The following is a 115,343-nucleotide window of genomic DNA, read 5'->3' as shown; positions in this document are numbered from 1 at the left end:
CGTCTTGCAGTGTTAGCGTTTTGGTTTTAGGTTCGTAGTTTACAGTTCCGCTTACGCCGTCAATCTCGGAGAGGTCTTTGCAGTTATCTGAAGTTACCACCTTGCCACCAACCGCAAGGTTGTACTCGATTTGCGCCTGCGTCGTGGTGGGCAGGGCAAACATTGCAATGAACAACGCCACGAACGTTGCGCAGCTGTTTCTTAATAAGTTTGTCATCATTGTTTTTACTTGTGCCTCCCTGTTGAAACTCTTTCAGAGCAACGCCGTGTCGGAGGCGCGGGCGTTTGAGAAGTTAAAATAAATTTCTACCTTATTTATTACAAGGTCATAATATTGATTTTTTTAGCGTATGCAAAGATAATGCCAACGAGAAACATAAGAATTCATTCTTAAATGTTCGAGTGCAGCTTATCTTATGCAAAGGTAATGCCAACGAGCAACATAAGAATTCATTCTTGAATGTTCGAGTGCAGCTTATCTTATGCAAAGATAACGCCAGCGAGCAACATAAGAATTTATTCTTGAATGTTCGAGTGCAGCTTATCTTATGCAAAGATAATGCCAACGAGTAACGTAAGAATTTATTCTTGAATGTTCGAGTGCAGCTTATCTTATGCAAAGGTAACGCTTTTATGCCATACGCTCAAATATTCCCTCAATGTTTTTCTTTTTCCTGCCAATAGTTGCTATATTGTGGTGTGTCTATTATGTGCTTATGTTGCAACCCCACATTCACGGCATTGCCAAGTAAGTGATAAAAAAATAGGAGCGTGAACATTTCACGCTCCCAACATATAGACTTTTAATGCTGCCTGTTATATGGAAAATAGATTATAAAAGTGTAAATATTTTTCACAGGCGTAACTATTGCATAACTATCTTGCTTTCAACGCTTTGCAAAACCTATTGTTTTGCATTCCAAAAGCGGCTGTTTTGCACGGTAAAAGCGTAGGTTTTGCGTTGCAAAACAGCCGCTTTCGCAGTGCCAAATCGAAATTACCGTTTTTCCTGCGAATTATATTTACAAAGCTAAGGGTGTTTTCGGGGGTTGTGCTAGAGATTCTAGAAAACTCTAGTTCTCCTAGGAATTCTATATAAATGCAAGGAAAAAGGGTTGCAAAGGAGAGGAAAAGGTGCTACCAAAGCAAACCAAGTGGTGCGCCCTACTCTATTTTAAAGATGTATATATCAGCCCAAATGGTAACATCTACCCGCACGGTGGTGTCGGGTTTGCGGAATTGCAGCACGTTCGTGGCTGCAGGACTGTTGCTCAGAATGAAACCTATGTTGCGCAGTTGCTGCGAAAAGCGGCGATAATAGGTCTTGTCCCAAAACACGACTTCGATGCCTGCGCCTTGCGTGTCGATGATTCCGAGCGAGGAAAGGTCGCCCTTTTGAAAGAGTTTATAGAGGGGTTCTGATGCTTCGTACTGCTCGTTGGGCTGCAAATGCCAGCCCCAAATGTGGCGTGGGTCGCTGTCGTCGAGGTACTTAGAGGCACGTATGCGGCGCAGACCGTAGCGGCGGAAGGGTGGCGTTGCGGGCTGCTTGCGTGTCTTTTGCAGCTGATATTGCAACAATTCTACTGCCGTTAATTGGACATAATTGCCATACTGGGCTTTCCCCAATATGGCAATTAAGAGTAATAGGAATGTGAAAAGGATTCGTTTCATTCTTTTTCGTTCCTCAAGAGGTGCGTTTTCTGGTCGTGGCAATGCTCAAACACGTTTGCCATTGCACAATCCGACTTGGCGAAAACGTTTGTTTTAGAGTTGCTCAATCTCTGCCAACCAGTTGGTGCTGTTGGCATCTGACGGCATGCGCCAATCGCCACGGGGCGACAGACTCACCGTTCCTACCTTCGGACCATCGGGCAGACACGAGCGTTTGAACTGATGTTTGAAGAAGCGACTTACGAAAGTGTAGAGCCATTTCTTTATTTCCTCGCCTGTGTACTTGCCTTCGAACGCCTTTCCTGCAAGGTAATAAATCTTCGATGGGTGGAAACCGTGGCGCAGGAAGTAGTAGAGGAAGAAGTCGTGCAACTCGTATGGGCCAACGATGTCTTCCGTCTTCTGCTGTATTTCGCCCTTTTCGTCGGCAGGAGTAAGCTCTGGCGAAATCGGTGTTGCCACGATGTCGTGCAGTGCTTCTGCCACTTTGGCGTTGTCGGAAAGGTCGGCAACGTAGGTAACGAGGTGGCGCACAAGTGTCTTGGGCACACTTCCGTTTACGGCATACATACTCATGTGGTCGCCGTTGTAGGTACACCAGCCGAGCGCAAGTTCGCTTAGGTCGCCCGTTCCGATAACCATTCCACCGTATTTGTTCGACAAATCCATCAAGATTTGTGTGCGTTCGCGTGCCTGTGCATTCTCGTAGGTAGAGTCGTGAACGTCTATATCGTGCCCTATATCCTTCAAATGCTGCACCACCGATGGCTCTATGCTTATCTCTTTTATCTCCACACCCAACTCTTCCATAAGTGCAATGGCATTTCTGTGTGTACGTTCTGACGTACCGAAGCCTGGCATCGTAACGCCGATAATGCCCTTGCGGTCGAACTTCAGCTTATCGAAAGCACGCACACAGACAAGCAATGCGAGTGTAGAATCGAGTCCGCCGCTCACGCCGATTACGATGGTCTTGCAGTTGGTGTGTAGCAATCGCCTTGCCAAGCCCGTTACCTGAATGTTGAAAACCTCCTCGCAGGCAGCCTCCATATCCTCGCTTTGAATGAAAGGCTGTGGATTTATCCTGCGTGTAAGGGTGAATTCGCGTTCCGTATTCTCCTTTGGCAAACAGTTTACGTAGGTCTTTTCGGGCAGCACACCGCCGATTGGGTCTACATACATATCCTTCTGTGCATTCGCAAAGGTGGTGTTCGAGCGACGCTCTGAGCGCAGTTTCTCTATGTCAATCTCGCCTATGATGAGTTGTGGGTCGAGCGAGAAGCGTTCAGCCTCGGCTATCTGGGTTCCGTTTTCGTATATGAAGGCATTGCCACCGAACACTACATCTTGCGAGCTTTCGCCGAAACCGCAGCTGCTATACACATACGCCGAGATGGTACGGGCACTCTGCTGTGCCAGCAAAGCCTCGAGATAGCGGTGCTTACCAATCTGTTCGGTACTTGCCGAAAGGTTGAACATAATCTCTACGCCTGCCAATGTGAGTGCATTGCTTGGCGGAATGGGTGCCCAGATGTCCTCGCAGATTTCGATTCCGAACTTCACTCCGTCGGCTGTACGGAATATCTGACGTGCTGGCGTAACCAATACGGTCTGACCAGCGTAGTGTATTTGTGTTGGACAAAGGTCGCGTGCCGATGCAAACCAACGCTTTTCGTAGAACTCTGCATAGTTCGGCAGATAGGTCTTGGGCACGATTCCGATGATTTTTCCGTGCTGAACCACGGCAGCACAGTTTAGCAACAATGGACCGACGCACACAGGAATGCCGACAATGGCAATGATGTCGAGCTGGCGTGTGAAGTCGAGCAACATCATCATAGCGTGCTCCGAGTCGTCGAGCAACAATTGTTGGCGGAACAAGTCCTGACACGTATAGCCCGTAATACAGAACTCTGGGAAGACGATTATCTCAACCCCCTGCCCCTCAGCCATCACAATTTGCTTTTCAATAGCTTCAAGATTAAACTTAGTGTCTGCAATCCTTACTTCAGGTATTGCCGTAGCCACTTTGATAAATCCGTATTTCATTCTTAAAAATCTATATTAGGTTATTATTGTTACTTGCGTTGCGCCGTAGCCGTATTCGCGGAACGACGCGTCTTGGAACTGGTATTTCTTGTACCGATAGTTCAGTTCGCGGAGTATGGCACGGCGCAGAACGCCTTCGCCTTTACCGTGAATAAAGACTATTTTCTGCTGGTTCTTGTTCTTATACTGTTCCAAAGTGGCGTGGAAAATTCCCATCTGATATTCCAAGATATCGCCCGCCGACATACCTGCGGTGGTTTCCAACACCTCTTCAGCATGCAAATCTACAACAATTTTATCGTTTTTAAGAATTTGTTTGGAATGTTTTGCCTTACTTTGGTTGTTTTCGTACCTCCGTTCCAATGATTTTCGGGCTGGCTGTGGTTGTGGTACCACATTTTTGGTGTTGCTGCCCTGCAGTTTCTTGGGCAGTTCCAACTTCGGCTCGATGTGTGTTTCCTCCACCTTTGCTTTCTCGGTAATGGCGTAAAGCAGTGCGGGCGAGTCGAAGAAATCGTTCTCACGGAAAGTGTTCAGCTTATAAAACTTCGTGGCATCGATGCGGATTCGCGTGTCGAGTGCGGGCTTCCGCTCGAACGGTTTGTCGGCTTTGTAGGCAAAAAGCTGCACGCACGTTTCGGTAAGGTCGTTCAAATCGGTGTAGGCAAACTGCTCCATAAACACCTTCGTGTTGGGTTCTATCTCGCCTACCGACTTGCAACGCCACTCTTTTCCGTTGCCCACCATATATATATAATGTATATAATAGTTGCTGTCGTTCACCATATACGATTCAAAATCGGTGTTGTTCAGTTCCCGGAGCTTTGTCGGAACAAACGCCAAATATGCCGTGAGCGTGTTGCCACCCTCTCGTTCGCGTGGCTGCGGAATGAAATTGTCTGCTGGGTCGTAGTCTGGCTCTTCCACTTCGTCCCACTTCTCGTCGACTACCGTATCGGCGTGGTCGCTCAGTCGGGCTTTTATCGACTTCGATTTGCCTTCTTCCTGTTCCTGCTTTGTCTGCTCCAAGCTTTTTATCTTGGCTTCCGACATATCGTCGTTGCCCACCAACACCACGTCGTTGATGGGCGTAGGAATTTCAAAACCGTCTTCGTCTTCCACCAAAACTATCTTGTTGCCTTGGAAACCAGAGATGGTGCCACCTCCAACTTCGCTCAAAAATCTAACCTTATCGCCTATTTTCATTTTCTTTATCTTTTACTTCGATTGCTGTAATAAATGTTTACAAAAAACCATAATTTCGCTATCGCATTTCAAAAGCGTAGGTTTTGCACGGTAAAAGCGGCTGTTTTGCCTTGCAAAACCTACGCTTTCGCATTGCAAAACAACCGCTTTTACAACGCCTTTGTAAACATCTGATTGACAGATAATTATCTTTTCGTATCCTTGTAATGTTTTTTTACTGACTCTGTATTGTATTTTTGCCCTTTTTCTGTTGTTTCTATCCGCAGACAAAGCTACGGTATGAGCAGACTGCTGTCGCCATAACTCAAGAAGCGGAAGTTGTTTGCGAGGGCATAGTCGTACACTTTGTGCCAATCGCCTTTGAGGAATGCGCTCACAAGAAGCAGGAGCGTAGACTGCGGTTGGTGGAAGTTGGTTACGAGCATCTTCACTATCTTGTAGTTAAAGCCTGGCGCAATGATGATTTGCGTGCTGGAATGGAGAGCCGACAAGTCATTGCTGTCCAAGTAGGCAAGCAGATTTTGCAATGCTCGTTCTACAGTTACGGCAGTGCCATTCACGATGACGAGCCCATCGGCATTGTGTTCCTGCTCGTAAGGTTCCCATTGGCAAACATGCAGTTCGTCTTCCGCAGCCTGCGGATTGCGCTCCAACTTCACGCCCATATAGTAAAGACTTTCGAGCGTGCGCACGCTGGTTGTGCCCACGGCGATGGCAGAACAGCCGTGCGAAAGCAGGTTTTCGAGGGTGTGGCGATGCACCACCACGTATTCGGTGTGCATGTTGTGCCCTTCTATCTCGGTGCTCTTTACGGGCTTGAAGGTGCCTGCGCCGACGTGAAGGGTGAGTTCGTCGCGGACGATGCCTGCCTCGTCGAGTGCTGCCAACACCTTGTTAGTGAAGTGCAGACCTGCCGTAGGTGCTGCCACCGAGCCTTTTATCTTTGAATAAACGGTCTGATAGGTCTGCTTGTCGCTCTCTTGGGTGTTGCGGTTCAGGTAGGGCGGTATGGGCAACTCGCCCACTGCTTCGAGTATTTCGGCAAACGACACCTTGCTGTTGTCCCACGCAAAGTCTACCCAATGGTTGGTTCCGCCCGCTGCTGCCGCATTCGCCTTCGTGCGGTCTACGGTGGCTGTGAGTTCCAGCGTGTTGCCGTTGATTTCAAACGAACGTTTCAGCGTGCCCTCTTTCCACTTCTTCAGGTTACCTATCATACAGAGCCACGAGCACCGTGCATTGGTCTGGAACATCAGTTCGTAGTCGGTAGGCTGTGCAGGTTCCATAAGGAATATCTCGATGAGCGCACCTGTTTCCTTGCGGAAGTGCATACGTGCCTGTATCACCCTTGTATTGTTGAACACCATAAGCGCACCTTTGGGCAGGTGGGTGGGCAGGTTGCAGAACACGTCCTCGCCCACTTCGCCATGCTTGTAGAGCAACAGTTTGCTGTGGTCGCGCTGTGCGAGTGGGAACTTTGCGATGCGTTCGTCGGGCAGCGGATAGTCGTAATCCGATATTTTAATATGTCTTGTTTTTTCTAACATGTTGTTGGGGGTTATAATCCTGCTTCTATCACACCACGCACGACGCAGTAAATGCAGGTTAAAACGATTGTTGCAAGCACAACATCTATATCTTTCAGACTGTAACCCGTCTGTGTGTATTGGTCTGTAACATAGGGCGATATGGGCGCAACACGCCTTGTTATCTTGCTGTAGCCGAAGTAGCACAGCGAAGCGATGGTTATTCCAGCCAGCGTACCCATGAGAACATCGGTTGGGAAGTGCACGCCGAGGTACAGACGCGTCCACGCAACGGTTATCGCCCAAACGAAGAGGAAGGTGGAAAGCACACGGCTGCGCACCAAAAGCACAAAGAACACTACCACGGTGAAGGCGTTGCAGGAGTGGGCGGAGAAGAAGCTGAAGCCGTCTGCCGTATAACCGTTCACCAACGATATGCTGTCTGCCAGCGAAGGGTCGAACGATGGGCGCAGACGACCGACCAATGGTTTCACCAAACCGCCGTTTATGCCGTTGGAAAGCAGCATACACGCAGCCACAGCAGCCACAATGAGAAAGATGCGGCTCCACTTCTCGTTGTTCTTCACTACGAGATAGAGCAGGGATATATACATGGGAATCCACGTAAGACCCGATGTGAACACGAGTACTACGTGGTCGAGGAATGCGCTGTTGCTGCCGTTGAGTACCAACAGCAAGGCTTTGTCGTATTCGATGATAGTGAACAAATCCATTGTATCTTCGGTTTTTATATTTCTTCTAACTGGTTTGCGGGTATCCAGCCTGTCGATTGGTCGGGCAGGCGTATGCCTTTCCAGTCGTCCATACTGCTGTCTACGATTTCAACCTTCGTGCCTTCGTGCAGCGTAATGGCATTTTCGCCCTTTGCATCGGGGGTTGCTTTCACGGTGGCAATGGAGGCAACGATGATGGCTTGATTGCAGTTTCGCTTTTCGTTCTGCTGCATTTTGGCAAAGACAACGCAGAGCACAAAGAGCAAAAGGAAACCAAAAGCAGCGAAAAAGCCCACCTTGCGCTTCGATATGGTGGTGGCAAGGAAGTACATCAGCGCAAAGGCAAGACTGAAAAAGAGTACCACCAAGCTTACTATGCCCCATGCGTCGATGCTCATAGCATAGACTACGGCGTGCAGCCATCGCATAAAGAAGACGTCGGATTCGGGCGACAGGCGGTCGATGGTCTTTGCTTGAGCCAGCTGTAGGTTGTAGCGTGTGTCCTCGTCGCTGGGCGCAAGTTTCAGCGCACGTTCGTAAGCGATGATGGCTTGCGTAACGTCGCTGTTGCGATAGTACGCATTGCCGAGGTTGTAATAAAGGGGTGCCGATGGCTTTTGCTTTATCAGTGCTTGGTAATCCTTTATCGCTTCTTGGTAATTACCTTTGTTGTAAGCCTTTGCAGCCTCCTCCATCGTAACGGCAGAGGCGTGCTGCGACAGGGCGAAAAGGGCGAAAACGAGTGCAGACAGCAGCAGGAATGTAGTGCCGTTACCCTTGTCAGTCGCTTTTGTGCGTTGGTTTCTCATTGCTTCTTCTATGTCTGTAATGGCTTTCACCGCCGCGTCGTAGGTCAGCGACATATTGCCACGCTCGTCGCCGGGTGCATAACGCTGGAACTCGCATTCGTCCAAAGCGGCTATGAACTTGTCTATCACGCTGCCGTCGATGCCCAATTCGGCAAAGTTTTCCTTCACATTGTTGCGCGAGAGCTGCTCTACGGGAATGTTCAACTTGTCGCTGACGTATCCCCAAAGTGCCCGCAGGTTCTCGTCGTAGAAGTCTTCTGCCTTGCGCATCTCAAGGAATACCTTGGCTTTATGCAGACGATTGAGTGCCACACGCTCGGCGTTCTTGCCCTTCAGGCGGGCTATGTCGCCACGGATATTGGCACGTTTGCGCAGCATTATGAGGGCAACGACGAACACGGCGACAAGCAACAGTGCCACGAACCAATAGCCGAACGAGCCGAAGAAGTTTGTTTCAGCCAGCATTTGCTCTGCTCCTGTCTTCAGTCCGCGTATGTCCTGTTTGCCGTTTCCGGTGAAAGCTTCCACGTTTTGCGTTGTTCCGTCGCCCTTAGCCACGTTGATTTTGAACGCTTGTGTGCGCAAAGTCTTGTACGATTTGGTAGCCGTGTCGAAGTAAACGAAGGTTACAGGTGGCACCGTATATTTGCCCTCCTTGCGTGGAACAGCCAGGAAGTCGTAGACCATACTGCCCTCTACGCCGTTGGCGGTGAGGTGTGTCTTGTCTGATAGCTTAGGGTCGTAGACGTCGAAACCGTCGGGAAACGTTACTGTGGGCTGGCGCATAAGCTTCAGGTTGCCCACACCTGCAATGACAATGCGCAGGTTTACGGGGTCGCCTTCCTTTACATCGGTCTTGTTCAGCTGTGCCTTGATGTTGAGTTTGCCCACTGCACCCGAGAAGTCGGTGGGTTTTTGGGGCAGTGGCAGCACGTCGATGGCGATGCCTTCTGCTTCTACCTGCTTCTGTATATCGCCCCCATCGTTCATAAAAGCAAAGGGGTCGAAGTCGTCAATATTGGGGCGCACAAGTCCTGTAAAGGTTACGGAAGGCACACGAAGCTTGCCTGTTGCCTGCGGATAGACTACATACTGGCTCCAAGTGGTGGTGCGATAGGTGCGTCCGTTCAGCTTTTCGGTGCGGAAAACCTTCTGTTGCGGCAGGGTTATCTCTTGCACATGAGAGCCTTTAATATCAGGCATCTTGCCTGCCATACGCACCAAGTTCACGTTCGTATATACCTTATAGGTAAGCAACACTGGTTCTTGCTCGTGCACGGTGCGCTTGTTTGCCGTTACCTTGACGAACAAATCCTTGCTCCCAATGGTCTTTACTTCGGGGCGGGTAATCGCTATGTCCTGCCTTCCGCCACCGTTCGACTGTGCCGAACGACTAATATTGGCATTTCCCGCAGCCGTTATCTTCACCGGTGTAGACGCCAATGTCTGACCTTTCACGATAATCCGTGCAGGCGGAATATTGAAATTGCCTCGCTTTGTTGCCATGAAGACGTAGGTGTACGACTCTGACGACGAACTGCTCATGTGGCCGTTCACCATCTGTAAGTTCCTTTGCGAAGTACGATAAGGACCTGCCAACAGTTCGATACCGTGCGGCATCTTGCCCAATTTCAGTTCTTCTACATCTTCAGTATAAATAATATACTCTACTTGGAATTGCTCTCCTACCTCTACTTGTCGCGGTGCTGCCACACGAACGTGCTGTGCCAACGCTGCAAGCGGTAGCAGAAAGGATAGCAGTATGTTGATATGTCGTTTCATAATGTCGTTACCAGTTCTTTTCTAAATGTCTGCTTGGAGACTGCTTCATGTGTTCCTTGAGCCGTTGCAACGTTGCTTTTTCTTCCTGCATGGCTGCATTCAGCATCTGCTCGGCGTTGTCCTTGCTCATTCCGTCGTCCTCTTTCTTCTTGTCTTGAGGATTCTGCTGCTTGTTTTTATCGTTGTTCTTATTCTTGTTCTTATCCTTTTTATCGTCCTTTTGCTGCTGCTTGTTCTGCTGTTGTTGCTGCTGTTGCTTCTTCAGAAGTCGCATACACTGGGTCAGATTGTAGCGTGCGTTGGTGTGTTTGGGGTTGTTGCGCAGTGCATTCTTGTAGGCTTCCACCGCTTTCTGATAGTCTTTTTTACCTTGAAATACCGTTCCCAGATTGTGGAAAGCACTTGCACGGCGGACTTTGTTCGCCTCGTTTTCCGCCGCCAACGTGTAGTTCTGTATCGCCAAAGAATCCTTGTGCTGCGCCTGCATGGCACAACCGAGGTCGTAAGCGGCTATCGCATTCTGCCCGTTGGCAGCGAGAGCCTTTCGGTAATTCACCTCTGCTTCGCCGTACTTCTTGGCTGCAAAGGCTGCATTACCCTTGCGAATGTACTGCCTATCGGTCTGTGCCGTTGCCGCAAGTACGACAAAAGCAAGGCAAAGCAATATGTATAATTTCCTTATCATTTATTTCTTAGTAAACAGATTTATGCGATTGAGCAGCGGATTCTTGCGTTCCATAAGCAATGCCTCTACGATAAGGAGAAGCAAGACGATGGCTGCAAGGGCGGGAAACTGGTCGGCATAATCGCTGTACGACACACTTTCAATTTCGCCGTGCTGCATTTTTGCAATCTCGTTGTCGAGCATCTGCTCTGCCGCCGCCGTGTTATCGACATGTATGTACATACCTTTTCCAGCCTCGGCAACCTTTCTGCACATATCCTCGTTGAGCTTTGTCATCACGGTTTGTCCGTTCTTGTCCTGCAAATAGCTGCCGTCGTCCATCGGAATGGGTGCTCCTGCCGTTGAACCGATGCCGAGAATGAAGACCCGAATGCCTGCTTTCTGCGCCTTCCGAGCCATCTCTTCTGCCCCGCCCTCGTGGTTTTCGCCGTCGGTAATGATGATGATGGCTTTGCCGAACTTGCTGTTCTGCGTGAAACTATGCTGCGAAAGCTCGATTGCCTTTGCTATATCGGTGCCTTGAGAGCCTATGAGCGAAGGACTGATATTGTCCAAGAACATCTTTGCAGATATGTAATCGGCAGTAATTGGCAGCTGTACGAAAGCGTCGCCAGCGAAGACTACGAGTCCGATTTTATCGTTTGTGAAATGATTCAGCAGGTCTTCAACGAGCCGTTTGCTGCGTTCCAACCTCGACGGAGCGACATCTTCGGCAAGCATAGAGTTGCTGATGTCCAACGCAATCATCGCTTCGATGCCCTCACGCTTGTCTTTCGATATCTTCGTACCCATTTGCGGACGTGCTATCATAACGACCAAGAGCGTCAGGATAACCTCCATAAGGTAGAATTTCAGCAGCGGACGATGCTTTGAATAGCCTGGCACGAGTTGCCTCAACAGCGTTTTGTCGCCGAAACGAGCCATACGTTTGCTGCGCTTGAAAGCCCAAATATGGTAGACTGCTGCCAATATGGGAATCAGCAGAAGCAACCATAGGTATGTGGGATTAGCAAATCTGAACATTCTTTCTTTTATTCTTGTCCTCTCCGAACGCCCTTATGTCCGTTAAGGAATACGTTTAAACACTGTTATTCGCAACACTACTTCGACAAAAAACACCAACAATGCCAACATAGCGAAAGGCACATAAGCCTCGTATCGCTTACCGTAGGAGGTGGCATCGAGCTTTGTTTTCTCCAATTTGTCGATGTCCTTGTATATCTGCGACAGCTCGCTTCGGCTCTGTGCACGGTAGAACTCGCCGTCGGTTTGCATGGCAATGTCCTGCAAGGTCTTATAGTCTATCTCGCCTACGACCCTTCCCTGCGCATCGGTACCTTCGGTTCCAAGTCCGATGGTGTAGACACGCACGCCGAACTTCTTTGCTATGGCAGCGGCTGTGAGGGGCGAAATGTCGCCCACATTGTTGCTTCCGTCGGTCAAGAGTATTACAACCTTGCTCTTAGCCTCAACGTTCTTGAGGCGTCCGACAGCATTTGCCAATCCCATACCGATTGCCGTACCGTCTTGTATCAGCTTGTTCACCGACAAATCGGCTCTTACGCCAGCCAGCAAATTAAGCAACGAGGCGTGGTCGGTGGTCATTGGGCACTGCGTAAACGCCTCTCCTGCAAAGATAGTAAGCCCTATATTGTCGTTCGGACGTGAGGAAATAAACTCCCGTGCCACGTCTTTTGCCACTTCGATGCGGTTGGGTTCCACATCGTCGGACAGCATACTGGCAGACACATCGACCGCCAACATAATATTGATGCCCTCTACCTGCTCGTCGCCAACGGGACTATTGGACTGCGGACGAGCCAGAACGATGACCACCAGTGCATATACCACACAGCGCAGGAGCATGGGCAGATGCACAAGGCGCACCTTCCAGCTCTTCGGTGCATACCGAAACGTAAAGGTATCGCCCATACGCAGCGTGGGCTCGCTTTTGTTCCTGTAAAGGAAATACCATATTATATAAGGTATAAGGAGCAAAAGCAGCAATAAGTATTCTTTGTTTGCAAATTCCATTTTCGCTTCGTCCTCCTCTTAATTCATCAGTTCGGTTATGCCCCACGCTGCGATAGCAGCAAGTGCGAGGGCTGCCACGATGGCGGCATACTTGCACCAACGCAAGATGCGACGCATACGCTGATTGCGCAAGTCTTCCTGTTCGGCAGCCGAAAGGGTCGGTTCCTGCGGTGGCTGATAGCCAGCCTTGGTTTCTTCTATATAGTCCACGACATTGCCGAGATAGTAGTTCTTCTCGTTGTCCTGTGTGGAATACTTGGCAAACTTCACAAGGTCGGCAGTGGCAAACACACGCTCCAACTCGGCGTTGGTCTCGCTGTTGCTCTCGCGTCGCAGCGTTTCCACGATTTCTGCCGACGTCATTTCCATTGCCTTAATGCCGAATCGGTCTTCCAGATACTCACGGAGAATGTCGGTGAGTGCGGTGTAATACGCCTTTTCGTCGGCGTTGTCAGTACTGCTGTTCTGAGTCTTCACCTGCTCTATGGCACGCATTGCCTTCTCGTGTGGCAGCAGTTTGCGTTCGGGTTGCTTGCGTTTCACAAGCGGTTTCTGGTTCTTCAACCGCAGACTGATGGCGTATGCCACTGCCAAGAGCAGCAAGGCGAGTACGCAAAGACCGTAATATGGTAACCACTCGCTTAGCTGAAACGGTGGTTTCTGTATGCCGTCGTTGGGTCGTGCAGGTGCCGTAGCAGCGGTGTCTACCTTCACTTCCTCGACATCGAAGGCGAGTTTGTCGGTGGTATAGTCCTTTCCGTCTACCTGAACGGTAACGGCAGGCAGCTCGTAGTTGCGTGCGTCCCACGCCGTAAGGGTGCGACGGAATGCCAGCGTGTAGGCATTGCCGTTGCGAACGGTGTCGATGTGCTGTTCCATAACCTCTATTCCGCGCGGCACATTGGTGGTATCGGCAAAGTGGGCATACGCCACCTTCGCACCCTTGGGGGCATCTACCACGACAGACCAGTGGGTTGGCTCGCCTATGAGTATCTTCGCAGAGTCCAACACGGCTTTCACACGCACCTGTGCAGAGGCGAGTACAGCCACGAGAGCGAGGGTTATGGTTAGGAAAAACTTCTTCATCAGCTTCGTTGGGCAAATAGTGCCATTAGTTTTTTAACGTAATCGTCGTTCGTTGCAATGGATATACAGTCTACATTGCTCTTCGAGAACACTGCCTGCAATTCGTCCTGCCGTTTCAGCCAATTGGCTTTATAGGCGTTGCGCAACTTTACGCTGCCCGTATCTACCAGCATTTCGTGCCCTGTTTCGGCATCGCTGACCTTCATCAGTCCTACGTCGGGCAACTCCTTGGCACGAATGTCGTACACCTGAACGGCTATGACGTCGTGCTTTCGGTTAGCTATCTGCAACACGTGCTCGAAGTCGGAACGCACGTAGAAATCGCTCAGCACGAACGCCGTGCAAGGTCGCTTCACCACACGGGTGAGGAACTCTATGGCTGCATTGACGTCGGTTTTCTTGCTTTCGGGCTCGAAGTTGAGCATCTCACGTATGATGTAGAGAATGTGCTTGCGCCCCTTCTTGGGTGCAATATATTTCTCTATGCGGTCGGAAAAGAAGATAACGCCGATTTTATCGTTGTTCTGTATGGCAGAGAAAGCAAGGGTTGCGGCAATCTCGGTTGCCATATCGCGCTTCATCTGGTGGGTTGTTCCGAAGTCCAACGAGCCGCTGACGTCGATGAGCAGCATCACGGTGAGTTCTCGTTCTTCCTCGAAAACCTTCACAAAGGGGTGATGGAAACGTGCCGTAACGTTCCATTCTATATCGCGGACATCGTCGCCGTACTGGTATTCACGCACCTCCGAGAAAGCCATACCACGCCCCTTGAAGGCTGAATGGTATTGCCCTGCAAAGATGTTCTGACTAAGACGACGCGTCTTAATCTCAATCTTTCGTACCCGACTGAGCATTTCGGTGGTGTTCATACGTTATCCGTCCGTTGCGTTTAGGGAACCTGTACTTTGTTGATAATATCGCTTACGATGCCTTCGGTGTTTACGTTGCTGGCCTCAGCCTCGTAGGAAAGACCGATGCGGTGGCGCAGAACATCGTGTGCCACGGCGCGAACATCTTCTGGAACAACATATCCGCGACGCTTTATGAAGGCGTATGCACGTGCTGCCTTGGCAAGGTTGATGCTGGCACGTGGACTTCCGCCGAAGGTAATCATCTGTCGGAGGCTCGCCAAATCGTAGCGTTCGGGGTAGCGGGTAGCAAAAACGATGTCGGCAATGTATTGCTCTATCTTCTCGTCGATATACACCTCGCGCACCACGCTGCGGGCTTCGAGTATGTCGTCTGCCGATGTTACGGGGGTTACGATGGGCAGATGCTCGCTCAGGTTTTCACGAATGACACGCTTTTCTTCCTCGAGTGTTGGGTAGTTGATAACTACTTTCAGCATGAAACGGTCTACCTGTGCTTCTGGGAGCATATAGGTTCCCTCCTGCTCTATTGGGTTTTGCGTTGCCATTACCATGAAAGGCGTCGGCAGCGTGAAGGTTTCCTCGCCGATAGTTACTTGGTGTTCCTGCATCGCTTCGAGCAACGCACTCTGAACCTTCGCCGGCGCACGGTTTATTTCGTCGGCCAAGACGAAGTTGGCAAACACCGGACCTTTCTTTACTTGGAACTTTTCTTCCTTTTGCGAATAGATTTGCGTACCTATGACATCGGCAGGAAGAAGGTCGGGGGTGAACTGTATGCGGCTGTACTTTGCGCTGATAAGCTGCGAAAGCGTTTTTATAGCCAGTGTCTTTGCCAGTCCCGGCACACCTTCGAGCAAGATATGTCCGTCGCTGAGCAGACCAATGAGCAGCGAGTCGATAAGATGCTGCTGCCCCACGATGACTTGATTCATTCCTGTAACAAGATTTGTTACGAATGCACTCTTCTGTTCTATCCTTATGTTTAGTTCGCGAATGTCTATAGCTTCTGCCATAATTCTGGATTTTGTACTACTTTCTTTTAATATTCACGCAAAAGTAACACTTTAAAAGCGTAAATATGTAAGCTTTCCAACTAAATTATATTAAAAAAGATTGACAAGCGCAATAAATTAAGAAACTTTGAGGAATAAGGGGGCAGTGGTAACAATTATTACTCTATTTGCCCCATTTCCACACACCGCCAAAAGCACGAACCGACAGGCAAAAACCCTTTGCGCCACCACGAAACTTTCGCCCGTACAACTCGTTTTATGGACGAAAAGCAAGCGGCAAAAGTGTAAATATTTTTCACAAGCGTAACTGTTGCGTAATGGCTTAATTATCAACACTTTGCAAAACCTATTGTTTTGCATTCCAAAAGCGGCTGTTTTGCACGGTAAAAGCGTAGGTTTTGCGTTGCAAAACAGCCGCTTTCGCAGTGCAAAATCGAAATTAGCGTTTTTCGTTGGAATTATCTTTACAAAAGGAAGGCTGTTTTAAAGTTTTATGCTAGAGTTTCTAGAAGCTCTAGGAAAACTAGAATTTCTAGATGAACACGCTGTTAATGCAGCGTAGAAACGCTGGCTTTGCGCTGCCCTTTACGCTAAATCGAGCCCCAACTGCTCAATGAGCTTAGCGATGGAACTGTTCTGTTGCTTCATTTTCTCGAGTTCTTGGCGAGGGGTGAGAATGGGTTTTATCTCCTCTGCCTTTGCCAATCGCAACACCACGTCGATTTGTCCGTTGTGCAGACGCTGCGCCATCGTGGCACGTATGCGACCTTGAATGGCGTGCATTTCGTCGAGTAGGATTTTGTTTCCTGCCACTATTTCTATCTTTCCGTCGGGCAGAATCTGTGGCTTTATAAACTTCATACGCTGCGCCAAGCCTGCGTTCGTCTTGGCAATGCGGGTGCACATACCCTTCCATTCCACGATTAGCTCCTGTGGGGTGAAGCTTTGGTTCTCGTCCTTGTTGGTTATTTCTACCTCTTCTTCTTGCTTTTCCTCTTTCTTTCCTTCGTTCAGCAAGTTTGCAAACGACATTCCGAGACCGCCGAGCTTTACTTTCGGCATGGTGGGAACGGCGGGAGGAGTGCTCGCGGGAGGGGTTGTGGTGCTGACGGTAACGTGGGTTGCCACGCTGCTGCGCCCATCGTCGTGGGCATTATGCTTACGGCTCGCCCCAGCTACCTGCGACGCTGTTTGCGGTTGAGCCTTTACAATAAGATTTCTGAACAGGGTTTTCAGCTGCTTGGGGCTACGCCCCGAACTGGGCACATCGTCGTCTTTCTGCGTGATTTGTGCCACTTGTATGAGCGTAAGTTCCACCAAAAGTCGCTTGTTCGAGCTTTGGCGGTATTCCACATCGCAGCGGTTCATAACCTCCAGTGCCTTGTAGAGGAACTGTGTGGGGCACTTTGCCGCCTGTTCCTGATAGCGTTGGCGTTGCTGCTGGCTGGTTTCGAGCAGCGGAAGTGTCTGTGGGTCTTTCGCCATCAGCACGTTGCGCACGTGCGAAGCTAAGCCGTTCACGAGGTTGCCTGCATCGAAACCCTTGTTGATGACGTTGTTCAGGAGCACCATTATTTCGGGTACCTTGTTTTCAACCGATAGGTCTACGATGTTGAAATAGTTTTCCGTGTCCAGCACGTTAAGGTCTTCTATCACTTTCTGATAGGTTATGTTGCCCTGCGAGAAGCTCGCTGCCTGGTCGAAAATGGAGAGTGCGTCGCGCATTCCGCCGTCGGCTTTCTCGGCAATCACGTTCAATGCCTGCTCTTCGTAAGCGATTCCCTCTTTCTCTGCCACTGCTTTCAGGTGGTTGATGATGCCCGACACCGACATACGCTCGAAGTCGTAAATCTGACAACGCGAGAGTATGGTGGGCAGAATCTTGTGCTTTTCGGTCGTAGCGAGAATGAAGATGACGTGTGCGGGCGGTTCTTCCAGCGTTTTCAGAAAAGCGTTGAAAGCCGCAGTAGACAGCATGTGCACCTCGTCGATGATGAAAACCTTGTATCGTCCCACCTGTGGCGGAATGCGAGTCTGTTCCATCAGCGTCTTGATATTCTCAACAGAGTTGTTGCTTGCCGCATCAAGTTCGAAGATGTTGTAGCTTCGTCCCTCGTTGAACGACTGGCAACTCTCGCACTCGTTGCACGCTTCGCCCTGCTCGGTAGGGTGTTCGCAGTTGATGGTCTTGGCAAAAATGCGTGCGCAAGTGGTCTTTCCTACGCCACGGGGGCCGCAGAAAAGGTAAGCGTGGGCAAGTTTTCCGTTCTTCACGGCGTTCATCAACGTTGTGGTAAGAGCCTGCTGTCCCACCACGGTAGAGAACGACATGGGTCGGTATTTTCGTGCCGAAACGATATATTCGTCCATAGTTCTATTTTCTTTTGGTGTTGCAAAGATAATAAAAAGTAAGGGAATGGCAGGACAGCAAGGAAGATTTAATTGTTAATTAGCGTAAAATCTGCACACCGTTCCTGCATTTTCCAAAAGTTTTCATTACTTTTGCAGAAGATAGCCACGACGATGTCTGCACCGCTTTGCAGCGCAATGGCATTGGCGAAAGGCTACACATAGTAACAAGGAACAAAGTGAGCAAAATTACAGGACATATTTTTTCATTCCTAAGTCGCTTCAGGTATCATATCGTCATCATACTTGGTGTGCTCATCGTGGGCGTTCTCGACGAGAACAGCTTCCGCCGTCGCGTGGAATGCTATTATCAGATAAAAGACCTCAACACCGAGATTGACAAATACGAGAAGATGTATCAGCACGATACGGAAAGGCTGCGGGAACTGAAAAAAAGTCCTCGCGCCATCGCAAAGATAGCCCGCGAACGATACTTCATGAAGGCGGACGACGAAGATATATTCGTATTGAGCGACGACGAGCAACCCTTAAAGGGCAAAAACCAATATGAGACAACTGAATAAAACGGAAAGCATCATCTACGCCATCGGCGGTTTGCTGATGGCAGTGGGCACTGGTCTTTACGCTTTCTTTATCATACAAGACGTGGCTTGCATAATAATGCTGATAGGCGCAATATGCTTTGCCACCATGCAGATGCGCCAACAATACCTCGGAACAAACCTTACCATACGCCGCCTGCGCAAGATTATGGTGCTGGCAGACATAGGTTTCATTCTTGCAGGCTTGTTCATGGTGGAAGACAGCTACGGTTTCGTAAAGCAATATCTTGCCAATTCCATTGGCGGATATACCACCTACGTGAACATTTTCTATCATAATTGGGTCGTAATCCTGCTCATTGCAACCGCACTCGAGATTTATACCATACACAGAATAGACTATCTGATAGGGAAAGAGAAACAATCATAAACTTGAAAAAAGCCTAAAAACACCGTGAATAAATTAAATTCAATGAAAAACTTTCGCTACTTCACAAATACATTGTAAATTTGTATGTCAGAATAAGAACGCATTCTATGAAGAAAATACTATACGCTTTCATTGTCTTAATGACATTCACGTCGTGCGCCAAGTCATATTATATACAGGGTTCGTCAAACATTTCCAACCTCGACGGACGGAAACTGTACCTGAAAGGAGGCTCTGCCGACACGCTGATAACCATCGATTCGTGCGATGTCGTACACGGAGAGTTCGCTTTCAGAGGCACACTCGACTCCGTACAGATAGTGCAAGTGTATATGGACGATATGAATTTGCAGTTTCCCCTCGTACTCGAGGAAGGCAATATACACCTGAAACTCGACAATACACAGCTGAATGTGAGCGGCACACCGCTGAACGACAAGCTCAATACCTTCTGGAAGAAGTTCACACAGCTGCGCAATCAGTATGTTGAAATAGACCACGAGGAAGGCGCAGCCATTATGAACGGACACGACGAGCAAGCTACCGACGCCCGTCTTATAAAGAAAGCATTGCAGGTATATGCCAATATCGACAAGCTTTTTACGGCTTTCGTAACCGAAAACTTCGACAATGCGCTCTCGCCGTGGGGCTTTCTCACGCGAGTGTCGTACGATATGACGCCGAATGCGTACCCTGTATGGATGAACGACTATCTTTACATGAACGCAATCAGCCAATTGCCCTCGTGGGTGGAGTTCATTATAGCGAAAGCACCCGACAGTTTCAAAGCCAACAGTGCAATAAAGGACTTCTACGAGAACTTCCAACGTGCGCAAAAGGAAATGAATGGTATGGAAATGCCTGCGCAGGAACCAATGCAGACAGGTATGGCAGAAACGCCCAACAGCGACATTGTGCCGCCGACACCAGCCGAAATGGCAGGCGACACACTGACGGCAAGACAATAAAAACTACACATTATATATAGACACGACACACGATGAGGAAACTCATTCACGGCGGAACGATTGTCAATGAAGGACAAAGTTTCAATGGCGCAATCGTCATTGAAGACAATCGGATTGCCAATATCATACCCGAAAACGAAGCACCCCGTAGCAATTTCGATGAAATCATCGATGCTACGGGGTGCTTTGTTATTCCCGGAGTTATAGATACGCACGTCCATTTCCGCGAACCGGGAATGGAAGACAAGGCGAACATAGAGAGCGAAAGCCGTGCGGCAGCCTACGGAGGAGTTACTTCGTTCTGCGAAATGCCCAACACAAACCCGCAGACCACGACGATTGACGCACTGAACGACAAGTTCGAGCGTGCCAAACGTAGCAGCCACATCAACTATTCGTTCTTTTTCGGTGCCACAAACACCAACAGCGACACCATAAAGCAGCTCGACAAGCACCTTGTACCAGCCGTAAAACTCTTTATGGGCGCATCTACGGGCAATATGCTGGTAGACCGACGCAACGCATTGGAGAGCATTTTTGCCACCGCAGCAGCCGAAGGGCTACCCGTAATGACGCACTGCGAGGATTCGGGCATCATCAACGAGAACATGAAAGAGGCGAAAGCACGCTACGGCGACGACCCCGACATCAGCCACCACTACAAGATTCGGAGCGAAAAAGCGTGCTGCGAAAGTTCACGATTGGCAGTGGAACTGGCACTGAAACACAAGACACGCCTGCACATTGCCCACCTTTCGACGGCTCGAGAGCTGGATTTGCTGCAGCAACCGCACGTCCGCGACTTCGTAACGATGGAGGCTGTGATAGCGCATCTCTACTTCACGAACGACGACTACACCACGAAGCGGGCACTGATAAAGTGCAATCCCTCGGTGAAAACAGCGCACGACCGTGCCGAACTGCGCCGAGCACTTGCCGACGGACGCATCACGACTGTGGCAACCGACCACGCACCCCACCTCTTATCGCAGAAACAGGGCGGCTGCGCACGTGCCACTTCGGGCATGCCGATGGTGCAATACTCGCTGCCGACGATGCTGGAACTTGTCGATAACGGCGTGCTGACCATCGAAAGGCTCGTCGAACTGATGGCGCACTCCCCTGCCCGACTCTTCCAAATCGACGAGCGGGGCTTCTTGCGCAAGGGCTATCGTGCCGACATCGCCATCGTAAAGCCCAACACGCCTTGGACTGTAACCGAAGCAAACATACAGAGCAAGTGCAAATGGAGCCCGATGCAGGGACACCAATACAGCTGGCAGGTACTGCATACGCTTTGCAACGGCGTCCATATACTCGACAACGGCAAGTTCGATGCCGACTATCGAGGCGAACAAATAACTTTCCGAAACATAAAACAGTAAATCTATGATTGCCCGAATAGCCATTCCCCTACTGCTCGTCATCGTACTTTCCGACGTTTATATAGACGCCCACTACTTCCGCAAGCGCATTCGCCTGTCGTGGCAACAGAGGCTTGCTTGGTGGATTCCCACCATCTTCCTCGTCATTTACACCTGTGTCTTGGCATCGATACGCAACTTTGCACCGAGCAATCTTACGTGGCTCAACACCTATTTGTTTCTCTTGGGCGCATTCGTAGGACCGAAAACCATCTTCGGCATCTGCTCGCTCATAGGCTGGATAGTGCGCAAAACCATCATTCGCACGCGCCGAAACTATGGTCATTACGTAGGTGTGGCAGTCGGCAGCGTAGCTCTTTCAGCCTATATGTTCGGACTCACCTACGGCTTTTCGCAGATTAGGGTGCGCCACGAAACACTAACGGTGCCCAATCTGCCCAAAAGCTTCGACGGATACCGCATCATTCACGTGTCCGACCTCCACGTCGGCTCGTTCAAAGGGTGGCGAAAAGGCATTCTCGAAAACGAAATGGACAGCATAAGAAGCATAAAAGCCGACCAAATAGTGTTCACGGGCGACTTGCAGAATATGCGACCCGACGAGATTTTGCTCTTCGCGCCGCTGCTGAAGTCGTCGATGAAGGGCACCATAGCCGTGGCAGGAAACCACGACTATGCTGAATATGTGGACGTTACACCCGAAGAAGAGAAGAAGCAAGTGGCACTGTTTGCCGACATTGTGCGCAATAAATTAGGCTGGACACTGCTGAACAACAGCAACAAAATCATACGGCGAGGCAACGACAGCATCGTTATTGCAGGAGCAGAGAACGACGGCAAGCCGCCCTTCCCACAGAAAGCCGACTACAAGCAAACACTGAAGGGAGTGAAACCAAACGCATTCGTCATTATGTTGCAGCACGACCCGTCGGCATGGCGTCGCCACATACTGCCTCAAAACTTGGCACAGATAACGCTGTGCGGCCACACCCACGCCGGACAAATGGAGATATTCGGCTTCCGCCCCACACAGTTGAAAGAGAAAAACGACTACGGCGTCTACCGAAGTGGCGACCATATACTCAACGTAACCGCAGGATTGGGAGGCTTTGCACCGTTCCGACTGAATATGCCGAACGAGATTGTGGTGATTACACTCAGAGCCGCAACAACAAAATAGCCGACATAAAACCGAACTACAATGCAACAACACAACCAAACAACTACACTCGCCAAACGCAAAACACCGCTCAACGCAGTCCTCACACTGCTCTATCGGCTCTATGCGTTCTTCATTTTCCTGCCCCTCTTCCTGCTTGCATCGCTCATAACAGCCATTGTAACAGCCGTTGGGTGTAGGCTTGGCGACGGGCATTTCTGGGGTTATCACCCTGGCAAACTGTGGGGACGGTTCGTCATTCGTGCCCTCTTGCTGCCCGTAAAGGTTGAAGGACGAGAGCATCTGTGCGACAAACAAAGCTATGTGTTCGTTGCCAATCACCAAGGAGCGTTCGACATATTCCTTATTTACGGCTTTCTCGGTCGCAACTTCAAGTGGCTGATGAAGAAGGCAATACGCAAAATACCCTTCGTAGGCATAGCCTGCGAGTCCGCCCACCACATATTTGTAGACAAGTCAGGAGCGAGCAAGATAAAGCGAACCTACGACCAAGCCCGCGAAACCCTTCGCGAAGGTATGTCGGTAGTGGTATTTCCTGAAGGCGCACGCACCTTTACGGGTCATTTGGGCATATTTCGCCGTGGCGCATTCATGCTGGCAAACGAGCTGCAACTGCCCGTTTGTCCGATAACCATCAACGGCTCTTTCGACGTAATGCCACGCACCAAAGACTGGCATTTCCCTGTTTGGCACCCCCTCACCCTTACCATTCACAAACCCATAGAGCCGAAAGGAAAGGATGCGGAGTTCGAGCAGGCAACCCTGAAAAAAGCTTACGAAAGCATAAACAGCGGCTTGGAAGACCAATACAAAGGTTTTGTGGAGAACCCCGACCAATAATTTGGCAGCCCCAAAACAACACCTCAAAGCCAGCTGATAATCAGCAGAATGCTCCTATCGCTTCGCCTTACCGCATAGACGAATCCCTTTCAGCAGCTACACAACTACCCCTACATTCCTCGTTTTATAGACGGAAAGTAGGCAATAAAAGTGTAAATATTTTTCACAAGTGTATCTATTGCATAACCGCTTCATTATCAACGCATTGCAAAACCTATTGTTTTGTATTCCAAAAGCGTAGGTTTTGCACGGTAAAAGCGGCTGTTTTGCATCGCAAAACAGCCGCTTTCGCAACGCCAAATCGAAATTAGCATTTTTCAAAGAAATTATCTTTACAAAATTAAGGCTATTTCTATGCGTTGGCTTAAAGTTCTATGGATTATAGAGAAACTATAATTTCTATATGACCCTTAATTCTTTCTACTGTGTTAGCAGCGTAATGAATTGCACCCCAAACTGCATTGCGCCTTACAAATACCTATGCGCTATTGCTGGCTTTCTGCCTGTGCTTCCCACTCTTTCATTGCTTCTTTCCAGTCCGTAACTTCTCCGCTGGCAATGGCTTCTGCCTCTTGGCGTGCTTGGTCGCGCGCCTTGTCGCGTGCCCGCTTTGCTTTCATATCGGCAATGGTCTGCTCGTCGAGGATAACGATAGCACCACGACGTATTGCATCGTGCAGTTCCTCTTCGCCAAAGGCTTTGCCTACTCGCTCAAAGACAAATACGGGTTGTTGAGCAAAGCGAAAAAAAGAAGCCACGCAAATTGTCGGTTTGCGTGGCTTTTGCTATTATTCTGTATGATAATTTCTGCACTTTCGTTATTCTATCTATCCTTTTATCGGAATAAATATCAAAAGTCCGATTTAGTTCGTCATCGAGCAAAGTGCCGTGAATATTTCTCTGTCAGTTCCAGTGCATAAGATAGTTGGGTATCCTTCCCCAATAAGAAATCATTGACCCGCATCGGTACAAGATAATCGGGAACTACCCCTTTGCCTTCTAAAGGGAAGCCCTTGGGGGAAGTAGTGAAACTATGACCCACAGGAATCCGATAGAATATTCCATGCGAGGTTTTAAATAAGCATGGGTTTCCACCTGTATCGCCTGCTGAAGGTGTACCAACCAATACAGCATCACCGCTCTCCTTCATTGTAATGAGAAAACTCTCAGCCGAAGAGCAGGTGTAAGTACCCATCAGGATAATTACCTTGCCCTGATAACGGTTAGGAGAAGGCGACATTGAAGAACCATTCCAGATTACCTGTTCACTTGTTATCAGGTACTGCGCAATACTGTCTCCTATCCTACTGTTTCCTCCACCATTATTACGCATATCAACTATCAGGAATGGTAGCTTGCTTAGTTGTTTCAAAGCTTCATAAAACTTCGTATCAGCACCATCTTCCATACTTCTCACATCAATATATCCAACCTTTGAAGATAAGCTTTTCCATGTTACGCTTTGTCCCCCTGTCTTTGTGGGGAAATATTCAGATTGCAAACGAACTGTGAGCGTTAGTGGTTTGCCATGCCGAATAATACCAAGCGTCTTTATAGAGTCTGTATAACTACAGAGTATATCCATTGCCGACCGTAGGTAACGGTAGGCATCGGTAGAGGCAGAGATATACTTGGCATTGCGCATCACCCATTTTCTTGTTGGTACACCATCTACTGAAACAATCTCGTCTTTATCCTGCAATCCAGCCTTGACTGCAAAGTCCAATGGGTTATCAATAAATACACGATTCTCAACGACTGCGATATTCTGTCCTTGTATAAACCAAGGAAACTGTATGCAGTAATTATCAGCATGAGCGCATTTCAAATTGCTGAAGAATTCCATTATCAGCAATGAATAAGCCACCTTCGACTGCATAGTATCAATGCGCTGAAGGTATGTGTCGTGAATCGAATCGAAGTTTATATGTTTCTTATCTGTATATGGGTACCTATCCTTGACCAGTTCGAATATCTCTTCGAAATCATTTCTGAAATCTTTTGGCTCGACTGGTATCTTATCTGTATCATACTGTTGAATCTCCTCCAACTCAGCATGTCCACGGATTGGATACCACTTAATCAGAACATAAGCTGCAAACACAGCAACCATCAGTCCTAAAACAACGATGATAAATATAAAAAACTTCTTCATAGCATTTCAAGTATTATTAAATTGTCGCCACAAAGTTACAAAATCTTTTTGTATCACGCATAGATAACAAAAGTATTTAGTAAGGTTAATGAAAGTATTTGGTGGCTTTCACTATGAGTATATAGCCATAGACAAAGAATTTATCAAGTTCCGTTTCTTTGGCTATCTTATTGATTACTGACCTTAACTCTTATTTGTTACCAGATAGAGTTATTCTATTTTCGAGCAAAACTCTCAGCAACACATAATAACCTTAATGAAAATGCACAGTATCTCGTCCGCCCACAAGTTGTTGAGAACTTCGCTCGAAAAATATCGCCCCCTCTTTATTACAGAAGTCCGCACCTTCTCTCCTTCCTCCATACCAACGATAAGCAGGTTACAAATGTGTAAATATTTTTCACAAGCATAACTATCGTATAACCACCTCGTTATCAACGCATTGCAAAACCTATTGTTTTGCAATCCAAAAGCGTAGGTTTTGCACGGTAAAAGCGGCTGTTTTGCGATGCAAAACAGCCGCTTTCGCAATGCCAAATCAAAATTAGCGTTTTCCTTATAAATTATCTTTACAAAATCAAAGTTGTTTCTATGCGTTGGCTTAAAGTTCTAGGTATTCTAGGAAAACTACAATTTCTATATGACACTTTATTTTTTCTACTGTGTTAGCAGCGTAATAAATTGCACCCCAACCAACATTGCGTCTTACAAATACCTATGCGCTATTGCTGGTTTTCCGTCTGTGCTTCCCACTCTTTCATTGCTTCTTTCCAGTCCGTAACCTCTCCGCTGGCAATGGCTTCTGCCTCTTGGCGTGCTTGGTCGCGCGCCTTGTCGCGTGCTCGCTTTGCTTTCATATCGGCAATGGTCTGCTCGTCGAGTATAACGATAGCACCACGGCGTATCGTATCGTGCAGTTCTTTCTCTCCAAAGGCTTTGCCCGGTTGGTTGAAATCGGAGATGTTGAACTCGTAATCCACACGCAAGTCGTGGCGCACGAGCTTCTGTTGGTAGCGGTTGCCCGCATTTTTAAGTCGCAAGAGCTTTGCTATTTCCTTTATTTCGCTTTCCGAAAACTTGTTTCTTCCCATCGGTTACTGTTTGAATAATACTTATTGGTGTTTGCGTTTCTACTGCAAATATACCACTTTTCGTTCACAACACCAAATATCCAGTGCAGTTTCACCTTCCCCAACGCAGCAATTATCCGCACGAAAACAAGGGGTTTTCGGAATTAAATTCATATATTTGCAGTGTTGAAACAACTACGATAAATAAACAAAAAATGCTTCGGAAAACATGGAAATAACAACCCAAGAACAGTACCAGACCACAATGTGGAAGGGCGGAACTACACGACAGATATTCATCAGCCCCGCTGACGGCGACTTGGCGGCACGCCGCTTCGACTTGCGCATATCGTCTGCCATCATCGAACTGACGGAAAGCGACTTCTCCGACTTCACGGGCTTCACACGCTACATACTCCCCTTGGAGGGCGAAATAACGTTGTTGAAAGACGGACGCCGCATACTGCTGTCGCACAACGAATTATACAGGTTTGAAGGCAACGAGGTTGTAAGCTCTGAAAACACAAAGGGGGCTATCGACTTCAACATTATCGTGCGGCACGGCATAGACGTTGAAGTGGGCATCGTGCAGGACGAATGCTTCAGCGACAGCCGAAAAACGGTGGTATTTGCCCTCGAAGACATCTTCGTAGACGGCGAACGCATCGGCAAACACGACACTGCCACCCTCGCAAAACCATTCTGCTTGAAGGGCAAAGCCGCTATCGCAAGATTCTCCGAATAGGCTTCTGTGCAGCAACGAACAGACTTTCGAACGGTTTTGCGCAGACTTCCACACGGTCTTGCGTAAGTTTTTATGTTGTGCAACGGCTTCTGCACTTTCAGTGTAATGCCTTTGCAACAACGATGCAACGCCTTTGCAGCGTCAGTGCAGTATGGTCTGCACCAATGCTGCAAGGGCGTTCCGCTGTCTGATAGTATCGTTAATGTATCTTAATTATTGCAGAAACATTTGGCAAATTCAAAATTAAAAGCATATCTTTGCGATATCAAAATGATATTACTTTTAAGATAACATTCAAAAACAATAGAACTATGGAAAAGAAAGAATTTGCATTTAAAGGAAGTGTAATAAACGGTTTTGTTATGCTCGTACTCGTTCTTGCAGCCTTTATAGGTGGTGTGGCAAGTGCGATTTATGGTTTTATATTGCTGGACGACGACCAAAACGGCGGAATCTGGCTTGCTCTTGCTGCGGTGCTGCTGCTGAGTTTCCTCTTTTGTGCCTGCGGTTTCGTGAAGATAGAACCCAACGAGGCGCGCGTTATGATGTTCTTCGGACAATACAAGGGAACCTTCACCGAGGTGGGTTTCCACTGGGTAAACCCTTTCATCAACACCAAAAAGCTGTCGTTCCGTGCACGCAACATCGACGCTGAGCCTATCAAAGTGAACGATAAGACGGGCAACCCCGTTATGATTGGTATGATGTTGGTGTGGCGACTCAAAGATACGTACAAGGCAATCTTTGAGATTGACTCTGAGACAATGGCTGGTTCAAGCGAAGAGATAAGCACAAAAGCAGCTGTAGGCAACATTATGGAGGCGTTCGAACGCTTCGTGCGCATACAGGGCGATGCTGCCTTGCGCCACGTGGCAGGTCAATACGCCTACGACAACCTCGACGACGACGGCGAGGCACAAACCCTCCGAGACAACAGCGAAGAGATAAACAAACTGTTGGAGCAGACTCTCGACGAGCGTTTAGAGATGGCTGGCATCGAGATTATAGAGGCTCGCATCAACTATCTTGCGTACGCTCCAGAGATTGCCGCCGTTATGTTGCGCCGCCAACAGGCAAGTGCTATCATCTCTGCACGCGAGAAAATCGTAGAAGGAGCAGTGTCAATGGTGGATATGGCACTGAAAAAGCTCGACAAGGAAAACATTGTAGAGCTTGACGAGGACAAGAAAGCAGCCATGGTGAGCAACCTTATGGTGGTGTTGTGCAGCGAAAGCGCAACCCAACCTGTTGTAAATTCGGGCACGCTGAATATGTAAAAACAAACTCGTTGGGGCACCTCCGCCCCAACGATACGTTCAGTATACAAGGCGTTTTCATCAAGCCAAACGAGCAATACGCAACTTCCTTGAGCATTGCCACGGCAAGAAAACGACGCTTTGACGAACAGAAAAAGAACCAATGGCTTTGTAGCCGTAAGCGAAAAAGTACATGGCAAAGAAAGACAACAACACCAAAAGCTTCATTCTTCGGGTCGATGCGGACACGATGAGTGCCATAGAGAAGTGGGCAGCCGACGAGTTTCGGTCTACCAACGGACAGCTGCAGTGGATTATAACCGAAGCACTGCGCAAGGCACGCCGCCTTCCGAAGCAGAAAACGAAGGGTGAAGCTACAATAAAAACAAACAATAAAGATGGCAACAACACCGATTGAAAAACTCCGACTACGCCGTACGCAGCAATCTACTATCTACGAAGCCGTGTCGGCAGCTATCCTCCTCGTTATGTGGATAATAGGCATTGTGGCTATTGCAAGGCACAAAGCCGAAACCGATATACTCATAGCACTAACCACTATCAGTATTGCCGCTGTGCTATTGCACCTCGCTTCCTATCGCCCCACGCAGCGTTGGGTACGCAACGACTTTGAAATAAAGACTGTACGTCAAGCCGTTGTGGCAAGCAAATTCTACCGCATCTTCGCCATAGAGGTTGCCACAATTGGCTTGTTCATTGCCATCAACGGTTTAATACACTTCAAAGACAAGGTACCCGAGGTAATAAAGGGCGGTACTGTCGTTTCCATCGTATTCGTAACGCACATCGCTGCACACAGAAAACTAAAGAAGGTGCGCGAAGCAGAGAAGTTGGAACAACAGCAGAAAAACACAAAGGCATAACTCGCCATACTCCGTTTATCTGTCTGATGTTCAACACCATATAACGTAAAATGCGAAGAAGGCGATGAACAACGCCTTTACAAGCAGAAAAAAGAATGGGAAGCCCAACACGGCTTCCCATTTTTTGTTATTGTTTCGTTATCTTTTTTACTGCTGCGACACCTTCACTATCTTCGTAGGGTCTTGCTCCTTGTTGCGTCGGTTCACCACCGTAACCACAGCTTGTGCAAGGTTTATGAATGCCTGACCCGTTACGCTGTCGATGTCTACTGCCGATGGCTCGCCCTTGTCGCCGTTCTCGCAGATGCTCTGTACCAACGGAATCTGTGCCAAAAGCGGACAGTTCATTTCCTTGGCGAGGTTCTTTGCACCGTCTTTGCCGAAGATGTAATACTTGTTGTTGGGCAGTTCGGCAGGCGTGAAGTACGCCATATTCTCCACCAAACCAAGAATTGGCACATTCACCTTTTCGTTTCGGTACATATCTATGCCCTTACGCGCATCGGCAAGTGCCACGTTTTGCGGGGTAGAAACGATGACTGCGCCCGTGATAGCCAAAGTTTGGAGAAGCGTGAGGTGAATGTCGCTCGTGCCCGGAGGCGTATCGAGAATGAAATAGTCCAACTCGCCCCAGTCGGCATCGGCAATCAGCTGCTTCAAAGCGTTGCAAGCCATACTGCCACGCCACAGCGTTGCGGTGTCGGGGTTTACGAAAAAGCCGATGGAAAGCAACTTCACGCCATACTTTTCGATGGGTTCGATGAGTTGCCTGCCGTCTTTCTCTACGGCGAAAGGGCGTTCCTGTTCTACGCCAAACATCTTCGGCATACTGGGACCGAACACGTCGGTGTCCAACAAGCCCACCTTGTAGCCCAAGCGAGCCAAGGCAATGGCGAGATTGGCAGATACGGTGCTCTTGCCCACGCCGCCTTTTCCCGAACTGACGGCGATTACATTCTTCACCTGCGGCAGCATTTTGCCCACCTCAGGGCGTGGCGCAGACTTGAATTCGGTGTTTATTTCTACTTCCACATCTTTGCCCACCGAGTAGTGTATCTGCGCTTCGGCAGCCTTGATGGTAGACTTCATAAAGGGGTCAGTCTCGCGTGGAAACACCAAAGTGAAGCTCACTTTGTTTCCATCGATGCGTATATCGTCGGCAAGCATTTCGCTTTCTATGAGGTTTTTCTTTGTTCCGGGGTACATTACCTGCTCCAATGCGTCGGTAATGAGTTTTGGATATAGTGCCATATTTACCTTGTTTATATTGTATAGTGCTTGCAAAGTTACTGAAAAAACTCGAAGTTGCAAAGGAATAACGTAGCCGATATTTTCGGGGAGTGGTTTTTCAGTGCGCCGTTGATACCCACGCAACAAGACGATTGGGTGTATAGAGGCGTGAAGTATCACGCTGCTGGCACAGCTGAAAAAATAAAGTTTCATATAGAAATTCTAGTTTCCCTAAAATACCTAGAACTTTAAACCAACAAATAGAAACAGCCTTAATTTTGTAAAGATAATTTCTTTGAAAAACGCTAATTTCGATTTGGCATTGCGAAAGCGGCTCTTTTGCGCTGCAAAACCTACGCTTTTACCGTGCAAAACAGCCGCTTTTGGAACGCAAAACAATAGGTTTTGCAAAGCATTGATAACAAGATAGTTACACAACAGCTACGCTTGCGAAAAATATTTACAGCTTTACGGCTTTCCTTTCGTTCCTAAAGAAGACTGTTCCATTAAGTTTCTGCAGTGCCAAAAAAGGGGACTACCCTTGCGGACAGTCCCCTAAAAACAAAAAATTGCTTATGATTGCCTTGCCTATTCGCGCTCGCCAACCTTGCGGTCGATGTGTGCGAGTGTGTGCATTGGCATTTGCTTGAAGAGCAAGAGAATGTCTCGTACGTTCTTCTCTTCCTCTACCTGTTCGTCGATATACTTCGCTACGAAGTTCTGCGATGCACGGTCTTTCTCCTCGTCAGCAACATCTGCCAACTTGTTGATAAGGTCGGTAACGTGCTGTTCGTGCTTCAACACAGCCTCGAACACCTCCTTGGCATCTTTCCAATCGTTCTTTACAGCAGGAATTGCACTCATTGTAGGCACACCGCCACGAGTTACCAGATAGTTTGCCATATCGAGTGCGTGCTCTCTTTCTTCGTCTGCCTGCTTGAACAACCAGTTTGCAAAACCGTTCCAGCCCTCTTTCTTGAACCAAAAAGCCATACCTAAATAGAGATTAGACGACCAAAGTTCGGCTTCAATCTGCTTGTTGAATGCATCTTGCATTGTTTTGTTAATGTCCATAATTACAAATCTTGTTTACTATTGCCGACGTTATTGTCGGATTTTCATATTGCAAATATAGTTATTTATTGCGAACACGCCAAACAATAAATAGAATTTTTACAACTTTTTCTGTCTAGCCCACTGTTTCCTTTACAATTCTTTTTGTTAAATAAAATAAAGAAGTAACGGCAGAACGAATGTTTTTTGCTACTTTAGCAAAGTAAAACAATAAAACTAATAGAATTATGATGAAGAAACATCTTAACACAACCACTGCATTTTCGCCATTCATCAGTTCGTTAATGGCGTACCGAAAGATAACAGGAACATTCCGTCTGCTGCTGCCTCTACTGGCTTTGCTCTTCACTGCCGTAGGCGCATCGTGCAGCAATAACACCAAGTCGGCCACCCAAGAAAGTGGCGACTCTATCATCAATAAAAGCAATATGACAACAAGAACATTCACACGACCCGACGACGCAACGCTGCGCCGCCAACTCACAGCCGAACAGTATGCCGTTACACAGCAAGCGGCTACGGAGCGACCGTTTACCAACCAGTACGACAACGAGTTTCGCCCAGGCATCTATGTAGACATTACCACGGGCGAGCCGCTATTCTCGTCTACCGACAAATACGACTCTGGCTGCGGCTGGCCTGCATTCTCGAAGCCTATCGACAAACGTCTCGTGGTAGAGAAAGCCGACAATTCGCACGGTATGCAGCGCACCGAAGTGAAGAGCCGAACGGGCAATGCCCACCTCGGACACGTGTTCAATGACGGTCCTTCCGACAAGGGCGGACTGCGCTACTGCATCAACAGTGCGTCGCTGCGTTTCGTTCCGCTTGCCGAAATGGAAAAGGAAGGCTACGGAGAGTACACCAAATTGTTGCGCCGAGAGAAGGAAATATACGTGGCTGGCGGCTGTTTCTGGGGCACAGAACACTACATAAAGCAGGTGAAGGGCGTGCTGTCTACCGAAGTGGGCTATGCCAACGGCAACACAAAGAACCCCACCTACAAGGAAGTATGCACCGATGCCACAGGCTTTGCCGAAGCCGTACACATAAAGTACGACCCCGACGTGGTTTCGTTAGACTTCCTTGTGAAGCTCTACTTCGTGTCTATCGACCCTACAAGCCACAATCAGCAGGGCAACGACCGCGGCTCGCAATATCGCACAGGGGTCTACTACACCGACCCTGCCGACCGTGCTATCATTAAAAAGGTGTTCGATGCAGAAGAGCGCAAGCACTCTGTGCCCCTCGAAGTGGAACTCCTTCCGCTCAAGAACTTCTACCCTGCCGAGGAATACCACCAAGACTATCTTGAGAAAAATCCCACAGGGTATTGCCACCTACCCTCTTCGCTCTTTGAATATGCAAGGAAGGCGAAGCAGCGGTAAATGCTTTAAAGCTTTTAGAATTCCTAGTCTTTCTAGGAGTTCTAAAGCCTCTATAAACCCCTATCAGCCCTAAAGCAACCTACCCCTACCGCTTCGCCAACTCTGCCTTCAGTTTTTCCACCTCTGCTTTCAGCTGCACATTCTCGGCTTGCAGCCTTTTCAGCAGTTCCTCTTGCGCTTTCCTATACCCCGTGCGGGCAGCATACATACGCTCCTTAATGCCTCCCTGCTCCACAAACTGCTTTTCTAAACGAGCAAGATAGCTGCACATCATCTTGTCTGTTATGTGGCAGAGCGTAAGCAACGTATTGCAAAACTCCTCGGCTGTCCACTTATTGGCGTACAACAGATAATCTCCCGCCTTGTTGTGCCGCTTGCAGAAATCGAGCATAGCATTGTAGCGCGAATGCTCAGGCGTCCATCGTGTAAGACAACGCGTGTGCAGATAGTCGTCATAGTCTTCGCGCAACTCCTGCAGCGAACTGCGAGCCACGTTGAGCAGCTTGAGCTCCATCTCTGTCGAAGTGCTGCCGTCTTCTATTCCTTCTACAATGTTTTGCTTGCCCGAACGTGCGGCCTGCACCATTTGGTCTACTGTACGGTCGCCATATTTGGGCAGAAAACGCTGACAAAATACATACGTCAGTTGGTATATGGCATCTGCCTTTTGATAGAAAAATAGTTTGTTGTAGGGCACACTCTGCCGCAAAACGCCTTTCTGTGCCCCCTGTTTATCATCTTGTTGTTCTTTCATAGTAATTGCAAAGTATGGCTTTACTTCCTTTTCAGCCCACTCCTGCAAAGATAAACATTAAAGTTTACATGGCAAAAACATAAGCGAAAAGTTTTAACAAACACCTTACTATAAGCCTTCCAATAAAGAAGAGAAAGGGGAAAAGCGTGTAAACATTTTTCACAGACGTTCCTGTTGTGTAACTCATTTAACGTGAGTTCGATATAAGCTCTATGCAATTATCCTGCTTTTATCAATTATCTCTATGTTCATTTCTGGCTTCTTTGGCAACAGATTGTATGCAATGATTCCTGCTATCAGATTTGTTGCAAAGTTATCAAAAGAGCGATGTCTGGTGTGTTCTATCTGACACACATTCTTCAGTTCATCGTTCACCGTCTCTATCACAGAACGCTTTCTGAGCAACAACTTATCATACAGGCTCATCAGGGAGTTCTTCATGTTCTTCTTTATCTTGGTCACCAAATGTATATTGTCCACAAAGAGCATCTCAAAGAGGTTCTGACTGATATACCCCCTGTCTGCGAAGAGTTTTCCAAACAACCTCTCGGTGAAGCGTTTATCCTTCAATGGTTCCCTGTCATCTACGTTTCCTGGCGTGAGCTTCCACTGGATAATCTCTCCCTTGTCATTGATGACAAGATGTAGCTTGAAGCCGTAGAACCAGCCCATGGTGCACTTTCCCTTTGCCGCCCAGCCCCTCATGGTCCTGTGCTGCCGCTCACGCTTGATGTGGCAGGAAGACAGTGGTGTGGAATCAATGATGGATATGCCTGAACACTTGCCCAGTGCACATGTCTGGAGAAACAGCAACAGGTGCAGTGCGACCTGTGCTTGACGCTCGATGAAGCGGTTGTAGGAAATCCGATGTGGGAAGTCTCCACGCATATGCTGGCAGATATAGCCTAAGTAGAAGGACTTGAGGTCTCGGAAGCGGTGAGTCTGTTTTGCATAGCAATAATGTATTTTTTCAATAAAAGTTTGTTTATTTTCAATAAAATGTTTAACTTTGCAAACATTATGTAATCAATGACTAAGGATAATATGGGTAAACCATAGTTTGAAAGAATTTCATCTTTATTTAAGTATTAAGAGTAGTCCAATGGTAAGTATGGACAAAATTAGCTTGAGGGTAAGATTAATCACGTTAAATGATAAATATGAGAAAAATTAGATTTTTATTATTACCATTGCTGCTCATGGCAATACCCCAAAGCCTTTGGGCTTACACAGTCCATGAGATTGTTTCGTTCGATAATGGTAATACCTACTACAAAGTTCTTGTGCCAGAAAAGGAAAACGCTTCTTTAATGTTTTTGGGCACAAAAATAACTGGAGCGTTGAAGATTCCTGCTACGATAAACGATAATAAGGGAACAACTTTCAAGGTTACCGAGGTGGGTTTCCAAAGTGGTTATACTTCTTTTGGGGTTACCTCTGTAAAATTGCCTGAAACCATTATAAAGTTAAACAATGATTGTTTCAAGGGTGCGAAACTCACCGAAATAAACATTCCCAAAAGTGTAACACAAATATTAGAAACGGCATGGTCGGCGGTGGAAGAGGTTCCCAAGTGTACTGTTGAGTCTGGTCATACCGTATTTGAGTCTGATGACAAAGGCGCACTCTATACGAAAGGCAAAAAAGAACTTCGTTGCGTTCCATCAAAAGTAATGGAGGGAAATTCAACTGGCACTTATACGGTTGACGGCGAAGTGGAAAGAATTTGCGTCAATGCTTTTCACGGCATTACCAATCTTACGAAGATAGTGCTACCTAAGAATTTGAAAGACGTACAAGAGAAATACCCTTCTATTGTTGTTTCTACCAACTTGGTAGAATTTGAGATGCCTGCTGGTGGTACAACAAACTATAGAGTCGAAGATGGCGTACTGTTCAATGACGTTACGAAAACGTTGGTTTGCTATCCAAGAGCAAAAACTACTGCGGCTTACCAGGTTCCAGCTGACATCAAGAGGATTGCTGTATTTGCAATAATGCTTAATCTACATATGACTTCTCTTGATTTGAATAATGTGGAAACAATGGAAGTATCTGCACTTTACAAACCACAGAAGCTCGAGACGATTACGATACCTAAGACCCTCTTAAAAGGGACTGGAACAACTGGATTAAAAGAAGGAGCCTTTGAGGAGTGTTCAAAACTTAAAGAATACAAGGTGCATTCAGACAATCCTGACTTTACTGACGAAGCAGGCGTCCTCTTTTCTAAAAACAAGGATATCCTCTATTTCTATCCACCTGCTAAGGACGGAGAAAAGTACAATATCCCAACAACTGTTAAGGAGTTAGCACAGAAAGCCTTCCAAGGGGCAAACAAACTTAAATCAATGGATATTCCTAACACAGTGGAAACCATCGGTGTGGAAGCTTTCCGTAATATGAAAGAACTTGTTACTGTTAATTTTCAAACCCCTTCTAAAGTTAAAGAACTCAAAGCCGATGTGTTCCGAGCTTGCGATAAATTGAAAGAAGTGGTTTTGCCAGCTTCTATTACCGAGATTGCTGCTGCCTTCTACGAATGTGGGGAGTTAGAGAAAATCACAATTCCTGAAGGTTCGAAGCTGAAGACAATCAAAGCCTCTGCATTTGCGACAAATAAGAAACTCAAGAATTTCAATATTGAGGGTAGCTGCGATTTGGAAACCATTGAGTCTAATGCCTTTGCCAATGCCGAGAAACTTGAATCATTCAACTTCCCCAAGTCAGTGAAGAATATAGAACTTAATGCTTTCAGTGGTTGTAAGAATATGACCACCGTGAAGTTTCATGATGATGCAGATATTGAAAAAATTGGCGCAGGTGCCTTTGCCGACTGTGGTTTGACAAGTATCAGCATACCTAAGAAGGTGAAGACCATCGAACGCGAAGCTTTCCGTAGCTGTAAGGTTCTCAACAAGATTGATGTAACCGAGTTCACAACCAAGATAGACCCTGAAGCGTTTAAGTATTGCGACAACCTGACAGATATCAATGTAAGCAAGAAGAATGAAGTATACTCAAGCGTAGACGGCTACTTGCTGTCAAAAGACAAGAAAGAACTTCGTATCTTCCCTCCTGGAAAGGCGAACAGCAATTTCACATTGCTCCCTCCATCTATAGTGAAGATTGGAAATTACGCTTTCTTCGATTGTACCAAACTTACCAATGTTACAATTCCTAACAAGGTAACTACAATTGGTGAACGTGCTTTCGGTCTCTGCAAGAACTTGAATACTATTACCTTCCTCTGCGATAAGATGATTAATCCGAACAACATCAATCAGTCGAAGAATACAATGTCGTTCGACGATGGTTCTCAGGCTCCTGAAATGTTCAAGAACATCACCATTAACGTTCGCAAGGAACTCTATAGCCAATATAATGCCGAAGCTTTCTACAAGAAGTTTAAAGGCATAGGACAGTCGTTCACCGAAGGTCGTGAGGAATATATCGCTGTGTCAGACAACGCCGTAGATATGCTCAGCACGAAACGCGAAGACCACACCTTTGTGTTGCCTACAAGTATCAAGCATGAAGGCAAGACTTACAACGTGAGCCTGATAGGTGATTACGCTTTCGAAGGTCTAAGCGAGAAAGTTCAGGAAGTAGTGGTGAGAAAAGATGTCAAGTACATTGGTGCCAAGGCTTTCATCACCAGCAAAGACAAAAATAAGCTCGAGAGCACTGTGAAGAGCGTGTTCTTCATCGAGAGCAATCCTACCAAGGAGATGTTGAGTACCACTCGCTTCGAGTTAGACGAAACAGGAACTAACTACAGCGAGTTTGCACCAACAACCACAATATATGTAAAGAAGTCAGCGCTCGATACCTATAAGGAAAAGTGGGCTAAGACTGTCTACAACAAAGATACCGATAAGGAGGAAACGAGTAAATTCAACTTCACCTCACAAATTGATTACCAAATTAAGGACGTGAAGATCAGTTACAAGTACGGAACGTTTGCTCGTGAGTTTGACGTAGACTTCAACATCTACAGCAGAGAAAAGAGTACTGCTAAAATAGGTGCCTTCGTTGCTAAGTTGGGCGAAGTGAAGCCAGGCAATGGTGACTATGGAACCTCTACTTACCACATCAGAATGTCAAGTGTAGATGTGAACGGCGTTGGCAACGGTAACTTTGGCTATGTGCCTGCTTATACAGGCGTATTGCTTAAGGCTCTCGACAACGAAACCACACCAAGCGACTTCTACTACGCTATCGGTGAGGACGATGACAAGAACTACACCATTGCCAACAACATTATGCATGGTGTTACTGTAAATCCTCGCAATGTAGGGGCATCAACAGTCGACGAGGTTATCTATGTAATGCAGAAAGGTATCTTTAAAAAGGCTATGGCTAGCACCGTTTCTATCCCTGTACACAAGGCTTATGCCAAGATAGAAGGAATGCCTGCAGGCTCTAAGGTAGAGTTCTCTTTCTCTGACGATAACACTACAAATGCCATTGTAACGATTGACGCAGAAGAGAAGAACGCTGATAACGCTTACTACAACCTCAATGGTCAGCGTGTTACAAATCCTCAGCGTGGTATCTTCATTAAGGGCGGACGCAAGGTTATCATCAAGTAAAATATGAGGAAACTATAAAAAGAGAAATATTTTGTACCTCTCACAGAGGTAGTTCACACAACCAGTGAGGAGATAATAAACTCTTTAAAATAAAGAACGCAGAACGATAGAATATCTATACGTTCCGCGTTTTTATTTGTAATGCCACCGATGAGAGTAAAAACAGAATGCCGTATACAGCATAAAGCCTATATTGGCGCACATTTATAAACATAGCTTTTTATATGTATGGGCGTGGTTTATCACGCTGCTGGTACCGAAGAAAAAGTAGATTCGTCTAAAAATTCTAGGAGAACTAGAATTTTCTAGAAACTCTACGCCAGTTCGGGATAAGTTTATTATGCAAATAGTTCTAACTGTCTTGAATTTTCTACATATACCGGCAGTGCCTCTGGCTTATTCTCATAAAAGCAATACGCCGTAAGGGCAGAACATAAGTTCATGATAAAGTTATGTATTGACCGGTGTCGTGAGTGTACAAGGTTCGCCTTGTTCTTTAGCAGTTCATTAATGCACTCGATGATGTATCTTTTTCTCATCATAATCTTGTCCCATACAGGCATAAGCTTATTCTTCATTCTTGCTTTAAGTCCATGAACGAGCCCGATACCTTGACTGAACAGACTCTCGAAGAGTTCCTGTTTGATGTATCCTCTGTCAGCAAATACCTTTCCATAGAGAACCTTTGCAAACACCGACCACACTCTACTGTCCCTGTCATCTACGTTTTCCCCTGTAAGACAGAATGTTATCACTTCACCGGAATCATTGCAGAGCAGATGCAGCTTGAATCCATGACACCAGCCCATGGTACCCTTGCCGTTCTTGGCAAGACCGGCAAAGACCTTGTTGAAATTCCGTCTTACATTGTGACATACAGGAATCATCGTGCTGTCAACGAACGTTATGCCTGTACACCTGCCGAAGGCATGGAGCTTCATGAACAACATCATCTTGAGGAACACACGGGGCGTGAGTTCCACAAAACGGTTATAGGAGACGGCAGCAGGGAATTCATGCCTGAGCCACCCACGGATACAGTTCTGATAATACTCCTTGAAATTACGATATGTACCGAAGTGATAGCACACAAGGATTGTCATGATTTCACTCTCAGAAAGCCTTCCCTTACGATTCCTGCAACGTTTTCCATTGCTGTTATAAGATGGTAAACATAGGTTTTTACTCAGTTCAACATTCAAATTCTTGTCAAACTCATCAATAATACAGAATATTTCCGTAACTTTGTCTTTGGTAATCATTGCTTGGCTGTTTTGTAAGTTATTGATTTACAACTATAAAGTTACAAAAAACTAACGAGATTTCCAACTTTTACAAGGACATTCTTAACCCGAACTCGCGTATATATATAATAAGGTGTGCGAACGAAGTTGAGTAAAGGGGTAAATGCTCCTTTTCCTTCAGAAAAGCGAAAGGAGATAGTTGTCTGCGCTAAACTTCCTTTATTCCTTACAGCGAATTTCGCAGAGTTGTGGCGTAAGACTGTTATGCTTAGAATAGCTGCATTACAGTACCTTTCTTAAATCTTTGATGTATTGGGCTTGCTGTTTCCTCAAGTATATCTTCAGAAACGGAAGTAGAAACCATTTCTTCGGCTCGATGTATTCCGTGAAATCAATTGTCGTACTTTCGTCGTTTCCACTGAAAACTCCCACCCAATGTCCTTTTATATTTTCGTTTTCCATATCAAACTCCCACAATCTACAAGGCTCTTGTTTTGTTATGGTAAACACAGTTCTGTATCCGTCCTTCGTTGTTTCTATGAATTGCGTGTCCGATACCACTTCAATCTTCTCAATATCGCTTCTCCACGAGTAGTTGGTAAGCGAGGTTACAACCTCCCAAACTCTCTGTAAGCCGTATGGGAATGTAGCTTTTTTATTTGCTTTTACCAGCATAACGCTCCGTCCTTTCTGTTATTTCTTTAACAACTTGGTTGCATATTTGTATGTAAACATTGTTAAAGTGTTGTTCAAGTCCCATAGCGCAACCTCGCTCTGTATCAAGTCGTTGTGCTTCTTGCTTATATCTTTCAGAGCGTTCCCTACCGATTTCCGCACATATTCGCTTTCGTGTGCCTTGTTTTTGGCAATCAGCGCAATTGCCACCGATGGGTTTTCCTTAAAGAATGGACGACTTGTCCAAATCCTCAAGCCCTCTGTTGCTGCACGGATAACATTTGGGTTATCGTTGTTTATCCATTCTTCGATGAGCGGTAAGCAAGTTTCGTAGCCTCTGTGCCTGCAAACGTCATCGAAAGCTTTTGCAAGCATCTCCTGCACGCGCCAGTTCTTATCGATACCGACTTGTTCTTTCAGAAAGCAAAGTGCATCGTTATCCTCTGTTGCCAGTCGCCCCAACATTGTTGTTGCCAACATTCGGACTTGATAGGCATCGTGTTTGAACAGCTTGAGCGCAAGTTCAAAGCATTCTTTCTTTGAGTATGAGGAAAGAATTTCATCGGTTGCATCGATGATATGCTGAAATCCATGCTCTACTTGCTGTATCTTGTTCAGTATGTTTTCTATATCCATAGCTGTTTTTTATATAATTCAGATAGTTCTGTCTACACGTTGGCACAGCAAAAGCGTATGTTTCACAACGCATTGACAACAAGTTTGTTACACAACAGTTATGTTTGTAGAAAATGTTTACAGTTTTTTAGTCGTTCTTCCACGCTTGAAACAAGGTGGGTGGGGTCTAATTCTTAGAGTCGGTTGCCCTCTTTGGGGAATACCACTGTGGGCTTGAATGCCTTTGCTTCCTCGAAGTCCATCAGGGCATAGCTGATGATGATGACCGTGTCGCCTACCTGAACCTTGCGTGCCGCAGCACCGTTCAGACAGATACAGCCAGTGCCTCGTTCACCTTTTATAATATAAGTCTCGAACCGTTCGCCGTTGTTGTTGTCCACAATCTGAACCTTTTCGCCAGCAATCATATTGGCAGCGTCCATCAAATCCTCGTCGATGGTGATGCTTCCTATATAGTTAAGGTTGGCTTCGGTAACCTTAACGCAGTGCAATTTGCTCTTCAATACTTCTATCTGCATATTCTTTAGCCCTTATATTTAATATGGTCGATAAGTCGGATAGGCGTTTTGCCACAATAAACCGTGATGCAGCCCACCACGTACGGCGTGTCGTCCCACGACTGCACAGGCAGCAGGGTGTTGCCGTCTACGATGTCGAAATACTCCACTTCCAAGCCTTCGATGGCGTTAATGTCTGCCACCACCTTGTCGTGAAGTTGCTGAACGCTCATCTTTCCTGCTTCGTTGGTGCTCGATTTCAACACCTTATATATATTAGGAGCTATGGCTCGTTCGTCGGCAGAGAGCAGCGAGTTTCGCGAACTCTTTGCCAGTCCGTCTTCGTCGCGCACGATGGGGCACTCCACTATCTCGATATTCATATTGATGAAGCCTACAAGTCGCTTCACCACAGCTATCTGCTGCCAATCTTTCTCGCCGAAATAGGCACGGTTGGGGCGCGTGATGTAGAACAAACGGCTGACAACCTGGCATACGCCGTTGAAGTGTCCCGGGCGTTTCGCACCCTCCATAACGGTCGATTGTGGCGGAAACTCGAAGTGGCGCGTATCGGGTGTGGGGTACATCTCGCTCACCGACGGCGCAAAAACATAGTCAGCACCGCACGCTTCCACAAGTTTGCAGTCGGCGTCCAACGTGCGTGGATAGCGGTCTAAGTCGCCCTTGTCGTTAAACTGTGTGGGATTGAGGAACACCGATACTACGGTTACATCGTTCTGCTGCACGCTCTGTCTTACCAACGAGGCGTGCCCATCGTGCAATGCGCCCATCGTGGGCACAAGTCCGACGGTCTTTCCCTGCCTGCGAACCTCGAAAAGTTCGTTCTGTAAATCGACAACCTTTTCAAATATTCTCATTTTGAAGTTTCTGTAATTCGGGTGCAAAGTAACAACAATTTTATTTAAAACTCGTAAGAATACGCTAAAAATATACCAATATTCTACCTTTTATAGACGTTTTCAAAACTTTCAAGCCGTAATTTCAATATTTTTCCGTAACTTTGCCGATAGTAAAGTAAAAGAAAATGGGAAAGAAAGTATTGTTCATAAACCAAGAAATCGCACCGTATGTTCCGAATTCGGAGATGTCAATCTTTGGCGCAGATATGCCACAACATATGCAAGACGCTGGTTTTGAAATTCGCACATTTATGCCGAAATGGGCTGCCATCAACGAACGACGCGGCCAGCTGCACGAGGTAATACGCCTTTCGGGTATGAATCTCATCATAGATGAAATGGATCACCCGCTGATTATCAAGGTGGCAAGCATACCGCAGACACATATTCAAGTCTATTTCATCGACAACGAGGACTACTTCCAGAAGCGGTCGGCAATGACAAAGGACGAATTGGGCAACGATTACCCAGACAACGGCGAACGTGCCATTTTCTTTGCGCGCGGCGTATTGGAAACCGTAAAGAAGCTAAGATGGGCACCAGACGTTATTCACTGCCAAGGTTGGATGTCTGCCGTAGTGCCTTTCTACGTTAAAACAGCTTATCGCGACGAACCGCAGTTTGCCAATTCCAAAGTTGTTACGTCGCTGTTCTCTGAGCAACCACACGACAGCTTGGGCAAAAAGTTCAAGCAATGCCTCGAATTCAGAGACGCTGAATTGAGTAAAATAGAGAAATACGGCGACAATTTCGACTTCATGGAGTTGGGAAAGCTTGCCATAGACTATTCCGACGGCATCATACAGACAAGCAACGATGTGAACAAAGAGTTGATGAAGTATGCCAACGACAACAAGGAGAACATTATGTTGCAGCCTGAAGAAACAGACGAAATAAAGACAAAGTACACTGAGTTCTACAATAAATTAATAGAATGAAAGCAAAACTCTTAGCTTTTGGCTTCGCCCTTATGGCGTTAGCCCTAACCTCTTGCGACGATACAACTGGTGGAATCGGTGGTTCGCTCACAGACGAGGCAGACAAACTTAAAGTACAAGCCGACACATTCAATGTCGGTGCGCACAGCATATTGGCTAACCGCATACTCTCGCGTTCGGCAAAAGGGTATCTCGGGCAGATAAAAGACCTCGAAACACAGTCGGAAATTACGGCAAATCTTATGTCGCAACTTTACGTTTTGCCCAACTTCGAGATGCCTAAGAAGGACATTGTGCAGAGCAAAGACGCAAGCGGAAACATCGTTGCCGACTCTTGCGAACTGCGCCTGTACTATTTTACGCACTTCGGCGACTCGCTGGCACCAATCAAAATCACCACCTACGAACTTGACCACCCCGTAAAGGAGGGCAAGAAATACCTCACCGACTTCGACCCAGAGGCGGAAGGATATCTTCGTACCGCAGCAAACAACGGATTGGAAATAGCCAGCACCTACACACTGACGGAATTTACAGTGCCCGACAGCGTAAAGAAGGACAAGAACTACGTGCCCAGTATCAAGGTAAGACTGAACAAACCGTACACCGACAAGGCAGGCAAGGTTTACAACAACTACGGTACGTATATGATGAACAAGTATTATGAAAATCCAAACGATTTCCGTAACATCTACAAGTTCCTCAACAACATCTGCCCAGGCTTCTACATCAAGGTTACAAATGGGCTTGGCTCTATGGCTGCCATCGAAGCCGTGCAACTCGTAGTGTACTATCGTTATAAGGACACGAAGGACAAAGACAAGATAAAAACAGGAGTTACCCAGTTCACCAGCACCGAGGAAGTGTTGCAGCTTACCAACTTCAAGTCCGACCAAGAGCAGCTGAAGGCATTGATAAACACCCCTGACGTATCGTACCTGAAGACTCCTGCGGGTCTCTTTACGGAAGTTGAGCTGCCCATCAATGAAATAATGAAAGGGCACGAAAACGATACATTGAACACAGCGAAGTTCGAACTCCAGAGAATAACGAACAAAAAGGCATCGAAATACAATATGGACATACCGACAAACGTCCTTATTCTGCCAACAGATTCGGCTGCCATATTCTTTGAAAAGAACAAACTAAACGACAACAAGACGTCGTTCATCGCTACCTACAATGCACAAAGCAACAGCTACAAGTTCAACAACGTGGCAGGAATCGTGAACTACTTCATACGCAACCGTGCCACTGCGGGCAGCAATCCTAATTGGGGGAAAGTGCTCGTGATACCCGTAGAATTGAAAACAACGAAAGATGAAAATAAGAATACCGTCATCAACAAAGTCTCATACTATATGGGACTCACCAGCACGATGCTGCTCGGAGGCGACAAGTCGAAAGGAAACATAAAGATGTCGGTCGTTTACAGCAAGTTCCATGGCAGATAACTTCTTGGAGAAACATTACGAAGAATACGAACAACGCAAAGCAGCATGGCTGCGAAAGAAGAAACACCTGAAGACAAAAAAGGTGCGCAACATTCGCAAACCCGACGACGAAGCGTTATAAATACAGAAGTGGCAAGAAGAAACAAACGTGTTTCCCCTTGCCATTTTCTCTTTGGCACACCATTTGCAATACAAGTCTGAGAACAAGGCAAATGCCTTATAACACAAAAAGAAAGGTACAAGAATAATATGATAAATCAGTTTTCACCCAAAGTTTCAGAGGTTCTGTCCTACAGCCGCGAAGAAGCCGAACGATTGGCGAGCCGCGCAGTGGGGCCAGAACACATTATGCTCGCCATTCTACGAGAGAAAGAAGGGGCTGTAAGCAATATGTTTGGGAAATTACACCTCAATTTGGAGAACATAAAAAGTCAGTTGGAAGAACGTGTACGCAACGAAAACGAAGGTCAGTTGCCGCTCTCCAACGATATGATGTTGAACGAACAGGCAAACAACATATTGAAGTTGGCAGTGCTCGAAGCACGCAGCCAGCGCACCCAAACGGTTGACGTACAGCACCTATTGCTCGCCATTCTGCACGACAACGTGAACAATGGCGCAAAGGAAGTGCTGCAAAACAACGACCTTAACTACGCCAAGGCTCTCGAACATCTCTACCAACCCACCGACCCGATACAGGACGGCATCGGCATGGCAAGCGAAGACGAGGACGAAGACCCTATTATGAACCGACACAGTGGCAGCGGCGACGGCACGAGAACGGCACAAGCCAATGCGCCAAGAACAGGTACGCCAGTGCTCGACAACTTCGGAACCGACCTCACGAAGGCGGCTGCGGAAGGCAAACTCGACCCTGTGGTGGGGCGCGAAAAGGAGATACAGCGCGTAAGCGAAATATTAGGCAGACGAAAGAAGAACAACCCTATTCTCATCGGCGAGCCCGGTGTGGGTAAAAGTGCTATTGTTGAAGGACTTGCGCAACTCATCGTGAAGCGTATGACGTCGCCTATCCTTTTCAACAAACGTGTCGTAACCCTCGATTTGACAGGCGTTGTGGCAGGTACGAAGTATCGCGGACAGTTCGAGGAGCGCATTCGTGCACTCATCAAGGAAATCGAACAGAACCCCGACGTCATCATCTTCATCGACGAAATACATACCCTCATCGGTGCAGGCTCTACCCCAGGCTCGATGGACGCTGCCAACATACTGAAGCCAGCCCTCGCCCGTGGCACCATACAGTGCATCGGCGCAACGACATTAGATGAATATCGCAACTCCATAGAGAAGGACGGCGCATTGGAACGCCGCTTCCAGAAGGTGCTCGTAGAACCAACAACGGTAGACGAAACCTTGCAGATTCTGAACAACATCAAGGACCGCTACGAGGCTCACCACCACGTTTCGTACACCGACGAAGCCATTACGGCGTGTGTCAAACTGACAGACCGCTACGTTACCGACCGCTTCTTCCCCGACAAGGCAATCGATGCAATGGACGAGGTAGGCTCTCGTGTACACCTGCAAAATGCACAGGTGCCAAGCGAAATCGTGGAACTCAAGAAGGAATTGGACGAAGCTGACAAGAACAAGAAGGAGGCGGTGAAGAACCAAAACTTCGAGTTGGCTGCCAACTTCCGCGACAAGCAGACCGTATTAGAGCAAAAACTGCAGGACGCACAGCAGAGATGGGAGCGCGGCGACGACCACAACCGTGTGGAAGTGGACGAAGACAAGGTGGCTGACGTGGTGTCGATGATGACAGGCGTACCCGTACAGCGTATGCAGGAAAGCGAAGGCGTGCGACTTGTCAATATGGCAGACAATCTGAAACGAGAGGTTATCGCACAGGATAAAGCCATCGAAAAGATGGTGAAAGCCATTCAGCGCAACCGCGTAGGACTGAAAGACCCCAACCACCCCATAGGTGCGTTCATGTTCCTCGGTCCCACAGGCGTGGGCAAAACCTACTTGGCAAAGAAGTTAGCCGAAATTATGTTCGGCTCTAAAGATGCCCTTATCCGCATCGATATGAGCGAATATACCGAGAGTTTCAACACTTCCCGACTCATTGGTGCGCCTCCGGGATACGTGGGATACGAAGAAGGCGGACAGCTTACCGAGCAAGTGCGACGCCACCCCTACTCTATCGTCTTGCTCGACGAGATAGAGAAGGCACACGGCAACGTGTTCAACATGCTATTGCAAGTGCTCGACGAGGGCAGACTCACCGACGGCAACGGACGCCTGATTGACTTCCGCAACACCATTATTATAATGACGTCGAATGCGGGTACACGCCAGCTGAAGGAATTCGGACAAGGCGTGGGCTTCACGGCAGCGAATATCAACGGACTTTCGCACAACGAACAAGACAAGGAGCGTGCTCGTGCCATCATACAGAAAAGCCTGAGCAAGCAGTTTGCACCCGAATTTCTGAACCGTTTGGACGAAATCATCACCTTCGACCAGCTCGACCTCGCTGCCATCAAGTTGATTATCGACATCGAACTGCGCAGTCTTTTCAAGCGTGTAAAGGAACTCGGCTACGACATCACCATCACCGACAAGGCAAAAGAGTTTGTTGCCACGAAGGGATACGACGTCCAGTTCGGCGCACGCCCACTGAAACGTGCCATACAAAACTATATTGAAGACGGCATTTGCGAAAGAATACTTGCAGGAAAAGTCCACGAGGGCGAAACCATCGCTATCGGCAAGAACCCTAACGCAGACGAACTTACGTTTAAGTAAAGGCGCAGGTACAGCCAAAAGGCGTGCCTACATACAAGCATAAACGCATTAATCGAACAGCAAGAACAGCATTGGTGCCCGACAATAAAAAGACCGTAGCATACCCCATTCTATGCTACGGTCTTTTTTGTATATAGGCAAAAACAGACGATAATAGTGTAAATATTTTTCACAAGCGCAACTGTCGCCTAACTACTTATCCATCAACACATTACAAAACCTATTGTTTTGCATTCCAAAAGCGTAGGTTTTACAAGGTAAAAGCGGCTGTTTTGCGATGCAAAACAGCCGCTTTCGCAATGCCAAAACGCAATTGCCACTTTTTAACGGAATTATCTTTACAATATCGAGCAAGACAAACAGAAAATCAAAAGGACGAAAATTATCTGCATAATAATACTTGTTGTGAATTTAGAAATACAAAAAATATTAGTATCTTTGTGGCAAATAAAATATTGGAATAACATAAACCTAACAACAGAATGAGAAAGTTTATCGCATTGTCGGCACTTGCGCTGACAGCAACAACAATGACAGCACAGAACATTGTCTATCCGCAGGCACCGAAAGACGGCACTGTGGACACATACTTCGGTGTGAAAGTGCCCGACCCTTACCGCCCTTTGGAAGCCGACCGAAGCCAAGAAACCATGGCGTGGGTAGAGGCTGAAAACAAAGTAACCAACGCTTATTTGGCGAAAATACCCTTCCGTGCCAAGCTCTTGAAACGCTTGAAGGAGGTGGCAGACTTTGAAAAGGTGGGCACACCGTTCAACAAGAATGGCAAATGGTATGTGTATAAGAACAACGGACTGCAAAACCAGAGTGTTCTTTACCAAATGGACGAGTTGGGAGGACAGCTCAACGAGTTTCTCGACCCTAACAAGCTGAGCGACGACGGCACCGTGGCACTGCAGAACACGAGCTTCTCTAAAGACGGCAGATATATGGCTTACGTCATCTCGCGCAGTGGCAGCGACTGGCAGGAAATATACGTGAAGGACGTTGCAACGGGCGAACTGCTGTCCGACCATATAGAATGGGCGAAGTTTGGCGGCGCGCAATGGTGCGGCAACGGCTTCTTTTACAGTGCCTACGATGCTCCCGAAAAGGGCAAGGAGTTCAGTTCAAAGAACGAAGTGCACAAGGTTTACTACCACAAGATAGGCACGAAACAGAGCGACGACGTATTGTTCTATCAGAATCCAGCCCACCCACTGCGCTTCTACTCGGTGTCGCTGAACGAGGACGAAACCATGATGTTCCTCAATGAGAGCGGTGCAGGCTCGGGTATGAACCTATACGTGCGCGACCTTCGTGTGCCAAACTCGCAGTTCATACAGATGACTTCCAATATGGATTTGCAGTACAGCCCCATCGAAACCATCGGCGACAACATCTATTTGCTCACCAACGACGGTGCGCCACGTGGCCGTGTAATGGTTGCCAACATACACAAGCCAGGCTTTAAAGACTGGAAAGAGCTCATCGCCGAAAGCAAGAGCGTGCTCGAAGACGTGCAGTTTGCCGACGACAAACTCATACTTACTTACAGCCAAGACGCTTCCACACACCTCTATGTCTACTCGATTGACGGCAAGGAACTCAACGAAATAACGCTTCCTACCGTAGGACGTGCTTACGTAAACAGCAAGCGTGGACAGAAAGAATGTTTCTACAGCTTCTCTTCGTTCACCGTTCCAGGCACCATTTACCAGTACGACATTGCCGAAAACAAGAGCACCGTCTACACTGCACCGAAGATTAAGTTCGACCTCGACAAATATACCACGCAGCAAGTGTTCGTTACCAGCAAGGACGGAACACGTGTTCCGATGTTCCTTACCTACAAGAAGGACTTGAAGCGAAACGGCAAGAACCCCGTGCTCATCTATGGTTACGGTGGTTTCAACGTGTCGTTGCCTCCAAGTTTCTCGTCAATGCGCATACCATTCCTCGAAAATGGTGGTATCTACGCACAGGTAAACCTGCGTGGCGGTAGCGAATATGGCGAAGAATGGCACGTTGCAGGCACAAAAATGCAAAAGCAAAACGTGTTCGACGACTTTATTTCGTCTGCCGAATGGCTCATTACGAACAACTTTACAAGCAAAGACCACATCGCCATTATGGGCGGCAGCAACGGCGGACTCCTCGTTGGTGCTTGTATGACGCAACGCCCCGACCTCTTCAAAGTCTGCATTCCGCAAGTCGGCGTAATGGATATGCTGCGCTATCATAAGTTTACCATCGGCTGGAACTGGGCTCCCGACTACGGCACAAGCGAAGACAGCAGGGAAATGTTCGAATATCTGTACTCTTATTCGCCCCTGCACAACCTGAAGAAAGGTGTAAGCTACCCTGCAACACTCGTAACAACAGCCGACCACGACGACCGTGTGGTGCCCGCACACTCGTTCAAATTCGCAGCAACCTTGCAAGATTGTCAGGCTGGCACAGCTCCTGTCCTCATTCGTATCGACAGCAAGGCAGGACACGGCAGCGGCAAACCATTGGCAAAACAGTTGGAAGAACAAGCCGACATCTACGGTTTCATTATGAAACACTTAGGTATGAAGTTTAAATAACAGCCCTGCGAACAGCAGGAAACATAGAGGCAAAACGCCATAAACATTGCCTCAAAGCATTAGGGACGTGATTTTTCACGTCCCTTTCTTGTATCTATTGCCTTGCATTGTTAGGTATTAGGAATCTGATAAGTTGCACCCTTACGCTTATGGACTGGCACGTGGAAAGCCTTGCGTGGGGTGTATGTCTGGTGTGTAAACAATGTTTATATGGGGCAAAAAAAAGCGATGACCCCTCTCAGGCTACCGCTCCAAATCTTCAATAGGTATTAGTGAATTTAAGGTAAAAAAGATTGTTTTCAGGATAACGGGAGCAAAGGTATGCAGAAATATTCGTTGCACCAAATCTTTTCGATGCTTTTTTCTCACTTTATGGCTGTGCACGATAACACACAGTTTGTATTTGCCTTGCCCAAGTTTAGATTGCAGCGTTTTATATAGCGGTATAACGCTTTTCGTATAGATGGGGCGAAGGGTGTGTTTTAGAGGGTATTTATAGTAAATTCTAGTTCTTCTATAATTCACTAGGGCTTCTAGTTTAAAATTGAAAAATCACTTTGCTTTTGTAAAGATTATTCCAAAGAAAAACGCTAATTTCGATTTGGCATTGCGAAAGTGCCTCTTTTGCAACGCAAAACATACGCTTTTACCGTGCAAAACAGCCGCTTTTGGAATGCAAAACAATAGGTTTTGCAAAGCGTTGATAACAAGATAGTTATACAACACTTATACTTATAAAAAATATTTACACTTTTATTGCTGCAATTTGTCGCACCTTTCCACTGATAAGGCAACCAAACTTAGTGTTAGAAACGTGCTGCATCACGTTTCTACAAGGCGACGCTTGCCTTCGTTGCGTAACCGCTCTCCCACCCCAAATACTTTTTCCTACCATTGTTCGGCTATCTCTTTTCTTTTTCGTACTTTTGTCTGCATAACCCACAAACAGGCTATGAAAGAAATGGAAACATACGACTTGCTCGACGAAAGTCAGCGAAAGGTAGTAAACGCACAGCACGGACACCACCTTGTTTTGGCATCGCCAGGGTGCGGAAAGACTCATATTCTTGCCCAACGCATACGCCACGCACGGCAACAGGGATTGGAATACGCTGATATGCTGTGCCTTACGTTTACCAACCGTGCAGCACGCGAAATGCTGAACCGTATTCGCACGGTGATGAAAGACAACGACACAAGCAGTCTGCAAGTAGGAAACGTGCACCATTTCTGTTCCAAATTCTTGTTTGAAGAGGGGAAAGTATCTGCCGACACGTCCATTATCGACGACGAAGAAGCCATCAGCATCATTGCCGAATACAGGCAAGAGGGCGAAGAAGCCGTAATGAACAACTACAAAAAGCAGCAGGAATACAAGCAGATAATTCTTTTTTCGCACCTTATGTTCCAAATGGAGCATCGCCACGAGTGGAAGTATTTCCTTCACCCAGAGTGCCTTACCGACAACGACCGCGAAGCCATCAGACACATTTGCCACTCGCAGGGCAAGCCCTACAACGAGCAAACGGTGCTGGAAATATACAACAACGCAATGCAGTATGCCGACGAAGCCGACTCGCCGTACATCAACCGACAGATGGCGGAAAGCATTCGGGCACTCGTAACCAAAATGCACTACGCCAAACTCTTTGCCGAATACAAGAAGGAACACGCAATGCTGGACTTCGAGGACCTGCTGCTCTACACCTATAATATATACAGGGCAGGTGCCACACATCGCAAATACAAGTGGATTCAGGTAGACGAGGTGCAGGATTTAAACGCCATGCAGCTCGCCATCATCGACCTGTTGGTGGCTGACGACGACCCTATGGTGATGTATCTCGGCGACGAGCAGCAAGCCATTTTCTCGTTTATGGGTGCAAAAATAGAAATGCTGAGTCTGCTGAAAACACGCTGCAAAGGCAACATTCACCACCTGCTGCAGAACCACCGCTCGCCAAAATACCTCTTGGACGTGTTCAACGACTATGCCGAACACCAGCTGCACATCGACCGCGAGCTGCTGCCACTCACCGACAACGACGCTAAAGCCCAGCAAGGCGACCTCGTGGTGCTGACAAGCAATACGGTGGAAGACGAAACCGATGCCGTCGCAGCAACATCGGCACGCCTACTTCAGCAAGATGCAACGGCTACAACGGCAGTCATTGTAAACGCCAATGCCGACGCCGACAAGGTTAGCAGAGCCTTGGAACGCCACGGTGTGAACTATTTGAAAGTGTCGGGGCGCGACCTTTTCGACACGCCTGCCATGAAAACGCTTATCGCCCACATCGCTGTGCTGAACAACGAGCAGAACATACTTGCGTGGTCGCTCCTGCTGAAAGGACTGAAGGTGTTCGATTCTAAAGGTCTTGCCCGCCGTTTCGTGCACAAACTGCGCCAACTGTCGCTCTCGCCAACCGACTTCCTGCTGTATAAAGACAGCAACTACACCGCCGACTTCCTGCAAAACTACAACGACGGCGACATCGTAGTGTTCGATACGGAAACTACGGGGCTGAATGTATTCGCCGACGACATCATCGAAATAGCAGCCATACGACTCCACAAGGGCGAGATTGTGGGCGAACCGCTCGACCTCTACATACGCACCGACAAGACCATTCTGCCCAAACTCGGCGAGAAAGACAACCCAATGTATGCCATCTACCACGAGAAGATGCACAGCGGACAGCTGCTTTCGCCTGCCGAAGCCCTGCAACGGTTCTGGCAATACGTGGGCGATGCGGCTCTCTTAGGGCACAACGTTGCCTACGACAGCAACATCTTGGACTACAATATGCGCCGATATACGCCTGCCGACAGTATGAAAAACCACACCAACCCTTGCTTCGACTCGCTCAAACTCATACGCCTATTGGCTCCGGGGCTACCATCTTACAAGCTGGAAACGCTTTTAGAGCACTTCCAACTCGCAGGTATCAACTCGCACCAAGCCATCGACGACGTTGCTGCAACCATCTCGCTTGTACGCCTTTGCGCCGATAAAGCCGCACAGCAGCAGCCCCTGCAAGCCGCCTTTATGGCACACAAGCAGGTTGTTCCCTGCGCTCAACGCTTCCGTGCAGCCTACGCACCGTTTTTCAACACCGCACTTTCGCATTGCTACGAGCTGAAAGCGGGCAGCGAGAAAGCCCTCGTCGAAGAGGTGAAGAACACCTACAACGAGTTGATTGCGCAAGGACTAATCGGCGAAATAGACCGTCTGCCCTACTTCCTGCGTTACTTGGAACTCGACTTACTCACCGATGAAAGCATACCTAATGCACTTATTGAACAGATTAACCGCTATATGCTGGAAATCAGCACGATGAAAGAAAGCGACTTCTGCAACAGTAAGAGCCTTGACGAGCGTGTCTACGTTACCACCGTACACAAGGCAAAGGGACTCGAATTCGACAACGTCATCGTCTTCGATGCTGCCTCCGAACGCTATCCGAACAAGCGCAACACCACCGAAAAGCAGAACCAAGAAGACGCCCGCAAGTTCTACGTAGCTATGTCGCGTGCCAAACGACGCCTCATCGTAGCCTATTCCCTCACCGCCCGCGATTGGCACAACGTGTCCTACACCCGCGAGCTCACCCCTTTTATGGACAGCATAGCCCACCATTTCGAGGGATAGAAAGCCTCAACACCCTTTTAAAAACCACCATAAATATAAATTTTAAGAAAACAAAGCTAAAGTTTTGTAAACCTAAAATAATTTTACTATATTTGCAACGAAGTATTTCAAACCAATATTTCAAGCTGAACCACACACAAATAACTGACTTGACAAACTGAAAAACTAACTATTGAAAGCAAGAACAACATTGCAACAACAGTTTTATCTTTTCATTTTTTAAACGCATATATTTATGAAAAAGAAGTACATCTATTTAACTATGACATTCGTCTTTGCCTGTATTTTGGGGCTAAAGGCTTCTCCTACCTATCTTAGAGGGCAGGCAAAACAAGCGTGGAACTACGATTTTGAAACGGCAAAAGCTGACAATCTCGGCGACAGACCGAACCATTACGACCTTAAATTGAACGGTTTGGCGTGGTCGATGTATGCCGTCAGACGCACGGGAGGGGCAAACGACTTTGCCAACGGCAAATATGCAGCACGCATCTATGGCAGCAAAATGTCGATGAAGGAGATGCCCTATATGGCAATGACCGAAGATAAAGTAGGCGGCATAGGCACTGTAGAGTTTGTTTATCGCGCCTACGGCGAGCACAAAGCATCACAGGTAGCATGGTGTGTGCAAATTTCGGAAGACAAAGGTGAGCATTGGGAAACCATCGGGCAGCCTTTTACACCGAAAGAAGATGTGCAAACCTTCCACGCAAAGGCTAATGTGGAGACAGGGCGCATACGCATTGTGCGTACCGATTATGCTGTTTTCGACTATGCTGCCGCAGGAAAATTCGATGCAGCCTTTAATTTGGACGATATCAGCATTACCGATTACGAAGCCGAAGCACCTAACCGACCTTCCATTATTGCAAACAACGACCTCCTGTCGTTCGATGAAGTGAACAAAGGAGAAACGAAAAAGCTGACGCTGAACATTACTTATAAGAACTTAAATGCAGATATTGCATTGTCGTTGATGGGCGAAAGCGCACAAGTCTTCAGCTTATCGGCAGACAAAATAACGGTTACAGAGGCAAATGGAACCGCCAACATCGACGTAACCTTTGCTCCACAGGCATTGGGCACCTACCAAGCCGTGCTGAAACTGCAATCGGGAGAAACCACAACCGAAGTGCAACTGACGGGAAAAGCTATCCGTAAGGCAGGCGAATTCACGTATAGTGGTGGCGAGGGTACAAAGGAAAGTCCCTATCTGATTAGCACAGCAGGCGATATAGAAGACCTTTCGCTTGCTGTAGACACCGAAACCGATTATGCAGGCAGATACTTCAAACTAACGAAAGACATTGATATGAGTGGCGTAAACAATATGAAGCCTATCGGAAACAACTTCGGAACGAGCGGAACAACGCTGAAAGCTTTCAGTGGAACATTCGATGGCGACAATCATAAGATTACCCAGCTCACAATGACTTTCAAAGGAAAGAACAATATTGGCGTAGCTCTTTTCGGCATTTTGAAAGATGCCAAGGTGATGAATCTTACATTGGCAGACTGCCATTTCGAAGCTGATGCCATTGTTGCAAGCGTTGCTTCCGTGCTTGTAGGTTCGGCATTGCACAACTGCCATGCGGGCGAAAACGTAACGGTAAAGGCTCGATTGAAGCCCTATGCTGGCGGTATAGCAACCTCTGCATTCCTTTCACCATCTTCTATAACAGACTGTACATCAAGAGCAAGTGTAGAAGCCGATGATGTAGCAGTAGGTGGAATATTAGGTTTGAATAGCGTACAGGGAACAAGCATAAGCCGTTGTATCAATTATGGCAGCATACACACCAACAGTAACTTCGCTGGCGGAATTGTCGGCTACGTGGAATCAGGCAGTATTAACATTGACGACTGCCTCAATGCAGGCGACATAAAAGCTGAATCTTATGCAGGCGGATTCTTAGGAATGGGGCTACAGGGCTCTTCTATCAATATACGCAATTCCTACAATATTGGTCGTGTAGAAGCAACAGACCCCGATGGTGCTTTCGACCCTATCTTCTCAGCTGCAATAAAGACAGAAGGACTGATTATAAACACACAAAACTGCTATTACGACAAAGCACTTTACAATGGCAATTCGGTAGGTATGCCCTATGCTCGTGCAGAGATGCGCTCGCAGGAATTTACCGAAAAACTGAACGGCGACCGTGCCGAGTATGTATGGCGACGACTTGTAGGTGTGAATGACGAACTTCCTGTACCGTGCGGAGAGGGGGAAGTAATTACCCACATTGCACAAACAGCCATGGCAATGCCCACTCTGAACATTGTAGACGGACACATTGCAGCGTCAGACGGCGTCCGCATTTTGTCAATACACAATGTTGCAGGTCGTTGCTATGCCACTTCGAGCAAACTACCCGCAGGCATCTACATCGTAACAATGATGCCTGCCAAAGCAGAAACACTGTTAACAGTAAAAGTAATCATTGAAGCAAACTAACAAAACCCTTTTCTAACAACAAAATATAATAAACAATGAAAAATATAAAACAAATCAGATATAGCATCATCTATTGTCTAATGCTCTTTACAATAAGCACTTTGCAAGCATATGCAGGCAATGATGACCACGGCATACTAACTGCCAACGAGATGACAATTCCGCTGAACCGCACTTACCGTATGTATATAAAGAAATACAACAAAGCCACACAGGCACACATAACAAAGGGTGAGCGCATCGTTATACGCTACACCACGGACGACAATACAGTCATAGAACCTGAGGGCAACGCCTTTAAGTCGGTCGGAAAAGGTCGCACAAACCTAACATTGCGCATCTCAAGTGCCTATCCAGGTACATTAGATACTTTCGACCCCAACCACATATTGGACGAAATAAAGTTTTCGGTCGAGGTAAAAGACCATGTAGACATGCCATTTCCACAGTTCTCAGCTACTTGGGGACAAAGCAAAGCAGAAACAATGGAAACCTTTTTAAAAAGCGGAGCATACACGAACTACACCTCCGACTATTGGACAATGAACCCAAAAGTCAGTGCAGAAGACCGCAAAGGACTTGAAATTCTGTCTACAACAAATACCGAATTTCCATTTATTATGCTTGCTTTCACACCTGAAGAGAATGAATTGTGTGCTCTCTACCTACTTGCATCATCTTGGGAACGCGTAACAACACCGCAAATCAGTGAGGTTTACAAGCTCCTCATAGCCAATGGATTTAAGGACAGAGGCATGAATCCAGACACCCACTGCTGGCAAATGTATAACCCAACTTCTAAAACGCTTGCTACCTGTGGATTGATGGTAGTAGAAGGGTGCGGCTATTGCTACGTAGGTCTTTCTTACTTAGCCAACGACCCTAACCCAACAGCTATTCAAAACATTCGTGCCGAACAACCCAAAGTACAGTGCGAACTGAACAACGGTATATTAAAAATCCAAGCCGAACAATATGTTGGCAAGTCCCTCGCCATCTATACATTCAATGGAAAATGCCTAAAAAGCACAACTGTTCGCACTGGTAACAACCTTATTTCAGACCTTCCACGCCAGCCTTTCTTCGTTCGCATCGGCAATTGTGCTGCAATTAAGGTTATCCCCTAACCATTTTTCCCCACCATAGATTTGCATCTGGCGAATCAATGCGTGAACAAAGCACCATAAACATAACGATTAATCGTAGCCAAACAATAATATCCTCGAAAGCATAATAGCTTTCGGGGATATTTCTATTTATACAAAAGATTGTATAAACTCGTACTGCCCCAAATTAAACCCTACCCCATATTCCTCTATCTGTACACTCATAATATTTTATAGAAAGCAATTAGAAGGCATAGGAAGTAAACTCTTTTATTATACCTTTCATACTTACAGATACTCATAATTTTGTAAATATTCTTCACAGATACAGTTATTGTATAACAACCTCATTACAAACGACTTGCAAAACCTATTGTTTTGCATTCCAAAAGCGTAGGTTTTGCACGGTAAAAGCGGCTGTTTTGCGTTGCAAAACCTACGCTTTCGCAACGCCAAATCGAAATTGCCGTTTTTCGTAAGAATTATCTTTACAAAGCTGAAGCTGTTTTCTATTTTTGCAACAGGGTTTCTATGAGTTCTATATAACCTAGAATATTATAGATAAATTCGATGCTTTCTTGGTATTAGGAACGTGATAAGTAATGCTCCAACATATAGAAGCTATGGTTTGCAGTAGGTTTAAAGGAAGGGAAACAAAAATATTGGTGCCCGCAAAAAGGTTGTTGCGGACACCAATATATCTATCGGACAAATGAGTTGTTGCTTTTACGAACAACCTATTCGGGTTGTTTTGTCAATATCAACCTCAATAGGTTATCGGTGAAAACAACTTATTGAGGTTTGATGAATGTTTATTTCACAACTACTTTCTTATTGTTCACGATGTAGACACCGCGAGGAAGTGAAGAAAGAGATGCGGTTGTGCCAACCTTAGCACCTGAAACAGAGTAGACTGTTTGAGGTGTGGCTGCGTCAGAGGCGTCGGCGTGGTCGATGCCTGCAGCGGTTAGGACGGTGAGTTTACCCTTCTTGTAGCTGAACTTGTAGTTCTGTGCCTCGCCTCCGCTGATGATAATGTCGTATTCGCCTGCAGGACTGGTTTCGGTTGCAGTGGTAGACGCTGTCGGACGGACGGTGAGTACCTGATCGTTTTCGCCGTTCGTAAATCCTCTGTAATGGAGAACGAACTCTGGGTTTGGCTTGCCTTCTTGGCGTGTAACGTTGTCGGTGCTGACCGTGAGGGTAGCTTTGTCGACGGTGAGGACGCCACCTACAAGCTGTATACTCTTGTCGGTGATGGTTCCGTAGTCGATTCGAATGTCGTATTTGCCTACTGGCGACTTCTCGTTAGCTTCGCAAGTAATTTCTGGTTTGCCCTCGAAGTATTCGCCACGTACAGAGTAACCGAACTTCGGATTGGCTTCGCCATATGCACGAACGGTATTGCGCACGGTAACAATGCTGCCAAATTCCTTTATATTTCTGTATGGTATTCCTGCCCAACCTCTGTAAGTCTTCTTGGTGTCGATAGGAACACGCAGAATGATGCTGTTGATGCGGCTGCTGAGCAGTGGGTCTTTGCCCACCTTTGGCGGCTGCTTTGCGAATATCTTTATTTCGGCAAGGCTGTGGCAACCTGCCATACTCTCGTTGCCCAAGTTGGTGATGGTTGTAGGCAACACGAGGCGTTTGATGCCTATGCAACCTGCAAGAGCATAGTTGCGGAGGGTGGTTATGCCTTCGGCAACAACGAGGTCGCCTTTCGCAGAGGGCACAACGCTGATGATTTCCTTGCGGTCTTTGGTGTAGAAAATTCCGTTTTCATAAACGAAATTATCACCACCGCCAGCTGGAATGTTATCTACTGCTTCGAGCGCACGGCAGAGTGCAAACGTTCCGTCGGAGATTGTCTTGAGTCCATCGGGCAGAACGATTTTCCTAAGACTGTTGCAGCCGTAGAAAACACGCTCTGGAAGGTTGTCGTTGGTGGTGGTTAGTTGACCGTCTTTCAGATATGCTTCGCCACCACTTACTATTCTTGCACCTTTTATATCGAGCATTGAGAGACCTCCTTGTGTGAATTTACCTGCATAGTCGCAGCCTGCCATTTCGCGGATAACGCGGAAATCGGAACCATTGATGTCGCCTGTCAGCGTAAGCTCGCCTATCTTTTCGCGCATATCGGCGGGTATGCTTTCTGCCAACATACCTGCTTTAGTAAGGTTTATGGTTCGCTTTTCAAGGTCTTTTGGTTTTCCGTAAACACCTCTAACCATATCTTGTTCGGCAGTGAAAGAGTACATATTGCCTGGATTAAGCAAGTCTATCTTGTAGTATCCATCAACATCGCCGTTCCAACCCCAGTTCACGCTCACCAAGCCAGCCTTGTTATAGCCGTCGATTACAAAAGCGTGTCCAGCGTCTTGTCCCATAGAACCAGGGCTTACACCACCGTAGATGAGTGGGTGTCCTTTCGTTAGTTCGCTGAAAACGATGTCCATCCACTGTTCGTCGGTATAGTCAGCACGAGTAATGTATTCAGCATCGGTAAATCCGAAATAGGTTCGCAAGCCTGCGGCACAGTCGGTCATATATGCACCACTACCCTCATTAGGACCGCCATATTGCATTTCGGAAGCCACACCGCAGTGCAACATAAGGGTTGCAACAGCGTTAGCTTCGGCTTCGGTGTAGTTTCCGCTATAATCGTCCTTCATATTTGCCCAGTCGTAGGTGGTGTTTCCGAAGTCTGCACTGATAGCAACGCCACTGGGGTCGTTAGCTGGATAGTGTACCGTATGTGAGCCTATGCCTCGCACTGGATACTTGAAATAGTTGAGCACCTGTGCTGTTGCTGTTGCCACGCAGCCCGTAATCAGTCGTCCTTTCTTCGTGTTAGGCAACAATTTGTTGTAAGGCATCTGCTGTCCCCACGTCGTTGTGAGCAATGTAGACACTTCAGCAGCATACTTAGATGGATCGGGTTTAATGACACTCAGGGGCTTGTTGTTCTTCACAGCGTTGGTTATAACTTCGTCGATAGCCTTCAGCCACCATTTGAAACTGGGGTTATCGGTTTCTACGAAGTTCGATTCCGACACGCCAAGCAGTTCGGGTGCGAGGTCGTCAGCCGAGATTACGGCAAAGCCACCATCGGTATATCCGAACACGGTGTACGTGTGGGTTTGCTTCAACTCGCGCAACTGGTTTACTGTTCTTTTACCGCCCTGCTGTGGAGCGTTCATTTTGTGCTTGCCAAGTGTGGTCTGCAGATTAATTGCACTTGCAGCTGTTTTCTTCATCTGTGCCTTTGTGCGTGGCTTAGCCCATGCAAATGTGGGCACGAGCATCAGAAGCACCAGGGCTACGAATAGGTTTTGTTTAATTTTCATATATATATGTTTAAAAAATGAATATCCAGTGGGGAAACGAACTGCATTTGCTGCTCGGTTTTTCCATTACCTTATGGTTAGAGAAATGTCGGTGTCCCCGACTGATAAGAACGAAGACACCGACAAAAAATTGTCTATTCTACTACTACTTTCTTGTTTCCAACAACATATACGCCCTTGCGCAGACCACGAAGTGTGGTTGTCTGGCGACGCACAAGTTTGCCGTCGATAGTATAAACATCTACTGGTTTGCCGTCCATGACAACGCTGTCGATTCCCGTAGGAATATTGACTTCAGCCGGAGCAGACTCTGTTCCGTCGGCATAAATTGCTGTTACGGCATAGCGATTATTGTTTCCTGCAGCATTGTCTACATAATAGAACTGTGTAGCTGTTACCTTGTCGATACGCTCTCCCTCACGATAGATGCCATAGTGCGTAGGCACAGGCGTCGCTTTAATGAAAGTTACGTCGTCGATACCGAACATAAGACCTGTCTGCGGTGTCGTCTGATGGATTGCAAAGTAGGTCGTACCTGCAGGCACGTCAATGGTTATCTTCTCCCATTCGCCCGAAACGGCTTCTCGGTTCTTAACAACAGTGTTGGTGAAATCGGCTATCTCGTTGCCTGTTGTCGAACAAAGCACGTCGTAATTCTCAATATAAGCAACGTTGTTCACCATCATATTGTGCACATAGAACGAGATGGTTTGCGCCTGCCCAGAGAGTTTCGGACTGATAATCCAGTTATCGCTGTTCACATAAGCCTGTCCAGTGGCATCGAGTTCGTAAGGAACAGCAGCGTATTGCTTGCCCGAGGACGGCAGCAACCACGGATTAAGGCGTGGCACATCTTCGCCCAAGACATACGGATTGAAGATGATATAAGCAAACTGCGTAAACTGGTTAGGGTACCAAAGGTCGTTGAAGAAACCGCCTGCATAGCCCTTGTTGCCGTCCACCAGAGTCCAATCGCCGAACTCTGTAGACCATGCGTCGTAGCGTTCGAAGTCTTCCGTTACGGTCTGTGGCTCTATACTTGGAGCTCTCCATATAAGCGAAACCTTCGATTGTTCCCTTACTCCACGCAAATCCCGAACCTTTGGCTTTTCAGAATCTTCGAGTCTGATGATAAACTCGGCTTTGTTGTCGGTGTTGTCCAAGTCCTTATCGTATTCAACTTCTGCCACTACCTTCATCTCTTTCGCTTCTGCAATGATGGCAGATGTAGGAACATCGAAGGTCAGTGTGCGATTATTGAACGATGCGAGTGCCTCCGTCTGGTCGGAAGAAGTAATTTCCTTGTCCGCAGACTTTATGCGTATGGTGAACTCTTCAGCACTGCGCTCGCCGATGTTTTCAACTTTCACATTCAGTTTGGCATTGCGTCCCTTGATAACCTTGCCTGTTCCAGATACGGTAACAGCCAAGTTGTGTCGCTGAACTTCCATTATGCGAATGTTATCGACAAAGATTGGCGCACGGTTATCGCCGCCAATGGCTTTGAAACCAACGAATATGTAGCGTTCGTTTTCAAATCCGTCCAACGATAAAACTTCGGTCAGCCACGCTTCGTTCCCATTTATTTTAGAGTAATCAATGGTCTTCAGTTCGGTGCGTGTGCCGTCAGGACGCTGTGCAAACACAACAAGTTTGGTGTCGGGGAAGTCTTTACGCCCGTAGTTGAATATCAATCTCGGGGCAGTAGTACCCATTAACGAAATCTTTCCTGTACCTAAAGTACTTTCATCGCCTGCATTTGTAGGCTCAAAGCAGAGTGTGCCACCGTCGTTATCGTAAGCTACGCCACGTTTAATCTTCCATGATGTGCCCTTTGTATCAGCCAACCAAACCAATGAAGAGAGCGATGCATTGGCAAAACTCTCCTTGAATGGCACGTTATAAGCCTTACCAGCAATGAGTCGGGTGGTAGCTATGCCACTGCTTCCCAACTGGTTTTGCGCTGAAACACCCCAATAAACGAAGCATTGTTGCTCGCCATCGTTGAGGTTGATAGACGTTACATCAAAGTTGGTGTTGTTCTTGAACGATGCCAAAGTATCGGTAGGTTCCTTCGCATTCTTCATCGAAATAACGTTATAGGTAACCTCTTCGGGGAAGACAACGCCACCATTGGCTCCGACGGTAGAAATCTTATCCCACGACAGAGTAGCCATTGTGCTCTTGTCCAATGCCTTCAAGCCTGTTGGTGCAGCTGGCATATCGGGTCCGACAAAGGCTTTCGCAACTGCTTCGCGTCCTGCTCCCGCCGTATTATAGGCTACTACCTTATATATATGTGCGCCCTTTGCAACGTTGTTGTCTTGATAGCTCACCCGCTTACCACTCATCAGTTGCTTCATTACACCGAGTTTAACGTTGTCGCGGTATATCACTGCCGAATCCAACTGTGCAGCAAGTGCGTTGCCACCGATGGTTTTTGTAGGCAGAGTAAAGTTCAATGTGGCTTTTTCTGCACCTGTTTGGTCTACGGTTACGCTGAAATCGGTCGATGCATCGGGTGCCGTAAAGAGCGAGCCAGATGCCAATTGGAAGTTGCGAACATAGAAACGCCATTGATTATAACCGCTTTTATCGTGAATAGCCAAACGATATGTGCCGTCTTTCGGCACTCTAATCTCGTAAGAGAACTTTGTCTGCGCTTTCGGAACGACTACTGGCTGACCCACTTTCGTATAGGTTGTAGGGTTGTAACCTTCGCCATAGGCAACCTCCATCACCTCCTTGTACTCTCCTGCAAGCGTATTGTAAGCCTCGAGCGAAACGGTGTAGAGTCGGTCGGCTTTCAGTTCAAACGGTGGCGACATAAGCCAATCGTCTGCTGCACCCTTAGGATTATAGCCCGATTGTGCGCGTCCCTTCCAGTCGTCTGCCAATCCCCACTCCCATGTCTGGCTGTCGTCGTTGGCATCTACTGCTGTAAAGTTATTGAAAGACTCCTCATCGTAGAAGCTTTCCTTGAATGGTGGCGTGAGCGCATTGCCGATAACGATTCCGTTAGATGCAATGCCCTTGCCCTTACGGTTGCCTGCTTTCGGCGTAACAACAAAGCTATACTTCTTTAATTCGGTAGCTGTGAATGCTACTGAGAGACTTGTGCCTGCAACATCGGTCTGCACTTGTGCACCGTCAGGCATTCGCTTCACGTCGTATTTCACATCGCCTACATATCCGCCATGCTCGCCTTTCGTTACGGCAGCCCATGTAACGACAGCGGTTGCACCGTCGTAGCTGAACTTAACTCGTTCTATATCAGCAGGAATATCGTAGCCCACCCATACAGAATGTCTGACCTTGGGCGACGAGCCTGCATCGTTGGCAGTGGTAACGAGGAACTTTGTATCGCCACCAGCAACGGTTATTTCTGCATCTACCTTCGAGCCTGCCGCTGCAACGCCTTTCTTTATGGTGTCGTTGTTGGCAACAACATAGTAGGTAAGGTTGCCCGAAAGACTTTCACCGTTCATCTTCTTGCTGGGTGCAGTAAACTGTATGCGACCCGTTGTATTGCCTTTGTCGAACACAAACTTGAGGTCTTCGATGCGTGCAGGAGCTTCTGGAGCTGCCGTATTCGCAGGAATAGTCAGTGCCAACACCTGCGTTTCGGCAGGCATATCTCCAATTTTGTTGGCACGTCCCGTAGCAAGGTCTACATTATAGAGCACCGATTTGCCGTCTTGGTCTATGCTTGCCCAATAGAACGTGTTGGTTTTCTGGTCTATCTCGCCACTTTGCTGATAATAATTGCCATACGAATCCTTCACGGTAACACCAGTCGAACCTACAAGTGTTTCCTTTCCGTCGGCAGTACTGATAGAGTATAGGTCGCCCTCGAGCGATATTCCATATAGCGTTCCCTCCTTGCTGATGCCGAGAGCCACATACTGATGTTCTGCCCAACCTATGAACTCACGCTTCATTTTGGTATAGTCGATGACTCCCCATTGCAGGTTCGTGCCGCTTTCGTCCCAGAACACACCATAGATTTTACCTGTATTGCGGTCTTGTGCCGTTTCCATAGCACATAGCGACAATCCATCTTCACCCAAATTATCGTCAGACAGTTGTTCCCAAGTGTCTATATCGTAGGTATAATGATGCACTATGACTCGACCTTCCGAGTATGCCAAGAGGTCTAAATACATTGCATGGAACACGTCGCCAACGATACCACTACCCGAATTAACCTCCATGTAATTCATAAGACCTAACGCATTCACCTGAATGGGGGCAGTTGTGCCCACCGAATACATTCCGTAGGCAGCTGAACCCACCTTCCAGCCTTCTTGGTGAATGACGTTTCCCCACAGAACGGTGCCTGCAGGGGCTTTCATTATAGGCGCACCAAACGGCTTCTGCAATGGTGCACCTGCTACTTGCAATAGCGGACTATCTGTATTAAGAAGTGAACCGACAGGCGTATTCAGTGTTGAACCCAACACCAAACCGCCTCGTCTGCTTGACAAGGCATCTCTCAATTTACTCTCACGCTGGCTGTTGCTCTGTGCCATTATTCCCAACGGCAAACACAGCAAAAAGGCTAAAAAGCCAGCAAACATAAAGTTAGACTTCTTTTCCATAAGCAATAAATTTAGTATTTAATATGTTACTACGATGATGACAAAGATATTTTTCTTTCATTTCGTGCCTGCATACGGCTGCCCAACCTAACTTCTCTACCACCAAATGTGTGGCGTTGGCAGTGCACACGGTGTAGCTGTCTTGCGTCAAAGCTACGTGCCGACCTGCCTGAAGATTGCTATTTTTCTTTCAGATTACTGATTGTAACGTTCCCTGCCCTACCTCCGTATAAATTAAGGTATAAGGCTATGTATGGTTTTTAATTATCTTTTCTTATAGGTAAATATCTACTAACTTTTGCAAAAATAAAAATATTATTTTAACTACACAAACGAAAAGAAGAAAAATCGTGATATTTTTCAACATTCTGCCAATTTGCTATACGATAAAAAAGGAAAAATGCTAATGGGTGAAAACATTACTCTGACAGAGTCTGCTGCGAGGATAGCACTCTTTATAGGCAAGTCCAAGTACCTACTGCTGCTGTTCAAAATACTCACAAATAGTGTAAATATTTTTCACAAGCGCATCAATCGTATAACTATCTTGTTATCAGCGTGTTGCAAAACCTATTGTTTTGCGTTCCAAAAGCGTAGGTTTTGCACGGTAAAAGCGGCTGTTTTACAATGCAAAACAGCCGCTTTCGCAGTGTCAAATCGAAATTATCGTTTTTCGTCGGAATAATCTTTACAAAACTGAAGTGTTTTCTGCCCTTGACGAAACAAATGCTCTTCGGCAATCGACATACTGACCGCACTTGCTATTGTGGCAGAACTATCAACTCCAGACTGTCGGTTTTCACTCTCGCCTTGAGCCATTCATAAAGCTGTTGCCTATCGTCTTTGGCAAGCGTATTGTTGGTTTTAACCACTGCCATAACATATCCTTTCGTCAAAGCGGTATCTAAAAAGCATTCAGAAGACTGAGAAAGAACAAGGCTTTTGGCTGCAGGGCACACCACTTTCAGCTCGCGTTTCATATCATTTGCCAATACAGGATAGCGTGTATAGGCAGCCAACTGCTTCTGCAATGCAACGTTCTGATATGCCTGTTCTTGCCATTTGGACGAGTTTCCTTCGCCTGTAACAGCCAAACCTTTCTTGTTACGCTGTATGGCCAAAAGGCTATCGGAACTCGCTCCTTGTATCACTTTAAGTGTATAGTCGCCAAGCTTATAGTCTGCCATACTCTTCTGCGCTTTCGCTATGGCACCGACTGAGATTGGTTTGCCTATTGCCACCACGTTGAGTGTCTTGGTTTTTGAATCGTATTCGTACGAAATAATGTACGTTCCATTGTTATTCAGCTCGTCGCGTACAAATTTCTCAACGTTGTTTTCAGTTACACTCTGCTTGATAATGCTCCATGTCATATAGCCAGCAGGTAACATTGTGATGATGACAATGCTTATAATATAATAGTTCACCCGCTTCATCTTCTCGCGATCGACAAACTTCTTGCGATGGAAATGTAGCAAGCGGACGCCTATGCAGGTGGTAAAGGCGATGAAAACCGTATTGATGAAGTACAGATAGAATGCACCAAAGAAGTAGGAAGTGTTGCCCATTGCAAATCCATAACCTGCCGTACAGAGCGGAGGCATCAATGCCGTGGCTATCGCAACACCCGGTATTACGTTGTTCTTACTCTTGGTGGAGATGGCTAAAATGCCCGCAGCACCACCAAAAAGGGCTATTAACACGTCGTAGAGGGTGGGCGATGTGCGTGCCAAAAGTTCCGATTGGGCTTCGGTAATGGGCGAAATGGTGAAGTAAATCGTAGCCGTAACGACACTGATTACCGTCGTAATGAGATAGTTTGTAAGTGCCCGCTTGAACAATTTAAGGTCGGCTATGCCCACTGCTAAGCCCATTCCGATGATTGGTCCCATCAGTGGCGATATGAGCATGGCACCTATTATGACTGCCGTTGAGTTGACATTCAAGCCCAACGAGGCTATGAAGATGGCAAAAATAAGTACCCAAAGGGTTGCACCGTGAAAGTCTACGCCATCGCTTATCTGCGCTACCACTTCGTCTTCGCAATCTTTCTCTGGGAAAGCATTGAAGTATCCTTTCACTACTTGCCATAATGTCTGCGTGTTATCTCTCTGCATACTGCTTTCTTTTTTCTGCAAAGATACTATTTATTTTTGATAAATGAAATTGTTGAAGAACTAAAACAAACGTCCCACACTGCATTTATTCTGCAATGTGGGACGTGCTGTATGTTTACTAAATGGTTTCTGCGGTTTACCCGAACCTTACCTCACAACCACTTTCTGTGCGGCGTTGGCAGTGCGCACAATGTAGATGCCTTTCGGCAGAGATACGTGCTGACCAGCCTGAACGGTGCGACTGAGCACGGTGGTGCCGTCGATGCGTGCCACACTGACGTGGGTATCGCGGTCAAGAACATAAAATCCGCTGTCGGCAATGCGCAGGTTCGCATCGGTTGTGGTGGTAGGTATGCAGCCGATAGCGGTTGTACCGACCTTCTCCAAGCGTATGTTGTCGAGGTAGAAGTTCATACCTTTCTCCACGTTTGTGGTGTTGGCGTGGAAGCCAATGTAGATAACAGCCGTCTTGTTGGCAGTGAACTCGACGCTGCGAGTGGCGAACTGGTCGGTATCCACTTCGGTATCTTCCACCAATTGCTCGGTCATGGCAACGGCTTCGGGTGCCACCCCGTACTTCACTTCATACTTTTCGGTGCCTATGGTGCGCACATCGAACGACAGTTTGTATATCGAGCCTTCCTCTACGGCAATGAACGGTGTGAACAACCAGTCGTCCTTGGGCGCAGTAGAGCTGTATATCTTCATGAACTTGTAGTCGTAGTCCCAATCCCAGTAGGTGTTTCCGTCGCCGATGTGCTCGATGGTGAAGAGCAATACTTCGTCGTTGGTGTCGAAAGTGGCAGTGTAGGGCACCTCAAAAGGTTTGCCTATCATTATCTTGTTCGATGCTGTGGGCAAGCCTTTGTGCTCGTCGTCGATGTATGGTGTTACGTCGAAGAAGCACTTTTCGGCTTTTTCCTGCGTTACGGTGTAGGTGTATGGCGATGTGCCAGCATTGTCTACAATTTCACCCGAAGGCATCTTGCGCACTTGGTATTTCACTTCCGTTGGGTCTACATATCCGTTGTTCATTCCTTCGGTGGCTGCGTCCCATGTCAGCGTCAGCTTATCGGTGGCTCCGCCCTGCACCAACTTCACGTTCTTCACCTGCTTTGGCGTGTCGTGTCCTACGTATATGTTCTTTATTTCAGCCTTGTCGCCATCGCCCTCGGCGTTGATTACGATGACTGCAAAATCGTGCAGACCCTGCGTGGTGGTAACTTCGGCAATGGTAGCCTTGCCTGCCTGCGTGCTGCCCTGCATGTTTTCCACGCCATCTACGAGGACTTTGTAGGTAAGGTCGCCCGTAAGCGTCTGTCCGCCGTAAGTCTTTTCGGGTGCGGTAAAGTTGATTTTGCCCGTCAGTTCGCCGTTTGCAAAGTCGGCAGCAAGGTCGGTGGCAGCGGCAGGAGCACCCTGTGCCATCACTTTATCGCCCACCCAAAGACAGCCAAATTCCTCTTCGTGCTTGAATTCGCGCAGCATTGTGCTGGTCTTAGCCTTCAAATCAATTTTGTAAATGCCCGGAGTGCCGCCCCAATCGTCGAGCGTGGCAGCCCAATACATCGTGTTGCTGTCGTTTGCAGGGAATGCTGCCGACTGCTGATAGAGCGGGTTCATACCCGTTGAAAGTATCTCGGTGAAGGTAGCATCGGTGGTTGAAATCTCTCCAACCCTACCTGCCGAGTTGATGCCGTAGAGCTTTCCCTCCCTGTTGAAGGTTATTGCGAGGAAGTTGTTGCCCAGTGTGCCCACCTCGTTGCGTTCGTGTTTGGTAAGGTTAAGGGTGCATAGCTTGTAGGTGCTGCCGTCTTTGTAGACAGAATACACCTTGTCCGTCTTCTCGTCGTATGCAATAGGACAGCCGATAGACACCATATCGGTAGGCACTTTATGGCGTGTGATGAAAGTAAAATCGTTGGCGTTGTAGATGTACATATACATTTCTACACCGTAACCCGAGTCGTCGAGCACGAAGAAAAAGTAGCGGTCTTTCACCTTTACGATGCCGTAGTCGGGCGAATAGGGTATTTTCTGAACCGCCGTTAGTGGCGAAGTGGCTTCCGTCGTGAACTTGTAGATGCCGTTGTTTTCGTTCACACCCACAAGGTGTCCGTACAAATTGTAGTCTGCATCAGCCGTTTGTGCTGTGGCTGGCGTTGCTGCAAAGAAAGCTATGGCAGCAAAAAGGGTAATAAAAAGCTTTTTCATCGTAAAAATATTTTTAATGTTGGTTTATCAGATTGCTCATTTCTCTTTCAGATTACTAATGTTTCCGTGCCCTTTCCTACCTTAATATATAAGCAAGGCATAGGACAATATATGCTTTTACATTCGTCTTTCGTATCGGTAATAGACTACCGAGTTTTGCAAAAATAATAAAAATATTTTAATTAAACAAAAGAAAGGAAGAAAAATCGTGGTATTCTTCCATATTCCAAACCCTACAAAGACGATTTCCAAAACCTGCCATTAATCGGCTCTGTTGCAAGGATAGCACCTCGCATCGGCAACTCCGAATATCTGCCATAACAGTTCAAAACGCCCACAAATACTGTAAATATTTTTCACAAGCACAACTATTACATAACAACCTAATTATCAGCGCATTGCAAAACCTATTGTTTTGCGTTCCAAAAGCGGCTGTTTTGCACGGTAAAAGCGTAGGTTTTGCGCTACAAAACAGCCGCTTTCGCAATGCCAAACCGAAATTACCGTTTTTCGTTGGAATTATCTTTACAAAACCATTGCTTTAATGTAAGGGCGTTATTCATCACGTTCCTCGTAGCCACACGGTTATTTTTTCGGTGCTAAGATTATAATAAGCCATACCTTTCAAATAGTAAAAGCACTGTCGAAAACGATGGGTTGTTGCTCTATATAGCAGGGCTTGCACAGTATGTATTTAGAATTAAGCCCTTATTCCTTTGCTGAAATGTTGCGCTTCAAGCCGTCGAACTTGACACGTTTTACTGCTGAGCCTTTGAAAAGAGCACGGTATTCGTCGATGGTAAGGTTGTGCCAATCGGCTTTTGTCATGGCAAGGAGTTCGGATTTGGGCTGAAATTCGGGGGTGGTATTGGGCGTTGCGAACTTGTTCCATGGGCAGGCGGTTTGGCAACGGTCGCACCCGTAGATGGTGGTGCCCATACTTTGCTTGGCTTGTTCGGAGAGTTCGCCACGGTTTTCGATGAGCTGGTAGGACAGACACTTCTCGCTATCGAAGCCCCATTCGTCGGTAATGGCACAGGTGGGACAGGCTTCTATGCAGCGACGGCAATTGCCGCAACGGCTTGGCATAGGACTGTCGTAGCTTTCGAACTCGTAGGGAAGGAAGATTTCGCCAAGGAAAAACATGGAGCCTGCGCGGGGAATGATGAGCTGATGATTCTTTCCTATCCACCCTAAGCCTGCCCGCTGCGCCCAATAGCGTTCGAGTACGGGAGCGGTATCGACAAAAACACGGATTTCGCCCGTAGGTTCTTCACTGGTTTTGTTGGTTTTAGGAGTGGTAATGGCTGTGCTATTGCCGTCGTTCTCGCCCACTTCGCTATCATTTTCGCCTTCAAACTTGTTGGCGATGAGGGCTGCGAGCTGTCGCAGCTTCGCTTTCATAACGTCGTGATAGTCTTGCCCATAGGCGTAGGCAGCGAGCTGATATTCGGTTTCGGGCATCGTTTGGGCAGGGGCATAGTTCATAGCGAGCGAAACGATGGACTTTGTTCCAGGCACGAGTAAGCAGGGGTTAAGCCGCTTTTCGGTGTAGTTCGCCATATAGTCCATCGTGGCTTGACTGCCTTTGCTTATCCAACCACGCACGGCAGCGGCTGTTTCGGCATCGACAGGCTCGGCACGGGCTATGCCACAAGCAAAAAAGCCGAGACGTTCTGCCTCGACTTTAATCTCCTTCCTTGAATATCTTGAACTCATATCCTTCGTTTTTCAGCCACTCCAAAGCACGCGGCAGGGCGTAATGAAGCTTGTCGATGCTCTTCAATGAATCGTGGAACGTGATGATAGAACCGTTGCGGGCGTATTTCTGAACGTTGCGCAGCACGTCTTTCCCTGTAAGCCACTTGGAGTAATCGCGGGTTACGAGGTCCCACATTACGACACGATACCTCCGTTTCACCCACCAATAGACGGTATGGCGGAGCCAGCCGTGCGGCGGACGGAAGAACTTTGACTTGATGAGGGCGTTGGCTTCGATGACATCGACCGCATAGGTAAGGGTGAAATGCTTGAACGAGCCAAGGTGATGATAGGTATGGTTGCCCACCAAATGCCCCCTGCGCACCACTTCTTCGTAAAGTTCGGGATACTTCCTTACGTTGTCGCCAACCATAAAGAAGGTTGCTTTTGCACCGTACTTGTCGAGCGTATCGAGAATGAAAGGTGTGGCTTCGGGGATAGGACCATCGTCGAATGTCAGATAGACGGAGTGGTCGTCGGGCGACATTCGCCACAATGCGTGCGGGTAAAGCCATCGCAACCAGCGTGCGGGTTGTTCTATAAACATATTCAGCGTATTCCCTTGTCTTTCGTTAAGAGGCTTTTGGGGTGGGTGTTCGTGTGGTTAATGGCGGAAAAACGTGTTCCTCCATTTTCTGTTATCGCAGAATAGGCAGCGAGATAACGAACGTTCGAGGGTGCGAGGTCGGTGTTGGAAACGTGATGAAACAACGCTTTCGCGCTGTTGGCAGGGTGTGGGGGACGTGAAAAATCACGTCCCTACACGTCTTGTCCTGTATTCGTTGCTTTCTGACCGCCTCTATGCTTTACTGCATTTTGCCGCCTTTTGCCTCGTAAGCCTTTAACATTCCCATAAGTTCGGCGTTGTGTGCATTTGCCCACTGCGGATTGTTCTGCTCGTTTGCACGAATATACTGATACATAATCTGCAAGTGCATTGCGCAAGAACTCATGTTCATATTGAATGTATTTGTAGGAAGACTCAAGTAGTAGCGCACGTATTGCGCTGATGTCTTCCACATTGCATTGTACATTGCTTCTGCTTTGGCTTTCTTTCCTAACATTGCGTAGGCGTCAGCCATTATCGGTCCACCCTTCACGTGTGAGAACGAAAGCGGCACATTATAGGTTGGCAGTTCCTTTTCAGCCTTCTCAAGCACCTTCAAAGCCTTGTCGCGCTTGCCTTCCAACAGAAGATTCATTGCCAATTGTGCCATTTCACGACGGTGGGTGTAGCACATACGCAGAACGGTTTCGTCGAGATAGACTCCCTTTGTAGCTACTCCGCCCCATCGGAACTTGTTCATAACGAGGTTATAGGTCTTATCTGTGTCGAAGCTACCTGCCTCCTTGGTGTAGAACGGTGTGATGCGGTTCAGCAATCCTTCCTGTATGAAGTTGTCGCCAAGATTCATAAAGTTGTCGCTGCCTACGGTAATAGCCACATAAAGCGGACGTGTCCAGTTGCAGTTGGCAATCATTTCGAGCATCATAATGTCGCTCTTCATCAATCCTTCCTTACCCACGAGCGAGATAGCCATACGGTCTGGAATGCTGTCGGTGGGCATCATCATACCACTGCGGCGCACTGCTGCCTTGTCAATGGTCATATACAACGTGTCAGTAGGTATGCAGTGGAACTGCGGGTCGCGCGAACGCACCCAGTATTTCAGCACGTTCTTCAGTTCGAATGGGTCGGCACCGAACTGTTGTCTTGCCTGTTCAGGGTTCTCCTTGTATAAGTCTAACACCTGTTGTTTCAGCTCTGGCTGCACAGGAATGTATTCGTTTGTACCGCTTATATAGTCGAGTCGGTTCCACTTGATTGGCACACTTGGCGATGTGTAGGCAGGTCGGCGCATCTGGTCGATGTACCAATCGGTCTGCAAGTACGACAGGTTGCAGACGCGAGTGTCGGTGCGCACGCCTTCAACATCTTGGTTGTACCACAGTGGGAAAGTATCGTTGTCGCCGTTAGTGAACACGATTGGGTTGCCCTTTTCCTGCATAGAGTTCAGATAATTCTGTCCGAAATCGCGGCAAGTGTAGCGTCCAGAGCGGTCGTGGTCGTCCCAAGTCTGCGACGCCATCTGTATCGGAACAAGGATAGATGCTGCCGAAGCAATGGCTGCAGCGGCGGTTCCGGAAACCTTCAGCTTCTTCAGCCAGTCGTAAATGGCAAGCACTCCGAGTCCGCACCATATAGCGTAAGCGTAGAACGAGCCTGCATAAGCATAGTCGCGCTCGCGTGGCTGGCTTGGTGTTTGGTTCAGATAAACCACGATGGCAAGTCCTGTCATAAAGAAAAGGAAGAACACTACCCAGAACTGCTGTATGCCTCGGCGTCCTCGCCATGCCTGCCAGAACAGACCAAGCAGACCGAGCAAGAGCGGCAGACAGTAGAACACATTGTGTCCCTTGTTTGCTTTCAGCTCGTCGGGCAGCAAGTCTTGGTCGCCATAGAGCATATTGTCGATGAACGAGATACCCGTAATCCAGTTTCCGTGTTCAGGTTCGCCATAGCCTTGTATGTCGTTTTGGCGACCAGCGAAGTTCCACATAAAGTATCGCCAGTACATAAAGTTGCACTGATAAGACAGGAAGAAGCGTATGTTCTCGAACTGTGTCGGCATCTTAACGCCGTTCACGTCGTGTCCGTCTATGCCTCCCATAATCTGTTCGTAGTCCTGTGCGTGCGCATTGTCCCACATACGAGGGAAGAACATATTCTGTTCAAACACCTGCGATGTCTTGTTGCGCACCAGGAAGTAAGCGTCTGGCTCGTCGGGCGATGCCTTTTCCTTGCGTTCATAGATAGGCTTGCCCTTCTTCATCTCGTAGTGTCTGCCGTCTTCTGCCACCTTTGGCTGACTGGTATAAGCCTGTCCGTAGAGCAGCGGAGAGTCGCCATACTGGTCGCGTGCAAGGTAGTTTCCGAGCGTAAAGATGTCCTCTGGCGAGTTCTGGTCCATTGGAGGGTTCGCCGTTGAGCGTATCACGATTTCGGCATACGATGCGTATCCGATTATCATCATGAGCATACAGAGCAACGCCGTGTTCTTCAAACGTGCTGAAACGAGCAACTCTTTGCCACGCTTGATGTTGAGCACGAAGTACAGACTTGCAAGTATGATGATGCCAACGATGAATGCGCTCCAGCCGTAGCCCACGAACGGAATACCGATAAGTCCGAAAGCAGCAAGGAATGCTATGTTCTGACGATTGCGATTGCTGTCCTTATAGGTTTCGGCAATAGCCCAAACAAAGCTGCCAATGAGCAGTAAGATGTAAAGAATGGTACCCGTGTTGAACGGCATACCGAGCGTATTGGTAAACAAAAGCTCGAAGAAACCGCCCACGGTGATGATGCCTGGCACGATGCCATAAAGCACGGCAGCCACCAAAACGATAGATACGGCGAGGGCAATGAGCGAGCCTTTGAGGTTGGCATCGGGCACACGCTTGTAATAATAAACCAGCACGATGGCAGGAATACAAAGCAAATTGAGCAAGTGAACACCGATGGAAAGTCCTGTCATATAGGCAATTAAAACCAACCATCGGTCGGCGTGCGGCTTGTCGGCATTGTCTTCCCACTTCAATATGAGCCAAAACACCACTGCCGTGAACGCCGACGAGTAGGCATAAACTTCGCCTTCGACAGCCGAAAACCAGAAAGTATCGCTGAAAGTGTAGATTAATGCGCCCACCATCGCTGCGCCCTCAATGGCTATCATCTTGCCCATTGATATTTCTTCGCCGTCGCGCACGATTAGCTTGCGTGCGAGATGGGAGATTGTCCAAAACAGGAACATAATGCACGTTGCCGACAACAGCGCACTCATAGTGTTCACCATACGTGCCACCTGCGTTACGTCGCTTGCAAAATGCGAGAAGAGATTGGCTGTAAGCGCAAAGAACGGTGCCCCCGGTGGGTGCCCTACTTCGAGCTTATAGCCTGTTGTAATAAACTCGGGGCAGTCCCAAAAACTTGCCGTTGGCTCTATCGTGGAGCAGTAAACGAAGGCAGCAATCAGGAAAGCGAGCCACCCCAGCGTGTTGTCCACCAATCTAAACTTTTTCATCTATTATATATAATAATGTGTAATTGTCTTTCTGCGTTTTCCTTTGCAGTAAGTGCAAAGTTGCTTGCAAAGGTAATATTTTTTTTCCATTACCTTTTAAAGGGTATATAAAAATTCGTTAAAGACCCGCTGCCGAAGGTATGAACAGATGTCTTCTCCTTTCTTCCTCCTCAAGTCCTTTGATTTGAAGTGGCGCATATTCTTATGTCTCTTGCTTATCGTTGTGTTTCTTTCTTACTATTCTTATTTGGTGCAATACGCTTGATGTCTTGGTCAAGCTGCTTAATACTGTCAATATGCTCTATTTGTCGTTGTTGTTCTTTGTAAGCAATGTATTCCTTTGTAGCTTTCTCCACTGCCAATTCGTGAGAAATACTACCTGCATGTTCAAGAATATTTTTCTCGTTCATAGTAAGAACAAGGCGTAGTTTCTGCACCCAATCACGCATATACATAGGCTTCTCTGCCAATGCCTGTGCTTCTGCATAGGCAAGAAACTGCTCTACAATTAGTTTCAACATATTTATTTCGTCCTCATTGAGATAGTTCTTACCTATCAAGGCATCGGCTTTGGTTACCTTCCCCTCTTTCAAAGTTGAAGTCAGCCCCATCATAGGAAGCGTTGCATTGGCACGATAATAAAGAAGTTCTGCAGCCGTTTTTCCACTTACCGCCCAAAGCAATTTGTTTTGTACCTCCTTATAAAATGCCAGTGTCATATCGTCTGAAGGGTTATAGTCTATGCTGGTGGCATAGATGTCCTTTATCTGTTGATAAAATACCTTCTCAGAAAGACGTATCTCTCGAATGCGCCCTAAGAGTTCCTTAAAGTAATTGTACGATGAACCTGTTTTAAACCGCTCATCGTTCAGCGCAAAACCTTTTATGATATATTCTCTCAGACGTTGAGTTGCCCAGATACGAAACTGCGTACCTTGTTGCGATTTAACACGATAGCCAACAGAAATAATAACATCAAGGTTGTAATAATCTATATTTCTTTCGATAGTTCTGCTTCCTTCCATTTGAACTGTTGCAAATTTTGCAACAGTTGAATTAAGGTTCAATTCTCCTTCTTCAAATACATTCTTAATATGTCTGGATATTGTAGATTTGTCACGACCGAAAAGCATTGACATCTGCTCTAAGCTAAGCCAAGCAGTTTCACCTTCAAAACGGACGTCTATCTTGATTTTCCCATCTTCCGATTGATAGATGAGCATATTATCGTTATTGTTAGCTTCCATATTTTAATCTTTTTCATTCTTAGACAAAGTTGCACGAAAAACTGTAAGCCATATCTTATCAGTCCTATTATCTTCGAGTTCGCTTATACGATTACAATGAATACTTCATTTAAAAGTTTATTTACAAAGGTACTATTTTCTAATATCGTAGGCAAAACTTTAGATTATTATTTTATGAGAAAAAGGAAAATTAGATTTATTATCCTTTATTCTTCTTTATCTCACTACTTATCTGCAAAAATCAACCTTAATGAATCGTATCCCCACAACGAAAGGATAACAGATGCTGAAAACAGCTGCCATTTTGTAAAGATAAATCAATAAGAAAACGATAATTTCGCTTTGGCATTGCGAAAGCGGCTGTTTTGCGTTCCAAAAGAGCCGCTTTTACCGTGCAAAACCTACGCTTTTGGAACGCAAAACAATAGGTTTTACAACACATTGATAACGAGATAGTTACGCAATAGATGCGCTTATGAAAAATATTTACAGCATTATCGCCTTATTCCCACCCAAAAACAAGATGAGGAATACGGAATTTGCGCCTTTCAATTGCGAAACGGCAGGCAGATTGCAGATAGGCAACCACGAAACCGAAAGCAGGCAAAAAAGTGGCACAAATGGCACGATGTTAAAACTTTTTCGTAATTTTGCACCCAAAATATCTATACATTAAGAAAATGAATCCTTTGAAATCATTGAAAACAGGAATACTTTTCCTGTCGCTCGCCCTGTCGCTCACTGCGTGCATCAAGGACGAAGCACCGAACCAGGAGGCCGACATCGTAACGGCAAAAGTGGACGGCGAGAACCTGCTGATACGCGAACCTGTAATTACGAACAACGAGGTGAAATTCTTTGTGAACGGCGGAAACGACCTGACACAGCTTGCACCGAAGTTCGAACTTACACCAGGGGCTACCATTGAGCCTGCAAGCGGAACCGTACGCAACTTTATGACACCGCAGACCTACACCGTAACATCGGAAGACGGACAGTGGAAAAAGCAATACAAGGTATCGTTCATCAGCGAAGATGTGGCAACGGAATACCATTTCGAGAACATAAAGTGGCACGAGGCGAAACGCTCGCCAGACGACGCCGAAACAACCAAGTTCTTCCACATATTCTACGAACTCACTGCACCGAAGGACACGATGGAATGGGGCAGCGGAAACGCAGGCTTTTTGATTACCAACTCAAAGGCGAAAGCCGAAGAATACCCTACCAGTCAGGCAGATGGCGGACTGAAAGGCAAGTGCGCCAAGTTGCAGACCGTAAGCACAGGGTCGTTCGGAAAGATGGTCAATGCACCCATCGCAGCGGGCAACTTGTTTACGGGAACATTCAAAATCGACATTATGAACCCTGCAAAGTCTACACGTTTCGGTCAGCCTTTCCGCAAGATGCCTACCCGACTGGCGGGCTACTACAAGTATAAGGCGGGCGCAGTGTTCACCGATAAATACAGCAAAGAGGTGAAAGGAATGCACGACGACTTCGCTATCTACGCCGTGCTCTACGAGGTTACGGAGCAGGTGCCGCACCTTGACGGAACCAACTCGCTTACAAGCGACAACATTGTGCTGAAGGCTGAACTGACCGACCGCAAGGAAACCGACACGTGGACGCACTTCCTACTCGACTTCAAAGCCGTAGACGGACGCAAGGTAGACGCAAAGAAGCTGGCAGAGGGCAAGTACAACCTCGCTATCATCATGTCGTCGAGCAAGGACGGTGCCATTTTCAACGGCGCAGTGGGCAGCACGCTCTACGTAGACGAAATGGAACTCTACTACAAATAAAACCTACCGACAAAGAAAAGACAATGAAAACAACAAATATAATCGCCAAAGCAGCAGCCACAACACTGCTGACATTCGTAGCCGCAACGGCACAGGCGCAGAACACACCCAACGCCAACGAAGAAAGCGAACGCAACGGCTGGGAACTTGAAGTAAAGGCAGGAGTGAACATTGGCGGCGCATCGCCACTCTCTATACCGCGCGAAATAAGAAGCATCGACAGCTACAGTCCGCGCCTGAACGCATCGCTCGAGGGCGTAGCAACCAAGTGGCTCGGCTCAAACCATAAGTGGGGCGTGTCGGCAGGACTTAAATTCGAGCAGAAAGGAATGATAACGGGTTCCACAACAAAGGGTTACAGCATGGAAATCATCAACGAGGGCGAACGTGTGTCGGGCTTTTGGACAGGCTACGTGAAGACACGATACACCAGCACCTTCCTTTCCGTTCCCGTAATGGCTAACTATCGCCTCTGCAACAAATGGAAAGTGCGTGCAGGACTCTTCGCTTCGTTCCGCTTGGACGGCGAATTCAACGGCGACGTCAGCAACGGCTACCTGCGAGAAGGCAGTCCGATAGGCGAAAAACTGACATACGAGGGCGGCAAGACGGCTACCTACGACTTCTCATCGCATCTGAACCACTTCCACTGGGGCACACAGATAGGCGGCACGTGGCAGGCTTCTACCCACTTCACGCTGAACGCCGACCTTACGTGGGCTATGAACGACATATTCGAAAGCAACTTCAAAACCATTACTTTCAATATGTATCCCATCTATCTGAACCTTGGTTTCGGGTACAAATTCTAAACTTTCGTGAAGTAAAACAGCTATTTAGGAGCATGAAGATATAGTTCTTCACGCTCTTAAACCATACAGCAAGCAACTTAACGGAACATTTTATTGCATTCCTAACGCCCTGCACACCAACGGAATAACGACAATGCGACGCAACAACCTACGCAAAAGTCTGGTTTCCCTACCACAGTTTAGGGTAATCCCGATGGCAGTTTCGGTTTTTAGCATTACCTTTGCACTATCATAAAACAACAGCCAGCAGGCATTAAACAAGAAAGGAAACGACTATGAAACAGATTAAGTTCAACACCCTACGTTGCAGCGTACTCTTGCTTTTCGCTGCTTTCACACTCAACATCAGCGCACAGGCGCAACAACAAAAGATAAAGCCATATTCGCTCAACCGCAATAAAGTGTACTACCAAAGGCAACCCATCATCGACGCCGACTACCGTTCGTTCGTAGATTTGGGCTTCGGCTATGCCAAAGACCGCTATAACGTGTACTACTTAGGACGCATTCTTCCGTATGTAGACCCAATGACTTTCAGTCTTCGCGTGGCGATGCCGACCTACCCTGGCGACTATCCGATGGACGAAGATATGTACGGTCCAGACGACTACTACGGCTACCGCATCACCTCGAACGCTGTTCTCTTCCGTGGAAGAAAGATTAGCGACTCGCCAAGAAGTTTCAAAGACCTTGGCTGGGGCTACGGCAAAGACAATTTCAACGTGTACTATATGGGACAAAAGATGGACGACGTTTTCTCATCCACCTTCAAAGTGCTAGAAGACGGCTATGCCGAAGACACGTTCAACACATACTATAAAGGAAAGAAAGTGAAGTAAACGCAGTGCAGACACGCACCCACCGTATGCTCTGAACGAAGTACCAACAAGCACAACTTCGCATTTTCAGTCCGCCAAACCAAGCAACAAGAATGTAAGGGCATAGTTTATCACGTTCCCAACACCAACGAAGCAGACCTTTTTCAATAGCTATCTGCTCGCCACATTTGGTGTTGGGAACGTGATAAATTATGCCCCTACCCTTTCTGAAATATCATTTGTAATGCCTTTTAATATTGTAAAATATCTTTACAAATATTGTTTTATCTTACTACTCATAACTCATTGATTATCAATAACTACGCTTTGACGTTCCAAAACCTATTGTTTCGCATTGCAAAAGCGTAGGTTTTGCAAGGTAAAAGCGGCTGTTTTGCGATGCGAAACAGCCGCTTTTAGAAAACCGAAGAAAAACACCCGATTTTCTGTAAAGATATTTCGTGGTTGTGGTAAGGCGAAATAGGGCGTGTGGAATGTATCTGTGGCGGGGCGAGACGACCGCACAAAAAAAGTAGGAGCGCAAATTGCTCACGCTCCTACTATTGTTTTCAATACTTAATATTTAATCCGAAAGGGTGCAGGAAAGCAGTGCATTGCATATCTGCAAGATACTTTATGCACACCTGCGAGCCTATTTTACAGCTTCACAACCTTCTTGCCGTTCACGATGTAAACACCTTTTGGCAAGTCTTTTCGTTCGCCCGACAGACGGATACCGTTAAGGGTGTAGATGCCTTGTGTAGCTGCGGTGTCGGCAGTTGGGGCTTCAATGGCAGTTGGGGTTGTAATTACCACCTTGGTTTTTACCTTCTCACCATTCAAAACAATGCAATGCTTCATTGGGTCGAACTTAGCTCCCATAGGCTGAGTGATGCTGCAACCTGTCAATTCGAGTGTGGCAAAGTCCACGACAGAGCCTCTTTCGGTTCCTTCTGCCGTTACCGTAGCATTCTTGACAGCAAGAATTTCGTTCTCGCCGTTGTTTCCAGAGATACCGTACATCTTGCTCTTGGCGTTCACGGTGCAGTTGTCGATGGTGAGATTGCCTCCGTTTACAAAGACAGCACAATCTTTCTGGCTCTCTACATCAAGTGTTCCTCCGCCCTTAATGGTCAGCGAATTTCTAAAGGTAAGGGCTGCTTTCTGTGCCGACAGACTATTGTTGCCGATGCACTTAATGGTCAAATCATCGATATTCGACAAGATTGCGTTGTCGTTTTCTGTAACAATTGCAGCATTCTGCAACGTAAGAACCTTGTTCGTTGGGTCGTAGTTCACCGTTCCACTTACACCGTTAATCACAGAGAGGTCGCCACAGTTGGTGGCAGTTACCTTTGTGTTTGCTATTTCAAGGTCGTAGTTCTCTATCGTCTTGATAACCACCTTGTCTGTTACCAACTGTCCGTTGAGGGCGATACCGAATAGTGCTGGGTCGTAGACGGCACCTTCGGGCTGTGCTATGCCACAGGCTTCGAGGGTGAGTTTCTGAATGCCGTAGACACTTGGCGAGCCTTTTCCCTTTGCCGTTATCTTAGAGTTTCTGATGGTTATATCGGCATCGTTCTTGTCGTTACCGAAAGAGCCGTCGCATTCGATGTCGCAATCAACGATGGTTACAAAGGCATTCGATGCAGCATTCAGTCCGAAATTCTTTCCCGACAGCTTGAGTTTTTCGCCGCCACCGATGGTACAATGCGATGCTTCGGTCTTGATTGCAGCGGCACCATTGGTGGTAATGGAAGTGGTTCCCTTGATGAAGATAGTCAGTCCGTCAATCTTCGACCAGATACCCTCGCTTCCGTCAGATGCGTTAATGGTGGCATTGTCGAGTGTAAGCATTCTGGTCGGTGGGTCGTAACTCACCGTTCCGCTCGTGTGGGGAAGGTCGCTGCAGTTGTCTGAGGTAACCTGCGTGCCGCCAATCCATAGCTTATAGGTTGTAACGTTTCCGCTTTCGGTAATCGTCAGTTTTGCCGCATCGTTCTCGTCCTGCGTGCTTTTATACATAGCAAAGCGGTAGGTCTTGCCCGCTTCGAACTTGTAATCGTTGTCTCTTGTGGGTGCATCGCTATCTCCTGCAATCCATATTTTCTTATCAGCCTGCGGTGCTGCGATGCAGAAATCGTAGATTCCTGCAGGAATATCCACAAAATCCTCGCCGTCTACAACCATATATTGAGGTTTCGTAGAGGGGTCGGCATTGGCTGGAATCTTGTATTCGAAGCCATCGTAGAGGTCGGCAGGTGGGTTGGCGTCTTTCCATAGCGGTCCTCCGACAGGAATCTTGTCGCCATAAAGATTGTGGTCGGCATCGAGCAACAACTGGTAGCCGCTGCCATCTTTCCATACATCGTGTGCCTCGAGAATAATTCTTGCCGTACCTTGTGCCTGCGCCGTAGTGGGCAACGCAAACATTGCGATGAACAGTGCAGCCATAGTAGCATACACGTTCTTTAGTAAATGTGGTTTCATTGTAGTAGTGCCTCCCCATTAAAACTCCTTTCAAGAGCAACGCCGTTTCAGAGACGTGGGCGTTTAATTAAGTTAATCAGACTATGTTTTATATTCTTAGTTATTACCATTTACTTTCGCAAATATAACGTTTTTATCTCTTAATGCCAAACATTTCGTAATATATTTTTATTTATGTCGGGTATTCGGGCAGCGTTGGAGCGTGGTTTATCACATTTTTATACAAAGAAAGCGACTTCTTTCAGTAGCTATCGGCTTGCTGCATTTGGTTTCAGGAACGTGATGAATCACGCCTCTACCCCTTCTGAAATATCATTTGCCGTCCCTGTTGGTGTTGTAAAATATCTTTACAAACAGTGTTTTATTTTATCACTTGTAACTCACTGATAATCAACAACTACTCTTTGGCGTTCCAAAACCTATTGTTTCGCATTCCAAAAGCGTAGGTTTTGCAAGGTAAAAGCGGCTGTTTTGCAGCGCAAAACCTACGCTTTTGGAAAACGGAAGAAAAAGTATTGATTTTCTGTAAAGATATTTCACGGCTATGATTAGGCGAAATGGGGTACGTGGATAGCAGCTGCGGGGAGTGTAGGCAAGGCTATGCAAGGGAGCGTAGGGGCGTGATTCATCACGTTCCTACACCGAAAACGCCGCATTTCTCGGTGGTTATCGGTTTGCTGCATTTGGCGTTAGGAACGTGATAAACCTCGCCCCTACCCTTTTTGCCACATCGTACTCTTGTGCATTTTTGTTTCCTGCAAATTTCGGTAGGGTCTTTTTTTCGTCTTTTATCGGCCATAATTAAAATAAATTGCGTAAATTTGCAGTTTCAAAGAAAACAGGTAAAACAAACATACAATTATGGCTAAGAAATTCGCCGAACATAACGGACTGAACTTGGTAAATACCAACAAGGAAGTGTTAGAAGAGTGGAAGAACAAAGACATCTTCCATAAGAGTATTGACGAGCGCGAGGGCGCGCCTCAGTTCATCTTCTTCGAGGGTCCTCCCTCTGCAAACGGACACCCCGGAATACACCACGTGTTGGCACGTGCCATTAAGGATACTTTCAACAGATACAAGACGATGCAGGGTTTTCAGGTGCATCGCAAGGCTGGTTGGGACACACACGGACTACCTGTGGAACTCAGCGTGGAGAAAGAACTGGGCATTACGAAGAAAGACATCGACAACAAGGATTCGGAAAAATACATTTCGACTGAGGAATACAACCACAGATGTCGTGAAAATGTGATGAAGTTCACAGCCGAATGGCGTAAACTTACCGAGGAGATGGGCTACTTTGTAGACCTCGACCACCCTTACATTACTTACGACAACAAATACATCGAAACGCTTTGGTGGCTCTTGAAGCAGCTCTACAACAAAGGTTTGCTCTATAAGGGTTACACCATTCAGCCCTATTCGCCAGGCGCAGGCACTGGACTTTCGAGCCACGAGCTGAACCAACCAGGCTGCTATCGCGATGTGAAAGATACCACTGCAACGGTGCACTTCACCATTGTGGAAAACGATTGGGCAGCTTTCTGCCAGAAACAAGGCATCAAAACCAATGCTTGGGGCAAGCCATCGTTCCTTGCGTGGACTACAACGCCTTGGACATTGCCTTCAAACACGGCACTCTGCGTGGGTCCGAAGATTGAATATCTGATAGTAGAGACCTACAATCCATACACTGCCGACAAGGCTACAGTGGTGGTGGCATCTACCCGATTGACGGCTTACTTCAAGCCCGAAGGCGAAGTGAAGGAAGGCGAAATGCCTGCTTACGAGCCTACCGACAAGGTATTGCCTTACCGTATCGTAGGAAAGGCAATGGGTACCGAGCTCGAAGGCATTCACTACGAGCAGCTTATGAAATGGATTAAGCCTGTTGAGCGCACCGGCGAGGTAGCTCCTACATTCGTAAACAACTACGCCAAGGCGCATACCGAGAAGGTATTCAAGAGCGAAGACGGTCGCGACGAATTTGTAGAAATGGAAAGCGAAGCCTTCCGCATTATTCTTGGCGACTACGTTACTACCGAAGACGGTACTGGCGTTGTGCATATCGCTCCCACTTTCGGTGCCGACGACGCCAAAGTGGCTAAAGACGCCAACATTCCGGCACTCTACCTCATCTCAAAAAAAGGAGAAACACGCCCAATGGTGGACTTACAGGGTAAGTATTACACCTTTGAGGAACTCGACAACAACTTCATTGCTGCCTGCGTAGACAAAGACGCTTACGGCAAACACGCAGGCGACTACGTGAAGAACGCCTACGACCCACGCTTCAACCCTGACGGCGTATGGGACAAGAAGACTTCCGAGAAGTCGGAAGACCTCAACATCGTGATGTGTATGGAGATGAAAATGGCGGGCGAAGCCTTCAATATTCAGAAACACACGCACAACTATCCGCACTGCTGGCGTACCGACAAGCCCATTCTTTACTATCCGCTCGACAGCTGGTTCATCAAAGACACGGCAGCCAAGACACGTATGGTGGAACTCAACAAGACCATTAACTGGCAGCCGGAATCAACTGGTACGGGACGTTTCGGCAACTGGTTGGAGAATCTGAACGACTGGAACCTGAGCCGTTCGCGCTTCTGGGGCACACCGCTGCCTATCTGGCGCGACGAAAAGCGCAACGAAAAGTGCATCGGTTCGGTAGAAGAACTCTACAACGAGATAGAAAGGTCAGTTGCAGCAGGCGTTATGAAGAGCAATCCGCTCAAGGAACGCGGCTTCGTAGTGGGCGATTACAGTCAGGAAAACTACGACCGCATCGACCTCCACCGCCCTTACGTGGACGACATCGTACTCGTAAACGATGCAGGAGAGCCTATGCGACGCGAAGACGACCTCATCGACGTGTGGTTCGACAGCGGTTCTATGCCTTACGCACAGCTCCACTATCCGTTCGAAGGCGAAATCTGCAAGGACGGTTTGGCTAAGACAGGATTGTCGGAGGACAAATATCGCAAGCAGCTCGTAAGCTCTTCGTACAGCGGAACAGCCGTTCCACCAGCCTTCTACCCTGCCGATTTCATCAACGAAGGTGTAGACCAGACACGTGGTTGGTTCTTCACGCTCCACGCAATCGCAACAATGGTGTTCGATTCGGTTGCGTTCAAGAACGTTATATCAACCGGACTCGTGCTCGATGCAAAGGGCAACAAGATGAGCAAGCACGTGGGCAACGTTACCAATCCATTTGAAATGATGGAGAAATATGGTGCCGACCCAGTGCGCTTCTACATGATGACCAACAGCGAACCGTGGGATAACCTCAAGTTCGACCCCGAAGGCGTGGACGAATGTCGCCGCAAGTTCTTCGGCACATTATATAATACATACAGTTTCTTCGCACTCTATGCCAACGTAGACAACTACGAGATACCTGCCGAAGGCACACCAGTGCTGACGGAAGATGCGACAGAGATTGACCGTTGGATTATTTCAAAGCTCAATTCGCTGGTAGACAAGGTTACCGCAGAGCTTGAAAACTTCGACCCAACACGCGCAGGACGCTTGATAGACAACTTCGTGAACGACGATTTGAGCAACTGGTACGTGCGTCTGAACCGCAAACGCTTCTGGGGAAAGGAGATGAGCGGAAACAAGCGCAGTGCTTACGATGCACTCTACACCTGCCTTATGACGGTGGCAAAGCTCGTCGCACCGCTCGCACCGTTCTATGCCGACGAACTCTATCACGACCTTGGGGGCAAGAAAGAAAGCGTTCACCTCGACAAGTGGCCCGTTTCCGACAAGGCAGCCATCGACCTCGACCTCGAAGCACGTATGGATATGGCACAGCGCATCACCTCTATGGTACTGGCTTTGCGCCGTAAGGTGAACATTAAAGTGCGCCAACCGCTCGCACAGATTATGGTTCCAGCCATCGACGACACACAACGTCAGCACATTACGGCTATGGCAGACCTCATAAAGAGTGAAGTAAACGTGAAGGAACTCAACTTCGTGGAAGGTCAGGGCATACTCGTGAAGAAAGTGAAGTGCAACTTCCGCATTATGGGAAAGAAGTATGGCAAGCTTATGAAAGACGTTGCGGCAAAGATGAACAGCCTGAACCAAGACGAGATTGCACTGTTCGAGCAGAGCGGAAACTTCGCTTTCGACCTGCAAGGCGAAACCATCAACGTAGACGTAGCCGATGTTGAAATCATCTCAGAAGATATGCCAGGCTGGCTGGTAAGCAACGAGGGCAACCTCACCGTGGCACTCGAAGTGGAGCTTACCGACGAACTGAAGAAGGAAGGAATGGCACGCGAGCTTGTAAACCGCATTCAGAACCTCCGCAAGGAAACAGGTTTTGAAATCACCGACCGCATCATCGTAACCGTAACACCTAACGACGAAACCACCGCAGCCATCGCTGCCTTCGGCGAACTCGTTAAGACACAGGTGCTGGCAAACGATATTGTAGTGGCTGAAAACGGCGGAACGGAAGTGGATTTCGACGACTTTAAGCTCAACATTCTCGTACAAAAAGCATAACAAGGCAGGCTGCGCGTGGTGGCTGAACGCTCTTCCACCACGCCGCAGTACACCTTATTATATATAAGGAACAACAAAAACATACATACAGAGAACAGTAAATCTAAGTAGAACACCATTTAACTAACAATCTATGGAAGAAAAGAAGCGTTACAGCGACGAAGAACTCGAGGAGTTCCGCGCTATCATAAACAAGAAATTAGACATTGCCAAGTCGGACTACGAGGAAACGATGAAGGTCTTGATGAACAAGAACACCAACGACGTGAACGACACCTCGCCCACCTACAAGGCACTGGAAGAAGGCAGTACCAACCAAACCAAAGAGGAACTCGTGCAGATGGCACAGCGTCAGCAGAAGTTCATACAGGGTTTGCAGGCTGCATTGGTGCGTATTGACAACAAAACGTACGGCATAGACAGAATTACGGGAGAGCTAATCCCCAAGGAACGCCTCAGAATAGTGCCACACGCAACACTCAGCGTGGCATCGAAGCAGGCCAACAAAGACCATTAAAGGTTCAGATGAACAACAAAAAGAAATGTACAATCGCAGCAGCAATCATCGTTTTGCTGCTGCTGATTGACCAAGCAATTAAGGTTGCAGTGAAGCTGAATATGAATATCGGCGAGGAAATCGTCGTGTTCGATTGGTTTCGCATCTCGTTTATAGAAAACCGCGGTATGGCTTTCGGTATGGAAATCGGCAGCAAACTCTTCCTAAGTTTGTTCCGAATCGTTGCCGTAGGTGGCTTGACGTGGTACATTTGGAAGAAGATTAAAGAGGGTGCACGCATAGGCTACATCGTCGTACTGAGTATGATTTACGCCGGAGCAGCAGGCAACATCTTCGATTCGCTCTTCTATGGCGAAATCTTCACGGCGTCGCACCCCTATTATACCAACTTGCCGCCTGCCCAACTTGTGCCGTGGGGCGAAGGCTACGCATCTATACTGATGGGCAACGTGGTAGATATGTTCTCGTTCCCGCTCTTCCACGGCACTTTCCCCAATTGGTTTCCAGTGTGGGGAGGCGAGGACTTCACTTTCTTCTCGGCGATATTCAACTTTGCCGATGCCTGCATTTCGGTGGGCGTAGTGGTACTTTTCCTATTCTACCGAAACGACTTCAACAACATCAAGGCAACACCGCCAACAGCCGAGAACATAGAAGAAACAACAGAAAACACTGAAAAATAGATATTAGGAATGCACGCACAGCAACCCAACAACACACAAGGAAGATGGGCAAAACTCTTGATTTTGCTCGTTCTCGTGTTGGTTTCGTGCAAACCCACCGTACCGTCAGACTACATTCAGCCCGGCGATATGGAAGACCTGCTATACGACTACCACATCGCAATGTCGATGGCAGCCATTAAAAACGCAACCCCAACCGAACAGGAAGCCTACAAGCTGGCTGTATTCAAACGCCACGAAGTGAGCGAAAGCGAGTTCAGCAAGTCGCTGCAATACTATATGCGCCACACCGAACGGCTGAAGAAGATGTACGAGAACATCGACGAAAGGTTGCAAAAGGAAGCCCGTGCACAAGGCGCATCGGCGTCCGACTTCAGTCAATACGGCGAAGCATCGCTCAAGGGCGACACCACGAACGTGTGGAACAAGGCAAGGGCAGTGATACTGATGCCGCAATCGCCCGACAATTACAGATATTTTGAAATACAAACAGACACCACCTACCACAAGGGCGACCAGCTAACGCTCGAATTCGACCCACAATTCATCGTGCAAGACGGTACACGCGAGGGTGTCGCCGTGTTCTCCGTAACGTTCGGAAACGACAGCGTAGCCACCGAAACCATACGCATATACAACGAAGACCACCAAGTATTGTCCATTCGCGACAACGCCAACGTGGGCATAAAGCGGGTGCGTGGTTACTTCTACATGCCTCAACCGCAAGAAGCATCAAGCACTTTCCGCCTGTTGGCAGTAACCAACATCAAGCTCATTCGTATGCACAAGAGCAAAACTGCCGCAACCGAAGCAAGCGATTCTACCGATACCACCTACCCCATACGCAACGTGGGCGGCGAAGCAGTGGAGAAACTACAAGTCGAACCTGCCTCGGGAACCGACCAGCCAGTTATGCTGGAACGCAGCACACCGAAAGAAGCCCTGAGCGAAAAGAACCTGCAGATACCCGTAACACGATGAGAAGAGTGGCTGCCAACACGGCAATCTGCGACAACGAGCGCATAGAGCCTGCCGTAATTGAACTCGTTGGCGAGACGGTGGTGCGCTGCTTCCCCCTCACAGAGGAGCTTGCTGTGACGGAATGGATAGGCGGCGAGGTCGTCCTACAAGGCAACATGGACAGCCTTCGTGCCTATAAAGACGGCAAACTGCTCGCTGAATAAAGGCAAGGCACTTGCTGAAAACACCTTGTAAAGAAAGGAACGGAACAGCAAGACAACTACATAAACAACAACAAGGAACAACAGAAAGAACGTTCCCCTTAAACCAAACGAGCATTGCCCAACCTGTTTGAGCACTGCCATAGCGAAAAAACGCACCTTTTGAGGAACGAAAAAACAAGATAAAACAACGACAAAACAGATGCAGCTTATCATAAGTTTACTGCTCACAGCACTCTCATTCGGCTCGCCAGTGCACATACCCGTACAGCTCGCGGGCAACTTCGGCGAACCCCGACCCAACCATTTCCACGGCGGTATCGACGTGAAAACCGAGCGTGGCGTAAACTTTGGCATCTATTCCATTGCCGATGGCTACATCTCGCGTGCCATTGTGGGCGAATACGGCTTCGGTTACGCACTCGTAATAGCCCACCCCAACGGCTATTCCAGCTTCTACGTGCATCTCAACCGCTTTGCTCCGCAGGTGCAGGCAGCCGTGGAACGCTGGCAATATGCGCACCGTAAGTTCAACGGCGACATACATTTCCGACCTGGTGAAATACCTGTAAGAAAGGGACAGTTCATTGCGCTCAGCGGAAATACGGGGGCTTCGCAAGGTCCGCACCTACATTTGGAAATGCACCAGACGGCAACGGGCAACCTGATGGACCCGCTGAACTGGCTCTCGCACATCGTTCCCGACACCGAGGCACCCACCGCCTACTCGTTCAAGAGCTATCCGCAGCGTGGGCAGGGCGTCTTCCAGAACACGCAGGAAAGCCGCATCTGCTCGTTCGGACAAACCCGCTACCAAGCGTGGGGTAAGGTTGGCTTCGGCGCATGGGCTTACGACCACATGGACGGCGTGTACAACAGCTACGGCGTGCGCTACACCGAGCTTTACTGCGACGGCAAGTTAGTCTGCAAAAGCGATGTGAACAACATACCCCAAAAGTGCAACCGAATGATAAACGTGTGGGGCGACTACGAGTATTTTGTGAGTCATCGGACGTGGTATCTGAAGTCTTTCCTTGAACCAGGCAACCGCCTACCGTTCATTAAAACCAACCACGCACGTGGCATTATCGACTTCAACCAACAGCGTGAATACCACCTGCAATACGTCTTCCGCGACTACTACGGCAACAAAACCGTAAAAGACATATACGTTGTGGGCACTCCGCAAGCCATTCAGCCTGCACAGTCCATAGGCAACGGCAGCACGGCTTTGCTCACCAACCGCACCAACCGCGTGCCCTTCGGTGCAGCCTTGCTCCACGTCGATGGCTCGCTCTTGGCACGCAACAGCCTCTTGCAGCCTCAACAAAGCAACATAGCAGGTGCCTTTTCGGCAGGTTATCACTTTGCACCGTCGCTCTTGCCCTTGCTCGGCTACACCGATTTGAACATCAAGATAGCCACACCGCCCTCCGACCCATCGAAGTTGTATATGGCAGCAGTGGCAGCAGGCAGTGGCGCAGGCACACCTCCGATGTACTGCGGAGGCACCTACAAGGGCGGTTGGCTGAAGGGAAACATTCGCGACCTGGGCTTGGTGTACTATGCAGCTTGCGACAACACGCTGCCCACAATACAGCAAACCTCGGCAAGTCCGACGTTTCTCGCCTTCCGACTGTCCGATACGGGTAGCGGAGTAAAGGGCTACGAAGCCTACATCGACGGCAAATTCGTGCTGTTCGAGCAAGGAAAAGACCGTTCCATCATCTTCTGCGACCTGAGCAAGACACCCATTCGCCCCACAAAGGCACAGCGCACACTGCAGATTACAGCCACCGACCGCCGACAGAACGTGGCAACCTACACGACAAAACTGATATATTAATAATGTCAAACTTTTAATTTTAAATTATATAATTATGAAGAAACTACTTTTAGCCGTGCTCGCCGTATGCTCTTTCGGAGCAGCAAAGGCTTGCACAAACTTCATTGCAACAAAGGGAGCGACTACCGACGGTTCGGTTTTCGTAACTTACAGTGCCGACGATTACGGCTTGTTCACTAACCTCTGCCACTACGCTGCAGGCAAGCACGCAAAGGGCACGAAGCGCGAAATCATCGACTACGACTCTGGCGAAAGCCACGGATTCATCGACGAAGCTGCCGAAACCTACAACGTTATCGGCAACATCAACGAGTATCAGCTCAGCATTGGCGAGACAACCTACGGCGGACGCGAGGAGATGATAGACAAAACAGGTATCATCGACTACGGTTCGCTGATGTATCTCGGCTTGCAACGTGCAAAGACAGCACGCGAAGCCATCAAGGTAATGACCGAATTGGTAGAGAAATACGGCTACCAGTCGAGCGGAGAGAGCTTCACCATTGCCGACCCTAACGAAGTTTGGATTCTCGAAATGATGGGTTGCGGTGGCGACAAGAAGCAGAAAGTGGTGTGGGTAGCTGTGCGCATACCTGACGGAATGATTTCAGGACACGCCAACCAAGCACGCATCGGCCAGTTCTCTACATACAACACCGACGTTATGACATCGAAGAACTGCATCAAGTTCGCTCGCGAAAAGGGCTGGTTCACAGGCAACGACAAGGACTTCAACTGGAAAATGGTTTACGCAGCACCCGATTTCGGCGGCCGTCGCTACTGCGATGCACGCGTGTGGAGCTTCTTCAACCACTTCAAGGATATGTCTCGCTACTTGCCTTGGGCACTCGGTAAGGACAAGAACGCCGAAGATATGCCTCTCTGGATTCAGCCAGACCGCAAGCTAACCCTCGCTGACGTGCAGATGAGCATGCGCGACCACTACGAAGGCACACCGCTGAGCACACTCAACGACTGCGGTCAGGGCAACTGGGATATGCCTTATCGCCCCACTCCACTGGTATTCGAATACAACGGAAAGAAGTATTTCACCGAGCGTCCAGCCTCTACACAGCAGAGCGCATTCTCTTATGTATGCCAGTTGCGTTCGTGGTTGCCACGCGAAATCGGCGGTATCATCTGGTTTGCCAACGACGACGCCAATATGGCAGCCTACGTTCCAATCTATTGCAGCAACGTAGAACGTGCCGAATGTTTCAACACACCAGGTGCCGACGCCGTTACTTTCTCTGACAAGAACGCATTCTGGGTATGCAACTGGGTGGCAAATATGGTTTACCCACGCTACTCTCAGATGTTCCCAGCACTCAAAGCTGTGCGCGACCGCTTGGAAAAAGGCTACGAAGCCGACCGCAAGCAGATTGAGGAAAGAGCACAGGAGCTTTACCTTACCGACAAGGCAGCAGCCGTTAAGTTCCTCAACGACTACTCGGTAGCAAAGAGCAACGAAATGATTGCCGAATGGAAGCAGCTCGCAACCTACCTCATCGTGAAGTTCAACGATATGGCTGTGAAGCCCGAAAAGGACGGTAAGTTCGAACGCACCGAGTCTGGCTTTGCCGCTCGCCCCGCTCGTCCAGGTATGAGCCAAGCTGCCCGCAAGGCACTCGTAGAGCAGACAGGCGACAAGTTTGAAGTTCCTGCAGAATAAGAACTTAAACCCAAAAGAATAAAAAGTTTTATTGCTGTCCGGTAAAAACTGATTGAAAGTTCTACAAACCTTTATTTATCGGTATTACAAGCACATATAGCCAATAGGGGCTTACTTTTTGTTTCAAATAGTAACAGTTACTAAAAACTCTTATTTGAATGAAATTGGGGCGAAATTTAAGAGAAAAACACCCAGAATAATACTTTAGGAGCATTATTTATAATAATGAATTGGAGAGAAAAGTTTTACCGGACAGCAATAAAAAAGTTTAAAGTTCCAACAGAATAAAACCCTTTTATTTTCGCAGAAGCAGTCCCAATCCACCGTGTTTGGGGCTGCTTTTTGTTTTACGACTGAAGCCAACAGCACGTCAAGCCCCCTTCCTTATCCGCATCAGAAGGTATTTTTTCATTTCACAACCAAAGCAAAGAAACAATAGGAAATCAGAAACAACCACTTCCCTTTTGAACGAAAAAAGGGCTACAAGGCTGTAAATATTTTTCACAAATATAACTATCACCATGCAAGATATTTATTAAAGTGTATCTAATTGAAAATAAAGAAGTTACCTTACTGATACAACTAAACTGGTAACGATTTAGAAACGAGCGAACTACTTGGCTCCGCTGTTTTCTGCCTAACAAAGAACGCTTGTTATTCTGTTTGCAAAGATAATACTTTGCTGGCGAATAACAAGCGTTTTTAATGAGAAATTCTTCATTCTGCATTTTTTAATGCTGTTTTTTGTCACTGTAATGGGATTATAATCCTCGTCCTCGCTTCTTCTTTCTGTTGGCTTGGTTTCTGAGTTTACGCTGCCATGCTGCTTCGGTATAGTCATCGCCATGTGTGGATGGTGTAATCAAATCGCCCAATCCTTCCACCACTTCATCGGCTGCGCCAACAATGGCGTCTGCCACTGCACCAATGGGATTCTGCACTCGTGGAGTGTCATTGTCTCGTGAGATAGAGGAACGGCTTGGAGGAACAAGTTGATAGCCTGCAGCATGTAGTTCTTTCTTTTCGGTTGGTTCAAAGTTCTTCTGCAAGGAACGGTAGCCGAACTCCCTGCCTATCTCGGAAGCTTTGAAGGATTGTCCTGCGTATGAGAATTTCAAGCCATAGAACATTACCTTGCTTGTTCTTCATGCGCTCTATGGCGATGCCGTTCTTATTCAGCTCATAGAGGAACATGGAGTGTCCCGTGATACCTGTACCTTTGTATTTTTCAAGCAAGGCATAGCAAATCTTCTGCACCTGCTGCTTCGTCTGCTCTCTCGTTGGACTGGCTTTTGTCTTTTGATATTTCTTCTCCGCCTTGACCTCCTTTGCGATGGTCAAGCCTTTCTCTCTGCTTATTTCCTCTGCCACTCTCGCTGCCCTGTTGCTCGCAAAAGTGGTATCATAAACCTCACCGTACAGACTGATGCGGTTGGCAATGATGTGAATATGTCTGTTGTCGGTGTCCTTGTGCGTTACCGCCACCCATTGATGGTTGTCAAGTCCCATTCGCTTGGCAAACAAATGGGCTATCCTCATAAGTTCGGACACAGGCAGCTTTTTCTCGTCCTGAGGTGCGATGCCTATTTCAATGCGGAGAAACTTGTTCCTGCAACGGCTGTTATGGTCGCTGACCACTTTCATTTCTTCATAAATCGTCTTTGCCTCCCTGCTGCAAAGATTGTGAAAAGCAAGCCGATAACCGAGTTTGCCCTCTCTGAAAATATAGTCCAAAGCCGTGCTGCCGTGTGCTATCGCCTTACATTTTCCTATCATCTCTTGTCAGATTTAAGACCTTATATACCTCATCGTCCACACGAAAATGAGGGTCGTAAAATCGCTTAAATGCTTCCTTTGCACATAGGGAAAGGTTCTTTGTGATATGTAGCCAATCCTCGTCCTTGACCTTGATGAGGTTGGAAACCTGCCCGTAGAACCTTCCTGTATGCTGGAGTATGGCAATGGCTTCCCTCTCATTGTCGGTCATTTTTGGAACGGCTGTAACTTCTCCGTTAAGGAGTATCTCACGGCAGTAGTCGGAGAACTTCCGCCCCGTGATTTCCGTCCTTGATTTGATACGCTGCTTTTCCTCTAAGGTGCATCTTACCTTGATGAACTCCGTCTTGTTCATCTGCTGCTCTTCCTTATTCTGTTGCTGCCATCGGGCAGCTTTTCCCTTGTATCTGCTCATATAAGTTTTTTTGAAAGTTAATCATTGTAGATGATTCGTTGCTTCTTAATTCCTGAATACTGACCGATGAGAACGGAGTGATTACGGTCTAACCTCCCCGATAGATGGACGAGGGGAGCAAAAGCAGTTTGTGGGTACAAACTGACGTCTTGCAATGTCAGCTAACGTTCCGTTTACGCACAAAGCGTTTTGTAGCCTAAAAGTGAATGCCGTGCATTCCATGTATAACTATGTTCATGGCGTTCCCACCTTTCAGTGTTTTTAGCAAAAGTTCGTTGCCTTACTCTCTAAAAAGTGTCGAGGGTTTTGAGTGAAAGGGGCGTTCCTTTTTCTAAAAACCCTCGACCATTTTTCTGTTGTTTACAGCTTCCTCCATTTTTCTATTTCCTCACCGTATTCCTCCAAATGGATACGCACAAGGTTTTCGATGAAGCTCGAGACATTGGCTCCTTTATCTCCCAATCTACGGACAATGAAGTCCGCACGTTCCTGTGTTTCCCTGCTCAGATAGACCGCCTTTCTCTCGCTCAGCTTTGTTGGAACAAGGAACGCTTGCTTGTATGCGTCAAGTGTCTCTTTTCTCATCTTGGCACTGATGCGTCGTTGAATAGTTGCATGCTCTGTATGCAGTACAGGCTCGGATGGCGTGGCATGCTCTATGGCATGTTCTGTTTCTTGTTGTTTTTGCTCTTGAATAGTTTTCATTCCCTTTTCCCGGAATTCAGAGACAGATTGTTCACTTGAATTTTCAGCTTGGCTCATACCAAAAGTTTTTCCTATGAAACGATCTATTTCTTCCATATTTCTTCTTTCCTTTTTCATCACTCTATCTTATTTTAAGTTTGACTTGTTTTATTTTGTTGCTTGTATTTTGAGATTTCTCATGCTCACGGACACGGCTGACATGATACTCGTTGAGGTCTTTGAAGTCTTTATAATACACAGCCATATCTTCTACCTTAAAACCTGCGTTTACAAATTCCTGTACTGCTTTTCGCCCTGTATCGTCATTATCAAGAAAAGCACGAACAGAGGTTATATTTCTTTTGTTCAGGTAGTGAATACTTCTTGCTACATTACTCACAGAATTCATCACGAGACATTGGTTGGTTACTTCCCCTTTCATTGAAAGAAAAGAGAGAAAGTCCATAAAGCCTTCAAACAGACAGACGGGTTGTGCCCTGTCCTCAAATATCGGAGTGATGTCTTTGGGGGCAATCGTTCCTTTGAATATTTTGTTGTCCCGAAGTTCATAACCACCCGAAGAATTGGCAAAGCCGATGGTTTCATGTCTTCTTCCCCTTACCTCGTAGCTGATACATTTGAGAAAGGGTGTTGCCTTTTCTAAATCAATACAGCGTTCCTTTTTGAGATACTCCTGCAGGTGCGGCGGCAAGGTGTCTGATATGCTTGTCAGTCTCCTTGTACCGCTTGCCATTGTATTTTCTGTTTGCTTTGGGCTGATGGATGTTTCTCTCTTTGGAGAGCTGGAGCTGGGCACTATATACTCTGAAGCGTTCTGCCCCAAACGGCAGATGGCTTCCGAGAGCGTGCAGCCTTCCAAGCGCATACAAAGGTCGATGATACTTCCACCCCTGCCTTCGGCATAGTCTATGCCAAAGGTTCTTTTCCCTGTCCACCTTGAAACTCGGATGCACTTCTTCCCTCAATGGTGAGCGATACACAGCATAGGTTGGTGTTTTGCGGGCAGGCTTGATGCCTTTCTTTTCGAGATATTCCACGATGGAATATCGCTTGATAGCTGATAAATCTTCTTCTTTCATTGTTTTGATACTTTAATGAGTTGAATGATAATTATTTATGCTTGTCTGTTTTATGGTTTTACCGTTTCCAAAGTTTTTCCCCTCCAAACTTTTTCATCTTTCTTCTTACTACATATTATTTTGTGATAAGTAATTGATAATCAGTATTACTTTGTAGTATAAGACAATACTACACATTCTACTACATTTGGTTACTACAAGTTTGAAGGAGCGGGCAAGGTAGGATTTTCCTAATCTTGTAGACATAGATGGGGCTACCACCGTTTCTTCGTTTGCTCACCTTTATGTATCCTGCTTTCTTCAAGGCTTCGCCCATACGCTTGGCTTTCTCTACGTCTATGGATAGAACTTCAAAGGGCAGAAACCTTCTGCTGCCTGTCGGGTCTGTAAGAAGGTCATTGCCGTTCACTGATGCCACGAAGCTTGCCAAGTGGGGATACTCCTCCACGTACTTGTCATACGGCATACGGTACTTGACCATCGGACAGGTGATGAGGTTTTTCAGCTCGTTCTCATCCCGCTTATTGAGGGCTTTGAGTTGGTCATCTATATTTACGATAACGTGAGTTCGATATAAGCTCTATGCAATTATTCTGCTTTTATCAATTATTTCTATGTTCATTTCTGGCTTCTTTGGCAACAGATTGTATGCAATGAGTCCTGCTATCAGATTTGTTGCAAAGTTATCAAAAGAGCGATGTCTGGTGTGTTCTATCTGACATACATTCTTCAGTTCATCGTTCACCGTCTCTATCACAGAACGCTTTCTGAGCAACAACTTATCATACAGGCTCATCAGGGAGTTCTTCATGTTCTTCTTTATCTTTGTCACTAAATGTATATTGTCCACAAAGAGCATCTCAAAGAGGTTCTGACTGATATACCCCCTGTCTGCGAAGAGTTTCCCAAACAACCTCTCGGTGAAGCGTTTGTCCTTCAGTGGCTCCCTGTCATCTACGTTTCCTGGCGTGAGCTTCCACTGGATAATCTCTCCCTTGTCATTGATGACAAGATGTAGCTTGAAGCCGTAGAACCAGCCCATGGTGCACTTTCCCTTTGCCGCCCAGCCCCTCATGGTCCTGTGCTGCCGCTCACGCTTGATGTGGCAGGAAGCCAGTGGTGTGGAATCAATGATGGATATGCCTGAACACTTGCCCAGTGCACATGTCTGGAGAAACAGCAACAGGTGCAGTGCGACCTGTGCTTGTCGCTCGACGAAGCGGTTGTAGGAAATCCGATGTGGGAAGTCTCCACGCATATGCTGGCAGATATAGCCTAAGTAGAAGGACTTGAGGTCTCGGAAGCGGTGAGTGTGGAACAGGACCAGAATGGTCATGATTTCACTGTCTGACATACGGGAAACACGGTTACGGTGCCGCTTGCCGGGTACCTGAAGCGTATGTTTTTTCAACTCTGGAGTAAAATACTTGCAAAAATCGTCGAATATACAGAATATTTCTATTAAATTTGTATCAGTCATAGGAGTGGGTATTTGTTTGTAACTCTTTGGTTTACAAGTATAAAGGTACAAAAAATATTCCACTCCTACAACTTTTAAAACAACTTTCTTATATCGAACTCACGTTTACGATAAGGTTCTGACCGATATAAGTGAGTGTGTCCTTCTCTTGTGGATATATCTTGCCCGTATAGCTGTAACCGTGCAGTTTGGGTGGACAAAGTAAATCGAGAAACGTTGTCTTGAACTTACCCTGCTCACCTGTCAGTACAAGACAGGTATGGTTACGGCACTCGCGGTCGTCAATTGCGTTGGCGACCACCGCCACAAGCCACTTGGTAAGATACGGCAACCACTTGTTAGAATTACGGACGACCACGCAACTTGCCAAATTGGGAATTGCTTTTGGTGAAAAGGAAATAGGAACACTACTACCACTGTAACTACTACCATCGCCTATATCTATCAGTGGCAACTCTTTGAAATACTCCTGCACGGGATTGATACGGGGAGAGAAGCTGCTCTCGATGATGGAATAAAGGTTCTCGGCAGAAGTCGCTATGCTTTCATCGCAATCAAGTTCCCTGCGAAACGTATTGATTTCATAGCGACCGACTTTTACAAAACGATTATTACCCTTACTGCAATATTCGGTTCTACCCAATATTGTATTGTATCTAAAATCGTAGTGTGTGGAGAGATAGTTTTCTATCTCTGCGTTCTTGGAGGGACTCCTCTTTCGATGAAGATTTCTCCTGCTGTCTATATTGCCTGCATCTGCTTTCTTTTTCATTATTCCCTTGAATTGGTTTCCAAGAGTGAAGTTAGGGTGGGAATACGTAACTTCCAAGCATTCAGAGCCTTCTTGCATAATGTTGCACTCGTCCGCTTTAAAATTCTTAGGGAGATAGGTAGTCAAGAAGAGCATTTATCGTCTCATTAAGAAAAAAAAACGGATAGTACGAACGAAGAGTAAGCAGGAAATGTGGATGTCGTTGTTTGCTTTCAGATGCAGTCTTTTGCTCCAACTATCTACAAACTATTGACTGGAGCATATTTATATCGGATTACTGTGCCAACCTATTCCATTACGACGCCACAAGCTGCCACTTGAATGAAAAGGGATGGAATAAGAAATGCCCGATATTAATTTTGCAATGAAAGAAAAAGGTGGGACAGGAAAACGCAAATGCGAACCGATGGAACGGATTGCTCTTTTTCTTATTCTTCCCGATAAATCCCTGCTGTTCCCTTCGACTTTGAGAGACGCACGCACGCCATTACCTTTGCCAGCAGAAACAGGAAAGACCTGAAACAACAAACAATAATAAAATATGATTATGAACTATTACATCATTACAGAAACCAATTTGACAAAGCTCCGGGATGAAATCTTGAGCCTTGCAGAATGCTGCCACAAGGCATTCGGAGAGAAAAGCAAGCACACGGACTGGCTGCACAACGGAGATGTTTGCCGGCTGCTGAATATCAGCAAGCGCACCTTGCAGCATTATCGTGATACGGGTGTGCTGCCGTTTACGCAAATCGGACACAAGTGCTATTACAAGCGTGAGGATGTGGAAGCATTGCTTCTTACGAAGTCTAACAAACCTAAAAACAGACAGATATAATGGAAACAGCAAGAGACTTGAACATGGAGACGGACGAGATGCAGCTGGTCATCTTGGCATTGAGAGGTGTAGGCAAACGGATTGTGGAAGTGGCGCAGACGCACAAGCCACTCTTTGCAGGCGAACTTTTCCTCACAGGCAAGGAAGTGTGCGAACGGCTGTATATCAGTCCCCGTACCTTGCAGGACTATCGGGACAAAAGGATTATTCCCTACACGCAGTTTGCAGGAAAAATACTCTACAAGGCTTCGGACTTGGAGAGAATGTTGGAGGAGAATTACAAGTGAGGGGATTGATTTTGTATAACTGAAACTCTTCATATTCTATTCCACAATATGTTGTTTGACTTATAAAATAAATTTAGATATTCAACACACATAAGTATTTATTGCAAAATACTTATTTTTGGGTATTGCGGCGTTTTTATATCTTTGCTACTTTTGCAAAATAAACATTGCAGCTATGCGAATACACAATATTTATATAGTAAGAGCGCAAATAGGCTCGTTCAATCAATCGCACCGTTCGATTACGAAACGGTGCGATTTTTTTATGAACAAAACAGAACTTGGTTCATTATTTAAAGTTTTCATGGGCGTATGCAGAAACTGAAAGACGACATTCGGCAGCGTATCGTTGCCGTGGCGCGCGAGGAATTCATCGCTCACGGCGCACGCAGCACGTCTATCCGCACGGTGGCGCGGCGTGCAGGCATTGCTGCTGGCAACGTGTACAACTACTTCCGCAGCAAGGACGAGCTGTTCTGTGAGGTGCTGCGGCCACTGCTCAACGAGCTGAACCGCTACATTCTGTCGCACAACGAGGAGCGGCACCTCTGCATCGAGGTGTTCGACGCACTCGATTTCCAGAACGAATACATCGGCGCAATGAAGCGAATGGTGAGGCTTTACCGCCCCGAGCTGCGCCTGTTGCTGTTCAATGCCGAAGGCACATCGCTTGCGGGGTACAAGGAGAGAATAGCTGAACACCAACTGAAAGCAGGCACTGAATACCTGCGACTGATGAAAGCGCGCTATCCGCACATCAACATCGACATATCGCCCTTCTTCCTGCACATTGCGAGTTCTATGTGGGTGAACATCTTCTGCGAGCTTGTGGAGCACGAGGAGTACGACGAAAGCGAGGTGAACCGTGCGCTCGAGCAGTATGCCGCTTACAGTATGGCAGGGTGGAGAGAGCTGATGAAACCGTAGAAATAACAACCTTTTAACATATATAGAAGAAGATGATAAGAATACTGAAACGCTTAGGACGTTACATGGGAGGGCGCAAGCCGTTGCTGCCCTGCTCGGTTGTGCTGTCGGCAGTGAACGGACTGCTGTCGCTCGTACCCTTTATTTTCCTGTGGTTGGTGGTGCGCACGCTGCTCACTGCCGACGGAAACCTTGCCGATACGCCCGTATGGGACTATGCCATTGCGGCGTTCGTGGTGTCGGTGGCGAATGTTTTGCTCTATTTCGCCGCCCTCATGCTCTCGCATCTTTCCGCTTTCCGCATCGAAACCAATATGCGGCGCACTGCCATGGAACGGCTGATGCGGGTTCCGTTGGGCTTTTTCGACACGCAGAACACGGGGCGCATGCGCAAGATAATAGACGAAGATTCGAGCCAGACCCACACTTTCGTGGCACACATACTGCCCGATGTGGCAGGCAGCGTGGTGGCTCCGATAGGCATTATAGTGCTTCTGCTTGCCGTAGACTGGCAGTTGGGCATTGCCGCAATGGTACCGATAGTGTGCGCCTTCGGCATCATGGGCTACATGATGAACCCTAAGAACAACGATTTCCAGCGTATGTACCTCGACGCACAGGAGAAAATGAGTGCCGAAGCCGTGGAATACGTGCGCGGAATACCCGTCGTGAAGGTCTTCCAACAGACGGTGTTCTCGTTCAAACGCTTTCACGACAGCATCATCAACTACCGCGACCTCGTCATCAGGTACACCCTTCTGTGGCGCACGCCCATGTCTGCCTACACCATAGCCATCAATGCTTTCGCCTTTCTGCTTGTGCCTACGGGCATCATACTGATAGGGCACGGCGGCGAAACTGCCATCATCGTTTCCGATATGGTGCTGTATGTGCTCATCGCACCCATCATTGCAGCCAACGTAATGAAAGCCATGCACCTCAGTCAGAACCTCTTTCTGGCAAACGAAGCAGTAGACCGATTGGAGAAACTCACCGCCACGCCACCGCTTCCAGAGAGTTCCAAGCCCGAGAAAGCGACAGTCTTCAACGTCAGTCTGCGCAATGTGTCGTTCCGATACGAAGCGGCGGAGCGCGATGCCGTAAGCCACATCGACCTCGACATACCGCAAGGCAAGACCGTTGCGTTGGTTGGAGCGTCTGGAAGCGGCAAGACAACCATCGCAAGGCTCATTCCACGCTTCTGGGACGTGCGCGAAGGCAGTTTGAGAATAGGCGGTGTGGACGTTCGGCACATGGATAAGGCAATGCTGATGCGCAACGTGTCGTTCGTGTTTCAGAATACCCGACTGTTCAAGACCTCCATTTTGGAGAACATACGCTACGGCAATCCCGATGCAACCATCGAGCAGGTGAACCGTGCCGTAGACCTCTCGCAGAGTCGGGAAATCATCAAGCGGCTGCCACAGGGACTGAACACCGTGATAGGAGCGGAGGGAACATACCTCTCTGGCGGCGAACAACAGCGCATAGTGCTTGCCCGTGCCATTCTGAAAGATGCGCCCATCGTGGTGCTCGACGAGGCTACTGCCTTTGCCGACCCCGAAAACGAGCACCTTATCAGGCAGGCATTTGCCCACCTGACTTGCGGAAAAACCGTGCTCATGATAGCCCACCGACTGACCACCGTGCAAGATGCCGACAACATTGTCGTGGTGGACAAGGGCAGAATAGCCGAACAGGGCACGCACCAACAGCTCATGGAGCAAGCCACATTATATTATAAGATGTGGAACGAATACCAAAAGTCGGTGGCATGGAAACTATAAACCTAAACAGAAAGGACACAAGACAATGATAAAATATCTTCAACAACGGTTCGCCCTCACCGAAAAAGGAGCGAAAGACTTGCGGAAAGGCATCGCCTTCTCTACATTGATGAACCTCGCATTGATGCTGCCGCCCACCTATTTGTTCTTCTTCCTCATGGAACACATCGACGCCAAGACCTCCACCGAGCCGCACACGCTGTGGTTCTATGTGCTTGTGGCAGTGCTCTTGGCAGTGTTTATGTTCTTCATAGCCCTCCGACAGTACGACAGCACCTACACCACCGTCTACAACGAGAGTGCGCAACGCCGCATCGGAGTGGCGGAAAAACTGCGCCGACTGCCCCTCGCTTTCTTCGGCGAACGCAACCTTTCCGACCTCACCTCTACCGTGATGGAAGACTGCACGATGCTCGAGCAAACCTTCTCGCACGCTGTTCCCCAGCTGTTTGCGTCGGCTCTGAGCGTCGTCATCATCGGCGTGGGCATGTTCTCCTACAACTGGCACCTGGCTTTAGCCCTCTTTTGGGTTGTTCCGCTCGCCGTAACCGTACTGTTGCTGTCGCGCCGTCAGCTCCACAAAGCCTTCGTTCAGCACTATAAAGTGAAGCGTGGCGTAACCGAACAGATACAGGAAGGGCTGGAATGTATGCAGGAAATAAGGTCGTACAGTGGCGAACAGGCATACTGCCGCAGCTTCGACAAGCGGCTGAAGGGCTACGAACACGAGCTGGTGCGTGGCGAACTCGTGGCAGGAGTCTTCCTCAACCTCGCCGGAATGCTGCTCAAACTCGGCATGCCCACCGTTATATTGGTGGGAGCGTGGCTGTTGCAGCAGGGCGAAGTGTCGGTATTCACCTACTTGGCTTACCTCTTGGCATCGGCAATGGTCTACAATCCCATTATCGAAGTGTGCAACTACCTTGCCCTTCTCTCCTTTCTCGATGTGCGCATCAACCGTATGAAGGAAATAGAAGGTATGCCCACGCAGGAGGGAAGTGCAGCCGTACAACTCGAAAACTACGACATCGAGTTCCGCAACGTAAGTTTTGCCTACGAAACCGAGAAGCAAGTGCTGCACAATGTCTCGTTCACGGCACGCCAAGGCACCGTTACCGCCCTCGTGGGACCGTCGGGTGGGGGCAAAAGTACTACTGCCAAGCTCGCCGCACGCTTTTGGGACATTGCCGAAGGACAAATTCTTGTGGGTGGAAACAACATCTCGAAGATTGACCCCGAAACTCTGCTGAAACATTATTCCATTGTTTTTCAAGACGTATTGCTGTTCAATGCCTCTATTGCCGACAATATCCGAATCGGCAAGCGCAACGCTACCGACGAGGAAGTGCGCCACGTTGCCCGACTGGCGCAGTGCGACGACTTCATCAGTCGAATGCCGCAAGGTTACGATACCGTTATCGGCGAAAACGGCGAAACCCTTTCGGGTGGCGAGCGGCAGCGCATTTCCATTGCCCGCGCCCTGCTGAAGAATGCCCCAATCATACTTCTCGACGAAGCCACCGCAAGCCTTGACGCCGAGAACGAGACGAAAATACAAGCGGGCATCTCCGAACTGGTGCGCAACAAAACCGTCATCATCATCGCCCACCGTATGCGCACCGTCCGCAATGCCGACCACATCGTGGTGCTTAGCGGCGGTACGGTGAGCGAACAGGGCACGCCCGACGAGCTGTTGGCTCGCAACGGCGAGTTCGCCCGCATGGTTCGTCTGCAACAGGAAAGGGGCAACAGCCTGTAATACACGCAACTTGGCAAGCCGAACCCTATGCAGGGTGTTCATTTTACCCACGTAAGCGAACCTCTGCATCGCTTCGGCTGCACGCCCTTTCGTTCTCTGTCGCTCGGCAATAATTATGCTTCTGACACCCAAAAAGTATGTAAATATTTTTCGCAAGCGTGGCTTTTGTGTAACTCGCTCACTATCAACGTAATGTAAAAGCTGTTGTTTTGCGTTCCAAAAGCGTAGGTTTTGCACGGTAAAAGCGGCTCTTTTGCATCGCAAAACCTACGCTTTCGCAACGCCAAAACGCAACTACCGCTTTTTAACAGAATTATCTTTACAAAATCAATGCGGTTGTTGCATTCAGCAGAATAGTTTTTATGGCATACAAACGTATGCTGTTCTTGCCCTTCACGGTGCAGCTGCAGTGCTCCTACTTTTTTATTTCTTGTAAGTGCAAATATTGTTCTTGTCTGCTTTATGCGTTATTGTCTTTTTCTGTTATTTCTGTTTCATTATACCCGTTTTTGTTCCCTTTTAACTTTGATATATTAGGAAGATATTTAGATTTTTATAATTTTAAGTAGGGGTTTTAAAATGTTTAATTATAAGATAATCAAGTAGATAGCTATTTTATACCTTTTAGATAAACTTAGATTTATATTTGTAAGGCATTGCAACAACGATTTTATTGAGTATCTTTGTATCAGATTTAACGAAAAGACTGCCGTGAGGCAATGGTAAAATGTAGCGTTTAAAATGGTAAAAAGGTGATTTTAGGTAATGTTAAATTGTAGAACCTATTTGTAGATTATAGGTGAATCAATTCTCAATCAACAATTAGCTAAACGCAAAGTGCACCAAGACGAGAGGTTATGGCGCACTTTTTTTGTGCCTTAATTTTGGTTTTTCAATATTTTTATCTATTTTTGTAAGGCTGAACCACCTTAATATATAATGTGGAAGAGGAAAAACCAAAGATTCAAAACAATGATGCGCAAGCTGTTTTTGCTGTTTCTTCTTGCAGTGTTGCACTGTTCGATGGGAATGGCAGCCAACGAATACGATGAGCTGGACCATCTTATAGGACAGCGTAAGGCGATAACCGACAAGAAGTTATCGCAGATTAACGACATACGACAACGCCTTTCGACACCTTATCTAACCGACAAGCAACGCTATAAGATATGTATGCAGCTTTACGACGAGTACGAGGCGTTCCGTTTCGACTCGGCATTGGTCTACGCCAACCGTACCATTATGTATGCAAAGCGTGTGGGCGACCCGAAGTGGATTGTGGAAGCGCAGCTCAAGAAAGTGCATGTGTACACGCTGGCTGCACTTTTCTTGGAGTCGAGAGAACTCTTGGACACTCTGAGTACGGCGGTTTTAGACGACCGTCTTCGTCAGGATTATTATAAAGAGTGGTTTTTGCTGATGATGTTTATGTCTGAATTCACCGCAGGAACGCAGATGCATAAGTATTACGACAAGCAGGCGGACTATTACAGTGGGCTGATTTTGAAAAGTCCGTACAAAGATACGCGCACCTATATCATGGTGAAGGCAAACGATTTGAGCGAGCAGGGCAACACCGACGAAGCCATTGCGATGCTGAAAGAATACCTGCAGAAGTGGCAGAGGCACGAACACGAGTATGCAATGATAACCAGCGAGTTGGCAAGACTGTACGGTAAGCTGGGCAACACCGACAAGCAGTATTTCTATCTTATCGAAAGTGCGATGTCAGACATACGCTCGTCGGTGAAGGAGAACAACTCCTTGCGCCTCTTGGCTACGCTTTTGTTCGAGAAAGGCGATGTGGAGCGGGCTTACAAGTATCTGAATATTTCGATAGAAGATGCCAATTTCTACGGCACACATTTGCGCAACAGTCAAAATTCGCGCATTCTGCCCCGCATTCTGTCGGTCTATTTGGTGCAGAAACGTGCACAAAGCAGGCGCATTACCATACTTCTGGCAGTGGTGAGCCTTGTGGCAATAGCCCTTTTGGTGGCTATTCTGTTCATCTTGAAGCTCTTGAAACGCTACCGAAAAATGAACAAACGGGTGGTGGTGATGAACCATCAGCTGAACGAAGCTGTGGAAAACCTTAGCAAGGTGAATGCGCAGATAAGTGAAACCAACAGTATAAAAGAGGAATACATAGCCCGTTTCCTCGAGTTGGTATCGAAATTTATCGACCGAGTAGACGAGCGGCGCAAGCTCTACAACCGTCTGGCGCGCGAGAAGCGAATGGAAGAACTTTATACAGAGCTGAAAAACAGCGATTTTATTCAGACCGCCACACGCCATTATTATATCAATTTCGACACGGCTTTCTTGAATATATACCCCAATTTCGTAACGGAAGTGAACCAGTTGCTGCGTCCCGACGGACAGATAGAGCCGAAAGGCGACGAGCGGCTCACCACCGAGCTGCGCATTCTCGCCCTCATACGCCTTGGCATTACCGACAATGCGCGCATCTCTTCCATTCTGCGTGCGAGCCTTACCACCGTTTACACTTATCGCTCGAAGCTGAAAGCTCGTTCCATCGACCACGATGGGTTCGAGAATGCAGTAAAGAAGATAGGCTAATGCCGTATGTTGCAGTAAGCGTGTAATCCTATTCATTAAAACCCGAAAACCGCTCCGTTGAGAGCCGAAAAGCACCCTTATTTTGTAAAGATAATTCGTAAGAAAAACTATAATTTTGGTTTGGCGTTGCGAAAGCGGCTGTTTTGCATGGCAAAACCTACGCTTTTACCGTGCAAAACAGCCGCTTTTGGAATGCAAAACAATAGGTTTTGCAAGGCGTTGGTGGTGAGGAGGTTATGTCGCAGATAGGTTTGTGAAAAATATTTACAGTTGTTGTACTGTTTGTTAGCTATGAATTGGTGGATAGCAAGAAGTGGTGGGGGCGTGGTTTATTCAGTTTCTTACGGCTAATTGTTCATTGTTGTTCTTGTGCGTGTTTTGTTTTAAGAGCGTGATGAATCGCGCCCTTACGTTTAATTGTTTGTTGTTGTTTTTGTGTATGCTTTGTTTTAGGAATGTGATGATTCTGTTTTTATCGCCAAATCAATGAGTTGTGGGTTTACCATTCTATTACGCTGTCGTCGTTGGAGAGTATGGGTAGGGCGTTTTCGGTGTCGATAAAGAGGAGGCTGTAAATGTAGTTGTAGAGTTGGGCATCGTATTTCAGGGAAAACTGGACGATGCCTCCGTCTACGGAGAAGGTGGTGATGAAAGGGTCGGCAGCCAACTGCTGCTGGGCTTCTCGTGGCAAGAGGTGCGTGTCGTAGTAGTTTTCAAAGATGGGCGCACCGTAACGGGAACGGTAGAAGTTGGTCAGGATTTTGTAGCTTCGCAGCGGATTGTTTACATTTAAGAGGTATATGCGTAGGGTGTCTACCTTTCCGGTATGGTTTTGTCCTACTTCAACGATGCACGGAATGTTCTCGAAGTGTCCGCGAAAGGTAGTGTTGGCTTTATTGATGGGCAGGCGGAGTGGGGCGGTTTCGGACTTGAAACCTTTTGCAACGAGCGAGTCGGCAAAGGCTGCAGCGGTGTTGTTGAGGGAAATGCCGCAGAAGGTAAGGTGCTGGCGTTCGGCTGTTGTGGGGCTTTGCGCCAGTGCGTGGGTGCAGAGCAGCAGCAAGGATAAAAGTAGAAGTTGCTTCATATTCTTGATAACGTGTTTTTGGGTGGAATATTATAATGGTAAGGGGATAGGCTTTTTTAGATATTCTAGGGAAACTAGGTGTTATAGGAAGTTTTTAGATTTTTGGTTTTAGAAAAAGAAAACGCCCAAAGGAAGGGGTCCTTTAGGCGTTTTCTTATTATTTGAAGTGTATCTTTGCTTGCTTAGATAGCTGCTGCAATCCATTCGTAAACACAGCTGAAGACACCGAAAAGTACGATGCCCGTTGTGCAAACAGCAAGGGCAAACTTGGTGTTGGTGTCGCTCTTGAAGGTTGGCATAGGAGTGTCGCAACGTGTAATGTACATTGCCTTTACTATCTTGAGGTAGTAGTAAAGCGAAACGACTGTGTTTATCAGCGCAATGAACAGTATGCCGTAAATCCAAGCACCTTCGGTTGTGGTGATGTCTGCTCCCTTAACGCCCGACATGAAGACGAAGAATTTAGAGAACATACCTGCAAACGGAGGGATACCACCGAGCGAGAACATGGCAATGGTCATAAGGAAACTCAAACGTGGGTTGGTTTTGTAGAAACCATTGTAGTCTGAAATGTCGGTCTTGCCGCCATTGTTCTGTTCTACAACCGAGATGATGGTGAACACAGCCATATTGGCAACCACGTAGATAAGTACGTAGTAGCTTAGCGATGCTATTGATGCGTCCCAATTGTTGCCCAATGCAGCAAGCATGATGTAGCCTGCCTGCGAGATGGAACTGAACGCCATGAAGCGTTTCAATTCGCCTTGGCGGATAGCGAAGAGGTTGGCAATGGTGATGGAAAGTGCAATGACAATCATCATAAGTACGTGCCAGTAAGCTATCATACTGCCGAAGACGTGGAACAGAATGCTCAACAGGGTGAAAGCGGCAGCACCTTTAGAGATTACGCTGAGGTAGCCCGTAACAGTGGTAGGCGCACCTTGGTAGGTGTCGGCTGTCCAGAAGTGGAACGGAACGAGCGAAATCTTGAAGCCAAGACCGCTGAAGAAGAACACCAAGCCCATGATGGTGAGTGGTGTAGCCTGTATGTTGGCAGCAATATCGTTGAAGTACATTGTGCCGTAAGCTGCATAAATGAAGCTGATACCATAGAGCATTACACCGCTTGAGAAGGTTGCGGTGAGTATGAACTTGGCTGCTGCTTCGGCAGAATTGTTGCGATAGGCGTCGAAAGCCACCACGCACGCCATCGGCACAGATGCCATTTCCAAACCAAGGAAGAACATGAGGAAGTTTCCTGCGCTCATCATTGTGTTCATACCCAGCAGGGTTGAAACGACAAGCATATAGAATTCGCCCTCTTTACCGCTCTTTCCTGCCCACACGCGGCTTTGCAGCACCACGATGAATGTACCGAAAGCGAGGATTGCTTTCATGACATTTACCGCAGCCGAAGTAATGTACATACCGCCAAAGGCTTCTTCGGGCTGCATCGGGAGCAGGCAAACGATGGTGTTTGCAAGCAGGAGCGCACAAGCCAAGGGGTTGAACCACTTGCGTTCTTCGGTCTTTGCTGAAATAAAGTCAGCAACGAAAAGGATTATCAGAACGGCAACAAGACTTGCCTCTGGAATCATTTTAAAGAAATCAGTATAATTCATTTTTTTGCTACTTTATTAAAGATTACCTAAATTTGGAACGTATGCGATGATGTGGTCGAAGATTGGACCGACAGCATCGATAATCATATCCTCGAAGAACAGAGGGAAAAGTCCGAGTCCTGCAACGCAGAAGATGAGTCCTGCAACGGCAAAACGCTCGTCCCAAGTGGCATCGTGAAGCTCGTTGAACTTCTGGTTAGGAATGGTCTGGAACAGAATCTTGCCCACCACGCGCAGAATGTAGACTGCGGTAACAACGATTGACGTGCAGGCAACGAGTGTACAAACGCGGTGGAAAGTGCCGCCGTTCTCGAACGAACCAACAAAGATGGTCATTTCGGCAATGAAGCCCGAGAAGCCTGGCAAACCGAGGTTAGCCAAACCTGCCACTACATAAGAAACGGCAAGGAATGGTATTACCTTCATCAAACCGCCAAGATAGCGAACGTCGCGTGTTCCTGCGCGGTGGTAAATCATACCGATGCAGGCGAAGAACAAGGCAGTCATCAAACCGTGTGAAAGCATTTGGAGGATTGCACCTGTGATAGCGGTCTGCGTTGTCATAACCAAAGCGAAGAGCACCATACCACAGTGAGAAACTGAAGAGTAGGCGTTAATGTACTTCAAGTCGGTCTGAACACAGGCAGAGAGCGCACCGTAAACCACAGAAACCGTTGTGAGGACGAGGAAAACGGGTGCCCACATCTCGAGCGCGTCAGGCATAATGAACATGGCAATGCGCAAACAGCCGTAGCCTCCCAACTTCATCAATACACCTGCGTGGAGCATTGAAACGGCTGTAGGGGCTGAAGCATGACCGTCGGGCGACCATGTGTGGAATGGGAACAACGCACCGAGGATACCAAAGCCGATGAATACGAATGGGAAGAAGATGTTTTGAACTTCTTTCGACATTGCGTGCATCTTTGCCAGCTCGATAACGTCCATCGTAGAACCACCACTGAAGTAGTAGATACCGAGGAAACCGAAGATAAGCAAGCCAGAACCGCCCATCAACATAAGGGTAAGCTTCATGGCTGAATATTCCTTCGCGCCTGTTCCCCATACACCAATGAGAAGGTACATAGGTATCAATGCCACTTCGTAGAACATGAACATGGTGAACATATCGGTTGAAATAAAGAAACCGAACACACCCGATGACAGCAGTACGAACCAAAGGAAGTATTCCTTCTTCATCGGTTCAAGCTGCCAACTGGCAAATGTACCCGTGAAGACAATGATTGCTGAAAGCAAAATCATGACGACAGAAATACCATCGACACCCACAGCAAAGGCAATGTTCAGCGGTTTAAACCACATTACAGAGTTTGCCAATAGCATGGTATCGGTATTTCCAGCTGCCCGCTGTTGAACAAAATAGACGGTGAGCCATATAGCACCAATCAACAAGGCAGAGGCTCCTGCTACCATCACGCCGCGTACCTGATTGTCGTTCTTAGCGACCCAAAGGCCGAAAAGCATCAGTACGGGGATTATTACAAATATTGTTAAAATCCAACTCATCTCTTTATATCAAGCAAAGTATTACTAATGTTAAAGCCACAGTTCCTGTTATGAACCAAATTGCATAATGGCGAACGTCGCCACTCTGCCAAGGACGAATGCTCTCGCCCGCTTCCTGAGTACCCCAAGCAAGGAAGTTGAACGTACCATCGACAACTTGACGGTCGAACCAAGCAATAGGAATAGAGAAGCAACGGAAAACAATCTTGTGGGTGAAGAACTGCCAAGCGTTGTCAATATAGAATCTGTTGAGGGCAGCCTTGTGAAGTCCTGGCATGCGTTTCGCAAGTTTGTCGGCAACAGGATTGTTCTTAGGCATATACATCCATGTCGCAAGTGAAATGCCGATGGCAGCTGCCAAGAGGCTGAACCAAGCTACACTTGAGAAGTGGAAGTGCTGCAAATGAATGTCGGCACTCTGACCTGTCGCTGAAACGAAGTGGCCGAATGGAATCCAACCTGCAAAGATTGAAATGATAGCAAGGAATACCAACGGTCCCCACATAACGAAAGGAACTTCCTGTGGGCGGCGACGGTTCTCTGGATCCTCCTCATAATAAGACTTGCCCCAGAAGATTACGTAGTACAAACGGAACATATAGAAAGCCGTCATACCCGATACTAAGGTCATAAACCAACCCAAAGCAGGAGAGAACTGGAAGCAGGCACTCACGATTTCGTCCTTAGAGAAGAAACCTGCAAGTGGCCATACACCGCTGATTGCAATACAACCGATGAGGAAACAAGCGTTCGTTATCGGCATATACTTGTGCAAACCGCCCATATATTCCTTGAAGTTGCTGCCAATGATAACGATGATGGCACCAGAACAGAGGAACAGCAACGCCTTGAACATAGCGTGGGTGAACAAGTGGAACATTGAAGCCATATAGCCCAAACCGCCTTCTTCGTTGTCGAGGGCATAGCAAACGCCGAGCGCAACGAGCATATAGGCAATCTGAGAAATGGTTGAGAACGCCAAACCACGCTTAATATCGCTTTGGCAGCAAGCTACTGCAGCAGCATAGAAAGCGGTGAAGGCTCCGATGTAGGCAATCCAGTGAAGTTGCTCGATAGCACCGAACTGAATGTAGATGGGGAACAAACTTGCCACTTGGAATACACCGGCAACAACCATGGTAGCAGCGTGGATTAACGCCGATACAGGTGTTGGACCCTCCATGGCATCTGGCAACCAGATGTGGAGTGGGAACATGGCTGACTTACCTGCACCACCGATGAACATAAGGAACAGTGCTGTCGGGATAACCCAAGCTGTTGAAGGGTCGGTAGCTACGTTTTGCAGCTGGTCTACCAAGTTTGCATCGACCGATAAGTCGAAGTTGAACGTCTTGACGTAGAAGCTGAAGAACAGAATACCCATCAGGAAGAACAAGTCGGCAAAGCGTGTAACGATGAAAGCCTTCTTACTTGCATGCACGGCAGTGTGCTTTGGATAGTAGAAACCAATGAGCAAATAAGAGCAAACACCCACCAACTCCCAGAAAAGATACATCTGGAAAACGTTGGTTGCTACCACAAGACCTAACATCGACATTGTAAACAATGACAGGTAGGCATAGAAACGCTGGAAACCGTGCTCGTATTCCTCGAACTTATAGTTCTTATCGCGCTCTGCCATATAGCCGAACGAGTAGATATGAACCATGAAGCTGACAGTGGTAATGACGATAAGCATCATCACGCTGATAGGACTTAGACGGAAACCAATATTAAATGTCAGTAACTCTGAGAATCTCAACCACGTGAAGTTGAAGACCGTAACAGTCGGGTAAACACCATTTGCCAAGCGGCCGTCTACTACATTGAAGGTCTCACCCATAGCAGTATATTCGCCTGTAAAGAAGAAATACTGATAAGCAGTGTAGAGACTCAAGGCAAAAAGCGCGCCCACAATACATGTGCCGATAATACCTGCCACCGGTTTAGGCATCTTCATACCTGCCAATCCTAAAACGATTGCGCTCAAGAAAGGTAGAAGAAGTATCAAAAATGCGTAATCAAACATAGCTTTTCCTTATAATTTCATATTTTCAATACTGTTCACCTGGTCGCTGTGCAGATGTCGGTAAACATTAATAATAATAGCTAACGCAACCGCAGATTCAGCTGCACTCACACCGATAGAGAAGATTGTGAAGAACATACCTTCGTATCCATCTGGATAGAGCAAACGATTGAAAGCTGCAAAGTTAAGGTCTACGCTATTGAGAACTAACTCGATGGAGATAAGCATTGCAACAAGGTTGCGTCGGGTTACAAAGCCAAAGACTCCAATAAAAAACAACAGTCCGCTAAGGACGAAAAAATATTCTACTGGTATCATTCTTCTACCTCCTCTTTTTTCTGTTTATTCAAGATTACCAAGCCGCCAATGATGCACGCAAGCAAGAAAACAGAGATGAACTCGAACGGCAATACATAGCCATACTTGTCGGCACTCATAAGGTTTTTACCGATAACCTGCATTGAAACTTCCGTGCTTGATGTGTTGGTAGACACCAATTCATTGAAAATCTTGTTCTTCAGAAACACGCCTAACACTGTGGCAACGCCTACCAATGCGATGAGTGCTGCAAGAAGGGTGCGCTTTCCGAGCCATCTTTCAGACAAACCCTGAAGCGTTCGCTTGCTTACCAGCTGGATAGCAAATACATACATCACGGTGATACCGCCAGCGTAAATGCTGATTTGTGCAGCACCAAGGAATGTATAGTCAAGCAGGAAATAAAGACCTGCTACGCCAAAGAGCACGAACAGCAATGCTGTTGCAGCTCGCATGATGCGCTTTGTAGACACGCAGAATACTGCTGAACCGAGTATCGCTACTGCCAAAATCGCAAACACAATTAATTTAGCCATAACTTTATCTCCTCTTTTATTTGGTTTTAGTGTTAAATGTTCCAACTTCCCAATCGGCTCCGCCCTCGATAAGGTTAGGCAGTGAGCCGCCTTTGTAAACCTCTTCGTTCAGATGCAGCACGAGTTGCGAACGGTCGAAAACAGCGTTCTCGAAGTCGTTTGTAAACTCAATGGCATCGAAGTTACAGGCGTTTACACATAATTGGCAGAACATACAGTCGCCGAGGTCGTACTGGTAGTCCAACAGCGCACGCTTCTTTCTACCTGTTTCGGGGTCTTCGCGCATTTCGCTTGCTATGCGGATAGTGCCGTTAGGGCAGGCTTTTTCGCACATAAGGCAAGCAACGCATTTGTAGTTCTCGCTTTCATCACGCTTAAAGACCAAACGTCCGCGGTGGCGTTTTGCCACGTGGAGTGTTGTCTTACGGTTTTCAGGATACTGCTCGGTAGACTTTGGCGTGAAGTATTCCTTCATGGTTGTCTTCAAACCAGTAGCTAATGTCTTAAAAGCACTTCCTATTTCACCGAAATATGATTCTTTTTTTTCCATTAGAATAATGAATTCTTAATTTCTACTTTATGATTGCCTTTTATGCGATTGTGAAGGTCCAGCCGAACGCCACGCACACTGTCATAAGCACCAAGATGATGAGGCTGAGTGGCATAAGGTATTTCCATTCGAGCTTCAGTATCTGGTCTACACGCAGACGTGGGAATGTCCAGCGTATCCACATAAGAAGGAATACTACAACAAAGGTCTTTCCGAGGAACCAAACGATGCCTGGAATATAGTTCATAAGGG

The 115,343-nt window shown here is 47.4% G+C and carries 83 protein-coding genes and 7 pseudogenes (2 of these 90 cut by a window edge); 39 read left to right on the top strand and 51 right to left on the bottom strand.

Features of this window, described 5'->3' with window-relative positions; all coding sequences use genetic code 11:
• Positions 1 to 220: the start of a hypothetical protein gene (locus BWX39_RS09325; RefSeq protein WP_147285773.1), read on the bottom strand. 1,814 nt of this gene lie to the left of the window's left edge; the window shows 220 of its 2,034 coding nt (coding positions 1–220); its start codon is at positions 218 to 220; the stop codon falls past the left edge of the window.
• Between the two features lie 648 nt (positions 221 to 868).
• Here BWX39_RS09325 and BWX39_RS12605 point away from each other — a divergent pair.
• Positions 869 to 1,099, top strand: a complete 231-nt coding sequence (locus BWX39_RS12605) for a hypothetical protein (protein WP_076123391.1) — start codon at positions 869 to 871, stop codon at positions 1,097 to 1,099.
• A 65-nt stretch (positions 1,100 to 1,164) separates the two neighbouring features.
• Here BWX39_RS12605 and BWX39_RS09315 read toward each other — a convergent pair whose 3' ends face one another.
• The 13 genes from BWX39_RS09315 to BWX39_RS09255 form a co-directional block, all read right to left on the bottom strand.
• Positions 1,165 to 1,674: a hypothetical protein gene (locus tag BWX39_RS09315; RefSeq protein ID WP_028906387.1), complete on the bottom strand. Its 510-nt coding sequence runs from the start codon at positions 1,672 to 1,674 to the stop codon at positions 1,165 to 1,167.
• Between the two features lie 93 nt (positions 1,675 to 1,767).
• On the bottom strand, positions 1,768 to 3,723 hold the full coding sequence (locus BWX39_RS09310; RefSeq protein ID WP_028906386.1) for an NAD(+) synthase: 1,956 nt from the start codon (positions 3,721 to 3,723) through the stop codon (positions 1,768 to 1,770).
• A gap of 15 nt (positions 3,724 to 3,738) precedes the next feature.
• The gene (locus tag BWX39_RS09305; protein ID WP_028906385.1) at positions 3,739 to 4,929 is read right to left on the bottom strand and encodes a DUF2027 domain-containing protein; all 1,191 of its coding nucleotides are present in this window, start codon (positions 4,927 to 4,929) and stop codon (positions 3,739 to 3,741) included.
• 272 nt (positions 4,930 to 5,201) lie between these two features.
• Positions 5,202 to 6,476: an S-adenosylmethionine:tRNA ribosyltransferase-isomerase gene (locus BWX39_RS09300; RefSeq protein ID WP_028906384.1), complete on the bottom strand. Its 1,275-nt coding sequence runs from the start codon at positions 6,474 to 6,476 to the stop codon at positions 5,202 to 5,204.
• Positions 6,477 to 6,487: 11 nt separating this feature from the next.
• Entirely contained in the window at positions 6,488 to 7,189 is a 702-nt protein-coding gene (locus BWX39_RS09295) for a phosphatase PAP2 family protein (protein ID WP_028906383.1), read from the bottom strand.
• Positions 7,190 to 7,203: 14 nt separating this feature from the next.
• Positions 7,204 to 9,780: a BatD family protein gene (locus BWX39_RS09290; RefSeq protein WP_028906382.1), complete on the bottom strand. Its 2,577-nt coding sequence runs from the start codon at positions 9,778 to 9,780 to the stop codon at positions 7,204 to 7,206.
• Positions 9,781 to 9,787: 7 nt separating this feature from the next.
• Positions 9,788 to 10,465 carry a tetratricopeptide repeat protein gene (locus BWX39_RS09285; protein ID WP_028906381.1) on the bottom strand — a complete coding sequence of 226 codons (678 nt, stop codon included), beginning with the start codon at positions 10,463 to 10,465 and terminating at the stop codon, positions 9,788 to 9,790.
• Positions 10,466 to 11,488 (bottom strand): VWA domain-containing protein, encoded by a 1,023-nt coding sequence (locus tag BWX39_RS09280; protein ID WP_014708420.1) that lies wholly within the window; start codon positions 11,486 to 11,488, stop codon positions 10,466 to 10,468. It lies immediately after the preceding gene.
• Between the two features lie 42 nt (positions 11,489 to 11,530).
• A complete protein-coding gene (locus tag BWX39_RS09275; RefSeq protein ID WP_028906380.1) occupies positions 11,531 to 12,499 on the bottom strand; it encodes a vWA domain-containing protein in 969 nt (322 codons plus the stop codon).
• An 18-nt stretch (positions 12,500 to 12,517) separates the two neighbouring features.
• Positions 12,518 to 13,585, bottom strand: a complete 1,068-nt coding sequence (locus tag BWX39_RS09270; RefSeq protein ID WP_028906379.1) for a hypothetical protein — start codon at positions 13,583 to 13,585, stop codon at positions 12,518 to 12,520.
• A complete protein-coding gene (locus BWX39_RS09265; protein ID WP_028906378.1) occupies positions 13,585 to 14,454 on the bottom strand; it encodes a DUF58 domain-containing protein in 870 nt (289 codons plus the stop codon). Before BWX39_RS09265 ends, BWX39_RS09270 begins: the two co-directional genes overlap by 1 nt.
• Before the next feature lie 20 nt (positions 14,455 to 14,474).
• Positions 14,475 to 15,470: an AAA family ATPase gene (locus BWX39_RS09260; RefSeq protein WP_028906377.1), complete on the bottom strand. Its 996-nt coding sequence runs from the start codon at positions 15,468 to 15,470 to the stop codon at positions 14,475 to 14,477.
• 585 nt (positions 15,471 to 16,055) lie between these two features.
• Positions 16,056 to 17,840, bottom strand: a complete 1,785-nt coding sequence (locus tag BWX39_RS09255) for a DNA polymerase III subunit gamma/tau (protein WP_028906376.1) — start codon at positions 17,838 to 17,840, stop codon at positions 16,056 to 16,058.
• Between the two features lie 218 nt (positions 17,841 to 18,058).
• On the opposite strand from BWX39_RS09255, the gene BWX39_RS09250 reads away from it, so the two are divergent.
• The 7 genes and pseudogenes from BWX39_RS09250 (at position 18,059) to BWX39_RS12785 (ending at position 23,570) form a co-directional block, all read left to right on the top strand.
• On the top strand, positions 18,059 to 18,403 hold the full coding sequence (locus BWX39_RS09250; RefSeq protein ID WP_028906375.1) for an FtsB family cell division protein: 345 nt from the start codon (positions 18,059 to 18,061) through the stop codon (positions 18,401 to 18,403).
• Positions 18,387 to 18,812, top strand: a complete 426-nt coding sequence (locus BWX39_RS09245; protein ID WP_028906374.1) for a hypothetical protein — start codon at positions 18,387 to 18,389, stop codon at positions 18,810 to 18,812. Before BWX39_RS09250 ends, BWX39_RS09245 begins: the two co-directional genes overlap by 17 nt.
• 107 nt (positions 18,813 to 18,919) lie before the next feature.
• A complete protein-coding gene (locus BWX39_RS09240) occupies positions 18,920 to 19,780 on the top strand; it encodes a DUF4369 domain-containing protein (protein WP_014708408.1) in 861 nt (286 codons plus the stop codon).
• A gap of 32 nt (positions 19,781 to 19,812) precedes the next feature.
• Entirely contained in the window at positions 19,813 to 21,165 is a 1,353-nt protein-coding gene (locus tag BWX39_RS09235) for a dihydroorotase (protein WP_028906373.1), read from the top strand.
• A 4-nt stretch (positions 21,166 to 21,169) separates the two neighbouring features.
• Positions 21,170 to 22,345 (top strand): metallophosphoesterase, encoded by a 1,176-nt coding sequence (locus BWX39_RS09230; RefSeq protein WP_028906372.1) that lies wholly within the window; start codon positions 21,170 to 21,172, stop codon positions 22,343 to 22,345.
• Positions 22,346 to 22,366: 21 nt separating this feature from the next.
• Positions 22,367 to 23,185: a lysophospholipid acyltransferase family protein gene (locus BWX39_RS09225; RefSeq protein ID WP_028906371.1), complete on the top strand. Its 819-nt coding sequence runs from the start codon at positions 22,367 to 22,369 to the stop codon at positions 23,183 to 23,185.
• A gap of 178 nt (positions 23,186 to 23,363) precedes the next feature.
• Positions 23,364 to 23,570, top strand: a pseudogene (locus BWX39_RS12785) (hypothetical protein).
• A gap of 100 nt (positions 23,571 to 23,670) precedes the next feature.
• Here the strand turns inward: BWX39_RS12785 and BWX39_RS09215 are convergent.
• The 3 genes and pseudogenes from BWX39_RS09215 to BWX39_RS09205 form a co-directional block, all read right to left on the bottom strand.
• A pseudogene (locus BWX39_RS09215) lies at positions 23,671 to 23,901 on the bottom strand (hypothetical protein); the annotation flags it as partial.
• A gap of 155 nt (positions 23,902 to 24,056) precedes the next feature.
• Complete coding sequence (locus BWX39_RS09210; RefSeq protein WP_028906370.1) at positions 24,057 to 25,340, bottom strand: S41 family peptidase; 1,284 nt, start codon at positions 25,338 to 25,340, stop codon at positions 24,057 to 24,059.
• 722 nt (positions 25,341 to 26,062) lie between these two features.
• A complete protein-coding gene (locus BWX39_RS09205) occupies positions 26,063 to 26,431 on the bottom strand; it encodes a hypothetical protein (RefSeq protein WP_028906369.1) in 369 nt (122 codons plus the stop codon).
• Positions 26,432 to 26,639: 208 nt separating this feature from the next.
• Here BWX39_RS09205 and BWX39_RS09200 point away from each other — a divergent pair, with 208 nt between their 5' ends.
• The 4 genes from BWX39_RS09200 (at position 26,640) to BWX39_RS09185 (ending at position 29,295) form a co-directional block, all read left to right on the top strand.
• Positions 26,640 to 27,155 carry a HutD family protein gene (locus BWX39_RS09200; RefSeq protein WP_028906368.1) on the top strand — a complete coding sequence of 172 codons (516 nt, stop codon included), beginning with the start codon at positions 26,640 to 26,642 and terminating at the stop codon, positions 27,153 to 27,155.
• A 311-nt stretch (positions 27,156 to 27,466) separates the two neighbouring features.
• Positions 27,467 to 28,432, top strand: coding sequence for an SPFH domain-containing protein (locus tag BWX39_RS09195; protein ID WP_028906367.1), 966 nt, complete (start codon positions 27,467 to 27,469; stop codon positions 28,430 to 28,432).
• Between the two features lie 172 nt (positions 28,433 to 28,604).
• Positions 28,605 to 28,829 carry a type II toxin-antitoxin system antitoxin gene (locus BWX39_RS09190; RefSeq protein WP_028906366.1) on the top strand — a complete coding sequence of 75 codons (225 nt, stop codon included), beginning with the start codon at positions 28,605 to 28,607 and terminating at the stop codon, positions 28,827 to 28,829.
• Positions 28,810 to 29,295: a hypothetical protein gene (locus BWX39_RS09185; protein ID WP_036860892.1), complete on the top strand. Its 486-nt coding sequence runs from the start codon at positions 28,810 to 28,812 to the stop codon at positions 29,293 to 29,295. The genes BWX39_RS09190 and BWX39_RS09185 overlap by 20 nt, the downstream gene beginning before the upstream one ends.
• Before the next feature lie 147 nt (positions 29,296 to 29,442).
• On the opposite strand, the gene BWX39_RS09180 is transcribed toward BWX39_RS09185, so the two are convergent.
• The 3 genes from BWX39_RS09180 to BWX39_RS09170 form a co-directional block, all read right to left on the bottom strand.
• Positions 29,443 to 30,546 (bottom strand): Mrp/NBP35 family ATP-binding protein, encoded by a 1,104-nt coding sequence (locus BWX39_RS09180; protein WP_014708395.1) that lies wholly within the window; start codon positions 30,544 to 30,546, stop codon positions 29,443 to 29,445.
• Positions 30,547 to 30,765: 219 nt separating this feature from the next.
• Positions 30,766 to 30,963, bottom strand: coding sequence for a hypothetical protein (locus BWX39_RS12595; RefSeq protein WP_076123389.1), 198 nt, complete (start codon positions 30,961 to 30,963; stop codon positions 30,766 to 30,768).
• A 150-nt stretch (positions 30,964 to 31,113) separates the two neighbouring features.
• Entirely contained in the window at positions 31,114 to 31,599 is a 486-nt protein-coding gene (locus tag BWX39_RS09170; protein ID WP_028906364.1) for a ferritin, read from the bottom strand.
• Between the two features lie 428 nt (positions 31,600 to 32,027).
• On the opposite strand from BWX39_RS09170, the gene BWX39_RS09165 reads away from it, so the two are divergent.
• Positions 32,028 to 32,987 carry a bifunctional methionine sulfoxide reductase B/A protein gene (locus BWX39_RS09165; protein ID WP_244271538.1) on the top strand — a complete coding sequence of 320 codons (960 nt, stop codon included), beginning with the start codon at positions 32,028 to 32,030 and terminating at the stop codon, positions 32,985 to 32,987.
• An 85-nt stretch (positions 32,988 to 33,072) separates the two neighbouring features.
• Here BWX39_RS09165 and BWX39_RS09160 read toward each other — a convergent pair whose 3' ends face one another.
• Both BWX39_RS09160 and BWX39_RS09155 read right to left on the bottom strand, forming a co-directional pair.
• Complete coding sequence (locus tag BWX39_RS09160; protein WP_028906362.1) at positions 33,073 to 33,741, bottom strand: four helix bundle suffix domain-containing protein; 669 nt, start codon at positions 33,739 to 33,741, stop codon at positions 33,073 to 33,075.
• Between the two features lie 210 nt (positions 33,742 to 33,951).
• A pseudogene (locus BWX39_RS09155) lies at positions 33,952 to 34,683 on the bottom strand (IS982 family transposase); the annotation flags it as partial.
• Positions 34,684 to 34,901: 218 nt separating this feature from the next.
• Here BWX39_RS09155 and BWX39_RS09150 point away from each other — a divergent pair.
• Positions 34,902 to 38,336, top strand: a complete 3,435-nt coding sequence (locus BWX39_RS09150; RefSeq protein ID WP_076123472.1) for a leucine-rich repeat domain-containing protein — start codon at positions 34,902 to 34,904, stop codon at positions 38,334 to 38,336.
• A gap of 338 nt (positions 38,337 to 38,674) precedes the next feature.
• On the opposite strand, the gene BWX39_RS09145 is transcribed toward BWX39_RS09150, so the two are convergent.
• The 5 genes from BWX39_RS09145 to panC form a co-directional block, all read right to left on the bottom strand.
• Positions 38,675 to 39,598, bottom strand: a complete 924-nt coding sequence (locus BWX39_RS09145; protein ID WP_076123387.1) for an IS982 family transposase — start codon at positions 39,596 to 39,598, stop codon at positions 38,675 to 38,677.
• Between the two features lie 264 nt (positions 39,599 to 39,862).
• Complete coding sequence (locus BWX39_RS09140) at positions 39,863 to 40,255, bottom strand: SRPBCC family protein (RefSeq protein WP_028905956.1); 393 nt, start codon at positions 40,253 to 40,255, stop codon at positions 39,863 to 39,865.
• 18 nt (positions 40,256 to 40,273) lie between these two features.
• Complete coding sequence (locus BWX39_RS09135; protein ID WP_028905957.1) at positions 40,274 to 40,891, bottom strand: DNA alkylation repair protein; 618 nt, start codon at positions 40,889 to 40,891, stop codon at positions 40,274 to 40,276.
• Between the two features lie 173 nt (positions 40,892 to 41,064).
• Positions 41,065 to 41,409, bottom strand: a complete 345-nt coding sequence (panD, locus tag BWX39_RS09130; protein WP_028905958.1) for an aspartate 1-decarboxylase — start codon at positions 41,407 to 41,409, stop codon at positions 41,065 to 41,067.
• 5 nt (positions 41,410 to 41,414) lie between these two features.
• Positions 41,415 to 42,266 carry a pantoate--beta-alanine ligase gene (panC, locus tag BWX39_RS09125; RefSeq protein ID WP_028905959.1) on the bottom strand — a complete coding sequence of 284 codons (852 nt, stop codon included), beginning with the start codon at positions 42,264 to 42,266 and terminating at the stop codon, positions 41,415 to 41,417.
• Between the two features lie 167 nt (positions 42,267 to 42,433).
• Here panC and BWX39_RS09120 point away from each other — a divergent pair, with 167 nt between their 5' ends.
• The 8 genes from BWX39_RS09120 (at position 42,434) to BWX39_RS09085 (ending at position 57,300) form a co-directional block, all read left to right on the top strand.
• Positions 42,434 to 43,246 carry a glycogen/starch synthase gene (locus BWX39_RS09120; RefSeq protein ID WP_028905960.1) on the top strand — a complete coding sequence of 271 codons (813 nt, stop codon included), beginning with the start codon at positions 42,434 to 42,436 and terminating at the stop codon, positions 43,244 to 43,246.
• Complete coding sequence (locus BWX39_RS09115; protein ID WP_028905961.1) at positions 43,243 to 44,700, top strand: DUF4270 domain-containing protein; 1,458 nt, start codon at positions 43,243 to 43,245, stop codon at positions 44,698 to 44,700. The genes BWX39_RS09120 and BWX39_RS09115 overlap by 4 nt, the downstream gene beginning before the upstream one ends.
• A complete protein-coding gene (locus BWX39_RS09110; RefSeq protein WP_025000786.1) occupies positions 44,690 to 44,821 on the top strand; it encodes a hypothetical protein in 132 nt (43 codons plus the stop codon). The genes BWX39_RS09115 and BWX39_RS09110 overlap by 11 nt, the downstream gene beginning before the upstream one ends.
• 128 nt (positions 44,822 to 44,949) lie before the next feature.
• Positions 44,950 to 47,475, top strand: coding sequence for an ATP-dependent Clp protease ATP-binding subunit (locus tag BWX39_RS09105; RefSeq protein WP_028905962.1), 2,526 nt, complete (start codon positions 44,950 to 44,952; stop codon positions 47,473 to 47,475).
• Between the two features lie 482 nt (positions 47,476 to 47,957).
• Positions 47,958 to 50,063, top strand: a complete 2,106-nt coding sequence (locus BWX39_RS09100; RefSeq protein WP_028905963.1) for a prolyl oligopeptidase family serine peptidase — start codon at positions 47,958 to 47,960, stop codon at positions 50,061 to 50,063.
• A 952-nt stretch (positions 50,064 to 51,015) separates the two neighbouring features.
• On the top strand, positions 51,016 to 53,715 hold the full coding sequence (locus BWX39_RS09095) for a 3'-5' exonuclease (protein ID WP_028905964.1): 2,700 nt from the start codon (positions 51,016 to 51,018) through the stop codon (positions 53,713 to 53,715).
• Positions 53,716 to 53,950: 235 nt separating this feature from the next.
• Entirely contained in the window at positions 53,951 to 56,173 is a 2,223-nt protein-coding gene (locus BWX39_RS09090; RefSeq protein WP_028905965.1) for a hypothetical protein, read from the top strand.
• A gap of 35 nt (positions 56,174 to 56,208) precedes the next feature.
• Complete coding sequence (locus BWX39_RS09085) at positions 56,209 to 57,300, top strand: hypothetical protein (protein WP_028905966.1); 1,092 nt, start codon at positions 56,209 to 56,211, stop codon at positions 57,298 to 57,300.
• A gap of 791 nt (positions 57,301 to 58,091) precedes the next feature.
• Here BWX39_RS09085 and BWX39_RS09080 read toward each other — a convergent pair.
• The 8 genes from BWX39_RS09080 to BWX39_RS09040 form a co-directional block, all read right to left on the bottom strand.
• A complete protein-coding gene (locus BWX39_RS09080; protein WP_028905967.1) occupies positions 58,092 to 60,632 on the bottom strand; it encodes a C10 family peptidase in 2,541 nt (846 codons plus the stop codon).
• 134 nt (positions 60,633 to 60,766) lie between these two features.
• Complete coding sequence (locus BWX39_RS09075; protein ID WP_244271528.1) at positions 60,767 to 65,233, bottom strand: choice-of-anchor J domain-containing protein; 4,467 nt, start codon at positions 65,231 to 65,233, stop codon at positions 60,767 to 60,769.
• Between the two features lie 761 nt (positions 65,234 to 65,994).
• Positions 65,995 to 67,350 carry a TIGR00341 family protein gene (locus tag BWX39_RS09065; RefSeq protein WP_028905969.1) on the bottom strand — a complete coding sequence of 452 codons (1,356 nt, stop codon included), beginning with the start codon at positions 67,348 to 67,350 and terminating at the stop codon, positions 65,995 to 65,997.
• Between the two features lie 147 nt (positions 67,351 to 67,497).
• Complete coding sequence (locus BWX39_RS09060) at positions 67,498 to 69,564, bottom strand: choice-of-anchor J domain-containing protein (protein ID WP_028905970.1); 2,067 nt, start codon at positions 69,562 to 69,564, stop codon at positions 67,498 to 67,500.
• Between the two features lie 708 nt (positions 69,565 to 70,272).
• Entirely contained in the window at positions 70,273 to 71,283 is a 1,011-nt protein-coding gene (queG, locus tag BWX39_RS09055; protein ID WP_028905971.1) for a tRNA epoxyqueuosine(34) reductase QueG, read from the bottom strand.
• Entirely contained in the window at positions 71,252 to 71,872 is a 621-nt protein-coding gene (locus tag BWX39_RS09050) for a polysaccharide deacetylase family protein (protein WP_028905972.1), read from the bottom strand. Before BWX39_RS09050 ends, queG begins: the two co-directional genes overlap by 32 nt.
• 259 nt (positions 71,873 to 72,131) lie before the next feature.
• Entirely contained in the window at positions 72,132 to 75,410 is a 3,279-nt protein-coding gene (locus tag BWX39_RS09045) for a glycosyltransferase family 117 protein (RefSeq protein ID WP_028905973.1), read from the bottom strand.
• A gap of 215 nt (positions 75,411 to 75,625) precedes the next feature.
• On the bottom strand, positions 75,626 to 76,657 hold the full coding sequence (locus BWX39_RS09040) for a virulence RhuM family protein (protein WP_028905974.1): 1,032 nt from the start codon (positions 76,655 to 76,657) through the stop codon (positions 75,626 to 75,628).
• A 680-nt stretch (positions 76,658 to 77,337) separates the two neighbouring features.
• Here BWX39_RS09040 and BWX39_RS09030 point away from each other — a divergent pair.
• The 3 genes from BWX39_RS09030 to BWX39_RS09020 all read left to right on the top strand — a co-directional run bounded on the left by BWX39_RS09030 (position 77,338) and on the right by BWX39_RS09020 (position 80,113).
• Positions 77,338 to 78,462: a PCMD domain-containing protein gene (locus tag BWX39_RS09030; RefSeq protein ID WP_028905976.1), complete on the top strand. Its 1,125-nt coding sequence runs from the start codon at positions 77,338 to 77,340 to the stop codon at positions 78,460 to 78,462.
• Between the two features lie 23 nt (positions 78,463 to 78,485).
• The gene (locus tag BWX39_RS09025; RefSeq protein ID WP_028905977.1) at positions 78,486 to 79,274 is read left to right on the top strand and encodes a porin family protein; all 789 of its coding nucleotides are present in this window, start codon (positions 78,486 to 78,488) and stop codon (positions 79,272 to 79,274) included.
• Between the two features lie 275 nt (positions 79,275 to 79,549).
• Positions 79,550 to 80,113 carry a DKNYY domain-containing protein gene (locus tag BWX39_RS09020; protein WP_028905978.1) on the top strand — a complete coding sequence of 188 codons (564 nt, stop codon included), beginning with the start codon at positions 79,550 to 79,552 and terminating at the stop codon, positions 80,111 to 80,113.
• Between the two features lie 636 nt (positions 80,114 to 80,749).
• On the opposite strand, the gene BWX39_RS09015 is transcribed toward BWX39_RS09020, so the two are convergent.
• Entirely contained in the window at positions 80,750 to 82,585 is a 1,836-nt protein-coding gene (locus BWX39_RS09015) for a DUF2436 domain-containing protein (RefSeq protein WP_036860741.1), read from the bottom strand.
• 861 nt (positions 82,586 to 83,446) lie between these two features.
• Here BWX39_RS09015 and ileS point away from each other — a divergent pair.
• From ileS to BWX39_RS08980, 7 genes are all read left to right on the top strand, one after another.
• On the top strand, positions 83,447 to 87,115 hold the full coding sequence (ileS, locus tag BWX39_RS09010) for an isoleucine--tRNA ligase (RefSeq protein WP_028905980.1): 3,669 nt from the start codon (positions 83,447 to 83,449) through the stop codon (positions 87,113 to 87,115).
• 133 nt (positions 87,116 to 87,248) lie between these two features.
• A complete protein-coding gene (locus BWX39_RS09005) occupies positions 87,249 to 87,632 on the top strand; it encodes a TraR/DksA family transcriptional regulator (RefSeq protein WP_028905981.1) in 384 nt (127 codons plus the stop codon).
• A gap of 8 nt (positions 87,633 to 87,640) precedes the next feature.
• Positions 87,641 to 88,315, top strand: coding sequence for a lipoprotein signal peptidase (locus BWX39_RS09000; protein WP_028905982.1), 675 nt, complete (start codon positions 87,641 to 87,643; stop codon positions 88,313 to 88,315).
• Positions 88,316 to 88,324: 9 nt separating this feature from the next.
• Entirely contained in the window at positions 88,325 to 89,296 is a 972-nt protein-coding gene (locus tag BWX39_RS08995; protein WP_028905983.1) for a DUF4296 domain-containing protein, read from the top strand.
• Complete coding sequence (locus BWX39_RS08990) at positions 89,293 to 89,499, top strand: hypothetical protein (RefSeq protein ID WP_028905984.1); 207 nt, start codon at positions 89,293 to 89,295, stop codon at positions 89,497 to 89,499. Before BWX39_RS08995 ends, BWX39_RS08990 begins: the two co-directional genes overlap by 4 nt.
• A gap of 199 nt (positions 89,500 to 89,698) precedes the next feature.
• Positions 89,699 to 91,342 carry a M23 family metallopeptidase gene (locus BWX39_RS08985; protein ID WP_028905985.1) on the top strand — a complete coding sequence of 548 codons (1,644 nt, stop codon included), beginning with the start codon at positions 89,699 to 89,701 and terminating at the stop codon, positions 91,340 to 91,342.
• A 34-nt stretch (positions 91,343 to 91,376) separates the two neighbouring features.
• Positions 91,377 to 93,014, top strand: a complete 1,638-nt coding sequence (locus BWX39_RS08980; protein WP_028905986.1) for a dipeptidase — start codon at positions 91,377 to 91,379, stop codon at positions 93,012 to 93,014.
• A gap of 761 nt (positions 93,015 to 93,775) precedes the next feature.
• Here the strand turns inward: BWX39_RS08980 and BWX39_RS08970 are convergent.
• From BWX39_RS08970 to BWX39_RS08940, 7 genes and pseudogenes are all read right to left on the bottom strand, one after another.
• Positions 93,776 to 94,790: pseudogene (locus BWX39_RS08970) on the bottom strand (relaxase/mobilization nuclease domain-containing protein).
• Positions 94,774 to 95,205 carry a plasmid mobilization protein gene (locus tag BWX39_RS08965; protein ID WP_028905987.1) on the bottom strand — a complete coding sequence of 144 codons (432 nt, stop codon included), beginning with the start codon at positions 95,203 to 95,205 and terminating at the stop codon, positions 94,774 to 94,776. Before BWX39_RS08965 ends, BWX39_RS08970 begins: the two are co-directional and overlap by 17 nt.
• Before the next feature lie 360 nt (positions 95,206 to 95,565).
• The gene (locus BWX39_RS08960; RefSeq protein ID WP_028905988.1) at positions 95,566 to 96,027 is read right to left on the bottom strand and encodes a DUF3408 domain-containing protein; all 462 of its coding nucleotides are present in this window, start codon (positions 96,025 to 96,027) and stop codon (positions 95,566 to 95,568) included.
• 4 nt (positions 96,028 to 96,031) lie between these two features.
• Positions 96,032 to 96,989, bottom strand: a pseudogene (locus BWX39_RS08955) (toprim domain-containing protein).
• Between the two features lie 181 nt (positions 96,990 to 97,170).
• Positions 97,171 to 97,554, bottom strand: a pseudogene (locus tag BWX39_RS08950) (VapE domain-containing protein); the annotation flags it as partial.
• A 15-nt stretch (positions 97,555 to 97,569) separates the two neighbouring features.
• Complete coding sequence (locus BWX39_RS08945; RefSeq protein ID WP_076123173.1) at positions 97,570 to 98,469, bottom strand: IS982 family transposase; 900 nt, start codon at positions 98,467 to 98,469, stop codon at positions 97,570 to 97,572.
• Between the two features lie 100 nt (positions 98,470 to 98,569).
• Positions 98,570 to 99,376, bottom strand: a pseudogene (locus BWX39_RS08940) (VapE domain-containing protein); the annotation flags it as partial.
• Between the two features lie 208 nt (positions 99,377 to 99,584).
• Between BWX39_RS08940 and BWX39_RS12160 the strand changes: the two are divergent.
• The 7 genes from BWX39_RS12160 to BWX39_RS08905 all read left to right on the top strand — a co-directional run bounded on the left by BWX39_RS12160 (position 99,585) and on the right by BWX39_RS08905 (position 107,422).
• Positions 99,585 to 99,761, top strand: a complete 177-nt coding sequence (locus BWX39_RS12160) for a hypothetical protein (RefSeq protein WP_154650394.1) — start codon at positions 99,585 to 99,587, stop codon at positions 99,759 to 99,761.
• Positions 99,762 to 99,788: 27 nt separating this feature from the next.
• Positions 99,789 to 100,079 carry a helix-turn-helix domain-containing protein gene (locus BWX39_RS08935; RefSeq protein ID WP_028906118.1) on the top strand — a complete coding sequence of 97 codons (291 nt, stop codon included), beginning with the start codon at positions 99,789 to 99,791 and terminating at the stop codon, positions 100,077 to 100,079.
• The gene (locus BWX39_RS08930; protein ID WP_028906117.1) at positions 100,076 to 100,366 is read left to right on the top strand and encodes a helix-turn-helix domain-containing protein; all 291 of its coding nucleotides are present in this window, start codon (positions 100,076 to 100,078) and stop codon (positions 100,364 to 100,366) included. The genes BWX39_RS08935 and BWX39_RS08930 overlap by 4 nt, the downstream gene beginning before the upstream one ends.
• Positions 100,367 to 100,678: 312 nt before the next feature.
• Entirely contained in the window at positions 100,679 to 101,293 is a 615-nt protein-coding gene (locus tag BWX39_RS08920; protein ID WP_028910947.1) for a TetR/AcrR family transcriptional regulator, read from the top strand.
• A gap of 32 nt (positions 101,294 to 101,325) precedes the next feature.
• The gene (locus tag BWX39_RS08915) at positions 101,326 to 103,080 is read left to right on the top strand and encodes an ABC transporter ATP-binding protein (RefSeq protein WP_028905992.1); all 1,755 of its coding nucleotides are present in this window, start codon (positions 101,326 to 101,328) and stop codon (positions 103,078 to 103,080) included.
• Positions 103,081 to 103,105: 25 nt separating this feature from the next.
• Positions 103,106 to 104,839, top strand: a complete 1,734-nt coding sequence (locus BWX39_RS08910) for an ABC transporter ATP-binding protein (protein ID WP_028906028.1) — start codon at positions 103,106 to 103,108, stop codon at positions 104,837 to 104,839.
• 972 nt (positions 104,840 to 105,811) lie between these two features.
• The gene (locus BWX39_RS08905) at positions 105,812 to 107,422 is read left to right on the top strand and encodes a DUF6377 domain-containing protein (protein ID WP_099046252.1); all 1,611 of its coding nucleotides are present in this window, start codon (positions 105,812 to 105,814) and stop codon (positions 107,420 to 107,422) included.
• A gap of 499 nt (positions 107,423 to 107,921) precedes the next feature.
• On the opposite strand, the gene BWX39_RS08900 is transcribed toward BWX39_RS08905, so the two are convergent.
• The 8 genes from BWX39_RS08900 to nuoH form a co-directional block, all read right to left on the bottom strand.
• Positions 107,922 to 108,509 (bottom strand): hypothetical protein, encoded by a 588-nt coding sequence (locus BWX39_RS08900; protein ID WP_028906026.1) that lies wholly within the window; start codon positions 108,507 to 108,509, stop codon positions 107,922 to 107,924.
• A 182-nt stretch (positions 108,510 to 108,691) separates the two neighbouring features.
• Complete coding sequence (locus BWX39_RS08895; protein ID WP_028906025.1) at positions 108,692 to 110,131, bottom strand: NADH-quinone oxidoreductase subunit N; 1,440 nt, start codon at positions 110,129 to 110,131, stop codon at positions 108,692 to 108,694.
• A gap of 15 nt (positions 110,132 to 110,146) precedes the next feature.
• Positions 110,147 to 111,658 (bottom strand): complex I subunit 4 family protein, encoded by a 1,512-nt coding sequence (locus tag BWX39_RS08890; RefSeq protein ID WP_028906024.1) that lies wholly within the window; start codon positions 111,656 to 111,658, stop codon positions 110,147 to 110,149.
• 4 nt (positions 111,659 to 111,662) lie between these two features.
• Complete coding sequence (nuoL, locus tag BWX39_RS08885) at positions 111,663 to 113,687, bottom strand: NADH-quinone oxidoreductase subunit L (protein ID WP_028906023.1); 2,025 nt, start codon at positions 113,685 to 113,687, stop codon at positions 111,663 to 111,665.
• A 9-nt stretch (positions 113,688 to 113,696) separates the two neighbouring features.
• Complete coding sequence (gene nuoK, locus BWX39_RS08880; protein ID WP_004361841.1) at positions 113,697 to 114,005, bottom strand: NADH-quinone oxidoreductase subunit NuoK; 309 nt, start codon at positions 114,003 to 114,005, stop codon at positions 113,697 to 113,699.
• A complete protein-coding gene (locus BWX39_RS08875) occupies positions 114,002 to 114,541 on the bottom strand; it encodes an NADH-quinone oxidoreductase subunit J family protein (RefSeq protein WP_014708329.1) in 540 nt (179 codons plus the stop codon). Before BWX39_RS08875 ends, nuoK begins: the two co-directional genes overlap by 4 nt.
• A 16-nt stretch (positions 114,542 to 114,557) precedes the next feature.
• A complete protein-coding gene (locus BWX39_RS08870; RefSeq protein ID WP_014708330.1) occupies positions 114,558 to 115,091 on the bottom strand; it encodes a NuoI/complex I 23 kDa subunit family protein in 534 nt (177 codons plus the stop codon).
• A 40-nt stretch (positions 115,092 to 115,131) separates the two neighbouring features.
• On the bottom strand, positions 115,132 to 115,343 hold the 3' portion of the coding sequence (nuoH, locus tag BWX39_RS08865) for an NADH-quinone oxidoreductase subunit NuoH (protein ID WP_028906022.1). 883 nt of this gene lie beyond the right edge of the window; the window shows 212 of its 1,095 coding nt (coding positions 884–1,095); the start codon falls outside the window, past its right edge; the stop codon is at positions 115,132 to 115,134.

The organism is Prevotella intermedia ATCC 25611 = DSM 20706 (genome assembly GCF_001953955.1).
In the GTDB taxonomy this organism is placed as follows: Bacteria; Bacteroidota; Bacteroidia; order Bacteroidales; family Bacteroidaceae; genus Prevotella; species Prevotella intermedia.
This window is presented reverse-complemented; position numbering and strand designations above follow the sequence as displayed.

Bases quoted from the DNA above. Each gene is read 5' to 3' on its own strand.
- BWX39_RS09115 (WP_028905961.1), top strand. From the start codon at position 43,243: ATGAAAGCAAAACTCTTAGCTTTTGGCTTCGCCCTTATGGCGTTAGCC.
- BWX39_RS08965 (WP_028905987.1), bottom strand. From the start codon at position 95,205: ATGAGCAGATACAAGGGAAAAGCTGCCCGATGGCAGCAACAGAATAAG.
- BWX39_RS09100 (WP_028905963.1), top strand. From the start codon at position 47,958: ATGAGAAAGTTTATCGCATTGTCGGCACTTGCGCTGACAGCAACAACA.
- BWX39_RS09150 (WP_076123472.1), top strand. From the start codon at position 34,902: ATGAGAAAAATTAGATTTTTATTATTACCATTGCTGCTCATGGCAATA.
- BWX39_RS09075 (WP_244271528.1), bottom strand. From the start codon at position 65,233: ATGGAAAAGAAGTCTAACTTTATGTTTGCTGGCTTTTTAGCCTTTTTG.
- BWX39_RS09210 (WP_028906370.1), bottom strand. From the start codon at position 25,340: ATGAAGAAGTTTTTTATATTTATCATCGTTGTTTTAGGACTGATGGTT.
- BWX39_RS09235 (WP_028906373.1), top strand. From the start codon at position 19,813: ATGAGGAAACTCATTCACGGCGGAACGATTGTCAATGAAGGACAAAGT.
- BWX39_RS09065 (WP_028905969.1), bottom strand. From the start codon at position 67,350: ATGCAGAGAGATAACACGCAGACATTATGGCAAGTAGTGAAAGGATAC.
- BWX39_RS09000 (WP_028905982.1), top strand. From the start codon at position 87,641: ATGAACAACAAAAAGAAATGTACAATCGCAGCAGCAATCATCGTTTTG.
- BWX39_RS09240 (WP_014708408.1), top strand. From the start codon at position 18,920: ATGAAGAAAATACTATACGCTTTCATTGTCTTAATGACATTCACGTCG.
- BWX39_RS09080 (WP_028905967.1), bottom strand. From the start codon at position 60,632: ATGAAAATTAAACAAAACCTATTCGTAGCCCTGGTGCTTCTGATGCTC.
- BWX39_RS09090 (WP_028905965.1), top strand. From the start codon at position 53,951: ATGAAAAAGAAGTACATCTATTTAACTATGACATTCGTCTTTGCCTGT.
- BWX39_RS09295 (WP_028906383.1), bottom strand. From the start codon at position 7,189: ATGGATTTGTTCACTATCATCGAATACGACAAAGCCTTGCTGTTGGTA.
- BWX39_RS08985 (WP_028905985.1), top strand. From the start codon at position 89,699: ATGCAGCTTATCATAAGTTTACTGCTCACAGCACTCTCATTCGGCTCG.
- BWX39_RS09135 (WP_028905957.1), bottom strand. From the start codon at position 40,891: ATGGATATAGAAAACATACTGAACAAGATACAGCAAGTAGAGCATGGA.
- BWX39_RS08920 (WP_028910947.1), top strand. From the start codon at position 100,679: ATGCAGAAACTGAAAGACGACATTCGGCAGCGTATCGTTGCCGTGGCG.
- BWX39_RS08945 (WP_076123173.1), bottom strand. From the start codon at position 98,469: ATGACTGATACAAATTTAATAGAAATATTCTGTATATTCGACGATTTT.
- BWX39_RS08990 (WP_028905984.1), top strand. From the start codon at position 89,293: ATGAGAAGAGTGGCTGCCAACACGGCAATCTGCGACAACGAGCGCATA.
- BWX39_RS09205 (WP_028906369.1), bottom strand. From the start codon at position 26,431: ATGGGAAGAAACAAGTTTTCGGAAAGCGAAATAAAGGAAATAGCAAAG.
- BWX39_RS09260 (WP_028906377.1), bottom strand. From the start codon at position 15,470: ATGGCAGAAGCTATAGACATTCGCGAACTAAACATAAGGATAGAACAG.
- BWX39_RS09095 (WP_028905964.1), top strand. From the start codon at position 51,016: ATGAAAGAAATGGAAACATACGACTTGCTCGACGAAAGTCAGCGAAAG.
- panD (WP_028905958.1), bottom strand. From the start codon at position 41,409: ATGCAGATAGAAGTATTGAAGAGCAAATTGCACTGCGTTAAGGTTACC.
- BWX39_RS08915 (WP_028905992.1), top strand. From the start codon at position 101,326: ATGATAAGAATACTGAAACGCTTAGGACGTTACATGGGAGGGCGCAAG.
- BWX39_RS08890 (WP_028906024.1), bottom strand. From the start codon at position 111,658: ATGAGTTGGATTTTAACAATATTTGTAATAATCCCCGTACTGATGCTT.
- BWX39_RS09015 (WP_036860741.1), bottom strand. From the start codon at position 82,585: ATGAAACCACATTTACTAAAGAACGTGTATGCTACTATGGCTGCACTG.
- BWX39_RS09050 (WP_028905972.1), bottom strand. From the start codon at position 71,872: ATGTTTATAGAACAACCCGCACGCTGGTTGCGATGGCTTTACCCGCAC.
- BWX39_RS08960 (WP_028905988.1), bottom strand. From the start codon at position 96,027: ATGAAAAAGGAAAGAAGAAATATGGAAGAAATAGATCGTTTCATAGGA.
- BWX39_RS09300 (WP_028906384.1), bottom strand. From the start codon at position 6,476: ATGTTAGAAAAAACAAGACATATTAAAATATCGGATTACGACTATCCG.
- BWX39_RS08905 (WP_099046252.1), top strand. From the start codon at position 105,812: ATGATGCGCAAGCTGTTTTTGCTGTTTCTTCTTGCAGTGTTGCACTGT.
- queG (WP_028905971.1), bottom strand. From the start codon at position 71,283: ATGAGTTCAAGATATTCAAGGAAGGAGATTAAAGTCGAGGCAGAACGT.
- ileS (WP_028905980.1), top strand. From the start codon at position 83,447: ATGGCTAAGAAATTCGCCGAACATAACGGACTGAACTTGGTAAATACC.
- BWX39_RS09225 (WP_028906371.1), top strand. From the start codon at position 22,367: ATGCAACAACACAACCAAACAACTACACTCGCCAAACGCAAAACACCG.
- BWX39_RS08875 (WP_014708329.1), bottom strand. From the start codon at position 114,541: ATGGCTAAATTAATTGTGTTTGCGATTTTGGCAGTAGCGATACTCGGT.
- BWX39_RS08900 (WP_028906026.1), bottom strand. From the start codon at position 108,509: ATGAAGCAACTTCTACTTTTATCCTTGCTGCTGCTCTGCACCCACGCA.
- BWX39_RS09280 (WP_014708420.1), bottom strand. From the start codon at position 11,488: ATGTTCAGATTTGCTAATCCCACATACCTATGGTTGCTTCTGCTGATT.
- BWX39_RS09275 (WP_028906380.1), bottom strand. From the start codon at position 12,499: ATGGAATTTGCAAACAAAGAATACTTATTGCTGCTTTTGCTCCTTATA.
- BWX39_RS09185 (WP_036860892.1), top strand. From the start codon at position 28,810: ATGGCAACAACACCGATTGAAAAACTCCGACTACGCCGTACGCAGCAA.
- BWX39_RS09265 (WP_028906378.1), bottom strand. From the start codon at position 14,454: ATGAACACCACCGAAATGCTCAGTCGGGTACGAAAGATTGAGATTAAG.
- BWX39_RS12160 (WP_154650394.1), top strand. From the start codon at position 99,585: ATGCCCGATATTAATTTTGCAATGAAAGAAAAAGGTGGGACAGGAAAA.
- BWX39_RS09290 (WP_028906382.1), bottom strand. From the start codon at position 9,780: ATGAAACGACATATCAACATACTGCTATCCTTTCTGCTACCGCTTGCA.
- BWX39_RS08870 (WP_014708330.1), bottom strand. From the start codon at position 115,091: ATGGAAAAAAAAGAATCATATTTCGGTGAAATAGGAAGTGCTTTTAAG.
- BWX39_RS09180 (WP_014708395.1), bottom strand. From the start codon at position 30,546: ATGGCACTATATCCAAAACTCATTACCGACGCATTGGAGCAGGTAATG.
- BWX39_RS09060 (WP_028905970.1), bottom strand. From the start codon at position 69,564: ATGAAAAAGCTTTTTATTACCCTTTTTGCTGCCATAGCTTTCTTTGCA.
- BWX39_RS09310 (WP_028906386.1), bottom strand. From the start codon at position 3,723: ATGAAATACGGATTTATCAAAGTGGCTACGGCAATACCTGAAGTAAGG.
- BWX39_RS09140 (WP_028905956.1), bottom strand. From the start codon at position 40,255: ATGCTGGTAAAAGCAAATAAAAAAGCTACATTCCCATACGGCTTACAG.
- BWX39_RS08980 (WP_028905986.1), top strand. From the start codon at position 91,377: ATGAAGAAACTACTTTTAGCCGTGCTCGCCGTATGCTCTTTCGGAGCA.
- BWX39_RS09040 (WP_028905974.1), bottom strand. From the start codon at position 76,657: ATGGAAGCTAACAATAACGATAATATGCTCATCTATCAATCGGAAGAT.
- panC (WP_028905959.1), bottom strand. From the start codon at position 42,266: ATGAGAATATTTGAAAAGGTTGTCGATTTACAGAACGAACTTTTCGAG.
- BWX39_RS09120 (WP_028905960.1), top strand. From the start codon at position 42,434: ATGGGAAAGAAAGTATTGTTCATAAACCAAGAAATCGCACCGTATGTT.
- BWX39_RS08935 (WP_028906118.1), top strand. From the start codon at position 99,789: ATGAACTATTACATCATTACAGAAACCAATTTGACAAAGCTCCGGGAT.
- nuoK (WP_004361841.1), bottom strand. From the start codon at position 114,005: ATGATACCAGTAGAATATTTTTTCGTCCTTAGCGGACTGTTGTTTTTT.
- BWX39_RS09020 (WP_028905978.1), top strand. From the start codon at position 79,550: ATGAAACAGATTAAGTTCAACACCCTACGTTGCAGCGTACTCTTGCTT.
- BWX39_RS09110 (WP_025000786.1), top strand. From the start codon at position 44,690: ATGGCAGATAACTTCTTGGAGAAACATTACGAAGAATACGAACAACGC.
- BWX39_RS09045 (WP_028905973.1), bottom strand. From the start codon at position 75,410: ATGAAAAAGTTTAGATTGGTGGACAACACGCTGGGGTGGCTCGCTTTC.
- BWX39_RS09145 (WP_076123387.1), bottom strand. From the start codon at position 39,598: ATGATTACCAAAGACAAAGTTACGGAAATATTCTGTATTATTGATGAG.
- BWX39_RS09255 (WP_028906376.1), bottom strand. From the start codon at position 17,840: ATGGACGAATATATCGTTTCGGCACGAAAATACCGACCCATGTCGTTC.
- BWX39_RS08910 (WP_028906028.1), top strand. From the start codon at position 103,106: ATGATAAAATATCTTCAACAACGGTTCGCCCTCACCGAAAAAGGAGCG.
- BWX39_RS09285 (WP_028906381.1), bottom strand. From the start codon at position 10,465: ATGATAAGGAAATTATACATATTGCTTTGCCTTGCTTTTGTCGTACTT.
- BWX39_RS09190 (WP_028906366.1), top strand. From the start codon at position 28,605: ATGGCAAAGAAAGACAACAACACCAAAAGCTTCATTCTTCGGGTCGAT.
- BWX39_RS09315 (WP_028906387.1), bottom strand. From the start codon at position 1,674: ATGAAACGAATCCTTTTCACATTCCTATTACTCTTAATTGCCATATTG.
- BWX39_RS08895 (WP_028906025.1), bottom strand. From the start codon at position 110,131: ATGAATTATACTGATTTCTTTAAAATGATTCCAGAGGCAAGTCTTGTT.
- BWX39_RS09085 (WP_028905966.1), top strand. From the start codon at position 56,209: ATGAAAAATATAAAACAAATCAGATATAGCATCATCTATTGTCTAATG.
- BWX39_RS08995 (WP_028905983.1), top strand. From the start codon at position 88,325: ATGCACGCACAGCAACCCAACAACACACAAGGAAGATGGGCAAAACTC.
- BWX39_RS09270 (WP_028906379.1), bottom strand. From the start codon at position 13,585: ATGAAGAAGTTTTTCCTAACCATAACCCTCGCTCTCGTGGCTGTACTC.
- BWX39_RS09165 (WP_244271538.1), top strand. From the start codon at position 32,028: ATGACAACAAGAACATTCACACGACCCGACGACGCAACGCTGCGCCGC.
- BWX39_RS09005 (WP_028905981.1), top strand. From the start codon at position 87,249: ATGGAAGAAAAGAAGCGTTACAGCGACGAAGAACTCGAGGAGTTCCGC.
- BWX39_RS09200 (WP_028906368.1), top strand. From the start codon at position 26,640: ATGGAAATAACAACCCAAGAACAGTACCAGACCACAATGTGGAAGGGC.
- BWX39_RS09030 (WP_028905976.1), top strand. From the start codon at position 77,338: ATGAATCCTTTGAAATCATTGAAAACAGGAATACTTTTCCTGTCGCTC.
- BWX39_RS09305 (WP_028906385.1), bottom strand. From the start codon at position 4,929: ATGAAAATAGGCGATAAGGTTAGATTTTTGAGCGAAGTTGGAGGTGGC.
- BWX39_RS09170 (WP_028906364.1), bottom strand. From the start codon at position 31,599: ATGGACATTAACAAAACAATGCAAGATGCATTCAACAAGCAGATTGAA.
- BWX39_RS09025 (WP_028905977.1), top strand. From the start codon at position 78,486: ATGAAAACAACAAATATAATCGCCAAAGCAGCAGCCACAACACTGCTG.
- BWX39_RS09160 (WP_028906362.1), bottom strand. From the start codon at position 33,741: ATGAAAGAACAACAAGATGATAAACAGGGGGCACAGAAAGGCGTTTTG.
- BWX39_RS09105 (WP_028905962.1), top strand. From the start codon at position 44,950: ATGATAAATCAGTTTTCACCCAAAGTTTCAGAGGTTCTGTCCTACAGC.
- BWX39_RS09195 (WP_028906367.1), top strand. From the start codon at position 27,467: ATGGAAAAGAAAGAATTTGCATTTAAAGGAAGTGTAATAAACGGTTTT.
- BWX39_RS09245 (WP_028906374.1), top strand. From the start codon at position 18,387: ATGAGACAACTGAATAAAACGGAAAGCATCATCTACGCCATCGGCGGT.
- nuoL (WP_028906023.1), bottom strand. From the start codon at position 113,687: ATGTTTGATTACGCATTTTTGATACTTCTTCTACCTTTCTTGAGCGCA.
- BWX39_RS09230 (WP_028906372.1), top strand. From the start codon at position 21,170: ATGATTGCCCGAATAGCCATTCCCCTACTGCTCGTCATCGTACTTTCC.